The 115,343-nt window shown below is 62.1% G+C and carries 99 protein-coding genes, 4 tRNA genes and 2 rRNA genes (1 of these 105 running past the window's edge); 66 read left to right on the top strand and 39 right to left on the bottom strand.

Translation table 11 applies throughout. From position 1 onward, the window contains the following. The 4 genes in view from nuoF to BN3266_RS00925 are tightly spaced (at most 17 nt apart) and all read right to left on the bottom strand, a layout consistent with a single transcriptional unit that may run on beyond the window. On the bottom strand, positions 1-1,482 hold the 5' portion of the coding sequence (nuoF, locus tag BN3266_RS00940) for an NADH-quinone oxidoreductase subunit NuoF (protein ID WP_059003068.1). 306 nt of this gene lie to the left of the window's left edge; only the first 1,482 of its 1,788 coding nucleotides appear in the window; it begins with the start codon at positions 1,480-1,482; the stop codon falls past the left edge of the window. Between the two features lie 17 nt (positions 1,483-1,499). After that, positions 1,500-1,874 carry a (2Fe-2S) ferredoxin domain-containing protein gene (locus BN3266_RS00935; protein ID WP_021659022.1) on the bottom strand — a complete coding sequence of 125 codons (375 nt, stop codon included), beginning with the start codon at positions 1,872-1,874 and terminating at the stop codon, positions 1,500-1,502. Next, positions 1,871-2,425 carry an ATP-binding protein gene (locus BN3266_RS00930; protein WP_059003066.1) on the bottom strand — a complete coding sequence of 185 codons (555 nt, stop codon included), beginning with the start codon at positions 2,423-2,425 and terminating at the stop codon, positions 1,871-1,873. The genes BN3266_RS00935 and BN3266_RS00930 overlap by 4 nt, the downstream gene beginning before the upstream one ends. A 1-nt stretch (position 2,426) precedes the next feature. Then, positions 2,427-2,927, bottom strand: a complete 501-nt coding sequence (locus tag BN3266_RS00925; RefSeq protein WP_021659024.1) for an NADH-quinone oxidoreductase subunit NuoE family protein — start codon at positions 2,925-2,927, stop codon at positions 2,427-2,429. Positions 2,928-3,235: 308 nt separating this feature from the next. Here BN3266_RS00925 and BN3266_RS00920 point away from each other — a divergent pair, with 308 nt between their 5' ends. The 5 genes from BN3266_RS00920 (at position 3,236) to BN3266_RS00900 (ending at position 6,848) form a co-directional block, all read left to right on the top strand. After that, positions 3,236-3,586 carry a DRTGG domain-containing protein gene (locus BN3266_RS00920; protein WP_044992276.1) on the top strand — a complete coding sequence of 117 codons (351 nt, stop codon included), beginning with the start codon at positions 3,236-3,238 and terminating at the stop codon, positions 3,584-3,586. A gap of 413 nt (positions 3,587-3,999) precedes the next feature. After that, positions 4,000-4,422 carry an ATP-binding protein gene (locus BN3266_RS00915; RefSeq protein ID WP_021659027.1) on the top strand — a complete coding sequence of 141 codons (423 nt, stop codon included), beginning with the start codon at positions 4,000-4,002 and terminating at the stop codon, positions 4,420-4,422. A gap of 55 nt (positions 4,423-4,477) precedes the next feature. Then, positions 4,478-5,788 (top strand): [Fe-Fe] hydrogenase large subunit C-terminal domain-containing protein, encoded by a 1,311-nt coding sequence (locus BN3266_RS00910; protein WP_075109633.1) that lies wholly within the window; start codon positions 4,478-4,480, stop codon positions 5,786-5,788. Beyond that, positions 5,785-6,123 carry a DRTGG domain-containing protein gene (locus tag BN3266_RS00905; RefSeq protein ID WP_242861694.1) on the top strand — a complete coding sequence of 113 codons (339 nt, stop codon included), beginning with the start codon at positions 5,785-5,787 and terminating at the stop codon, positions 6,121-6,123. The genes BN3266_RS00910 and BN3266_RS00905 overlap by 4 nt, the downstream gene beginning before the upstream one ends. Next, the gene (locus tag BN3266_RS00900) at positions 6,123-6,848 is read left to right on the top strand and encodes a PHP domain-containing protein (RefSeq protein WP_059003065.1); all 726 of its coding nucleotides are present in this window, start codon (positions 6,123-6,125) and stop codon (positions 6,846-6,848) included. The genes BN3266_RS00905 and BN3266_RS00900 overlap by 1 nt, the downstream gene beginning before the upstream one ends. 166 nt (positions 6,849-7,014) lie before the next feature. Here BN3266_RS00900 and BN3266_RS14015 read toward each other — a convergent pair whose 3' ends face one another. Then, complete coding sequence (locus BN3266_RS14015; protein ID WP_195891584.1) at positions 7,015-7,416, bottom strand: hypothetical protein; 402 nt, start codon at positions 7,414-7,416, stop codon at positions 7,015-7,017. Here BN3266_RS14015 and BN3266_RS00895 point away from each other — a divergent pair. The 11 genes from BN3266_RS00895 (at position 7,403) to BN3266_RS00845 (ending at position 17,445) form a co-directional block, all read left to right on the top strand. Beyond that, positions 7,403-8,617, top strand: a complete 1,215-nt coding sequence (locus tag BN3266_RS00895) for an AfsR/SARP family transcriptional regulator (protein ID WP_193568900.1) — start codon at positions 7,403-7,405, stop codon at positions 8,615-8,617. The genes BN3266_RS14015 and BN3266_RS00895 overlap by 14 nt on opposite strands. Positions 8,618-8,797: 180 nt before the next feature. Beyond that, the gene (locus BN3266_RS14180) at positions 8,798-9,265 is read left to right on the top strand and encodes a hypothetical protein (protein ID WP_242861693.1); all 468 of its coding nucleotides are present in this window, start codon (positions 8,798-8,800) and stop codon (positions 9,263-9,265) included. 52 nt (positions 9,266-9,317) lie between these two features. Further along, on the top strand, positions 9,318-11,999 hold the full coding sequence (locus BN3266_RS00885; RefSeq protein WP_059003063.1) for a DUF7601 domain-containing protein: 2,682 nt from the start codon (positions 9,318-9,320) through the stop codon (positions 11,997-11,999). A gap of 18 nt (positions 12,000-12,017) precedes the next feature. Further along, positions 12,018-12,605: a hypothetical protein gene (locus BN3266_RS00880; protein ID WP_059003060.1), complete on the top strand. Its 588-nt coding sequence runs from the start codon at positions 12,018-12,020 to the stop codon at positions 12,603-12,605. A gap of 19 nt (positions 12,606-12,624) precedes the next feature. Further along, positions 12,625-13,143 carry a signal peptidase I gene (locus tag BN3266_RS00875; protein WP_059003058.1) on the top strand — a complete coding sequence of 173 codons (519 nt, stop codon included), beginning with the start codon at positions 12,625-12,627 and terminating at the stop codon, positions 13,141-13,143. A gap of 76 nt (positions 13,144-13,219) precedes the next feature. Then, positions 13,220-13,831, top strand: a complete 612-nt coding sequence (locus BN3266_RS00870; RefSeq protein ID WP_059003055.1) for a hypothetical protein — start codon at positions 13,220-13,222, stop codon at positions 13,829-13,831. A 41-nt stretch (positions 13,832-13,872) separates the two neighbouring features. Next, the gene (locus BN3266_RS00865; protein ID WP_059003053.1) at positions 13,873-14,574 is read left to right on the top strand and encodes a SipW-dependent-type signal peptide-containing protein; all 702 of its coding nucleotides are present in this window, start codon (positions 13,873-13,875) and stop codon (positions 14,572-14,574) included. 56 nt (positions 14,575-14,630) lie between these two features. Beyond that, positions 14,631-15,128: a signal peptidase I gene (locus BN3266_RS00860; RefSeq protein WP_207644001.1), complete on the top strand. Its 498-nt coding sequence runs from the start codon at positions 14,631-14,633 to the stop codon at positions 15,126-15,128. Further along, positions 15,125-15,802 (top strand): hypothetical protein, encoded by a 678-nt coding sequence (locus BN3266_RS00855; RefSeq protein ID WP_059003049.1) that lies wholly within the window; start codon positions 15,125-15,127, stop codon positions 15,800-15,802. The genes BN3266_RS00860 and BN3266_RS00855 overlap by 4 nt, the downstream gene beginning before the upstream one ends. 24 nt (positions 15,803-15,826) lie before the next feature. Next, entirely contained in the window at positions 15,827-16,534 is a 708-nt protein-coding gene (locus BN3266_RS00850; protein ID WP_154668915.1) for a hypothetical protein, read from the top strand. A 5-nt stretch (positions 16,535-16,539) separates the two neighbouring features. Next, entirely contained in the window at positions 16,540-17,445 is a 906-nt protein-coding gene (locus tag BN3266_RS00845) for a hypothetical protein (protein ID WP_154668914.1), read from the top strand. An 84-nt stretch (positions 17,446-17,529) separates the two neighbouring features. Here the strand turns inward: BN3266_RS00845 and BN3266_RS00840 are convergent, their stop codons facing one another. After that, positions 17,530-18,639, bottom strand: coding sequence for a M42 family metallopeptidase (locus BN3266_RS00840; RefSeq protein WP_059003043.1), 1,110 nt, complete (start codon positions 18,637-18,639; stop codon positions 17,530-17,532). 245 nt (positions 18,640-18,884) lie between these two features. Here BN3266_RS00840 and BN3266_RS00835 point away from each other — a divergent pair, with 245 nt between their 5' ends. Together BN3266_RS00835 and BN3266_RS00830 are read left to right on the top strand one after the other, a co-directional pair. Further along, positions 18,885-19,745 (top strand): BtpA/SgcQ family protein, encoded by an 861-nt coding sequence (locus BN3266_RS00835; RefSeq protein ID WP_353590291.1) that lies wholly within the window; start codon positions 18,885-18,887, stop codon positions 19,743-19,745. A gap of 106 nt (positions 19,746-19,851) precedes the next feature. Further along, positions 19,852-21,378 (top strand): FGGY-family carbohydrate kinase, encoded by a 1,527-nt coding sequence (locus BN3266_RS00830; protein WP_059003041.1) that lies wholly within the window; start codon positions 19,852-19,854, stop codon positions 21,376-21,378. 50 nt (positions 21,379-21,428) lie between these two features. Here the strand turns inward: BN3266_RS00830 and BN3266_RS00825 are convergent, their stop codons facing one another. The 3 genes from BN3266_RS00825 to BN3266_RS00815 form a co-directional block, all read right to left on the bottom strand. Beyond that, positions 21,429-22,202, bottom strand: coding sequence for a GNAT family N-acetyltransferase (locus BN3266_RS00825; protein WP_059003807.1), 774 nt, complete (start codon positions 22,200-22,202; stop codon positions 21,429-21,431). Between the two features lie 13 nt (positions 22,203-22,215). Continuing rightward, entirely contained in the window at positions 22,216-22,743 is a 528-nt protein-coding gene (locus BN3266_RS00820; protein ID WP_059003039.1) for a GNAT family N-acetyltransferase, read from the bottom strand. A gap of 142 nt (positions 22,744-22,885) precedes the next feature. After that, on the bottom strand, positions 22,886-24,409 hold the full coding sequence (locus BN3266_RS00815; RefSeq protein ID WP_059003037.1) for a hypothetical protein: 1,524 nt from the start codon (positions 24,407-24,409) through the stop codon (positions 22,886-22,888). A gap of 350 nt (positions 24,410-24,759) precedes the next feature. On the opposite strand from BN3266_RS00815, the gene BN3266_RS00810 reads away from it, so the two are divergent. Further along, positions 24,760-25,293 (top strand): methylated-DNA--[protein]-cysteine S-methyltransferase, encoded by a 534-nt coding sequence (locus BN3266_RS00810; protein ID WP_059003035.1) that lies wholly within the window; start codon positions 24,760-24,762, stop codon positions 25,291-25,293. Positions 25,294-25,381: 88 nt separating this feature from the next. Here BN3266_RS00810 and BN3266_RS00805 read toward each other — a convergent pair whose 3' ends face one another. After that, positions 25,382-25,807 carry an acyl-CoA thioesterase gene (locus tag BN3266_RS00805; RefSeq protein ID WP_075109632.1) on the bottom strand — a complete coding sequence of 142 codons (426 nt, stop codon included), beginning with the start codon at positions 25,805-25,807 and terminating at the stop codon, positions 25,382-25,384. A gap of 14 nt (positions 25,808-25,821) precedes the next feature. Further along, positions 25,822-26,901 (bottom strand): hemolysin family protein, encoded by a 1,080-nt coding sequence (locus BN3266_RS00800; protein WP_195891583.1) that lies wholly within the window; start codon positions 26,899-26,901, stop codon positions 25,822-25,824. A gap of 902 nt (positions 26,902-27,803) precedes the next feature. Between BN3266_RS00800 and nifJ (BN3266_RS00795) the strand changes: the two genes are divergently transcribed. Next, positions 27,804-31,349: a pyruvate:ferredoxin (flavodoxin) oxidoreductase gene (nifJ, locus tag BN3266_RS00795; protein WP_044991972.1), complete on the top strand. Its 3,546-nt coding sequence runs from the start codon at positions 27,804-27,806 to the stop codon at positions 31,347-31,349. A gap of 88 nt (positions 31,350-31,437) precedes the next feature. On the opposite strand, the gene BN3266_RS00790 is transcribed toward nifJ (BN3266_RS00795), so the two are convergent. Next, entirely contained in the window at positions 31,438-31,959 is a 522-nt protein-coding gene (locus BN3266_RS00790; RefSeq protein WP_059003031.1) for a YcxB family protein, read from the bottom strand. A gap of 671 nt (positions 31,960-32,630) precedes the next feature. On the opposite strand from BN3266_RS00790, the gene nifJ (BN3266_RS00785) reads away from it, so the two are divergent. The 12 genes from nifJ (BN3266_RS00785) to BN3266_RS00735 all read left to right on the top strand — a co-directional run bounded on the left by nifJ (BN3266_RS00785) (position 32,631) and on the right by BN3266_RS00735 (position 48,489). Continuing rightward, complete coding sequence (nifJ, locus tag BN3266_RS00785; RefSeq protein WP_059003029.1) at positions 32,631-36,176, top strand: pyruvate:ferredoxin (flavodoxin) oxidoreductase; 3,546 nt, start codon at positions 32,631-32,633, stop codon at positions 36,174-36,176. A 401-nt stretch (positions 36,177-36,577) separates the two neighbouring features. Continuing rightward, positions 36,578-36,835: a helix-turn-helix domain-containing protein gene (locus tag BN3266_RS14485; RefSeq protein WP_021660113.1), complete on the top strand. Its 258-nt coding sequence runs from the start codon at positions 36,578-36,580 to the stop codon at positions 36,833-36,835. Beyond that, complete coding sequence (locus BN3266_RS00780) at positions 36,792-37,022, top strand: DUF6514 family protein (RefSeq protein WP_044992923.1); 231 nt, start codon at positions 36,792-36,794, stop codon at positions 37,020-37,022. The genes BN3266_RS14485 and BN3266_RS00780 overlap by 44 nt, the downstream gene beginning before the upstream one ends. A 162-nt stretch (positions 37,023-37,184) precedes the next feature. Beyond that, positions 37,185-38,117: a LysR family transcriptional regulator gene (locus BN3266_RS00775; protein WP_075109631.1), complete on the top strand. Its 933-nt coding sequence runs from the start codon at positions 37,185-37,187 to the stop codon at positions 38,115-38,117. Positions 38,118-38,349: 232 nt separating this feature from the next. Next, positions 38,350-39,540 carry an iron-containing alcohol dehydrogenase gene (locus BN3266_RS00770; RefSeq protein ID WP_021660109.1) on the top strand — a complete coding sequence of 397 codons (1,191 nt, stop codon included), beginning with the start codon at positions 38,350-38,352 and terminating at the stop codon, positions 39,538-39,540. Between the two features lie 212 nt (positions 39,541-39,752). Then, positions 39,753-40,595: a sulfide/dihydroorotate dehydrogenase-like FAD/NAD-binding protein gene (locus BN3266_RS00765; protein ID WP_021660107.1), complete on the top strand. Its 843-nt coding sequence runs from the start codon at positions 39,753-39,755 to the stop codon at positions 40,593-40,595. Between the two features lie 2 nt (positions 40,596-40,597). Continuing rightward, the gene (gltA, locus tag BN3266_RS00760; RefSeq protein WP_044992921.1) at positions 40,598-41,992 is read left to right on the top strand and encodes an NADPH-dependent glutamate synthase; all 1,395 of its coding nucleotides are present in this window, start codon (positions 40,598-40,600) and stop codon (positions 41,990-41,992) included. A 579-nt stretch (positions 41,993-42,571) separates the two neighbouring features. Further along, on the top strand, positions 42,572-44,875 hold the full coding sequence (locus BN3266_RS00755; RefSeq protein ID WP_059003024.1) for a vitamin B12-dependent ribonucleotide reductase: 2,304 nt from the start codon (positions 42,572-42,574) through the stop codon (positions 44,873-44,875). Positions 44,876-45,023: 148 nt separating this feature from the next. Beyond that, complete coding sequence (locus BN3266_RS00750) at positions 45,024-45,656, top strand: TetR/AcrR family transcriptional regulator (protein ID WP_059003021.1); 633 nt, start codon at positions 45,024-45,026, stop codon at positions 45,654-45,656. After that, entirely contained in the window at positions 45,649-47,052 is a 1,404-nt protein-coding gene (locus BN3266_RS00745; RefSeq protein WP_059003019.1) for an MATE family efflux transporter, read from the top strand. Before BN3266_RS00750 ends, BN3266_RS00745 begins: the two co-directional genes overlap by 8 nt. Next, the gene (locus tag BN3266_RS00740) at positions 47,042-47,479 is read left to right on the top strand and encodes a MarR family winged helix-turn-helix transcriptional regulator (protein WP_059003017.1); all 438 of its coding nucleotides are present in this window, start codon (positions 47,042-47,044) and stop codon (positions 47,477-47,479) included. Before BN3266_RS00745 ends, BN3266_RS00740 begins: the two co-directional genes overlap by 11 nt. Before the next feature lie 659 nt (positions 47,480-48,138). After that, positions 48,139-48,489 carry a DsrE family protein gene (locus tag BN3266_RS00735; protein WP_021660098.1) on the top strand — a complete coding sequence of 117 codons (351 nt, stop codon included), beginning with the start codon at positions 48,139-48,141 and terminating at the stop codon, positions 48,487-48,489. An 81-nt stretch (positions 48,490-48,570) separates the two neighbouring features. On the opposite strand, the gene BN3266_RS00730 is transcribed toward BN3266_RS00735, so the two are convergent. The 3 genes from BN3266_RS00730 to BN3266_RS00720 all read right to left on the bottom strand — a co-directional run bounded on the left by BN3266_RS00730 (position 48,571) and on the right by BN3266_RS00720 (position 51,678). Beyond that, entirely contained in the window at positions 48,571-49,515 is a 945-nt protein-coding gene (locus tag BN3266_RS00730) for a nucleoside hydrolase (protein WP_059003013.1), read from the bottom strand. A gap of 18 nt (positions 49,516-49,533) precedes the next feature. Then, positions 49,534-50,484, bottom strand: a complete 951-nt coding sequence (locus tag BN3266_RS00725) for a nucleoside hydrolase (RefSeq protein ID WP_059003011.1) — start codon at positions 50,482-50,484, stop codon at positions 49,534-49,536. 264 nt (positions 50,485-50,748) lie between these two features. After that, on the bottom strand, positions 50,749-51,678 hold the full coding sequence (locus BN3266_RS00720; RefSeq protein ID WP_059003009.1) for a DUF1848 domain-containing protein: 930 nt from the start codon (positions 51,676-51,678) through the stop codon (positions 50,749-50,751). A 491-nt stretch (positions 51,679-52,169) separates the two neighbouring features. Here BN3266_RS00720 and BN3266_RS00715 point away from each other — a divergent pair, with 491 nt between their 5' ends. From BN3266_RS00715 to BN3266_RS00695, 5 genes are all read left to right on the top strand, one after another. Next, positions 52,170-53,090: a carbohydrate kinase family protein gene (locus BN3266_RS00715; protein ID WP_059003006.1), complete on the top strand. Its 921-nt coding sequence runs from the start codon at positions 52,170-52,172 to the stop codon at positions 53,088-53,090. 311 nt (positions 53,091-53,401) lie between these two features. Continuing rightward, a complete protein-coding gene (locus tag BN3266_RS00710; protein ID WP_059003004.1) occupies positions 53,402-53,956 on the top strand; it encodes a hypothetical protein in 555 nt (184 codons plus the stop codon). Between the two features lie 260 nt (positions 53,957-54,216). Continuing rightward, positions 54,217-55,617, top strand: coding sequence for an MATE family efflux transporter (locus tag BN3266_RS00705; RefSeq protein WP_059003002.1), 1,401 nt, complete (start codon positions 54,217-54,219; stop codon positions 55,615-55,617). 81 nt (positions 55,618-55,698) lie between these two features. Beyond that, entirely contained in the window at positions 55,699-56,571 is an 873-nt protein-coding gene (locus tag BN3266_RS00700; RefSeq protein ID WP_075109630.1) for a patatin-like phospholipase family protein, read from the top strand. Then, complete coding sequence (locus tag BN3266_RS00695; RefSeq protein ID WP_059002999.1) at positions 56,568-57,533, top strand: D-2-hydroxyacid dehydrogenase; 966 nt, start codon at positions 56,568-56,570, stop codon at positions 57,531-57,533. Before BN3266_RS00700 ends, BN3266_RS00695 begins: the two co-directional genes overlap by 4 nt. A gap of 77 nt (positions 57,534-57,610) precedes the next feature. On the opposite strand, the gene BN3266_RS00690 is transcribed toward BN3266_RS00695, so the two are convergent. The 3 genes from BN3266_RS00690 to BN3266_RS00680 form a co-directional block, all read right to left on the bottom strand. Next, on the bottom strand, positions 57,611-58,048 hold the full coding sequence (locus BN3266_RS00690) for a Fur family transcriptional regulator (RefSeq protein ID WP_059002996.1): 438 nt from the start codon (positions 58,046-58,048) through the stop codon (positions 57,611-57,613). 42 nt (positions 58,049-58,090) lie between these two features. Next, positions 58,091-58,981, bottom strand: coding sequence for a putative manganese transporter (locus tag BN3266_RS00685; protein WP_242861692.1), 891 nt, complete (start codon positions 58,979-58,981; stop codon positions 58,091-58,093). A 143-nt stretch (positions 58,982-59,124) separates the two neighbouring features. Further along, positions 59,125-59,871 carry an aspartate/glutamate racemase family protein gene (locus tag BN3266_RS00680; protein WP_059002992.1) on the bottom strand — a complete coding sequence of 249 codons (747 nt, stop codon included), beginning with the start codon at positions 59,869-59,871 and terminating at the stop codon, positions 59,125-59,127. A 235-nt stretch (positions 59,872-60,106) separates the two neighbouring features. Between BN3266_RS00680 and BN3266_RS00675 the strand changes: the two genes are divergently transcribed. Then, positions 60,107-61,099, top strand: coding sequence for a D-alanine--D-alanine ligase family protein (locus BN3266_RS00675; protein WP_195891582.1), 993 nt, complete (start codon positions 60,107-60,109; stop codon positions 61,097-61,099). Between the two features lie 87 nt (positions 61,100-61,186). Here BN3266_RS00675 and gyrA read toward each other — a convergent pair whose 3' ends face one another. The 10 genes from gyrA to dnaA all read right to left on the bottom strand — a co-directional run bounded on the left by gyrA (position 61,187) and on the right by dnaA (position 72,214). Further along, on the bottom strand, positions 61,187-63,724 hold the full coding sequence (gyrA, locus tag BN3266_RS00670; RefSeq protein WP_075109629.1) for a DNA gyrase subunit A: 2,538 nt from the start codon (positions 63,722-63,724) through the stop codon (positions 61,187-61,189). 60 nt (positions 63,725-63,784) lie between these two features. Next, positions 63,785-64,465: a YcxB family protein gene (locus tag BN3266_RS00665; RefSeq protein ID WP_059002987.1), complete on the bottom strand. Its 681-nt coding sequence runs from the start codon at positions 64,463-64,465 to the stop codon at positions 63,785-63,787. Next, entirely contained in the window at positions 64,462-65,118 is a 657-nt protein-coding gene (locus BN3266_RS00660) for a YcxB family protein (protein WP_059002984.1), read from the bottom strand. The genes BN3266_RS00665 and BN3266_RS00660 overlap by 4 nt, the downstream gene beginning before the upstream one ends. Positions 65,119-65,134: 16 nt before the next feature. After that, positions 65,135-65,788 carry a hypothetical protein gene (locus BN3266_RS00655; RefSeq protein ID WP_021660077.1) on the bottom strand — a complete coding sequence of 218 codons (654 nt, stop codon included), beginning with the start codon at positions 65,786-65,788 and terminating at the stop codon, positions 65,135-65,137. A gap of 28 nt (positions 65,789-65,816) precedes the next feature. Then, complete coding sequence (gene gyrB, locus BN3266_RS00650) at positions 65,817-67,745, bottom strand: DNA topoisomerase (ATP-hydrolyzing) subunit B (RefSeq protein WP_059002982.1); 1,929 nt, start codon at positions 67,743-67,745, stop codon at positions 65,817-65,819. A 35-nt stretch (positions 67,746-67,780) separates the two neighbouring features. Next, a complete protein-coding gene (remB, locus tag BN3266_RS00645; protein ID WP_059002981.1) occupies positions 67,781-68,080 on the bottom strand; it encodes an extracellular matrix regulator RemB in 300 nt (99 codons plus the stop codon). Between the two features lie 27 nt (positions 68,081-68,107). Continuing rightward, a complete protein-coding gene (recF, locus tag BN3266_RS00640; RefSeq protein ID WP_059002979.1) occupies positions 68,108-69,208 on the bottom strand; it encodes a DNA replication/repair protein RecF in 1,101 nt (366 codons plus the stop codon). Next, positions 69,205-69,420, bottom strand: coding sequence for an RNA-binding S4 domain-containing protein (locus BN3266_RS00635; protein WP_021660073.1), 216 nt, complete (start codon positions 69,418-69,420; stop codon positions 69,205-69,207). The genes recF and BN3266_RS00635 overlap by 4 nt, the downstream gene beginning before the upstream one ends. After that, on the bottom strand, positions 69,410-70,516 hold the full coding sequence (gene dnaN / locus BN3266_RS00630; RefSeq protein ID WP_059002978.1) for a DNA polymerase III subunit beta: 1,107 nt from the start codon (positions 70,514-70,516) through the stop codon (positions 69,410-69,412). Before dnaN ends, BN3266_RS00635 begins: the two co-directional genes overlap by 11 nt. A gap of 360 nt (positions 70,517-70,876) precedes the next feature. Continuing rightward, complete coding sequence (dnaA, locus tag BN3266_RS00625) at positions 70,877-72,214, bottom strand: chromosomal replication initiator protein DnaA (protein WP_021660071.1); 1,338 nt, start codon at positions 72,212-72,214, stop codon at positions 70,877-70,879. 404 nt (positions 72,215-72,618) lie between these two features. Here dnaA and rpmH point away from each other — a divergent pair, with 404 nt between their 5' ends. The 16 genes from rpmH to BN3266_RS00545 all read left to right on the top strand — a co-directional run bounded on the left by rpmH (position 72,619) and on the right by BN3266_RS00545 (position 86,823). Further along, positions 72,619-72,753: a 50S ribosomal protein L34 gene (gene rpmH, locus BN3266_RS00620; RefSeq protein ID WP_021660069.1), complete on the top strand. Its 135-nt coding sequence runs from the start codon at positions 72,619-72,621 to the stop codon at positions 72,751-72,753. Positions 72,754-72,812: 59 nt separating this feature from the next. After that, on the top strand, positions 72,813-73,184 hold the full coding sequence (gene rnpA / locus BN3266_RS00615) for a ribonuclease P protein component (protein WP_044992928.1): 372 nt from the start codon (positions 72,813-72,815) through the stop codon (positions 73,182-73,184). Beyond that, positions 73,181-73,408, top strand: a complete 228-nt coding sequence (yidD, locus tag BN3266_RS00610) for a membrane protein insertion efficiency factor YidD (protein ID WP_021660067.1) — start codon at positions 73,181-73,183, stop codon at positions 73,406-73,408. Before rnpA ends, yidD begins: the two co-directional genes overlap by 4 nt. Positions 73,409-73,442: 34 nt before the next feature. Continuing rightward, positions 73,443-74,504, top strand: a complete 1,062-nt coding sequence (locus BN3266_RS00605; RefSeq protein ID WP_059002976.1) for a YidC/Oxa1 family membrane protein insertase — start codon at positions 73,443-73,445, stop codon at positions 74,502-74,504. 30 nt (positions 74,505-74,534) lie between these two features. Next, complete coding sequence (gene jag, locus BN3266_RS00600; protein WP_059002974.1) at positions 74,535-75,509, top strand: RNA-binding cell elongation regulator Jag/EloR; 975 nt, start codon at positions 74,535-74,537, stop codon at positions 75,507-75,509. Positions 75,510-75,906: 397 nt separating this feature from the next. Continuing rightward, positions 75,907-76,290: a VOC family protein gene (locus BN3266_RS00595; protein ID WP_059002972.1), complete on the top strand. Its 384-nt coding sequence runs from the start codon at positions 75,907-75,909 to the stop codon at positions 76,288-76,290. Positions 76,291-76,469: 179 nt separating this feature from the next. Beyond that, on the top strand, positions 76,470-77,849 hold the full coding sequence (gene mnmE / locus BN3266_RS00590; RefSeq protein WP_059002971.1) for a tRNA uridine-5-carboxymethylaminomethyl(34) synthesis GTPase MnmE: 1,380 nt from the start codon (positions 76,470-76,472) through the stop codon (positions 77,847-77,849). Between the two features lie 75 nt (positions 77,850-77,924). Next, positions 77,925-79,835, top strand: coding sequence for a tRNA uridine-5-carboxymethylaminomethyl(34) synthesis enzyme MnmG (gene mnmG, locus BN3266_RS00585; protein WP_059002969.1), 1,911 nt, complete (start codon positions 77,925-77,927; stop codon positions 79,833-79,835). After that, a complete protein-coding gene (rsmG, locus tag BN3266_RS00580) occupies positions 79,832-80,542 on the top strand; it encodes a 16S rRNA (guanine(527)-N(7))-methyltransferase RsmG (RefSeq protein WP_059002967.1) in 711 nt (236 codons plus the stop codon). Before mnmG ends, rsmG begins: the two co-directional genes overlap by 4 nt. A gap of 167 nt (positions 80,543-80,709) precedes the next feature. Beyond that, positions 80,710-81,534, top strand: a complete 825-nt coding sequence (locus tag BN3266_RS00575; RefSeq protein ID WP_059002965.1) for a ParB/RepB/Spo0J family partition protein — start codon at positions 80,710-80,712, stop codon at positions 81,532-81,534. Between the two features lie 301 nt (positions 81,535-81,835). Then, a complete protein-coding gene (locus BN3266_RS00570; protein WP_044992911.1) occupies positions 81,836-82,615 on the top strand; it encodes a ParA family protein in 780 nt (259 codons plus the stop codon). A 3-nt stretch (positions 82,616-82,618) separates the two neighbouring features. Further along, the gene (locus BN3266_RS00565) at positions 82,619-83,470 is read left to right on the top strand and encodes a ParB/RepB/Spo0J family partition protein (RefSeq protein ID WP_059002963.1); all 852 of its coding nucleotides are present in this window, start codon (positions 82,619-82,621) and stop codon (positions 83,468-83,470) included. A 36-nt stretch (positions 83,471-83,506) separates the two neighbouring features. Beyond that, complete coding sequence (locus BN3266_RS00560) at positions 83,507-84,244, top strand: acyl-[acyl-carrier-protein] thioesterase (protein ID WP_075109628.1); 738 nt, start codon at positions 83,507-83,509, stop codon at positions 84,242-84,244. A 305-nt stretch (positions 84,245-84,549) separates the two neighbouring features. Further along, positions 84,550-86,037, top strand: a complete 1,488-nt coding sequence (gene guaB, locus BN3266_RS00555) for an IMP dehydrogenase (RefSeq protein ID WP_059002960.1) — start codon at positions 84,550-84,552, stop codon at positions 86,035-86,037. Between the two features lie 630 nt (positions 86,038-86,667). Further along, positions 86,668-86,744, top strand: a tRNA-Met gene (locus tag BN3266_RS00550). Between the two features lie 4 nt (positions 86,745-86,748). After that, positions 86,749-86,823: transfer RNA gene (locus BN3266_RS00545), tRNA-Glu, on the top strand. Positions 86,824-87,020: 197 nt separating this feature from the next. On the opposite strand, the gene BN3266_RS00540 is transcribed toward BN3266_RS00545, so the two are convergent. The 4 genes from BN3266_RS00540 to BN3266_RS00525 all read right to left on the bottom strand — a co-directional run bounded on the left by BN3266_RS00540 (position 87,021) and on the right by BN3266_RS00525 (position 90,489). Further along, the gene (locus tag BN3266_RS00540) at positions 87,021-87,935 is read right to left on the bottom strand and encodes a hypothetical protein (protein ID WP_154668909.1); all 915 of its coding nucleotides are present in this window, start codon (positions 87,933-87,935) and stop codon (positions 87,021-87,023) included. Positions 87,936-88,060: 125 nt separating this feature from the next. Then, positions 88,061-88,363: a DUF6506 family protein gene (locus BN3266_RS00535; RefSeq protein ID WP_075109627.1), complete on the bottom strand. Its 303-nt coding sequence runs from the start codon at positions 88,361-88,363 to the stop codon at positions 88,061-88,063. 141 nt (positions 88,364-88,504) lie between these two features. Continuing rightward, the gene (locus BN3266_RS00530) at positions 88,505-89,983 is read right to left on the bottom strand and encodes a PH domain-containing protein (protein ID WP_059002958.1); all 1,479 of its coding nucleotides are present in this window, start codon (positions 89,981-89,983) and stop codon (positions 88,505-88,507) included. Next, a complete protein-coding gene (locus tag BN3266_RS00525; RefSeq protein WP_059002957.1) occupies positions 89,980-90,489 on the bottom strand; it encodes a PH domain-containing protein in 510 nt (169 codons plus the stop codon). The genes BN3266_RS00530 and BN3266_RS00525 overlap by 4 nt, the downstream gene beginning before the upstream one ends. Positions 90,490-90,814: 325 nt before the next feature. Here BN3266_RS00525 and BN3266_RS00520 point away from each other — a divergent pair, with 325 nt between their 5' ends. The 7 genes from BN3266_RS00520 (at position 90,815) to BN3266_RS00490 (ending at position 97,754) form a co-directional block, all read left to right on the top strand. Continuing rightward, complete coding sequence (locus BN3266_RS00520) at positions 90,815-91,645, top strand: phosphate ABC transporter substrate-binding protein (protein WP_059002956.1); 831 nt, start codon at positions 90,815-90,817, stop codon at positions 91,643-91,645. Positions 91,646-91,807: 162 nt separating this feature from the next. Further along, positions 91,808-92,749: a phosphate ABC transporter permease subunit PstC gene (pstC, locus tag BN3266_RS00515; RefSeq protein WP_195891581.1), complete on the top strand. Its 942-nt coding sequence runs from the start codon at positions 91,808-91,810 to the stop codon at positions 92,747-92,749. Beyond that, positions 92,746-93,612: a phosphate ABC transporter permease PstA gene (gene pstA / locus BN3266_RS00510; protein ID WP_021660041.1), complete on the top strand. Its 867-nt coding sequence runs from the start codon at positions 92,746-92,748 to the stop codon at positions 93,610-93,612. Before pstC ends, pstA begins: the two co-directional genes overlap by 4 nt. A 78-nt stretch (positions 93,613-93,690) precedes the next feature. Next, a complete protein-coding gene (gene pstB / locus BN3266_RS00505) occupies positions 93,691-94,473 on the top strand; it encodes a phosphate ABC transporter ATP-binding protein PstB (protein ID WP_059002954.1) in 783 nt (260 codons plus the stop codon). Positions 94,474-94,552: 79 nt separating this feature from the next. Beyond that, complete coding sequence (gene phoU, locus BN3266_RS00500; RefSeq protein WP_021660039.1) at positions 94,553-95,230, top strand: phosphate signaling complex protein PhoU; 678 nt, start codon at positions 94,553-94,555, stop codon at positions 95,228-95,230. 40 nt (positions 95,231-95,270) lie between these two features. Next, complete coding sequence (locus tag BN3266_RS00495; protein ID WP_438819059.1) at positions 95,271-95,972, top strand: response regulator transcription factor; 702 nt, start codon at positions 95,271-95,273, stop codon at positions 95,970-95,972. Positions 95,973-96,014: 42 nt separating this feature from the next. Next, positions 96,015-97,754 carry a HAMP domain-containing sensor histidine kinase gene (locus BN3266_RS00490; protein ID WP_059002950.1) on the top strand — a complete coding sequence of 580 codons (1,740 nt, stop codon included), beginning with the start codon at positions 96,015-96,017 and terminating at the stop codon, positions 97,752-97,754. Positions 97,755-98,099: 345 nt separating this feature from the next. On the opposite strand, the gene BN3266_RS00485 is transcribed toward BN3266_RS00490, so the two are convergent. Next, positions 98,100-99,578: a cation:proton antiporter domain-containing protein gene (locus BN3266_RS00485; RefSeq protein ID WP_075109626.1), complete on the bottom strand. Its 1,479-nt coding sequence runs from the start codon at positions 99,576-99,578 to the stop codon at positions 98,100-98,102. Positions 99,579-99,857: 279 nt separating this feature from the next. On the opposite strand from BN3266_RS00485, the gene BN3266_RS00480 reads away from it, so the two are divergent. Next, a complete protein-coding gene (locus BN3266_RS00480; RefSeq protein WP_044992904.1) occupies positions 99,858-100,802 on the top strand; it encodes a LysR family transcriptional regulator in 945 nt (314 codons plus the stop codon). Between the two features lie 60 nt (positions 100,803-100,862). On the opposite strand, the gene BN3266_RS00475 is transcribed toward BN3266_RS00480, so the two are convergent. The 6 genes from BN3266_RS00475 to BN3266_RS00450 form a co-directional block, all read right to left on the bottom strand. After that, on the bottom strand, positions 100,863-102,563 hold the full coding sequence (locus BN3266_RS00475; RefSeq protein WP_075109625.1) for a glycoside hydrolase family 13 protein: 1,701 nt from the start codon (positions 102,561-102,563) through the stop codon (positions 100,863-100,865). A 141-nt stretch (positions 102,564-102,704) separates the two neighbouring features. Further along, positions 102,705-104,867, bottom strand: coding sequence for a Tex family protein (locus BN3266_RS00470; protein ID WP_059002949.1), 2,163 nt, complete (start codon positions 104,865-104,867; stop codon positions 102,705-102,707). Positions 104,868-105,012: 145 nt separating this feature from the next. Further along, positions 105,013-106,407: a DUF4340 domain-containing protein gene (locus BN3266_RS00465; RefSeq protein ID WP_059002947.1), complete on the bottom strand. Its 1,395-nt coding sequence runs from the start codon at positions 106,405-106,407 to the stop codon at positions 105,013-105,015. Further along, a complete protein-coding gene (locus BN3266_RS00460) occupies positions 106,408-107,874 on the bottom strand; it encodes a GldG family protein (protein ID WP_059002946.1) in 1,467 nt (488 codons plus the stop codon). 15 nt (positions 107,875-107,889) lie between these two features. Next, positions 107,890-108,597 (bottom strand): ABC transporter permease, encoded by a 708-nt coding sequence (locus tag BN3266_RS00455; protein WP_021660029.1) that lies wholly within the window; start codon positions 108,595-108,597, stop codon positions 107,890-107,892. Continuing rightward, entirely contained in the window at positions 108,597-109,622 is a 1,026-nt protein-coding gene (locus tag BN3266_RS00450; RefSeq protein WP_073261035.1) for an ABC transporter ATP-binding protein, read from the bottom strand. Before BN3266_RS00450 ends, BN3266_RS00455 begins: the two co-directional genes overlap by 1 nt. Positions 109,623-110,461: 839 nt before the next feature. On the opposite strand from BN3266_RS00450, the gene BN3266_RS00445 reads away from it, so the two are divergent. The 4 genes from BN3266_RS00445 to BN3266_RS00430 all read left to right on the top strand — a co-directional run bounded on the left by BN3266_RS00445 (position 110,462) and on the right by BN3266_RS00430 (position 115,316). Then, a 16S ribosomal RNA gene (locus BN3266_RS00445) occupies positions 110,462-111,990 on the top strand. Between the two features lie 94 nt (positions 111,991-112,084). Further along, positions 112,085-112,160, top strand: a tRNA-Ala gene (locus BN3266_RS00440). Positions 112,161-112,242: 82 nt separating this feature from the next. Beyond that, a tRNA-Ile gene (locus tag BN3266_RS00435) sits at positions 112,243-112,319 on the top strand. Between the two features lie 159 nt (positions 112,320-112,478). After that, positions 112,479-115,316 (top strand): 23S ribosomal RNA (locus BN3266_RS00430). The 16S and 23S rRNA genes sit together here with 2 tRNA genes alongside, the layout of an rRNA operon. The last annotated feature ends 27 nt before the right edge of the window (positions 115,317-115,343 follow it).

Raw genomic sequence — 115,343 nt, 5'->3', positions numbered from 1 at the left:
CTTTATGTAGTAGCAGAGCTCCTCGATCTTGTCCAGGTCCTCCATGGTGGCCTGGCCCTTGGTGATCTTGGTCAGCATTTCCAGCAGCCGCTTGGTGCCCACCCGGCAGGGGGTGCACTTGCCGCAGGACTCGTCCACCGTAAACTCCAGGAAGAACTTGGCGATGTCCACCATACAGGTGTCCTCGTCCATGACGATCAACCCGCCGGAGCCCATCATCGAGCCGATCTCGATCAGGTTGTCGTAGTCGATGGCCACGTCGAAGTGCTGGGCGGGGATGCAGCCGCCGGAGGGGCCGCCGGTCTGGGCGGCCTTGAACTTCTTGCCGCCGGGGATGCCGCCGCCGATCTCCTCGACGATGGTGCGCAGGGTGGTGCCCATGGGGACTTCCACCAGGCCGGTGTTGTTGATCTTGCCGCCCAGGGCGAAGACCTTGGTGCCCTTGGAGCGCTCGGTCCCCATGGAGGCGAACCAGTCGGCCCCGTTGAGGATGATCTGGGCCACGTTGGCGTAGGTCTCAACGTTGTTGAGGAGGGTGGGCTTGTCGAAGATGCCCTTTTGCGCCGGGAAGGGGGGACGGGGGCGGGGCTCGCCGCGCTTGCCCTCGACCGAGCGCATCAGCGCGGTCTCCTCGCCGCAGACAAAGGCGCCGGCGCCCAGGCGGATCTCCAGGTCAAAGCAGAAGTCGGTGCCGAAGATGTTCTCGCCCAGCAGGCCGTACTCGCGGGCCTGGTCGATGGCGATCTGTAGCCGCTTGACGGCGATGGGGTACTCGGCCCGCACATAGATGAAGCCGTGGTCGGCCCCGGTGGCGTAGGCGGCGATGGCCATGGCCTCCAGCAGGGCATGGGGGTCGCCCTCCAGCACCGAGCGGTCCATGAACGCGCCCGGGTCGCCCTCGTCGGCGTTGCAGGCCACGTATTTCTGGTCGGCGTGGTACATGGCGGCCAGCTCCCACTTTCTGCCGGTGGGGAAGCCGGCGCCGCCGCGGCCCCGCAGGCCGGAGCGCTTGATCTCCTCGATGACCTGCTCGGGGGTCATCTCGGTGAGGGCCTTGCCCAGCGCCTGGTAGCCGTCCATGGCGATGTACTCTTCGATGTTCTCGGGGTTGATGACGCCGCAGTTGCGCAGGGCCACCCGCTTTTGCTGTTTGTAGAAGTTGGTGTCGTTGAGGGAGATGACCCCGGTGTCGGTCACGGTCTCGTCGTAGAGCAGCCGCTGGACCGGGCGGCCCTTGAGCAGGTGCTCCTCCACGATCTCGGCCACGTCGGAGACCTGGACCCGGCTGTAAAAGGAGCCCTCGGGGTAGATGATGACGATGGGGCCCAGGGCGCACAGGCCGAAACAGCCGGTGCGGACGATCTTCACCTCGTCTTGCAAGTCGGCCTTGGCGACCTCCTGCTCAAATACTTTGCTGATCTCATCGCTGCCGGAGGAGGTGCACCCAGTACCCCCGCAGATTAGAACTTGGGAACGAAACATCCTTCTTTCCTCCTCACTTATTTCGCGTTGGCGCCGATGGTGTATTCCTTGACCACGTTGCCGCCCACGATGTGCTCTTCCACCACGCGGGCCGCCTTCTCAGCCGTCATCTTCACATAGGTGACCTTCTGCTCGCCGGGGACAAAGACCTCCACCACCGGCTCGTACTGGCAGATGCCGATGCAGCCGGTCTGGGAGACCATCACGTCCTGGGTGAGGCCGCGCTTGGCCACCTCGTCGGCAAAGGCGGTGAGCACCGGGCGGGCGCCCGCGGCAATGCCGCAGGTGGCCATCCCGACCACGATCCGCTTGCAGTTTTTATCCTCTTCGCGCAGACCGATGCTGCCCTTCATCTTCTCTTTGATGGCCTGCAGTTCCGCTAAACTTTTCATTCGTAAGCACCTCCGCTTATCTCTTCCGTATTCTCACGGATATAGTCCCGTATAAACGCCTGTACGTCCGGTGTCGAGAGGGGGACCCCCTCCAACACGGCCCGAAACTCCCGGCTGTCGGCCGTAAAGGAGCGGCCGTCCACCGTGTGGGTGTAGACAAAGTCGGTCCCCTCGGACACCATCACCAAGCTGCAGTAGGTGGCGGCCATGTCGCCCAGGGGCATGCGGTCCACATTGTCCCACTGAAAGGTGGCCTCCACCGCCGTCCCCTCGCCGGGGGCGGAACGGATGGAGAACTGTCCCCCCGCCATCTCGCTGGCCATCTTGAAAAAGGGGACGCCCAGCCCCACCTTGCGAGTGGTGCGGGTGGTGTAAAAGGGGTCGACGACCCGCGCAAGCGTCGCCTCGTCCATTCCGCAGCCGTTGTCGATGACGGCAATGCGCATCCCGTTTTTCGCCCGGTCGATCTCGATTTCAATGCGCACCAGGGTTGCCCCGGCCTTGATGGAGTTCTGGGCGATGTCGAGGATGTTGAGGGAGAGCTCCTGCACCTTACCGGTTCTGGTAGTCGGCGAGGATGCCGTCGATGTCGTCGGGCACCAGGCGGCCGTACACCTCGTCGTTGACGGTCATGACCGGGGCCAGACCGCAGGCGCCCACGCAGCGGCAGGCCTCCAGCGAGAAGCGGCCGTCGGGGGTGCACTCGCCAGAGGAGATGCCCAGGGTGCGGCTGAGTCTGTCGAACACATCGCCCGAGCCCTTGACGTAGCAAGCGGTGCCCAGGCAGACAGAGATCTTGTATTTGCCTTTGGGGTTGAGCGAGAACTGTGCGTAAAAGGAGACAACGCCGTAGACTTCTTCCAGCGGCACACCCATCTTCTCGGCGATGATCTTCTGCACTTCAATGGGCAGGTATCCGTAGATATCCTGTGCCTGCTGGAGAACCGAGATCAGCGCGCCCTGGGTGTCCTTGTGGGCGGCGATGACTTCCAGCAGCTTTTGCTCCTGTTCTTTGGTGCCGTTAAACGGCACCGGCGAAATTTTGTTGGCCATCAATCGTACCTCCTATGAATGATCCCCAAAAGAATTGGTAAATGCGCCGTCTGGCGCAGACCATTAGCTCTAAAAATTATAGCAAACTCCCGGTTTCAAATCCACCAAAACCGGCAAATCCTGGCAATTTTCTGAATTTTTGACGGAACCATCAATTTTTAAAATGGAATTTGGTTGTTTTGCTGATAAGAATCCGTTTCCAAATTGGCGCGCAATGGCTTATCATAGAAGGTACCAAGCGGGCGGTGCGCCCCCTCCTCCGCGGGAGGGGGATCGGGCCTCCGCCCTTTTACAGGGAGGGAACAGCCTTGACCATTGCCGAGATTCAAACCATATTGAACGCCGATTTTATCTGCGGGGAGGAGTGGCGCGACCACGAGGTGCAGACCGCCTGCGGCAGCGACATGATGAGCGATGTGCTGGCCTTTGTCAAAAACCAGTCGGTCCTCCTCACCGGGCTCGTCAACCCCCAGGTGATCCGCACCGCCGAGATGATGGACATGGTCTGCGTCGTCTTTGTGCGGGGGAAGGTGCCCGACAGCGCCATGATCGCCCTGGCCCAGCAGCGGGAGATCGCCCTGCTCTCCACCCCGGAGCGGATGTTCACCGCCTGCGGCAAACTGTACGCTGCGGGACTGGGAGGCGGTGTGAAAGCCTGATCGGCTTTCCCCCCGGCTCCTTGAAACCGAGTCCTGGCGGGGCAGTCGCCCCACCTGCCGCTCCCGCGGCACCGGCCCCGATTTCCGGCTGGGAGGGAACGGCTGGAACTGGGAGGCGGTATGAAAGCCTGATCGGCTTTCCCCCCGGCTCCTGGCGGGGCAGCCGCCCCACCTGCCGCTACCGCGGCACCGGCCCCGATTTCCGGCTGGAAATATCACTCCAGCTCCGGGGGTGGCGGGAGGGCCTATCTGCCCTTCCATCGGCCCCCACACAGCCTTCTCCCCCCAGTGAGGAGAGGCGGCCCTTCTTTCACAGTTTTTATCCAGCCGGCAGGTCCTCCTGCCGGCCAGCGGCGCATCTGCCGCACGCCCGCCAGCGGCGGCTATTATGACGACAAGAGAGGTACACGGACATGGCAGCACTGCTGACCCTTCACTACGACGTGCCAGGGGACGACTTCACCCGGGCGGGAGAGGCCTCTTCCGACGTGAAGAAAAAACTCAAGGCCCTGGGGGTGGACCCCGAGGCCATTCGCAAGGTGGCCATCGCCATGTACGAGGGCGAGATCAATATGGTCATCCACGCCCACGGGGGGACGGTCACCGTCACGGTGGAGCCCGACCACATCCAGATGATCCTGGCCGACACCGGCCCCGGCATCCCCAACGTGGAGCTGGCCATGACCGAGGGGTACTCCACCGCCCCGGACGAGGTGCGCAACCTGGGTTTCGGCGCCGGCATGGGGCTGCCCAACATGAAAAAGTACACCGACGATATCCACATCGACACCGAGTTGGGGGTGGGCACCACCGTCTACATGACGGTGCGGATCTGACCTCTGCCCGCGACCCTGTTTGCCGATTCAGCACATCAGGAGAGGAGGCGCCTTCATGGCCGAAGCATTTTACCATTCGGTCTCCCTGGACCCGGAGAAGTGTCGCGGGTGCATCAACTGCATCAAGCGCTGTCCCACCGAGGCCATCCGGGTGCACAAGGGAAAGGCCCACATCATCAAGGAGCAGTGTATCGACTGCGGCGAGTGCATCCGCATCTGCCCGCACCACGCCAAACAGGCCACCTATGACTCGCTCTCCGCGCTGCAAAGCGCCCCTTACAAGTACAAGATCGCCCTGCCGCCCCCGGCCCTCTTCGCCCAGTTCAACAACTTGAGCGACATGGACATTGTGGCCGGCGCCCTGCTACGCCTGGGCTTTGACGGGGTGTTCGAGGTCTCCCGCGCCGCCGAGCTCGTCAGCGACGCCACCCGGCGGATCATGAAATACGGCGACATCAAAAAGCCGGTCATCTCCTCGGCCTGCCCGGCGGTGACGCGGCTCATCCGGGTGCGCTTTCCCCAGCTCGTCAGCCACGTGCTCCCCCTCAACGCCCCGGTGGAGGTGGCCGCGCGGATGGCCAAGCGGGAGGCGTCGGAAAAGACCGGCATCCCCGAGGAGGAGATCTGCACCGCCTTTATCTCCCCCTGCCCGGCCAAGGTCACCGCCTCCAAGTCCCCCATCGGGGTGGAGCGCAGCGCGGTGGACTACGTGCTGGCCGTCAAGGACCTCTATCCGGCCCTGCTGGAGCAGATGACCGAGGAGGGCAATCCCCCCGTCATCTCCACCGGCCGCATCGGGGTGGGCTGGGGCAGCAGCGGGGGGGAGGCCTCGGCCCTCCTCTCGGACAGCTACCTGGCCGCTGACGGCATCGAAAACGTCATCCGGGTGCTGGAGGACATGGAGGACGAAAAATTCGACCGCCTGGACTTTGTCGAGCTCAACGCCTGTTCCGGCGGCTGCGTGGGCGGGGTCCTCACGGTGGAAAACCCCTATGTGGCCAAGACCAAGCTGGCCCGGCTGCGCAAATACCTGCCGGTGGCCTGCAACCGGCTCACCACCCCCATCCCCGACAGCTTCCGCTGGGAGAAGGAGCTCACCTACGAGCCGGTGATGCGGCTGGACCCCGACTTTTCGGTGGCCCTGGAGAAGATGGAGAAGATCGAGGCCTTTGCCGCCTCCCTCCCGGGGCTTGACTGCGGCTCCTGCGGGGCCCCCTCCTGCCGGGCCTTTGCCGAGGACGTGGTACGGGGCTTCGCCCAGGAGGGCGACTGCATCTTCCGGATGCGGGAGGAACTGGAGGAGTTCGAGAGCGGCGAGATGAAGAGCTTCGTCCCCCTCCCCTTTAGAAAGGAGGACCACTCGTGAAACTGACCACCCAAGAACTGCTGTCCTGCCCCTCTTTCTCCCCGGTTTGCGGGGGGGAGGAGCGGTCGGTGGAGGGCATTTACTGCTGCGACCTGTTGAGTTTGGTGATGGGGCGGGCCAAGGCCGGCGACTGCTGGGTCACCGTTATGGGCAACGTCAACGCGGTGGCGGTGGCCACCCTGGCCGACGCCGCCTGCATCCTCCTGGCCGAGGGGATGGCCTTCGACCCCGCCGCGGTGGAGCGGGCCCGCCAACAGGGGATCACCCTGTTGCGGACCGAACTGCCCGTCTACGAGGCGGCCCGGCTGGTGGAGCAGCTGGGCGGCGGTCTCTGATGGGCCGCTTCTCCGCCCCCGCCTACAAGTACGACCTGCACCTGCACAGCTGTCTCTCCCCCTGCGGGGACAACGAGATGACCCCCGCCACCCTGGTGGGGATGGCCAAGGCCCTGGGGCTCGACTTCATCGCCCTCACCGACCACAACAGTTCCCTCAACTGCCCGGCCGCCCTGGAGGCCGGGCGGTTTTACCAGATACCGGTGCTGCCGGGGATGGAGCTCTGCACCGCGGAAGAGGTGCACGTGGTCTGTCTCTTTCCCACCCTCGAGGCCGCCCTCGCCTTTGGGGAGGAGGTCTATGCCGCCCTGCCCCCCATCCAAAACGACCCCGCCATCTTCGGCGACCAGCTGGTGATGGACACCGAGGACCAGATCGTCGGCCGGGTGGACAAACTGCTCATCAACGCCTGTTCCATCCCCCTCTCCCAGGTGCCCCAGCGGGTGGCGGCAGGGGGCGGGGTCTGTTGGCCCGCCCACCTGGACAAGGGCGCCAACAGCCTGGTGAGCAATCTGGGGATCATGAGCGGGGAGATGGGCTTTTCCATCGGCGAGTTCGCCCGCATCGAGCGGGCGGGGCAGATGATCGCCGACGGGCTGGTGCCCGCCGACATCAAGGCCATCACCAATTCCGACGCCCACTACCTCAAGGACATCAAGGATCCCTCGCAGGGGGAATACCTGCCCGGCGAGATCCGCGCCCTGCTGGAAACCGCCGTCGGCTAATCGGTCACAAACAGATGTTTATAGCCCGCCTTTTGTGACGTTTGGCGGGATAAGAGGCGAGAAGAAACCGCATGGCAAAGCCGTTTTTCTGCGCTCATAAAAAAAGAGGTCGAATTTTCCCCGAAAGAAATTGCCCCGCTGGGTCTTTTCTTTCGGGATTTTTTCTCTATAATGAAGATAGAGTGTACGTTTTCTTTCCGGCCTGCTTTTTGTGCCCGTACAACAAAAAAAGCCAGCTTGCGCACAGCAAGTTGGCCAGTATTTTACAGCAAAACAGCACCTTATCAGCGAACGAAAATGTACACATTGTCGGCACATCCAGGTGCTTTTGAACGGGCATCGGCCCGCATTGAACGACATTTTTCACTCTCATTTTATATCGGTTTAAAGATTGCTGGTCAGTCGTCGCGCCCAGCAGCGGGGTGATGTTGCCCCGCCGGTTGCCGCCGCGATCTGCTGACGGCCGTTCCCGCCGGGCGGGGACACAGACTGCGGCAAGGAGGGCAATGGAATTGGAAATGGCAAAGACCAGACGGAGGGAACCGGCGGCGCGCTTGATCGTCACCATGCTGGGGCAGTTCTCCATCCGCTATGGGGAAACCGTTCTCAAGCTGGAGCGAAACAACAGCACCCGCGCCATGCAGGCGCTGCAGATGCTTCTGTACAGCGGGGGGCAGGGGCTCTCCCGCGCCGTGCTGATGGACCGGCTCTACGGCCGGGACGAACGGGTGACCGACCCGGCCAACAACCTCAAAGTCACCATCAGCAACCTGCGCAAACGGCTCGTCCAGGCAGGACTGCCGGGGACCACCATCCAATTTTCCGGCGGCAACTACCGCTGGCAGAGCGCCCTGCCCACCGAGGTGGACGTGGACTGTTTCTACCGGCAGGCCGACGCGGCCCTGGCCGAGACCGGCCCGGGGCGGGAGGAGGCGCTGCAGCGCGCCTGCGCCCTTTACACCGGCGACTTTCTGCCCCACCTGCAGGGGGAAGAGTGGGCCGTGGCGGTGGCGGTCCACTGCCGGGAGCTCTACGGCCGCTGCGTGCGCGCCCTCACCGACCTGCTGCGCGCCCGCGGGGCGGACACCGAGGTGCTGACGGTGGCCACCCGCGCCTCTGCCCTCTGCCCACAGGAGGAGTGGGACGCCCTGCGCATCGAGAGCCTGCTGGCGCTGGAGCGCTACCAGGAGGCCAAGGCCGTCTACGAGGAGACCACCACCCGGCTGGAGGAGACCTTCGGCGTCAAGCCGTCGGGACAGCTCATCGACGCGCTGCGCAAGTTGGAGCAGGTGGCCCCCGAGCGGGCGGTCTCGATGGAGCAGTTGCAGACGGTCCTCGCCGAGGACACCGTCTTACACGGGGCCTACTACTGCCCCTTCCCCAGTTTTATCGACACCTACCGGGCCGTCGGGCGGATGCTCGAGCGCAGCGGCCAGTCGGCCTATCTGATGCTCTGCTGGCTCACCGACCGGCAGGGCCAGCCCCTGGGAGACAGGGAGCGCCTTGTCAAGGCCACCCCCCAGGTGAGCGCCGCCATCCAGACCGCCCTGCGCCGGGGCGACGCCTACACCCAGCCCTGTGCCGGCCGCTTTCTCATCCTGCTGATGGGGCTCACCCGCGAAAACTGCACCCTGGTCAGCGATCGCATCGACGCCCGCTTTCGCGCCACCCCCGACCGGGCCAGAGGGGTGGTCCTCCACTACAAGTCCACCCCGGTGGGCAGCCCCGGCTGCACCCAGATGATGGGCGCCGACCCCGGCTGGAAATAGCGCCCCCTCTTTACCTGTTCTCCCTCGCGCCCCCGCGCCCTGTGCGCGGGGGCGCTTTCTGTCGTTTTGACACCCGGTGAAACAATTGGAAAAGTTTCCCCTTTTCCGCTCCCCGTTTTAACCGTTTTTTTACCCGCTGCTGATATGGTAAAGCCATACAGAGAGAAAGGGGGGAGGGGTATGCCCGCACCAGATGTCAGCCACGCCAGGAACGCCATTTGCATCTGCGTGGACGCCGTGAGCACCGGCTCTTTTCGCGGCCGGCTCTATCACCGGTACGCGCCCGCCCCCGTCTTATTTGACGGCGCGGAGCACCTGCTCCTCGCCGCCGAAACACTTTTTGACAACTGGAACTACCCGCAGCCGGGGCTGCTCGCCCGCAGCTTCTCCCCCCGGCCGGCACAAAGGGGGAACACATGTATGGACAGACAGCCGATCGAGGACTTGTCCGGTCACACCGGTGGCTGCGCCACCTTCACCGTCCAGGTCGCCTACCGGCAAAACGCCACCTGGCAGGGCACCGTCACCTGGCTGGAAGAGGGAAAACTGAGCCACTTCCGCAGCGCGCTGGAACTGATCAAGCTGATGGACAGCGCCCTGGAAGAGACCTCTCCCCCCGGCGACAAGCCCTCCGCCGCCTTCTCGTGAAGCCGGCGCCCCAAAAGCCCCATCTACACCATCCCTTTAGGAGGCAGCAATGATGAAACGAAAACTGTTCGGCCGTTTACTCAGCGCGGCGCTCGCCACCGCCATGCTGGCGAACCTGGCGCCCACCGCCGCCCTGGCCGCCCCCGGCGACGGCCCTTCCCTGGGCACCATCCAAACTGTGGACAGCGCCTCGCGGGGGATCCACCTCAACTTGTTCGACTACAACGGCTCCAAGGCCAACGAATACGACAACTACATCTCCTTTGTCGGCTCCGGCGCCGAGCACAGGGACAGTAGCCGCACCTGGAACGGCTGGAAGAGCGGCCGCGGGGTGGTGCAGGGAGCGGTGCAGTCCACCATGCAGACCCAGAGCAACGCCTACCCCCGCCTGAGCAACGGCACCAGCTTGAGCTACCTGTTTAACCCCAAAGCCGTCGGTGACGGCAACGGGATGGTCTCGGCCCGCACCGGGCTCAACCACCTGTTTTACCAGGACGGCGAGGGCTATTACATCTACGATGCGGCCAAAAACTTCGCCACCATCGTGGACAACAACGACAAGAACTTCAAAGTCTACAGCACCCCCTACAAGCCGGGAGACACCTCCCCCTCCACCCCCAAGTTCCTGCCCCTCAACGACCTGAAAAACAGCCAGACGTTGAACGGCGGCGCCAACTACCACTTCGGCCTCTCCATGGACTTCAACTTCATGCAGCCGAAAAACGGCAAGATCGGCAACCGGGACATGGTCTTCGAGTTCACCGGCGATGACGACGTCTGGATCTACATCGACGGGGTTTTGGTGCTGGACATGGGCGGCATCCACGACGCCATGAGCGGCTCCATCAACTTCGCCACCGGGCAGGTCACCATCGACCACGTCTACACCCAAAAGGGCGGAAATCAGGTGGTCACCAAGAGCCTCTACGAAATCATGAGAGCGGCCAAGGGCCAAGACTACGTAAACAAGAACTTCGTCAAGAAAAACGGCAACTGGATCTTTCAGAACTACAGCTCCCACTCCTTCCGCTACTACTACATGGAGCGGGGTGCCGGCGGTTCCAACTGTCGCATCAAGTTCAACCTCCAGTCCATCCCCGACGAGACCATCCTGGTGCGCAAACAGATCACCGAGACCAACATGGCCGACTTTGCCGACGCCGACTTCCAGTTTAAAGTCGAGCTGAAAGACGGCGGCCGCTACACCCCCTACACCGGCCGCTACACCGTCTACACCGATGTGAACGGCAGCGCCCAGAAGGTGCGGGAGGGGACCACCAGCGACGGCACCTTCACCCTCAAACACGGACAGTATGCCGCCCTGGCCGACAACATCAAGGCAAATACCGTCTACCGCGCCAGCGAGATCGGCGCCTATTCCGACAAGTACGAGGTCATCGTCAACAGCACCACCGCCAAGGCGGAGGGGCCCGACGGCTCCACCCAGGTCTACCAGTCGGAGGACCTGGTGGTGGAGGAACGGCCCGCCGTCACCTTTGAAAACCGCTGCCTGGTGCAAAACCTCTACAACCTCTCGGTGGAAAAGGTGATGCAGGGCGCGTCCTCCGACGAGAGCTTTGACATGCAGGTGCAGATCGGCGGCAAGGCCTACGCGGGCGAGTACTACCTGATGAGCCGCGAGGACAGCAGTCTCGACCTAGACAGCGGGGTGAAAAAGAGCACGTCCAACGGCGTCATCCCCCTGAAGGCCGATGAGAAAGCGGTCATCCCCGGGGTCATCTGGGGCAGCAGCTTCCAGGTGGTGGAGGTCTCCCCCGGAGACAACTACCTGGCCCCCCAGTACCAGGTCAAAAACGCCACCTCCATCGACACCGACGGCAAGGGCGCCGGCAAGATCCCCGAAGGGGTGGTGCAGGCCGAGCGGATCAGCGCCGTCACCGTCACCAACCAGTTGAAAAAGGCCGACCTCACCATCCGCAAGGTGATCGAAGGGCCCTTGAGCGACCAGGAGCTGGCCGCCCTCAAAAAGTCCCTCACCTTTACCGTCACCGACGGCGACGGCGAGACCGCCTTCACCGTCAAGGGCGACAACCCCAGCGGCCACTGGGACGGCAACACCTTCACCTATACCCAGCAGTTGCTGCCCGGACAGTACACCCTCTCCGAGACGGGGGAGGAGGTGGAGGGATACGACGTGAGCGTCGACTCCTCGAAGGCCACCGTCACCCTGCGCCCCGGCAGACCCGCCACCCTCACCCTGGTCAACAGCTACCGCCAAAATCACGGCACCCTGCGCATCTACAAGCAGCTCGACCAGGTAAATCTGGAAAAGGGCGACCCCGTCTTTAGCTTCAAACTCACCGGCGAGGACGGCGTGACCCACTACTACCACATCGACATGAGAAACGCCGCCGGGAATGGCCGCCAGCTGGTGGCCGAGATCGCGGTCCCCATCGGCAGCTACCGGGTGGAGGAGCTGGAAAACCTCAACTACACCCTGGCCGGCATCACCGCCGACCGCCCCGGCCACTTTGCCCAAAACGGCGCCGCCGCCACCCTCTGCGTCGGCTTTGACGACGGCGACTGCCGGCAGTACAACGCCTCTGCCCTCGACCGAGAGGTGACCTTCCAAAACCGGTACAGCGGCGGAGACATCCCCACCGACAGCAGCGCCACCCGCAACGTCTTCAAGGTGGAGGACGGGAAGCTGGTCTTTATCGTCCCCAAGCAGGACGACCTGATCCCCTCCCCCGACGACCGAGACGAGAACTAGTGCAGAAAGGAGAAACCCATGAAGGCGTTTTGGAAAAACCGCAAAAAATTGCTGCTCTCCCTTCTGACGGCGGCGCTGGTCTTTGGCATCGGCTCGACCCTGGCCTATGAGGTGTCGGGCACCGGCGCGGTCACCAACCGCTTCTCTCCCGCCGACATGAGCACCGACATCGAGGAGGACGACTCCCTGGGCAACAAGACGGTGTCCATTGTCAACACCGGCAAGTCCCCTGCCTATGTGCGGGCCCGGATCATGGTCTCCGGCGTGGCCGAGAGCGATCTTCTGTTTGTCCCCAAGGGCAGTTCGATGAAAGACGAGAGCAAGGTCTACATTGAAGTCAACCGCACCGACTGGAGCAGGGCGAGCGGCGACACCTCGAAATCGGGCTTTTTCTACTACTGCGCCCCCCTCCCTGCCGGAAGCGCCACCCCGCCGCTGATGTACAGCGTAAAGATCGGCAAAGACCTCTACGGGGGCGAGGGACAGCCCAAGACTTTAAGCGATTTTCTGGAGCAGACCGGCTTTTCGGTCACCATCTACCAGGAGAGCGTCCTCGCAGAGCCCGGCGGCCTGACCTCTCTCCCCGCCATCGCAGCCCTGTTCTAGGGCGCGGGGGAGAAGACCGATGGCAAAAAAAATCTGCAACACCCTCTCCGCCCTGCTGCTGGCCGCCCTGACGGCGGTGGCCCTGGCCATCCTGATCCCCATGCTGCTTGGCTACCGGGAGATGGCCGTCCTCAGCGGCAGCATGGAGCCGGCCATTCCGGTGGGCAGCATCGTCTGCGTCAAGCCCACCGAGGCGTCCCAACTGCAAGTCGGCGACGTCTGCACCTATCTGCTGCCCGACGGCAGCACCTATGTCACCCACCGGGTCCTCAGCGTGGACGGCGAGGCCCGCACCCTGGTGACCCAGGGGGACGCCAACGACGCCCCTGACGGGGAGATCGCCTTTTCCCAGGTGTTCGGCCGGGTCGCCTTCCACCTCCCCCTGCTGGGCTACATCACCACCGGCATTCGGACCCCCACCGGCATCTTTGCCGCCTGCGGTCTGGCCATCCTCATCATCCTTCTCAACTTCATCCCCGCCATCGTCGCCGCGGGGGAGAAGGAGAAGGCCGGCGGCTCCCAATCGGGCGACGCCTGACACCCTTCGGTTTTTGGGGCCTGCAGAGCCCCTTACATAAACACATTTGACCGCCAACTTGAAAAGGAGCATTGAAATGAAAAAGAAAAACATCCTCGTCATGGCCCTCTCTCTGGCCCTGGTCGCCGTGGTCGCCATCGGCGCCACCCTGGCCTACTTCGTCAGCACCACCGAAAAGGTGGAAAACGCCTTCTCCGCCAGCGACGGACTCGCCATCGACCTCAACGAGCACAACTACATTCAAAACACCAACCAGCTGGGCACCGACGAGGTCAAGGCCAACACCTACAAGGACATCTACCCCAACAAGGCCGTCCCCAAAGACCCGTTTGTCTCGGTCGACGCTGTCCCCACCACCGGCGCTGACATCTTTGTGATCATCAGCGGGGTGGACGACAACCTGATGAGCCTGAACATCGACACCGCCAACTGGACCAAGATCACCGCTGAAGAGGGCACCAACGGCGTCTACAAGTACAACGCGTCCGTCAAAGCCACCGGCGATCTGACCCCTGTCTTCAGCAAGGTCACCTTTGCCAACTACAGCGAAAAGCCCGCCAGCATCCCCTCCATCTCCCTCTACGCCTACGGCATCCAGTCCGAGGGGATGAGCGGCAGCGACACCACCGCCGCCCTGGCCCTGACCGCCCTCAACGCCAAGGCCGGCACCAACTTCACCCTGGCCTAACGCCAGGCCAACCACACCAAAACAGCAAAGGGGTTTGAATGATGAAACGGAAAAACGCACTGATCGCCGCCGCCAGCCTGCTGCTAGTCGCCGTTATCGCCGTGGGGGGGACCCTGGCTTACTTCACCGACACCACCGCCCAGCGCGACAACGTCTTCACCACCGGCAAGGTGGACATCGACATCGTCGACGTCTCCCCGACCGGCACGGTGGACGGCAAAGAGATGGTCACCGCGGTGAACGACAACGAGGGCAAGGGCCTGGGCTATGTCGACATCATGCCCGGCGACCTGATCAGCAAGACGGTGGGCGCCACCGTGGAAGAGGGCTCGCAGCCCTGCTACCTGGCCATTCGGGTGACCGCCCAGGCCGAGGTCCCCAACAGCCAAGACGCCAACATCAACAGCGCGTCGGTGAGCAGCCAGCTGCTGGACCTGGTCGCCGCTGAAATCGACACCGACAAGTGGATCGTCAGCCGGGACGGCGACGCCCTCCTCTGCTACTACAAAGAGGCCGTCAGCTACACCGCCCCCGCCGCCGGTGAGACCGTCAATCCCGCCAACCAGGTGACCCTGTTCGAGCACTTCGCCATCCCCGGTGAGGAGTGGGACAACAACTACGCCCAGGCCGGCTTCTCCCTGAGCGTCTCGGCCGCCGCCGTGCAGCAAAAGAACCTGGAGGCCCCCAGCCTCGACCCCGCTGCCAACACCACGGCGACCCAGCTCCAGGCTCTGTTTAACTAGTTTCACCCTTTGCCCCAGACGGGCAGGGCAAGTCGATCGGGAAAGGAGGGGGCGCCGTGAAGGCAAAACTTCTCAGCGCTGCAGCAGCGGCGCTGATGATCGGCCTCTCCCTCCTCACCCTTCCCCTGGTCCTGCCCCGGCTGCTGGGCTTTCAGGTCTACTCGGTCCTCACCCCCAGCATGGTGCCGGCCCTTCCGGTGGGCAGCGCCATCTACGCCAAGTCCTGTAACCCAGAGGAGCTGGCGGAGGGGGCGATCATCACCTTTTCCCTGGGCAGCGCCACCGAGTTGGTGGAGGTGCACCGGGTGGTGCAAAACGACACCCAGAAAAGGGAGATCATCACCAAGGGCGACGCCAACGCACAGCCCGATGTGACCCCGGTCTCCTACGGCCGGGTGACCGGTGAAGTCCTGTTTTCCATTCCGCTTTTAGGCGCCGTCTCCACGGCTTTACACTCCGTCGGCGGCATCGCGGTCTGCATCGCGATCTTTGCCCTGGCATGTTTGCTGTGGGCGTTTGCAGACAAGATCAAGAAGAGGGAGCGTTTCAAGTGAAAAAGAGATTTTTGCTGATGGGTGCGGCGCTGGTCCTGGTTGCGGCAACCGCCGTCGGCGGCTCTCTGGCCGCCGGCCAGATCGAAGGCGACCGGGCTGTGGGCGCCCCCTTGGCCGCCACTACCCTGCAGATCGGCTGGGCCGACGGCCAGACCCGATCACCGGCCGCCGAATACCGGCTGACCCAGCCGGTGATGCCCGGCGACACCGTCGCCCTGGCGGACGCCACCGGCAAAGCCGGGGTGTACAGCGTACAAAACACCGGCTCCGTGGCCGCCTACGTGCGGGTCACGGTGACCAAGTACTGGGCAGATGAAGAGAACAACGGCAAGCGCACCGACTTGGACGGCTCGGCCATCCAGGTGAGCGCACCGGCCGGCAGCGGCTGGCTGGAGTCGGATCCTCCCTTCTCCAGCGGGGAGACCCAGACCTTCTACTTCTGCCGCCCCATCTCCCCCCAGGAGGCGAGCGAGGCCCTTCTCCAGTCCCTCGCGGTGGACGCCGCACTGGGCAATGAGTACACCGACAAGACCATCCGCTTAGAGGCGGTGGCCGAGGGCGTTCAGTTCGCCGGCGCCGCACACGGCGATGTCAACCAGAAGGGCATCCTCACCAGTTGGGGCGTTCTGGCCCAGCTGGACGAGGACGGCAACATCACAGCCATTGAGCAGTAACGGCAGAAAGACAGGTGACAAGAGATGAAAAAACGAATGGGCGCAGTGAGCCTTATCCTCTCCCTGCTTCTGGCCGCGGCTGCGCCGGCGACCGGCTTTGCCGCCGAGAGCGGCGAAGTCGCCTACACCGGTGACGCACTGGTCTGCACCGGTCAGATGAGCGGTTTCTCCTCCATCCTTCCGGGGGTGGAGGCGAGCGACACCCTTCTGCTCGAAAACAAGAGCGGGACCACCGCCAACTTCTACATGAAGACCGACGTTCTCAACACCCTTGAAAAGGCCGGCGCCGCCGGGGCGGGGTACACCGTCCGCCTCACCTGCAAGAGCGGCGAGACCACCAGCGTCCTCTACGGTTACGACCCCGCCACCGGCGAGACCACCGGCGCGCTGGTGGGCGGCCGCGACAGCCAGGAGTTAAAAGAGCTCAACAGCCAGCTGGAGGGCTACCGCCTGGTGGCCACCCTGGAGGCGGGGGAACAGGCCGAAGTGACCCTCTCCCTCCTCCCCGACGCGGCTTCTCTGGGCAACCCCTACCAGGCCAGTGAAGGGCTGATCCAGTTCACCTTCCAGGCCGCCGAGGTGACCCCCCAGACCGAGACGGTGGTCAACCGGGTGCCGGGCGAAACCATCTTCACCGGCGACTACGCCCCCATCTTCCTGCTGGCGGCGGCCGCCTTCATCGCCTTGCCGCTGCTGATCATCCTGAAAAAGAAACACAGAGAAGAGGAGTGAACGAGATGCGCAACCTGACCAAGCGGCTCTGCACCCTGGCGCTGGCCTTTCTGCTGTCGCTGATGGCGCTGCCCGTTCACGCCGCCGGCAACAAGGGCTATGTGGTGACCTTCCGCCCCGGCGAGTACGGGCGGTTCTCCCAGAGCTACCTGCAAAAAATCGAGGACACCGGCTATTCCTACCAGCTCAGCAAGGCCACCGGCAGCCTCTCCATCCTGGTGCCGGTCGGGGCCGCCCTGCCCGACGCCCCCAACCCCGGCGAGATCCAGCTGACCGAGCCCCGCTACGAGGTGCTCGACGCCGCCCCCGGCTACCAGAACGGGCAGCCGGCCACCGGCGACATCACCACCGTGGCCAGCTATGGGCTGACCAAACAGGGCGACACCTACGGCTACACCGTCCGCTTTGTCGACCGGGAGACCGGCGCCGAGGTGGCCCCCGCCCTGCAGGGGGTGGCCAGCAACGCGGCCACCGTCACCTTCAGCGCCCCCACCGTGGCCGAGTTCACCGCCCTGGCGGCCAGCCAGACCCTGACCATTGGCGCCGACAGCAGTGCCAACGTCCTCACCTTCTACTACGACCCGGTGGTGCACACCAACACCGTCACCGAAGAGGTGCCCCAGTACCAGCAGGTGCCGGGCACCACCCCGGGGACAACGCCGGGCACCACCCCCGCCGCCCCCGAAGGGGAGGAGATCCCCGACGAGGAGACCCCCCTGGCCCCCGGACCCGGCGATGAGACCCAGGAGGAAACCATCCTCGACCCCGAGGTCCCCGAGGCCCAGAGCCCCGGCGGCAGCCAGCTCTCCCCCGTGGCGATCGCGGGGATCGGCGTGGGCGCCGTCGCCCTGACCACCCTGGCCGTCGTCTTGGTGCTCAAGCGCCGCGGGCGCAAAGACACCGCACAGTAACAGGCCCCCTTTGCAAAAAAGAGAGCGCCCGAACACCGGCAATGCCGTGTTCGGGCGCTCTTTTCGTCTGTCTCTGCCCGGCTTTTAGGCGGGGTATCTGCCCAGGTCGAAATCCCTGTCCAGCCGGTAGAGGGCGGCGCTCACCAGGCGACCCACCTGCTCCAGATCGCCCAGGTCAACCGTCTCCATGGGAGAGTGGCTGTAGCGGTCGGGCGCCCCTAGGTCGATGCAGGGGATGCCCTCACCCTCCAACTGCAGGTAGGCGGTGTCCGAGAGGGCGCCCCGGGCCGCGTGCCGCTGCAGGGGGATGCCGGTCTCCTCGCCCGCCTCCCGCAGCAGTTTCAGCAGGCCGCGGTGGGCGATGTTCCCGTTGAGGGTCCCCTTGCCGTGGAAGTTGAAGAGGGTGACCCCCGGGCCGCCGCCCATGACCACGTTGCTCACCGCCCCGCGCTGGTCGGGGGTATCGGCCGCCCCTGGCCCCAGCAGGGAAAAGGCCAGGTCGGTCTTGACGGTGCGGGCCGCCATCATCGCCCCCCGGGCCGAAAACTCCTCCCAGACGGTGCCCACCAGGTGGACGGTGGCGCGGGCCGGGCGCTCGGCCAGGGCCGAGGCGATCTGCACCAGGTTGGTCAGTCCGGCCGCCGCGTCGATGTAGGAGCCGGCGATCCGGTCGCCCACCAGCTCGATGTAGCGGGGGGCGTAGATGGCGGGGCAACCCACCTGAATGCCCATCGCCAGCACCTCCTGCCGGCTCTTGGCGCCGATGTCGATGAAGAGGTTGCCGATGGGATCGACCTTGCTCTTTTGCTCGGGGCTCTGGATGTGGTAGGCCCGGCAGCCGATGATGCCGTGGTGAAAGCCCCCGTCCTCGTCCCCCACCTCGACGGCGATGCCGGGGAGCACCTTTTCCGGCACCCCGCCCATCCGGTCGAAGAAGAGAAAGCCCCCCTCGTCGATGCGGGTGAGGATAAAGCCGATGGTGTCCAGGTGGGAGAGGACCATGGCGCTGGGCGCTTGGGGATCGGTGCCGGGGAAGGTGGCGATGGCGTTGCCCAGCCGGTCGATCTGCACCGAGTCGGTGTATTTTTTCATCTCCTCGCAGAAGCGGCGGGCCATCGGCCCCTCGAAGCCGGAGAGGCGGGGGGTCTCCATAAACTCCCGCAGGATCGGTCTCATCTCTTGTTTGTCAAGCATGTGCGCACCCCTTTCAAGTCTCACGTGGCCGGTTCTGCTCCCATTATACTAAACTGACGCCAGTTTGCAATTGCCCTGTTTCCTTTTTTCAACATTCACAATTTCAGGGCCAAAATCTCGACAGATCGGCCGCTTGCTCTCTTTTTCCCCGAGACTGTGAAAGTTGCTGTCTTTTGTTCTTGCAATTTCGTCGATTTGATAGGCGGCAAAAGGGTTTCGCCCGCTTTTTTACAGGAGTATAATAAATGACAAATCAACCAAACGCCCTGCGGGGCCTGTCTGTGAGGAGGAGTTTCATGTCCTGGGTCAAAGAGCTGTTTTCCACCGAAAAGCCGATCATCGCCATGTGCCATGTCCGCGCCCTGCCGGGCGACCCCTATTTCGACGAGGAAAAGGGGATGGACTGGGTCGTCGAGCGCGCCCGGGAGGATTTCCTGGCCCTGCAGGAGGGCGGCGTTGACGCGGTCATGTTCTCCAACGAGTTCTCTCTGCCCTATCTGACCACCGTCAAGCCCGCCACCACCGCCGCCATGGCCCGGGTCATCGGCGAGCTGAAAAAGGACATCCACATCCCCTTTGGGGTCAACATGCTGTGGGACCCCTTCGCCTCCCTCGACCTGGCCGCCGCCACCGGTGCCTGCTTTGTGCGGGAGGTCATGTCCGGCGTCTACGCCGGCGACCTGGGGCTGTGGAACACCAACACCGGCGAAATCGTCCGCCACCACCGCAACCTGGGATTGAAGGGGAAGGTCAAACTCCTCTTCAACATCTTCCCCGAGGCCGCTGCCTACCTGGGGGACCGGGACATCGTCGACATCGCCCGCTCCACCAACTTCAACGACAAGCCCGACGCCATATTGGTCTCCGGTCTCACCGCGGGCGAGTCCACCGACACCCAAGTGCTCAAAAAGGTGAAGGACGCCCTGCCCGACACCCCGGTCTTCTGCAACACCGGCTGCAAAAAAGAGACCATCGAGACCCAGCTCTCCATCGCCGACGGCGCGGTGGTGGGGACCACCTTCAAAAAGGACGGGAAGTTTGACAACTTCACCGACTACGACCGGGTGGTCGACTTTATGAATACAGTCAAGGCATTCCGGAAATAGAGCTCGCTTCCTGCGCGCAAGTGGCCGGCGGCGAACTTGCAGTTCGCCGCCGGCCCTTTTGGTCTCTGCCCGCACATCGCTGCGGGCTTGCGAAAGGGGGACTTTGATGAAACAGTACGTCATGGGTATCGACGGGGGCACCGGGGGGATGCGGGTGGGCATCTACGACCTGCAGGGAAACCCCGCCTGCTTTGCCAGTACGCCCTATCCCACCGCCCACCTCCACCCCGGCTGGGCCGACCAGGCCCCCGCCGACTGGTGGCGGGCGCTGGTGCAGTCGGTGGGGGAGGCGCTGCAGAAAAGCGGCATCTCCCCCCGGCAGATCGCCGCGCTGGGGGTGGACACCACCAACTGCAGCGTCCTCCTCTGCCAGCGCGACGGCACCCCGGTGCGCGACTGCCTGATCTGGATGGATGTGCGCAGCGCCCCCCAGGCCGAGCGCATCCGCGCGCTGACGGGGGAGAACCTCTCCCCCGAGTGGATGCCCTCCAAGCTGCTCTGGCTCAAGGAGAACGAGCCCGAACACTACGAGGGGGCTCAGGTCTTCTGCGAGTACCAGGACTGGATGACCTACCGCCTCACCGGCCTGTGGAGCATCAATGTCAACTGCAGCTGCAACTGGGGGTACGACGCTCGGCTGGGGGACTTTCACCGGGATTTCTACCGGGCCATCGGCCTGGCCGACGCCCTGGACAAATTCCCCGACGAACGCGTCTTTCGGGTGGGGCAGCCCATCGGCGGGCTCACCGAGGGGGCGGCGGCCCAGTTGGGTCTCTGCCCCGGCACCCTGGTCTGCCAGGGGGGGATCGACGCCTCCATCGGCATTCTGGGGATGGGCGCCTGCCGCCCCGGCCAGGTGGCGCTGATCACCGGCTCCTCCAACCTGGCCATGGTCCTCACCCCCGACCCGCCCCCCTTCGGCGAGGCCACCGTCAACGCCGGGCCGGACAACCTCATCGAGGGCTACTACACCGCCTACCGGGGCCAGGTCAGCTCCGGCTCCATCCTCAAGTGGTTCATCGGCGAGTTCTGCAAGGACTTGAGCGCCCGCTGCGAGGAGAGCGGCGAGTCGGTCTACGCCCTGCTGGACCGGGAGGCAGAGGGCCTGCCCATCGGCAGCGGCGGCCTCATCGCCCTGGATTACTGGCAGGGCAACCAGCACCCCTACCTGGATGGGAACGTGCGGGGGATGGTCTACGGCTTCTCCCTCCACCACACCCGGGTCCACCTCTACCGCGCCCTGCTAGAGGGGATTGCCTACGGCACCGAAAACCTCCTCTGCCAGCTGCGGGAAAACGGCTTTGCGATAGAGCGGCTGCACATCAGCGGCGGCACCGCCCAGAGCGACCTCTTCTTGCAGATCCACGCCGACATCAGCAACGTGGAGATCCTCGTCCCCCGGGACAAACAGGCCTCCTGCCTGGGTTCGGCCATCTGCGCGGCAGTGGGGCTGGGGGCATATCCCGACCTGCCCACCGCCTCGGAGGCCATGGTGGCAATGGAGAAGCGGATCCTCCCCGACCCCGCGCGCCACGCCCGCTACCAGGCGTTTTTCGAGCAGTACCGCAAGCTCTACCCCCAGTTAAAGGACTGGATGCACGACACCACCGCCCTGGCGGCAGATGGCCAGTAAACCCCACAGAAAGAGCGAGAGCGCCGGCTAAAAAGCCGGCGCTCTTTTGGTCACGGGTTGCCGTTGCACGCCTCCACAAAGGCGCGCTCCCGGGCGGTCATCTCCACCCAGGCAGGGCGAAACCCGCTCTTGATGGCATTTCGCACCGAGCGGATGTTGGACCACGCCGCGCAGTAAAAGGGCACCTTGCCCCGCCGCAGGGTTTCCGCCGCCAGCCGGCTGGTGAGGGCGGCGGCGATCCCCCGGCGGCGGTAGCCGGGCAGTACGTCGATGCCGATCTGCCACATCTCCTCGCAGTCGGCCGAGCAGCCGGCCAGCCCCACCAGTTCCGCCCCGTCGTAGGCCCCCACCGCCAACACATCCAGTTCCCGCCGCTTTTCACAGAGGGCGTTGCTCCACTGGGGCAGGTAGAGGGGGGCCAACTCCTCCGGCCCCAACAGCCGGGTGGGCAGGGGGGAGGGGAGGGGCCGCAGCGCCCGCAGATCGGGGAGAAAGTACTCGGCCATAAAGCAGATTTGCTGCCCGTGGGGCGCCAGAGCGTCGTTTAAGACGTGCAGGTTGGGGGTCTCAAAGCAGTGGACGGGGTCAAACCGGTTCAGGTAGTCGGCCACCACCCCCTCCAACCCGCCGCTGACCGAGGCCACCACCCCGCCCCCGTAGGAGACCAGGTTGCAGGAGAAGGGGAGGGTGAGGTACCGCCGCGCCCTCTCGTGGGGGCGGGAGGGGACGATCCGGTTCTCCCCCGCCAAAAAGTCCTCCGGCCGGCAGCCGCAGTCGATGGCCGACTGGCGCAGGGCCGTCTGGTAAATCTGTTCGTTGGTCACCCTGCTCACCCCCTCAAAGCAGCTTCTCACAGAGGTAAAACCACTTGAGCCCCGGGATGCCCAGCCCCAGGTCCACCCGGGTGCGGCGCTCAAACCCCTTCTTTTCGTAGAGGGCGATGGCCGGCGCATTTTCCTCAAAGACGTCCAGCCGCAGCGCCCGCATCCCCGCCCGGCGGCCCTCCGCGGCGGCGAAGTCCAGCAGGGCAGAGGCGATCCCCTGCCCCCGGCAGGCCGGGTCCACCACCAGGGTGTGGACACAGAAAACCTCGCTGTAAGGGCAGTCGACGGCCCATTCGCCCTTTTCGTAGGCCCCCTCGTAGAGGTGGTTGAGAATGATGGTCCCCCCGATCGCCCCCTCTTTTTGGGCGACGTAGAGGGTCCCGGCGGCGACCCCCTCGCGGGCGGTCTCCTCGCCGGGGTACCCGCCCCGCTGCCAGCCGGTGTAGTTGACCCCCTCCACCAGCGCGTCGATGGTCCTGGCGTAGAGGGCGGCGATCTCCTCCACCTGTTCTTCCCGCCCCTTGACGATCTTCCAATCCATCCCTCGCTCCTCCTCTCTTCTCTGTTTTCCACTATACCACAGCCGGGCGGGGGGAGAAACCCCCTTTCCCTGCGGCGCAAAGAGGGGGGCGGCCGGTTGGTTGGCACCGGCCGCCCCCCTCTGGGAATGTCCTCTTTTTTGTCTACTGGACTGGCAGGGCCTCTACCTTGTCGTGGCCGCTGAAGTTGCTCTTGACATAGGCGGCGACTTCCTGGTCGCTCTCCACCCGGTAGGAGATGTTGGTCGCGCTCACACTGGCGTCGGTGGCCGAGAACTGGTCGTTGATGGGGCCGACCTTCACCATGTAGTAGTAGACCTTCTCGACGTCCTCAAACTCCTCCTCGGGGTAGTAGGAGGTCTGCTGCTGACCCTTGACGGTGACGGCGTAAACCAGCACGATCTCGTCGTCGGAGTAGCTGCCCGGCTCGTCGTGGATGAAGTAGGAGCCCACCAACTTCTGCCCGGCGATGGTTTTGTCCTTTTTGTAGGAGAAGCCGTAGGCGCTGCTGAGGATCGAGCTCTTCTTGGAGGAGAGGAGCGCCTCCGCCTGGGTCTTGGCGGCGCTCACCGTCTCGGCGGGGATGCTGGCGGCGCTGTCGTACCGCTCGGTCAGGCCGGTGATCTCGATTTCGCGCACGTCTTCCTTGATCTTGATGTGCATCCGCTTGGCGGTCTCCTTGGAGTAGACCGCCCGCACGACCACCTTGTCGCCGTTTTTCAGGCCGTCGCTGGGCTCAAACTGGTAGCTGACGGAGGAGACGAAGTTGGCCACGTCGCTGTCGTTGTAGTCGTAGTCCACATTGGCGCGGTCGAGCAGGATATAGGCGTCTCCCGACTCGCCCTCCAGGGTGTACTCCACATTGGAGACCAGGTCCAGCCGGGTCTGGGTGAGGATCGAAATGGCGATGCCCCCGCCGATGAGGAGGACCAGCGCCGCCGCGACCCCGATAAAGGTGAGCTTGCCGGCCTTGCTCTTGGCAAATTCTTTGAATTTCTTCAGTCCCTCGCCCTTGGGCGCCTGGGGAGCCGGGGCATACCCGCCCTGGGGAACGGTGTACCCGCCCTGCGGGGGGGCAGGCGCGCCCGCCACGGCACCGGCAGCGGCGGTAGCCGGCACCTCGCCGACGGCGCTGGAGACCTGGGCGGCAGCCGGGTGCTTCTTCGCCCAGACCATCAAAAACACCTGGTAACCGGCAAGGGCGATCTGCAGGAACATGCCGAACTGCAGCAGCCCCAGTCGCAGCGAAAGGGTGGTGATCAGGCTGGCGCCGCTGCCCAAAGCCCCGTAGACATTGCCGGAGAAGAGGCTGAAGCAGAACCCGATGACCCGGAAGTTGAGGCAGAGAAAGAGCAGGTTCAGGCAGGCCACGGCAAAGGCGGCAATGGTGAAGGGACGGCGGTCCTTCCAGGCAAACAGGCGGATGCAGTTGCCCGCGCCGGACACGAGGGTGGCCAGCAGGGAGATAAAGAAGGCCACCATCAGCACCATCAGCAGGATCACCATGAGGCCCAAGCCCTTTTCATTTGCGCCAAAGCTGGTGAAGTAGCTCTTGATGCTGCCGTAGACGATGCCCAGGGCGATCCAGCAGAGCAGTGCTCCGCCGCCCATGCCGATGGCCAGCCAACCGGTGGCCTTCGGCGTCAGATACTTTTTCAATTTTTCCATCTGCAAAATGTCCTCCTTGCATGGGAGCGGCCGTCGGGGCGGGCCCGTCGGCCGAACAAATTGATTTTCTCGCCGCTCCCCGCCCTGCAAAAGGGAAATTTTGCTGCACGGGCAGGGGGGCTAGTTGTCCCCATTTTAACATATATTCACGATTTGTGCACAATTTGTTCTTATTTTTTTCGTTTTTTGCCCTCTGATAGGACAGAAAATTGCAAAAACCGGCAGATTTTTCAGCCGTGTGGGGTCCCTTTGGCGGGGGAAGGGAGGACAGAAAAAAGGGAGACCCCCCCAAAGAAATGTGGTAAAATGAGGGCATCATGCCGCCGCATTCGATTTTAGGAGGGCCTTTTATGCAGTACACCGCCACCTATCACTCCCCCCTCGGGGGGATCACCTTGTCAAGCGACGGGGAGCACCTCTGCGGCCTCTGGTTCGACGGGGGAAAATACTTCGCCGCGACCCTGGATGCCGAGCACCATCAGCGGGATCTGCCGGTCTTTGAGGAGACCCGGCGGTGGCTCGACCGGTACTTTCAGGGGGCTGTTCCGGACTTCACCCCGCCGCTGGCCCCCAGCGGCTCCCCCTTCCGCCTGGCGGTGTGGGACGTGCTGCTGCAGATCCCCCGCGGCCAGACCGTCACCTATGGGGAGATTGCCGCCGCCCTCACTCGCGCCCAGGGGCGGGAACGGATGTCCGCCCAGGCGGTGGGGGGCGCGGTGGGGCACAACCCCATCTCCCTCATCATCCCCTGTCACCGGGTGGTGGGCCGGGACGGCAGCCTGACGGGGTACGCCGGCGGCATCGCCAAAAAGGCGGCCCTGCTGGCCCTGGAGGGGGTGGAGATGGGCGGACTCTTCCTCCCCCAAAGGGGGACGGCGCTGTGACGGCATCCCCCTTTGGAGGGGCACAGCAAAAGGGCGGGGCATATCTTCTGATATGCCCCGCCCTTTTGCGCGCTGGCCTGCCTGCCGGTCAGCCCTCCTCCCCCTCCATGGCGGAGAGGACGAGCTGGTAGATGTCCGGCCGGCGCTTTTTCAAATTGAGGGGGCGCAGGTCGGGCCCGGTCCAGCCGTGGGTGGTGCTGCCGGTGTTGATGGGCCGCTCCTCCCCCTCCTTAAAAATCTGGTAGGCAAAGACCACCCGGGCCGGGGTCAGGCGGTCGACCCACACTTCGACACAGAGGCGGTCTTCGTAGGTGCAACTGCCCTTGAAGTGGCACTCCAGGGCGCTCAAGGGGGTGAGGACCCCCTCCTCCTCCATCTGGGAGTAGGGGAGACCCAGGGCGGCCACAAACTCACTGCGGGCCTGCTCATACCAGATGGGGTAGACCGAGTGGTGGGCGATGCCCATCCGGTCGGTCTCGGCGTAGCGAACGGCGATTCGGGTGCGGTAGCGCACGGCTGGTCCCTCCTCTACTGTTGGCCGGCAGGGTCGCCGGCCAGTTTTCCGCCCGTCTCCCCCTCGGGGGGAAGGCGGGTGATGCGCACCAGGGCGATGCGCCGCTCCTCGACCCGGGCCACCTGGAAGTGGTAGCCTCCGCAGTCGACAAAGGGGGTCTCCCCATCGTCGGGGATGAAGCCCAGCCGGTCGGTGAGAAAGCCCGCCACCGTGTCGTAGAGCGAGTCGTCGTAGTCGATTTCGATGCCCAGTTCCTCACAGAGGTCGTCGAGGTCGGTGGAGCCGTCCACCAGGTAGGCGTCCTCCCCCTCCCGGCGGATCTCCTCCTCCTCGCGGTCGTACTCGTCCTGAATGTTGCCGACGATCGACTCCAGGATGTCCTCCATCGAGACCAGTCCGGCGGTGCCGCCGTACTCGTCCACCACAATGGCCAGCTGGGCGTGTTTTTGGGTGAGGGACTGAAAGAGGTCGCGGCACTTGACCGAGCCGGGCACATAGGGCACCGGACGGACGTAGTCGGCGGCCCGCTGCCCGGCGGCGTCGTTCTTCTCGACGAGGGGGAGCAGGTCCTTGACCATCACCACCCCGACGATGTTGTCCAGGTCGCCGTCGTAGACGGGGATGCGGGAAAAGCCGGAGCGGATGGCCGCCTCCACCAGGTCGTGAACGGTGGCCGCCCGCTCCACCGCCTCGATTTCGGTGCGGTGGGTCATGATGTCCTCGGCGGTGGTGTCGTCAAACTCGAAGATATTGGCGATCATGTCCTTCTGACTCTGCTCGATGACCCCGGTCTCGCCCCCCTCGTCCACCATCATCAAGATCTCCTCTTCGGTGACCGTCTCGACCCCTTTTGGGGCCCGGGCGCCAAAGAGGGCGGCCAGGGCCCGGCCCAGACCGGCGGCCAGCAGCCCCAGGGGGAGGGCCAGCAGGGAGAGCAGCCGGTAGACCGGCAGCAGCCCCCTGGCGCAGGCGCGGCTGTACCGCTGCCCCAGGGCGGCGGGGAAGAAGCGGCAGAGGGCGGCGAAGAGGATGCTCCAGACAAGGGCGAAGCCCAGCAGCCAGACCGGGGCAAACCAGGCCCCGCCGCCGGCCAACTCCCCCAGCGCCCAGGGCGCCCAGCAGCCCCCCAAAGCCCAGGGCCAGGGTGCCGGTGAGCACTGCCGCCTCCACCCGGCGGGGGGCGCACATCAGCCGGGCCAGGGCAGCGTCGGCGCCGGCGAGGTCGGTCTGTTTGCGCAGCCGGTCGTCCCAGTCGGCGAGGGCGCCGTGGTAAAAGGCGGTGAGCAGGGCCGCCCCCAGCGCGCAGCCGAGGGCGAGGATCAGCCAACAAGTCCCGTCAGGGTCCATTCTGTTTTTTCCTCCTCTATGAGCGCCCTCGGCGGCAGCCCGCCGGGGCGGTGATCGTCTTCCCCTCGCCCCTGTGCAGAGAGGCGCTGTCCTCCCGCCCTTTTGCCGGGCGGGGGAGGGGCCCTTTTCCCAGGGAAAGGGGGGTGCGGCGCGCTCGGCGCCGCTTCGCCCGCCCCCGTTTGCGCGGCGGGAGGGGCCCCCTTTCAATTTGTGTGGATTTTTCGCCACGGCAAAAAACGGGAGCGCGCGGGGGCGTTTTTGGCAAGATATATATCTTTTATCATACCGGCATCGGCCGCCCTTGTCAAACGGGGGCGAACGCCGAGAAAAAAGCCTGTCCCACCGCCCCACAGGTGGAATTTTCTTTTTCCGCCGGGGGGAAGATTTGTCCCGCTTTTCCTTTACAATAGGGGATAAACGTGTTAGAATTTTGAAGTAAAGAGGGGAGAAAATTCCCCTTCTTTTGCCCGCCAAAACCATAGCTTCCGCAGAAGAAGGCCTTCTCCGGCCTTTTCGTCGCGCTCTTTTGCGCCTTTGCGAGGGGCCAGGGCCGGGCGCAGCGCACCTGCGCACTTGTCCGGGCCGGGCGGCCCAGCGGGCGTGCCCCAGCAAGCAAAGAGGTTCTCTTTAATCAAAAGGAGGAAACACAATGGCAAGAAAAATGAAGACCATGGACGGCAACAATGCCGCCGCGTATGTGTCCTATGCGTTCACAGAAGTGGCTGGCATTTACCCCATCACCCCGTCCAGCCCCATGGCCGACTACGTTGACCAGTGGTCTGCCCAGGGCCAGAAGAACATCTTCGGCGACACCGTCAAGGTCGTCGAGATGCAGTCGGAGGCCGGCGCTTCCGGCACCGTGCACGGCTCGCTGAACGCGGGTGCGCTGACCACCACCTACACCGCCTCGCAGGGCCTGCTGCTGATGATCCCCAACATGTACAAGATCGCCGGCGAGCTGCTGCCCGCCGTCTTCCACGTGTCTGCCCGCACCGTGGCGTCCCACGCGCTGAACATCTTCGGCGACCACTCTGACGTCTACGCCTGCCGCCAGACCGGTTTTGCCATGCTGGCTGAGACCAACCCCCAGGAAGTCATGGATCTGGGCGCCGTCGCCCATCTGGCCGCCATCAAGGGCCGGGTCCCCTTCATCAACTTCTTTGACGGGTTCCGCACCTCCCACGAGATCCAGAAGATCGCCATCTGGGACTACGAGGACCTGAAGGACATGGTGGACATGGACGCCGTGGCCGCCTTCCGCCAGCGGGCGCTCAACCCCGAGCACCCCACCATGCGCGGTTCCCACGAGAACGGCGACATCTTCTTCCAGCACCGTGAGGCCTGCAACAGCTACTACGACGCCATCCCCGAGGTGGTCGAGGAGTACATGGGCAAGGTCAACGAGAAGCTGGGCACCAACTACCACCTGTTCGACTACTACGGCGACCCCGCTGCCGAGCGCGTCATCATCGCCATGGGCTCCATCTGCGACGTGGCGGAAGAGGTCATCGACTACCTCTGCGCCAAGGGCGAGAAGGTCGGCCTGGTGAAGGTCCGCCTCTACCGGCCCTTCTCCGCCAAGCACCTGTTGGCCGCCATCCCCGAGACCGCGACCAAGATCGCCGTTCTCGACCGCACCAAAGAGCCCGGCGCCTACGCCGAGCCCCTGCACCTGGACGTCATGAGCGCCATGGCCGAGGCCGGCCGCAAGGCCACCATCGTCGGCGGCCGCTACGGTCTGGGCTCCAAGGACACCACCCCGGCCAGCGTCTTCGCCGTCTATGAGGAGCTGTCCAAAGACGCCCCCAAGGCCCGCTTCACCATCGGCATCAACGACGACGTGACCCACCTGTCCCTGCCCGAGCACGAGGCCCCCAACACCGCGGCCGAGGGCACCATCGAGTGCAAGTTCTGGGGTCTGGGCGGCGACGGCACCGTCGGCGCCAACAAGAACTCCATCAAAATCATCGGCGACCACACCGACAAATACGTGCAGGCGTACTTCCAGTACGACTCCAAGAAGACCGGCGGTGTGACCATCTCCCACCTTCGCTTCGGCGACAAGCCCATCAAGAGCCCCTATTACATCAACAAGGCCGACTTTGTGGCCTGCCACAACCCCTCCTACGTCATCAAGGGCTACAAGATGGTGCGGGACGTGAAGCCCGGCGGCGTCTTCCTGATCAACTGCCAGTGGGACTTCGACGAGCTCAACCAGCACATGCCCGCCGAGGCCAAGCGCTACATCGCCAAGAACAACATCCAGCTCTACACCATCAACGCCATCGACAAGGCCATTGAGATCGGGCTGGGCAAGCGCACCAACACCATCCTGCAGTCGGCCTTCTTCGCCCTGGCCGGCGTTCTGCCCAAAGAGGACGCCATCACCTACATGAAGGACGCCGCCACCCGCAGCTTCTCCAAGAAGGGCGAGGCCATCGTCAAGATGAACCACGACGCCATCGACGCCGGGTTTGACTACTACGTGAAGATCGACGTTCCCGCCGACTGGGCCGACGCCGCCGACGCGGTGGACGAGACCGTTCTCGCCGGCACCAACGGCAAGCTGGTCAACATGGTGAAAAACATCCTCCAGCCGGTCGGCAAGATGGACGGCGACAGCCTGCCGGTCTCCGCCTTTGTGGAGCACGCCGACGGCACCTTCGAGCAGGGCGCTTCCGCCTACGAGAAACGCGGCGTGGCCGTGACCGTTCCCCAGTGGGATGCCGACAAGTGCATTCAGTGCAACCGCTGCGCCTATGTCTGCCCCCACGCCACCATCCGCCCCTTCGCCCTGAACGAGGATGAGGTGAAAGCCGCTCCCGCCGGGCTCAAGAGCGCCAAGATGGTCGGCAAGGGAATGGAGAACTACCAGTTCACCATGTCCGTCTCCCCCATGGACTGCATGGGCTGTGGCGTCTGTGTCGGCGTCTGCCCGGCCAAGGAGAAGGCCCTGACCATGGTCGCTCAGGAGAGCCAGATCGACCAGCAGCCGGTGTTTGACTACCTGGTGGAGAAAGTCGGCAAGAAAGAGGGCATGCCCGCTGCCGAGACCGTCAAGGGCAGCCAGTTCGAGAAACCGCTGCTGGAGTTCTCCGGCTCCTGCGCCGGCTGTGCCGAGACCTCTTACGCCCGCCTGATCACCCAGCTGTTTGGCGACCGGATGTACATCTCCAACGCCACCGGCTGTTCCTCCATCTGGGGCGGCCCCGCTGCCACCTCCCCCTACACCGTGAACAAAGAGGGGCACGGTCCCGCCTGGGCCAACTCCCTGTTTGAGGACAACGCCGAGCACGGCTTTGGCCTCTACCTGGGCCAGAAGGCCATCCGCGAGAGCCTGATCGCCAAGGTCGCCGAGATGGCTGCCAACAGCGAGGACGAGGGCTTCAAGGCTGCTGCCAAGGCTTACCTGGACAGCAAGGACAACGGCAAGGCCAACAAGGCCGCCACCGCCGCCCTGATCGCCGAGCTGGAGAAACACCCCACCTGCCCCGACTGCCAGGACATCCTGAAGAAGAAAGAGTACCTGGCCAAGAAGTCGGTTTGGGCCTTTGGCGGCGACGGCTGGGCCTACGACATCGGCTTCGGCGGCGTTGACCACGTGCTGGCTTCCGGCGAGGACATCAACATCATGGTGTTCGACACCGAGGTCTACTCCAACACCGGCGGCCAGGCCTCCAAGGCCTCTCAGATCGGCCAGGTGGCCCAGTTTGCCGCTGCCGGCAAGGCCATCGCCAAGAAGAGCCTGGCGGAGATCGCCATGTCCTACGGCTACATCTACGTGGCGCAGATCGCCATGGGCGCCGACATGAACCAGACCATCAAAGCCCTGGCCGAGGCCGAGGCTTACCCCGGCCCCTCGCTGGTCATCGGCTACGCCCCCTGCGAGATGCACTCCATCAAGGGCGGCATGGTCAACTGCCAGGCCGAGATGAAGAAGGCCGTGGACTGCGGCTACTGGAACATGTTCCGCTTCAACCCCGCTCTCAAAGAGCAGGGCAAGAACCCCTTCATCCTGGACAGCAAGGCCCCGACCACCGATTACAAGGAGTTCATCATGAACGAGGCCCGTTACTCCTCCCTGACCCGCTCCTTCCCCGAGCGCGCCGAGAAGCTGTTTGACGAGGCCGCGGAGAACGCCATCAAGCGGTACAACCACCTGCTGAACCTGCAGAAGATGTACGAGGCCGAGTAGGCTTACCAAGGCTACATAGACTGCTCAAAAAGAGAGCTGCCGAGAGGCAGCTCTCTTTTTTTGTGCCTGCGGGCGGGGCCGAGGGGAGTCACTGCTCCCGGGCGACAGCGGCGAGAAGGGCCCCCAGCTCCCGGCGCTCCTCTGCCGACAGCTTTTCCCGATCCACCAACACCACCTGGTTGTCCAGCCGCTTGAGATAGAGATAGTGTTCGATTTCCCCCCAACATTGGAATGCTTTCCAATTGTTTTTTCCCATACCCAGTTCAGATATGATTTGGACGCCGTCGCCGTCGAAGAAATACTCCCGCACACCCGAATACAGAGATTTGTCCATCCCCTTCATCGCCCTTTGGAGAACCGCCTTTTGAAACCACTTCGCACCGCCAAGGAGTACAGCAAAAAAGAAGGCAGCAAACAGCGACATTGAGATCCCCCCCGGATAGAAGCCCCTCCTAAAAAAGCAAATGGCGGCGGCAAGACAGAAAAGTGCCATCCCCGCGCTGACGATAGAGGCAGCCCTCCGCCTTTTCACATTGGCGCGGCTCGACAGCACGATTTTCTGTAAAATCTCCTTTTCCTCTTCGCCAAAATAGAACTTATAATGCACCATTCTCCATCGCCCTCTCTGTTCTGTATTTTTAGAGACAGGATACCACATCTATATTAACATCCACCAATGCCCTGGTGACGAACCTGTGATTTTTTGCGGGGGATGCCCTTCTCTTTTGCCCTCCTCTTTCTCAGATGGCACAGTGTCAGGGGAGGCGATGTGCTCCTTTCGAGGCATCGGCACCAGCTCTCTTTCCCTGTGGACATTCGTCTCCTTTGGGCGGGGGCCCGCCGTTTGCGAGGTGGGTATCCAAAGAAAGAGCGCGCAGAAGGGGCGTCGGCAGGCCGGCGAAGAGGGCGGCGGGCCGGGGAAGAGGACAGCGGGCCGGGGAAGAAGACAGCAGGCCGGGGAAGAAGACAGCGAGCCGGGGAAGAAGACAGCGGGTCGGAGAAAAGGACAGCGGGCCAGGGAAGAGGACAGCAGGCCGGGGAAGAAGACAGCAGGCCGGGAAAGAAGATAGCGGGCCGGAAGGGAAAGGATGGACCGGGGATAGGGGGAAAGCGAGACTCAAAAGAAAAGGGCTGGCCCAGGAAGTGAGGAGAGGACCTGGGAAGGCGAGGCGTATCAGTTTTTTCCTTCCCGCCGGTCTGAACGAGTGGCAAAGCGGCCATCCTCCCTATTAGAAGAGAGCCGCACCCCAAAGGGGGCGGCCCGCAAAAGGAGGAACCAATATGGCGAGAAAAACCATGACCATGGACGGGAACACCGCCGCGGCCTATGCGGCCTACCCCTTTACCGAGGTGGCGGCCATCTACCCCATCACCCCCTCGTCACCCATGGCGGAGGTGACCGACCGCTGGGCCGCCGAGGGGCGGGAAAACTTTTTTGACCAGCCGGTGCGGGTGGTGGAAATGCAGGCAGAGGGGGGCGCCGCCGGGGCGGTGCACGGCTCCCTGGCGGCGGGGGCGCTGACGGCCACCTACACCGCCTCCCAGGGGCTGCTGCTGATGCTGCCCAACCTCTACAAGATGGCGGGGGAACTGCTGCCGGGGGTGATCCACGTGTCTGCTCGGGCGGTGGCCAGCCATGCCCTCTCCATCTTCGGCGACCACTCGGACATCTACGCCTGCCGCCAGACCGGGGCGGCTATGCTCTGCGCCCAGAACCCCCAGGAGGTGATGGACCTGGCGGCGGTGGCCCACCTCTCGGCCATTGCCGGGCGGGTGCCGGTGATCCACTTCTTTGACGGGTTTCGCACCTCTCACGAAATCCAAAAGGTGGCCGTCTGGGAGCGGGAGACCCTGCGGGAGATGGTGGACTGGGAGGCGGTGGACGCCTTTCGCCGCCGGGCCCTCAACCCCGAGCGGCCGGTGCTGCGGGGGAGCGCCCAGAACCCCGACGTCTTCTTCCAAAACAGGGAGGCGTCCAACCCCTTTTACGACGCCTTCCCCCAGGTGGTGGAGGCGCAGATGGAAAAGGTCAACCGAGCCGCGGGCACCGATTACCACCTCTTTGACTACTACGGCGCCCCCGACGCCGAGCAGGTCATTGTTGCCATGGGGTCGGTCTGCGACACCGCCGAGGAGACGGTGGACTATCTGAACGCCCAGGGGGAAAAGACCGGGGTGGTGAAGGTGCGGCTCTACCGCCCCTTCTGCCCCGACCGGCTGGTGGCGGCCATCCCGGAGACGGTGAAGGCCATTTCGGTGCTGGACCGCACCAAGGAGCCCGGCTCGGTGGGAGAGCCCCTCTGGCTGGACGTGGCCGCCGCCCTACGGGAAAGCCCCTTTGCCCACATCCCCCTTTACTCCGGGCGCTACGGCCTGGGCTCCAAGGACACCACCCCCGGGCAGATCGCCGCCGTGTTCGCCAACGGCAAGCGGGGGGAAAAGCCCCGCTTCACCATCGGCATTGAGGACGACGTGACCCACCTCTCCCTCCGGGAGATCGAACTGCCCGACACCACCCCCCAGGGAACAGTCAACTGCAAGTTCTGGGGGCTGGGCTCCGACGGGACGGTGGGGGCCAACAAAAACGCCATCAAAATCATCGGTGACCACACCGACCTGCGGGTACAGGCCTATTTCAGCTACGACTCCAAGAAGTCGGGCGGGCTGACCATCTCCAACCTGCGCTTCGGCAAGGCGCCCATCAAGTCCACCTATCTGGTGCGCAAGGCGGATTTTGTGGCCTGCCACAACCCCGCCTACCTGGGCCGCTACCCCATGGTGGAGGACCTGGCCGACGGGGGGACCTTCCTCCTCAACTGCAGCTGGGGCCCCGAGGAGTTGGAGCGCCACCTGCCCGCCGCCGACCGGCGGTATATGGCCGCGCACAACATCGCCCTCTACACCATCGACGGGGTGAAGATTGCCCGGGAAATCGGCCTGGGGGGGCGGATCAACACCATCCTGCAGGCGGCCTTTTTCAAGCTGACCGAAATCATCCCTGCCGAGGAGGCCATCGGCTACATGAAGGCCGCCGCCGAGGCCTCTTACGGCCGCAAGGGGGAACAGGTGGTGGCCATGAACCAGGCGGCCATCGACCAGGGCTTTGCTGCGGTGCGCCGCGTCGAGGTGCCCGCCCACTGGGCCCAGGCCACAGGGGAGGAGCGGGACCAAAACAGCCACCACGCCGGGCCAGAGATGGAGCGCTATCTGCGCCACATCCAAGACCCCATTGCCGCCCAGCGGGGGGATTCCCTGCCGGTGTCGACCTTTCTCGGGCGGGAGGACGGCACCCTGCCCCAGGGGTCGGCCGCCTTTGAAAAGCGGGGGATCGCAGTGGACGTCTCCACCTGGGTGCCGGAAAACTGCATCCAGTGCAACTTCTGCTCCTACGTCTGTCCCCACGCCGTCATCCGCCCGGCGGTGATGAGCGCCCAGGAGCTGGAAGCGGCCCCCGAGGGGATGGAGGCGGTGCCCATGACGGGGATGCCGGGCCTCTCCTTTGCGGTGACCATCTCCCAGCTGGACTGCACCGGCTGCGGCTCCTGCGCCAACGTCTGCCCCGGCAAAAAGGGGGAGAAGGCGCTGGTGATGCGCCCCCTGGACAGCCAGCGGGAAAAGCAGCCCCATTTTGACTACGGGCAGGAGCTGTCCCCCAAGCCGGAGGTGCTGGAAAAGTTTAAGCCCACCACCGTCAAGGGCAGCCAGTTCCGGCGCCCCCTGCTGGAGTTTTCGGGGGCCTGCGGCGGCTGCGGGGAGACCCCCTATGCCAAGTTGGTGACCCAGCTCTTCGGGGAGCGGATGGTGATCGCCAACGCCACCGGCTGCTCCTCCATCTGGGGCGGCAGCTATCCCGCCACCCCCTACACCGTGACCGAGGAGGGGCGGGGCCCGGCCTGGGCCAACTCCCTCTTTGAGGACAATGCCGAGTTCGGTTACGGCATCTACCTGGCCCTGGACACGGTGCGCCGCCGCCAGATCGGCCGGGTCGCGCAGTTGCGGCAGCAGGCCGTCGGACCGCTGGCAGAGGCCTGCGAGCACTACCTGTCCACCCTGGAACAGGGGGCGGAAAACGCGGCCGCCGCCCACGCCCTGCAAAAGGCCCTGCTGGGGGAGGAGGGCGAACTGGCCAAGACCATTTTGGCCGAGGGGGATTTTCTGGGCAAAAAGTCCTGCTGGGCCTTTGGCGGCGACGGCTGGGCCTATGACATCGGCTTCGGGGGACTGGACCACCTGCTGGCCTCCGGCGCGGATGTAAACGTGCTGGTCTTTGACACCGAGGTCTATTCCAACACCGGCGGCCAGGCCTCCAAGGCGACCCCCACCGGGGCGGTGGCCCAGTTTGCCGCCGCCGGGAAAGAGGCCCAGAAGAAGGATCTGGCGGCCATGGCCATGAGCTACGGCAGCGTCTATGTGGCCCAGGTGGGGATGGGGGCCGACTACAACCAGTGCGTCAAGGCCCTGGTGGAGGCGGAGAGCTACCCCGGCCCCTCGCTGGTCATCTGCTACGCCCCCTGTATCAGCCACGGCATCAGGGGCGGGCTGGTGAACGCCCAAAGCGAAATCAAGCGGGCGGTGGAGACCGGGTACTGGCAGCTGTTTCGCTTTGACCCCCGCCGACGGGCGGCAGGGGAAAACCCCTTCGTGCTCGACAGCAAGGAGCCGACCCTCACCTACCGCGACTTTTTGGAGGGGGAGATCCGCTACACCGCCCTGCAAAAAGCCTTTCCCGAGCGGGCAGAGGCCCTGTTTGAGCGGGCCGGGGCGACGGCCGGGGAAAAATACCGGCGCCTGCTGGGGCTGCGAGAGCTCTATGCGCCCAAAAACTAAACCACTTTCCGACAAAGGGGGCTGCGCCGACCGGTGCGGCCCCCTTTTCTTTTGAGGGAGAAAAGGGGGCTAAATAGCAATAAAAAAAATTTATTGTTCCCATTTCTTTCTTGATAATATCTCGACATTTTTTGTTCTGTATGTTGAGAATGCGTCTCTTTTTTCCCCCTTATCAAGTACAATAAAAGGGGAGTCTTTGAGTTTTTCAGCCGGGTGTTCTTTTCCATCAAAAGCGCGGCAGAGCTCATTTTGATAGTATTCGACAAAACTTGCTAGACAGATTACACCATTTCTTAAAACGGTCGAAAGGGGAAAAGTGCACTTCCTACAAGGTGAACGCATAGTTCGTGGTAAAGGCGGAAAAACAAATATAAACTTCCTTTATAGGGGAGGTCGTCGTTTTGTCTTTGAAATCTGCCTTTTCGACCCAAATCCTGCACGCCCGCAGCGAGCGACGCCTCACCCAGGCGCAGGTCGCAGAGGCCGTTTGCATCTCTGTGCGGTGGTACCAAAAAATTGAAAAGGGGATCGCCCTTCCCAGCTCCGAAATCCTGCTTCGACTGATCCTGTTCTTACAGCTTGATGTCGAGGTGTTCCGGGAGGAGGTGGGTTTGCGTGTTCCAGTACACGGTGGTCAAAGAGACCCTAGAACACTGTGAAATCGGTCCCTACACCGGCTACGGCATCCGGGCGCTAGAGGTCTCTTCCGGCGGGAGTGAGGAGGTGGCCTTTGTCTCGGACGTCTCCTGTGAGCAGGCGTTTGTCGAGCAGTTGGCCGCGCTCTGCACCCGGTTGCAGCTGTATCCCTGTCATCTGTATGACGTCGTACTCGACGCCATCTCCTGACCGGCCGGTCTCTCCCCTTTCCCTGGCAGGTTCTGCCGGGGGCTTTTTATTTCCCCCCGCGGGGAAAAAACGGGGGAAAATATCGGCCTGGGGCGGGCGAAAATCGGGGCGGCTGTGGTATACTGGTAGGGTAAGACGATCTGCCGGAAGGGGGCGATTTGACTGAACCTGCTGCATCTTCGGTACGCGCTCGAGGTGGAGAAGACCGGCTCCATGACCCAGGCGGCCGACAACCTCTACACCACCCAACCCAACCTGAGCAAGGCCGTGAAAAAGTTGGAGGCCGACCTGGGGATGGTCATCTTCAAGCGGACCCCCAAAGGCCTGCTCCCCACCAAGCAGGGGGCCGATTTTTTGGAGCGGGCCCGCTCGATCTTGGAACAGGTGGACCAGTTGGAGGCCCGCTACCGCCCGGGGGAGACCGAGCGCATCTCCTTCAGCGTGGCGGTGCCCCGGGCCAGCTATGTCACCCACGCCTTCACCAAGTTCGTCCACTCCCTGGGGAGCACCGGGGAGATGGAGATCGACTTTAAAGAGACCGGGTCCCTGGACGCGGTCGGCTGTGTGGCGGGGCGGGACTACCGGCTGGGCATCCTGCGCACCTCGCCGCAGCAGGAGCAGTACTTTCTCCGCCTGCTCTACGAGCGGGAATTGCAGCACCACCTCCTCTGGGAGTTTGAACCCCTGCTCCTCCTCTCCCAGGACCACCCGCTGGCCCGGCAGGAGACCATCTACGAGCGGGATCTGGCCTCCTCCATCCTGCTGGAACACGGGGACTTGAGCCACCCCACCACCGCTCGGTCGGCGGGAAGGGAGGGCGACCCCCTCCCCGCGCGGCGGATCGCCCTCTACGAGCGGGGGAGCCAGTTTGACCTGTTGCAGGCCGTCCCCTCCTCCTATATCTGGGCCTCCCCCGTCCCCCAGGAGGTGCTGACCCGCTGCCGCCTGGTACAGCGGCGCTGCCACCGCAAGAGCGAGCGCTATAAGGACCTGATCATCTACGCCAAGGGCTACCGCTTCAGCGAACTGGACCGGGCCTTTATCGCCAAACTCACCGCCACCATCCGGGAGTTGGGGGAGACCGAATACCACTGAAAAAGAGGGACAGACCCCGTCGCTGTGCGACGGGGTCTTCTCTGCGCTACGGGCCTATGCACCGGAAGGCATACCGCCATGCCACGAATTCATTTCCCATTTGAGAGGTGGAGTGTTAAACTATTAACGAAGCGAGAAAGGGGCGGCCGGGAGCGGGCCATCACCCCTGACCGCCCCGCTTTCTTGCTTTTAACCAACCAATTTTATCACCTATTTCAAGGAGGTATTTTTTATGGCACGGTTTACACTGCCCCGGGACCTGTATCACGGAAAGGGCGCTCTGGAAGAGCTGAAAAACCTGAAGGGAAACAAGGCCATCGTCGTGGTCGGCGGCGGCTCCATGAAGCGCTTCGGTTTTCTGGACAGGGTGGTCTCCTACCTGAACGAGGCCGGGATGGAGGTCAAGCTCTTTGAGGGCGTTGAGCCCGACCCCTCGGTGGAGACGGTGATGAAGGGCGCCGCCATGATGCAGGAGTTCGAGCCCGACTGGATCGTCGCCATGGGCGGCGGTTCCCCCATCGACGCCGCCAAGGCCATGTGGGCCTTTTACGAGTACCCCGAGACCACCTTTGAGGACTTGATCACCCCCTTCTCCTTCCCCACCCTGCGGCAGAAAGCGCATTTCTGTGCCATCCCCTCCACCTCTGGCACCGCCACCGAGGTGACCGCCTTCGCCGTCATCACCGACTACCAGAAGGGGATCAAATACCCCCTGGCCGACTTCAACATCACCCCCGACGTGGCCATCGTCGACCCGGATCTGGCCGAGACCATGCCCCAGAAGCTGACCGCCCACACCGGGATGGACGCCATGACCCACGCCATTGAGGCCTACGTCTCCACCCTGCACTGCAACTACACCGATCCCCTGGCCCTGCACGCCATCAAGATGATCCACGAGGATCTGAAAAAGTCCTATGACGGCGACATGGAAGCCCGCGACCGGATGCACGACGCCCAGTGCCTGGCCGGGATGGCCTTCTCCAACGCCCTGCTGGGGATCGTCCACTCCATGGCCCACAAGACCGGCGCAGCGTACAGCGGCGGCCACATCGTCCACGGCTGCGCCAACGCCATGTACCTGCCCAAGGTCATCAAGTACAACGCCAAAAACCCCGAGGCCTGCGCCCGCTACGCCGAGATCGCCCGCTTCATCGGCCTGCAGGGGGAGAGCGACTGCGCCCTGACCGACGCCCTGATCGCCGAGCTGAAGGCCATGAACGCCTCTCTGAACATCCCCACCTGCATCAAGGACTACGAGGGTGGCATCATCGACGAGAAGGAGTTTGGCGACAAGCTGGCCGACGTGGCGGCCCTGGCCATCAGCGACGCCTGCACCGGGTCCAACCCCCGCATCCCCACCCAGGAGGAGATGGAGAAGCTGCTGAAGGCCTGCTACTACGACCTGGAGATCGACTTCTAACAAACTGCACACAGAAGAAGGGCGGCCCCCCGGCGGGGCGCGCGCTGGCGCGAGGGGGACTTGGCAAAAGTCCCCCTCGCCTGCTGCTGCCCCAGAGGGCCGCACCTTGTTTTTTCGCCGATATCGTGTATAGTATTAGAAGTGAGAAGAGCCAACGAATCTGCCGCGCCCGGACAACTGCCGGGGCCTGCGAAAGGAGCAGCGACACACCTATGTACAAAATTGTCAAAAAAGAGGTGCTCAACCCCACCGTCACCCGGATGGAGATCGACGCGCCGCTGGTGGCGAAAAAGGCCCAGCCGGGCCAGTTCATCATCCTGCGGGTGGACGCCGAAGGGGAGCGCATCCCCCTGACGGTCGCCGACTACGACCGCGAAAAGGGGACGGTCACCATCATCTTTCAGATCGTGGGGGCCACCACCGAAAAGCTGAACCACCTGGAAGAGGGCGAATGCCTGCAGGACTTTGTAGGCCCCCTGGGCACCCCCTCCCACACCGACGGGCTGCACAAGGTCGCCGTCATCGGCGGCGGGGTGGGCTGTGCCATCGCCTACCCGATCGCCAAGAAACTGCACCAGCAGGGGGCAGAAGTCCACTCGGTGGTGGGCTTTCGCAACACCGACCTGGTGATTTTGCAGGAGGAGTTCGAGGCGGTCAGCGACAAGCTGGTCATCATGACCGACGACGGCTCCAGCGGCCGCAAGGGGCTGGTGACCGACGCCCTGAAAGAGCTCATCGAGAGCGGGGAGCAGTATGACGAGGTCATCGCCATCGGCCCCCTGGTGATGATGAAGTTCGTCGCCGCCCTCACCAAGGGCTACGGCATCAAGACGGTGGTGAGCATGAACCCCATCATGATCGACGGCACCGGGATGTGCGGCGGCTGCCGGCTGACGGTGGGCGGCGAGACCAAGTTCGCCTGCGTGGACGGCCCCGACTTTGACGGCCACCTGGTGGACTTTGACGAGGCCATCGAGCGCTCGAGCATGTACCGGGATTTTGAGAAGCAGGCCCGGGAAGAGACCTGCAACCTGTTTGCCAAGGAGGTGCAGTAACCGTGCCCAATATGTCTTTAAAGAAAAATGAAATGCCCTCCCAGGCGCCCGATGTGCGCAACAAAAACTTTTTAGAGGTGGCCCTGGGCTACACCGAGGAGCAGGCCGTGGACGAGGCAAACCGCTGCCTGCACTGCAAAAACGCCCCCTGCGTGGGCGGCTGCCCGGTGGCCATCGACATCCCCGCCTTCATCGACAAGGTGAAGGAGCGGGATTTTGAGGGGGCCTATCAGGTGATTGCCCGGCAGAGCTCCCTCCCCGCCGTCTGCGGCCGGGTCTGCCCCCAGGAGACCCAGTGCGAGGGGAAATGCGTGCGGGGCATCAAGGGGGAGCCGGTGGCCATCGGCCGGTTGGAGCGGTTTGTGGCCGACTGGCACAACAGCCACAGCACCGAGGCGCCCCAGCGCCCCGCCCCCAACGGGCACAAGGTGGCCGTCATCGGCTCGGGCCCCTCGGGCCTGACCTGCGCCGGCGACCTGGTGAAAAAGGGCTATGACGTGACCGTGTTTGAGGCCCTCCACCTGGCCGGCGGGGTGTTGGTCTACGGCATCCCCGAGTTCCGGCTGCCCAAGGCCATCGTGCAAAAGGAGATCGACGGCCTGAAGGCCCTGGGCTGCAAGGTGGAGACCAACATGGTCATCGGCAAGGTGCTCTCCATCGACGAGCTGTTCGAGCAGGGCTTCGAGTCGGTCTTTATCGGCTCGGGCGCGGGGCTGCCCCGGTTCATGCGCATCCCCGGGGAAAACCTCAAGGGGGTCTACTCGGCCAACGAGTTCTTGACCCGGGTCAACCTGATGAAGGCCTACAAAGAGGGGGCCGACACCCCCATCGAGCACGCCAAAAAGGTGGCCGTGGTGGGCGGCGGCAACGTGGCCATGGACGCGGCCCGCTGCGCCAAGCGGCTGGGCGCCGAAGAGGTCTACATCGTCTACCGCCGCTCGGAGGTGGAGCTGCCCGCCCGCCGCGAAGAGGTGGAGCACGCCAAGGAAGAGGGCATTATCTTCAAGCTGCTGTGCAACCCGGTACAGATCCTGCCCGACGAGAACAAGATGGTGGGCGGCATCGAGTGCGTGGAGATGGAGCTGGGCGAGCCCGACGAGTCGGGCCGCCGCCGCCCGGTGGTAAAAGAGGGCTCGGAGTTCGTGCTGGACGTGGACTGCGTGATCATGGCCATCGGCACCTCCCCCAACCCGCTGATCAAATCCACCACCGCGGGGCTGGAGACCCAGAGGTGGGGCGGCATCATCGCCGACGAGGAGACCGGCCTCACCTCCCGCGAGGGGGTCTACGCCGGGGGCGACGCCGTGACCGGCGCAGCCACCGTCATCCTGGCCATGGGGGCGGGCAAAAAGGCCGCCACCGCCATTGACGAGTACATACAGGGGAAAAACAGCTGAGTTTTTCCCGCGAGAAATAGAAGAGGGCGCGCCTTCCCGGGAGAGGGGAGGGGGCGCCCTTTTCTTTTGCCGCAAAGGGGGGCAGAGAGGAGGAGAAGGACGCTTTTTGCGGAAAGAGGCTGGAGGGGAGCTGCCGGAAGATTGCCCCTTTTCCCCCAGCGACCTCCCCCCTCCGAGCCATTTACAGGAGAAGTTGGGAGGGCAGTTCAGGGGACCCCCACGCCGCGCGGGACCGGGTTTGCCGGAACGCCTCCTCGCCACCCCCTTCCATCGCTTCTCTCCGCCCCTTCTGCCCTCCCTTGCGCCCTCCTCGCCGCCGGCCCACCCAAACCAGCGTGGCCCTGTCTCTCTTTCCCTTCCTCGTCTGCCCGCAAAACCGGCCAAGAAAATATTGGAAACTCGATATTTTCCCTTCTGCACAAAAGGGGGGAAGAATCTTCTCTATTTTTCGGGCCGCTGGATCGATAACAGATATTGCCCCTATACCCCAGCAGTGATACAATATATGGTGTTATGGCCGGCCAGCGGTTTTCTGCGGGGCGGCAAAGCCCCGGATCGAAGAAAGAGGAGAGAAGCGAAATGCCAGTTTCAAAGAATGCAGAGACCGTCCTGGAGCGGCGGTATTTGATACGCGACGAGAGCGGGAAGGTGACCGAGACGGTGGAGGGATTGTTCCACCGGGTGGCCGGTTCCATCGCCGGGGCGGACAAGCCCTATACCGGCGGCGCCTCCACCGAGGCGCTGGAAAAAGAATTCTACGAGGCGATGACCAACCTGGAGTTCCTCCCCAACTCCCCCACCCTGATGAATGCCGGGCGCCCTCTGGGCCAGCTGTCGGCCTGCTTTGTGCTGCCGGTGGCCGACTCGATGGAGGACATCTTTGAGGCGGTGAAGCAGGCGGCCCTGATCCACAAATCGGGCGGCGGCACCGGCTTCTCCTTCTCCCGGCTGCGCCCCTGCGGCAGCGCCGTCAAGTCCACCGGCGGGGTGGCCAGCGGCCCCATCAGCTTTATGCGGGTGTTCAACATGGCCACCGAGGCGGTGAAGCAGGGCGGCACCCGGCGGGGGGCCAACATGGGGATCTTGCGGGTGGACCACCCGGACATCCTGGAGTTCATCGACTGCAAGAAAAACAACGCCGACATCACCAACTTCAACATCAGCGTGGGCATCACCGAGGAGTTCATGGCCGCGGTGATCGCCGACGGCGAGTACGACCTGGTCGATCCCTCCACCAAAAAGGTGGTGGGTTCCCTGGGGGCGAAGATGGTCTACGACAAGATCGTGGAGGGCGCCTGGAGAAACGGCGAGCCCGGCATCATCTTCCTGGACCGGCTCAACCGGGACAACGTGGTCCCCGGCCAGGGGCCGATCGAGAGCACCAACCCCTGCGGCGAACAGCCCCTGCTGCCCTACGAGAGCTGCAACCTGGGGTCCATCAACCTGGTGAAGATGCTCAAACAGAGCAAAAACGGCTGCGAGGTGGACTGGGAGAAGCTGGAGAAGACGGTACGCACCGCCGTCCACTTTTTGGACAATGTCATCGACGTGAACAAGTACCCCCTGGACAAAATCGACGAGACCACCAAGGCCACCCGCAAAATCGGCCTGGGGGTGATGGGATTTGCCGACATGCTGCTGCTGCGGGGCATCTCCTACAACTCGGACGAGGGGGTGGCGGCCGCCCGGGAGATCATGTCCTTCATCAACCGGGTGGGACACGAGGCCAGCGAGGAACTGGCCCAGCAGCGGGGCGCTTTCCCCCTGTTTGAGGAGAGCATCCTCAAAGACGGGGCGGCCCGCCGCAACGGCACCGTCACCACCATCGCCCCCACCGGCACCCTCTCCATCATCGCCGGGTGCTCTTCGGGGGTGGAGCCGGTCTTCGCCTACGTCTTTATCCGCAACGTGATGGACGGGACCGAGCTCATCGAGGTCAACCCGGTGCTCAAGCAGCTGCTGGAGGAGCGGGGCCTCTACTCCGACGAGCTGATGCGGCGCATCTCCAAAGAGGGGACCATCGCCCACATCGAGGAGATCCCCGAGGACATCCGCCGGGTGTTTGTCTGCGCCCACGACGTGACCCCTGAGTACCACGTAAAGATGCAGGCCGCCTTCCAGGAGTACACCGACAACGCCGTCTCCAAGACGGTCAACTTCGGCCACACCGCCACTTTGGAGGACGTCTCCCAGGTGTACATGCTGGCCTACCGCCTGGGCTGCAAGGGCGTGACCATCTACCGCGACGGCAGCCGGGACAGCCAGGTGCTCAACATCGGCAAGGTCAACGACGGCTCCAAAGAGGAGGAGGCCCCCGCCCTGCCCACCCGCCAAATCGGGCCCCGGCCCCGGCCGGAGGTGGTCAACGGCTTCACCGAGCGGATGAAGATCGGCTGCGGCAACCTCTATATCACCGTCAACTACGACAAAGAGGGGATCGTGGAGGTCTTTACCAACACCGGCAAGGCGGGGGGCTGCCCCAGCCAGTCGGAGGCCACCGCACGCCTCACCTCCATCGCCCTGCGCTCCGGCATCTCGGCGGACGAGATCATCGACCAGCTCAAGGGGATCCGCTGCCCCTCCACCATCCGCCAGCAGGGGATGAGCTGCACCTCCTGCCCGGACGCCATCGCCAAGATCGTCAAGAAGGTGGACGACTTCTTGAAGAGCGGCGGCGCGGAGCAGGGGGCCACCATCCCCAGCTCCACCCGGCACCCGGAGGCCCCCGCCAAGCGCACCGAGACCCCCCACGCCGAAAAGGCCTGGATCGGCTACCACCTGCCCACCCACGCCCTGCGCACCTGCCCCGAGTGCGGCAGTGCCCTGGAGCACGAGGGCGGCTGCGTGACCTGCCGCAACTGCGGTTTCTCCAAATGCGGTTGATCGGCAAAAAATAAAATTTGTCCCCAAGGGACGGCGGCTGCAACTTCTCCAGCCGCCGTCCCTTTTTTGCAAAACAAAATATTGACCAGTTGGTCTGTTTGTGTTAAGATAAAAACAAACCAACTGGTCTATTTTTTTGGAGGTGCCTATGAAACGGGAAGAGAAGAACCTCATCAGCCGGCAAAAAATCATGGACAGCGCCCGGCGGGAGTTCGCGGAGAAGGGGTACGGGCTCAGTTCCACCAACGCCATCTGTGCGGCGGGGGAGATTTCCAAGGGCATTTTATACCACTATTTTCAGGACAAAGACGCCCTTTACCTGGCCTGCATACAGGCGTGTTTCGACGGGCTGACCGCCTTTTTGCAGGGCCGCTACCAGCCCTCGACGGGGGACATCCCCCAGCAGCTCAACCGGTATTTTTCCGCCCGGCTGGCCTATTTTGAAGAACATCCAGAACAGCAAAGGATCTTTTGCGAGGCGGTGATCGCCCCGCCGGAGCACCTGCGTCCAGCCATCGAGGAGGCCCGGTCGGATTTTGACCGCTTCAACATCGAAGTTTTGGACGCCCTCCTCTCCCAGGTCACCCTGCGGGGAGAGGTGAGCCGGTCCGAGGTGATCGAGACGTTCCGCCTCTACCAGGACTTCATCAATGCCCGCTTTCAGATGTCCGGGGGGCCGGACTTTGACCTGCAGGCCAGGGAGCAGTTCTGCCAGAGGGCCGTCTTGACCCTTTTGTACGGCGTAATCGAGCCAGGTGAGGAGGGGCATACCCATGCGTGAGACAAATCCATCCGTTCTGGGGGAGATGGCCCCCTCAAAGGCCATTGTCAAATTGGCCGTCCCCGCCACCCTGGCCCTGTTGGCCAAGGCCGTCTACAACATTGTGGACACCGCCTACATCGGCATGCTCCACTCCGACCTCGCCCTGGCGGCGGTGGGGGTCACCCTGCCCCTGCTGCTGATCATGGTGTCGGTGGAAAATATCTTTGCCGCCGGCGCCGCGGTCTTGGTCGGCCGGCAACTGGGGGCCAAAGACAGCCGGGGGGCCAACGTCACCGCGACCACGGTGGTGGGGCTGTCCCTGGGGATCGGCGCCCTTCTCTGTCTCGGCGGCCTCCTCTTTATGGAGCCGCTGCTGCGCTCCTTCGGCGCCTCCGCCGCAGTGATGCCGCAGGCCAAAGAGTACGCCTTTTGGATGTTTATCGCCGCCCTCTTCAACCTTCCCGCCCAGAGCATGAACTGTGTGGCGCGGGCGGAGTCATCGGTCAAGATCTCCTCCATCGCCGTCATCGTCGGTGCGGCCCTCAACGTCGTTCTCGACCCCATCTTTATGTTTGATTGGGGGCTGGGGCTGGGGGTCGGCGGGGCCTCCCTGGCCACCACCGTCTCGCAGTTCGTCACCTTTGCCATTCTGGGCTGGTTCTTTGCCAGCGGTCGCTCTGCCGTCAAAATCAAGCCCGCGTTTTTCCATCCCTCTTGGAACCTCCTCAGGACGGTGACTCTCATCGGGGTGCCCTCGGCGGTCATTCAACTCTGTCTGGCCCTGGCCACCTCCCTCACCAACATCGCCGCCAAGTCGCTGCCCGACGCAGACCTGATCATCGCCGCCTACGGGGTGGTGCAGCGGCTGGTGCTGATCGGCTGCTATGTGATCATGGGCTTTATGCAGGGGTATCAACCGGTGGCCTCCTACGCCTTTGGCGCCAGGGACGAGGACCGGTTTCACACCTCGGTGCGCTTTGCCCTGCGCTCCTCGCTCCTGCTGACCCTGCTCGTCGAAGTGGTCTTCATCCTTCTGGCGCGGCCGCTGATCTCCCTCTTCAACGGCAACGCCGCCGTCATCCACTACGGGGCCAACCTGCTGATTTCACAGGTGGCGCTCTACCCCGCTTTCGGCCTGTGCTACATGATGACGATCACCTACCAGACCATCGGCGCCGCCCGGTACGGCCTCTTTCTCTCCCTCATCCGCCAGGGGCTGTTCTACCTGCCCTTTATCCTGCTGTTGCCCCAGGTCCTGGGGGTGGTGGGCATCTACCTGTCCCAGCCCGCGGCCGACCTGCTGACCATCGCCGTCTGCCTGTTTTCCATCCGCCCCCTGCGAAAAACCGCCAGCCGCCGGATGGCCGCCGCCCAGACCGCCGTGCAGGGGGAGGGGGAGCGCCGTGGCGTTTGATTACCTCTCCTTTCGGCAGACCCTCTGCCGCCACTACCGGCAGCACTTTGCCGCCCTGCGGGAAGAGACAGGGCTCTCGCAGTCGGAAATCGAACTGCTCCTCTTCCTCGCCGCGGAGCCGGTGGCGGACACCGCGTCGGCCTTTTCCGGCGCCCGGCAGATGGCAAAGTCCCGCGTCTCCGCCGTGGTGGACTCTCTGGAGGGGCGCGGCTACCTGCAGCGGGTGCGGGACCCGCAGAACCGCCGCCTCGTCCACCTCTGCCTCACCCCGCAGGGCAGGGCGCTGGCCTCCCCCCTGGGCGACTGCAAGACCGCTTTTTGGCGCTCTGCGCTGACGGGCATCCCTGCAGAAGAGCGGCGGGAACTGTACGCCATCCTGCAAAAAATTCAGAAAAATGCGGAGAGGGATCCTTTGCCACCGCAATGAGGGGCCCGCCCCGCAAAATCAAGCCACCAGAAAACGGACCGTATCCACCGGCCTGAAAAGAGCGTCATACAGACTTCCCCCTCAAAGGGCATCGACGGTTTGCGGCCGCACCACACGCACTGCCACCGGTAGATCGGCGATTTGAGAGGCCATTTCGCATCCCCTATACCCAAAAACCGCCTTTCTTTTGCGCCCTCAAGCCATCCCTTTTAGGGGGACCATGCCAAGGCGATTTGCCCCCTTCTGACAAAACGGAGGATTTTGGGTATCAAATCTATCAAAAAAAGCCGCCTTCCAACCGGAAGACGGCTTTTTTGGCGGAGGCCGGGCGATTTTTTCAGATAATTGGACAAAGAATGCCAAGTTTTCAACCTTTTCCACATAGCTGCTGTGGATTTCTTTTTTGTCTCCCCCATCTCGGCCTCTCTTTTTTCGACTCACTGCGCTGTCAAAACGCTTTTTTATGGGCTTTTTCGCCTTTTTTCCTCTTTCCCCAAATACCCAACAGGGCAGTTTTCAACATCTGTGGAAAACCCTGTTGAAAAGCAAGACAACAAAAATAGTGTTTGTATATTGTTCACTATTAAAATTAAATATAGACATATTGTTCATATATCTTAAAGATAGAAGCCATCCACCGATTGGGTCAGGAGGAAAGTATGCGCACGATTTTTCATGTGAGCGACTCGTCCAAGTGGGAACTGGCGATCAAAAACGCCATTCACATGCTCAACTACGGGAGGGACACCAAGACCGACATCGTCATTGAATTCATGGTCAACGGGCCGGCGGTCAACCCGCTGAACCTGCACGACGAGACAGGGGAACCGGTGCGGGCCGCCCTGCAGGACCTGGTGAAGCGAGGGGTCAATGTGGCGGTCAGCCAAAACACCCTCAATCATCTGGGGCTGGGGGTCAAGGACATCCCCTCCTATGCGGTGGTGGTGCTGGCGACCGCTCTGGAGCTGACCCGCAGACAGGGCGAGGGGTACGCCTACATTCGCCCCTAGTGTATAAAAAGCAGCAGAGAGCCGCCGGGCTTCCGTCCGGCGGCTCTCTTTTTTCTTTTTAGAGGCAGCGGATCGCCCCGCCTAGTCGTAGGACTTGCAGGCCTTGATGAGCATCTCGACAAAGGCGTCGCGGTCGGTGGAGACACACCAGTAGTTTTTCTTGCTGGGCTCCTTGTAGATCCGCATGTCCACATAGGTAAAGCCGTAGGTGTGTTCGCCCTCGTACTCGACGGTGATGTCGCGGTGCTCCACCTGGAACATCTTGGGGGCGATGGTGTAGGCCACCGGGCAGGCGTCGTGGATGGGGCAGGCCTTCATGCCGTTTTTCTCCTGGCAGCGGTAGAAGAAGGTCAACAGCTCGGAGACCACCTTCCCCACCTTGCCGCCCTCGGCGGCAAAGCGCTCAAACTCGGCCGGGGTGACACAGGTCTGGTAGGTCATGTCCAGGCCAAACATGGTCACCGGCACGTCTAAATCAAAGACATAGTGGGCGCTCTCAGCGTCCTGCCAGATGTTGAACTCGGCCCCCTTGCAGGGGTAGTCCTTAAAGTCGACGGCGCGGTTGGCCCCGCCCATGACGTTGATGGCGGCCACCTTTTCCACCAGTTCGGGATGGCAGTAGAAGAGGGTGGCGATGTTGGTCAGGGGGCCGACGGCGAGGATGGTGACCTTCTCGCTGCTCTCGCGCAGGATGTCGGCGTAGAAATCGACGAAGTTTTTGTCCAGCACCTGGGTGGTGGGGGCGGGGAGAGAGGGGCCGTCGAGCCCCGACTCGCCGTGCACCTGGGGCACCGGTACATGGGCCTTGCGCATGGGTTTGGCGCTGCCGGCGACCACCGGCACGTCGGTGCGGCCCATCAGCTCAACGGCCTTGAGGGCGTTGACGGTGACCTTCTCCAGCGTCTGGTTGCCGGCGACGGTGACAATGCCCTTGACGTCCAGCTTGTCGCTGGCCAGGGCCAGGGCCAGGGCGATAAAGTCGTCGTGGCCCGGATCGCAATCAATGATGACAGGAATCTTGCTCATGTTCGTTTTCCCTCCCGTTTATTTGTAGAATTTGACCATGTCCACGCACAGCTGCATGTACTTCTCCATATCCACGTCCTGGATGTCGTTGCAGTTGTGGGGGGCCTCTTCGCTGATGACGTAGTTGGGCAGGGTGGCGCCGTAGCCGCCCATCTTGCTCTGGCACTCCATGTCGATGTGGCAGGGCTTGTAGGTGACCATGTCGAGGTCGATGAGCATCAGGAAGGGGATGGCGTCGTGGATGATACTGGAGAGTTTGCCGTTGCGGTCGGGCTTGACGTCCTTATAGCCCTCCACCAGCCCGGCGAGCACGTCACTGACCCGGCTCTCCATCTGGGAGAGCTCGGCCAGAAAGTCCAGGGGCAGGCCGGTTTTGAGGGTGACGTTGAGGCCGGCCATGTTCACCAGCAGGCCGGATTTAAAGACGATGTCGGCGGCGTGCACATCCACCAGGATGTTGAACTCGGCGGTGGGGTTGGCGTTGCCGGTGGTGGTGGACCCACCCATGATGTAAAAGCCTTTGATCATCTTGGGCAGCTCGGGGTATTTGAGAAGGGCGATGGCGATGTTGGTCAGGGGGCCGGTGGCGACAATGACCAGTTCGCCCTCGCACTCGACTGCCTTTTCATAGATAAAGTCCCAGGCGGGCTTGGGGTAGACGGGGTTTTTGGCCGGGGGCAGGGTGACCGGGCCCAGGCCGTTGACGCCGTGAGTGCCGGAGGCGGGGCGGTAGATGTCGTAGGAGAGGAGGGGCTTCTCGGCCCCGTAGGCCACCGGGCAGTTGATGCCCAGATACTCGGACAAATCGCGGGCGTTGCGCCGGGTGTGTTTGGCCTCAACGTTGCCGGCCACCGGGGTGATGCCCAGGATGTCGAATTTCTGGGTGGAGTGGGCCAGCATGATGGCAATGGCGTCGTCAATGCCGGGGTCACAGTCGATGATAATGGGGATTTTCTTGGTGTTTTCCATGACTTCGGATACCTCCATCTTCTATTTTGATACGGCGTTTTGCACATAAATCCGCATATTACAAAATCATTGTACCCTACCCCAGAGGGGTTGGCAAATAGAAGTTTTCCCCCTTTTTCTGTGAGATGTGAACAATTTCCAGGGGCGAAATTTTATCCTATTACTGTGAAAAAGCGAACGAAATACAGAGAAGGCCGGCCCGATGGGCCGGCCTGGTTTGTTTGAAGAAAGAAAAAGGGCGCGCCAAATGCCCGGGCACAGGTATCAGAAAAACCGCAGCTGGTCGTCCACCAGCGAAACCGCCTCCCGCTTGGCGACCTGGTCGCCCGGGGAGAGGGAGGAGCAGAGCAGGGGGCTGTACTCGTCGTAGCGCTCATGCCGGCGCAGGGCCGACTGCCCGCCACCGCCGGCGTAACAGTAGCGGCAACCGTTCAGGCAGCTGTCGTAGACGCCCACATCCACGCTCTCACAGCAACCGCAGCCGGGGCGCTGCCCCCGGTCGGGCAGGTGGCGCAGGGGGATGCCGGAGATGGCGGCCAGCCGTCCCGCGTCTACACAGCGGCCGTGGGAGATGCCCCAGGAAGAGAGGTCGACACTCTCGCAGCAGGTGGCGAGGCCAAAGCCGCAGGCCGCGGCCGTCTCCGAAAAGGCGGGGGCCAGCCGCTCGATCTCGGCCCGGTTGGGGGCCCGCAGTCCCAGGTCGCGGCCGGTGCGGCCGGTCTTTTGATAGGAATCGAGAAAGCTGATGACGCAGCTGTCGGCAGCCCCGGCCAGCCGGTGGGCCATGGCGTCAAAGGAGCGCAGGTGGTACTCCACCGTGTAGGTGGGGCTGATGAGGATGGGGTCGTAGCGCCAGACTACCTGTTTGGGGGAGGTGGCCCGGGAGAGCTGCCAAAACAGGTCGATGAGCTGCCGCTTTTCGGGGAGGCCGGGTTCCAGATCCCTGCCGTAGGGGGTGAGGGTGAACTGAAAATAGAATGGATAGGGGACCTGCCCCAGCAGGGGGAGAAGGGGAGCGGGATTTTTGCTCCAAAACACCACCCCGTCCACCACCTGGGGGGAGAGGGAGATCTCGCTGATCTGGCGGGGGTGAAAGGGGTTTCTCACCCAGACCGAACCGGCCTTGATGCGGTTGATGAACCAGCGGCTGTAATAGCAGGGGATATCGGTGCGGCGGCTGGCGCTGACGATCACGGCTCTGCACCTCCTGACGGCTGTCCGAAAGGGAGCAACTCCCCCTCAGCGGCGGCAAAATTTCTGTTTTTTCTTGCTTTTATTGTACCGCAAAAGAGGGGGCTTGCGCCAGCGATTTTGCCAGAAAAGAGGGGGAATAGAGAGATTTTTTAGAAAAAGAGAGGGGTACCTTTTTTAGACAGATAACGGATCGATCCGTATGCCGCCAAAAAGCGGCGGCCTTTGTCAAAGGGGAGACTGGCCCCCTCACCCAGCGACTTATCTTCAGGGCCAACCGCACAAACTGCGCTCCGTGCACCCGCCATCTTCGGGCATGAGCCCCCTTTTTTCATCTCCTTCCCCTTTGAAATCCCCCCCTCTTTGTGCAAAACACCCAGAGATAGGGGTTCATTTCCGGCAACCCTACAATGTGGGCCGCGGCTCTTGAAAAGGCCGCGGCCCTGCTGGTATAGTGGGGGTGTACGAAAACCTGTTGCAAAGGAGGAGCGGCTGTGAAATACATTGTGGCGGGAATGACCATTACCAACGACGTGGTCTTTGCCGACGGCACCAAGAGCGATTGCCACCTGGGAGGCGCCATCTTCTCGCTGGAGGGGGTGCGCACCTACACCGACGACGTGCTCTACGTCTCCAACGTGGGGGACGATTTTGAGGAGTACTACGGCGAGTGGATGGCCCGCAACAACATGAAGCTGGACGGGATGAGCAAGGTGCTCGAACACACCCACTACAACATTGTCAAGTACCACCCGGACGGCACCTATTACGAGTACTCCATCTACGGGCCGGAGTTTGAGGCCCGCAACCGCGAGGCCACCTGGATCAATGCCGACCAGGTGCTGGCCGTCTGCCAAGGGGCCAAGGCCATGTACATCGACAGCCACGAGAAGGAGCCCTTCTGGCGGCGGGTGGACGAGGTGCGGGCAACCGGTTGCCAGATCCTGTGGGAGCCCCCCACCAAATGCCTGGTGGACCCAGAGGTGCGGGAAAAGACCTGGAAAATCATTGACAAGGTGGATATGTACACCATGAACCGGCCCGAGTCCTTCGCCTTTTTCGGGGTGGACAGCGAAGAGGCGGTGCTCGAAAAGCTGTTGGAGTACGGCAAGCCCTGTTTCTACCGGGTGGGCTCCAAGGGCTCATACATGGTGTCGGGGGGAGAGTACGCCTTTGCCCCCAGCATCGACATCGGCGAATTCGTGGACCAGACCGGCTGCGGAAACTGCTCCACTGCGGCGGCCATGTACGCCTATTTTGAGGGGTATGACAACCTGATGGTGGCGGTGATGGCCAACATCGCCGCAGGGTACAACCTGCTGCAGTACGGCCCCTATCCCCACTTCACCCCCGAGGTGACCGCCGACGCCCTGGCCCTGGCGGAAAAGACCTGCGCCGAACTGCGGGCCAAATAGAACTTTTTTTGCACCCGAGAGAGGGCGGCGGCCTGTTTGGCCAGCCGCCCTTTTTGCGCCCGCAGACAGGGGGAGAGGCCTTTTTCTCGGCTGGAAACCATGGTATAATAGCCGCAATGCGGTCATTATACCGGGGGCGGCCAGGCAGATGTGAAAGTGCTGTCTGCCCCATGACCAAGTACCATGGCGCGCCCGGCGATCGCACCGGCGGGGCTTGGCGGGGCGGCAGGTGCGCGGGCCCATGTGCCCCCTGCGCCTGCGGGGGCCCGCCGCGTCCAGCCGGCGGCCGGCTGAAGAAGGAGAGGGAAAAGATGAGCGAACAAAGTCCCAAGCGCAAGCTGTTTAATATTGTGCTGCTCTGCTGCGCGGCGGTGCTGCTGGTGGGGGTGGTCAACTACTTTCTCAACGGCCGGGGCCACAGCAAAAAAATTGGCGCCGCCGAGCTGATGGAGCGCTACCAGAGCGCCTGCCAAGAGGCGGGGCTGGAAGCTGACTGGGAGGCCATGACCTTTTCTGAAAACACCTGGAACGCCAAGTTTGCCGCCGGCGAGGGGCAGTTGATGATGCGGGTGGAGCAAAACGACAAGGGCTACCTGAAGGCCGCCCAGTTTCAGTGGGACACCGGCTCTGTGCGCGATGAGGAGATGCGCCCCTGGGTGGACGCCATGTTCCTCTGCGCCGATGTGGAGCTGTCCGCCGGCGACCTGGATTCGGTCTGGTACAACCTGACCGACGAGTCCTCCATCAAGAAAAACGACCAGGGGGCCGACACCTCCTCCTACTCGCTGCACAAGATGTCCTACTCCTGGTACCGGGACGAACACTTTACCGCCGTGTTGGTGGGGGATCCGGGGGCCTACCGGTAGGCCTTTGTTCTCAATATTAGTATAAATCAAGTGTAATATTACTATTTGTATTGAAAAGAGGGTCGGTTTTTGCCGTTTGCCCTCTTTTTTTGTGTCTATCCTTCGGTTTCGCCCGCAAGGGAAGGGCTGCGCCAAACCGCCGCCCTCTGCCCGCGACCCGACAAAAGAGGGGCGTTTTGGATGGCGAAAACCGTTCAGTTGTGATACTATATTCATTGGTAGAAAATGACCGGGGGAGACCCCCGAAAGGAGAGACCAATTTGGAAGCAAGCGCAGAAAAACAGAGTCAATTTGCCAACGGAAACATCTTTAAACTGGTGCTAAAGCTGTCCATTCCCGCCATCACGGCCCAGCTCATCAACGCCCTGTACAACATCGTCGACCGGATGTACATCGGCCGGATGGAGGGGGTGGGGGCCGCCGCCCTCACCGGGGTCGGGGTGTCGATGCCCATCATCATGATCATCTCGGCCTTTGCCGCCCTCATCGGGATGGGGGGCGCTCCCCTCACCAGCATCCGCCTGGGGGCGGAGAAAAAGGAGGAGGCCGAGTCCATCCTCGGCAACTGCATGGCCCTGCTGGTGGCGGTGGGGCTGGTGCTGACGGCGGTCTTCCTTCTCTTCAAGCGGCCGATGCTGCTGGCCTTTGGCGCCAGTGAGAACACCCTGCCCTACGCCGACAGCTACCTGACCATCTACCTGCTGGGCACCCTCTTTGTACAGACCAGTCTGGGGATGAACGCCTTCATCAACTCCCAGGGGTTTGCCGGCACCGGGATGGTGACCGTCCTCATCGGCGCGGTGCTCAACATCATCCTCGACCCCATCTTCATCTTTGGGCTGGGGATGGGGGTGCAGGGGGCGGCCCTGGCCACCATCCTCTCCCAGGCGGTGTCGGCGGTCTGGGTCGTCGCCTTCCTCTGCTCGAAAAAGACCATCCTCAAAATCAAGCGGCCCAACTTGAAGCTGTGGACCCCCCATTCAGGGCAGGTGCTGGCCCTGGGGATGGCCCCCTTTATCATGCAGTCCACCGAGAGTTTGGTGCAGATTGCCTTCAACTCCAACTTACAGCTCTACGGCAACGACCTCTACGTGGGGGCCATGACCATCCTCTCCTCGGTGATGCAGGTGCTGCTGATGCCCCTGATGGGCTTTACCCAGGGGGCCCAGCCCATCATCGGCTACAACTACGGGGCGGGCAATGCCGACCGGGTCAAAAAGGCGGTGAGCTATTCCGTCGGCCTGTGCATGGTCTACGCCGTCGCCATGTGGCTGGCCATCCGCCTGGCGCCCACCGCCTTTACCGCTATCTTCACCAGCGACCCGGCCCTGACCGAGACAGCGGTGGGGGCGATGGACATCTTCTTCTTTGCAATGTTCATCATGGGCGCTCAGTGCGCCTTTCAAAACGCCTTTATCGCCCTGGGGAAGGCAAAGATCTCCGTTTTTTTGGCCCTTCTCCGCAAAATCATCCTCCTCATCCCCCTCATCTACATCCTGCCCCACTTCTTCGGCACCGACGGCATCTTCACCGCCGAGCCGGTGGCCGACTTTTTGGCGGCCGTGACCACCATTACCGTCTTTTTGACCCAGTTTGGAAAGATCCGGCAGGAGATGGAGCAGACCCGCCTACAGTTGACACAGGAGAAAACGACCGACTGACCACAGCCAAAACAACCGAGCAAGATAAACCGGCCCCCTTGCAGAGGGCGCCGGCAAAACCAGAACAGGGAGGGAAAACCATTGAAAACAGCGCTTGTATTGGAGGGCGGCGGCATCCGCGGGACCTACACCGCGGGGGTGCTGGACGTCTTTTTGGAGGAGGGGATCGCCTTCCCCTACGTCATCGGCTCCTCGGCGGGGGCCTGCAACGCCTGCTCCTACCTCTCGGGGCAGAAGGGGCGGCAGTACACCATCAACACCAAGTACCTGGACAAGCGGTATGCCGGCTTCTGGCAGCTGATGAAAAACGGCAGTTTCATGAACATGGACTACCTCTTTCACACCCTGCCCACCGAGCTGGTGCCCTTTGATTTTGACGCCTTTGACCAAAACCACACCACCTTTTACGCCACCGCCACCAACTGCTACACCGGCATGACCGAGTACTTTGAGAAGGAGGGGATGGACCGCTTCCTCACCCCGGTGCGGGCCTCCTCCTCCCTGCCGCTGATGACGCCGATGGTGGTCTGGAAAAAGGCCGCCTACCTGGACGGCGGGCTCACCGACCCCATCCCCTTTCAGCGGGCGCTGGAGGACGGGAACGACCGGGTGGTGGCGGTGCTGACCCGCCCCCAGGGCTATGTAAAGAAAAAGCCGGACAGCTTTCACGCCATCAAGAGCGTGTACAAGGAGTTTCCCCAGTTTGTCGCCGCGGTGAAGGAGCGCCCCCAGGTCTATAACGGCCAGACGGCGGCTCTGGCCCAGTTGGAGGGACAGGGGAAGGCCTTTGTGCTCCGCCCCAGCGAGAGCATCCAGATGGGACGGGTGCGGGCCAAACCCGAGCAGGTGGAGGCCCTCTACCAGCTGGGGCAGAAGGACGCCCGGGACAACCTGCCGGCCCTCAAACAGTTTTTGCTGCGGGGGGACGAGGAGAGCGAGGAGGTGACCCGGTGAAGGCGGTGGTTTTGGACGGATATACCCTCAACCCGGGGGACTTGAGCTGGGAGGGGGTCTCCTCCCAGGTGGAGGAGTTCACCCTTTACGACGGCACCCCCCAGGAACTGGCCGCCCAGCGGATCGGGGATTGCGAAATCGTCTTTACCAACAAGGTGGAGATCACCCGCGAGGTGATGGAGGCCTGCCCCTCTATGAAGATGGTGGGCCTGCTGGCCACCGGCTACAACATTGTGGACATTGCGGAGGCGGCGCGGCGGGGCATCTTTGTCTGCAACGTGCCCAGCTACTCCACCCCCTCGGTGGCGCAGATGACCTTTGCCCTGCTGCTGGAAATCGCCAACGGGGTGGGGCTGCACGACGAGTCGGTCAAGGCGGGGGAGTGGACCGGCTGCAAGACCTTCTCCTACTGGAAAAAACCCCAGGTCGAGCTCTGCGGCAAGACCTTCGGGGTGGTGGGCTTTGGCAGCACCGGCCGGGCGGCGGCCGCCATCGCCCGCGCCTTTGGGATGGAGGTGCGCATCTACACCCGCACCCGGCGGCCCGAACTGCTGGGGGAGGGGATGGCCTTTTGCACCCTGGACGAACTGCTGCAGACAAGCGATGTGCTCAGCCTCCACTGCCCGCTGACGGACGAGACGCAGGGTCTGATCGATGCCGACGCCCTGCGCCGGATGAAGGAGGGGGCCATCCTCCTCAACACCGCCCGGGGCGCCCTCTGCGACGAGGGGGCGGTGGCCGACGCCCTGCGGGCTGGCCGGCTGGCCGGAGCGGGCTTTGACGTGGCCTCGGTGGAGCCGATCGCCGCCGACAACCCCCTGCTGACTGCGCCCAACTGCTTTATCACCCCCCACATCGCCTGGGCGACCAAGGCCGCCCGCAGCCGACTGATGGAGGTGTTGGGACAAAACCTGCGCGCCTTTTTGGCCGGAAAGCCACAGAATGTAGTCAACGGGCTGTAAAACCTGATGATCCTATAAGATGATTTTTTAAATCCAAAAGGCCCCTGCCGAAAACTGGTTCCGGCAGGGGCCTTTTTTTATTTTTTTGTCTTTTCCCGGCACCCGGCGCAGACGCCGGTAAACTCCAAACTGTGGCCCTGCACCAAAAATCCGGTGGTCTCGTAGATCTCCCGCTCCAACCCCTCCAGCGGGCACTGGCCGAGGGAGAGCGTCTGCCCGCAGACAAGGCAGCGCAGGGTATGGCCGTGGTGTTCCCGCCGCAGGGCGTAGAGGGCGCTGCCGTCGGCGCCCAGGCGGCGGTAGACCAGCCCCCGCTCCTCCAGGGCGGCCAGGGTGCGGTAGACGGTGGAGCGGTTGCAGCCGGCCGGGTCGCCGATGCACTCGGCCACCGCCTCGGCCGTCAGGGGTCCGCCTGCCTGCAGGAGGGCGGCCAGCACCAGCTGGCGCTGGCGGGTGATCCGCATCCCGCCCTGCCGCAGAAGGGCGGCGGCCTCTTCTCTCATCTGGTTTTCCACAATTCCACACCCCTTTGGTTGAAAACGGCCAGTCTGACTCCGTTAGTATCCCAACAGTTGCAGGGCAATTCCCGCGCCGATGCCGATGGCCAGCAGGGCCGCAAGGATGAGGGCGTTTTGCCGCTTGTTGTGATTTTGTTTAAAGAGGACCACCAGTCCCAGCCCTGCGCCGGTGGTCAGTCCCGCCACCACCGAGCCGAAGGTAAGGCTGCCGGAGAGGTAGAGTTCGGTCAGCAAGACCGAGGAGGCGCAGTTGGGGATGGCGCCGATGAAAGCCGCCAGCACCGGCTGCCAAAGGCTGTTTTGCAGCAGCAGCCGGGAGAGGTTCTCGGTGCCGATGAGGGCGATGGCCAGGTTGAGGGCCAGCATGATGCCCACGACAAAGGCAAAAATCTGCAGGGTGTGCACCGCTGCGGCCCGCAGCAGGGGATGGCGGCCCCGATAGGCGTCACAGCTGCCGCAGCCGTGGTGATGGTGGTGGTGCTCCTCCTCGTGGGCAGCCGGCGCGGCCGGCTTTTCCCCCCGTCGCCCACGGCGGAGGAACAGGTCGGCAATCAGCCCCACCGCCACTGCCAGCAGCGCCTTGGCGAGGAGCAACTGCCCCATCAGCCCCAAGCTGCCGGGGTTTGCCAGCAGTACGGGGATGGCCTCGTCAGAGGTGGAGATAAAGACCGCCAACAGGGTGCCGGTGGTGATGAGCCCCCGGGCGTAGAGGTTGGCGGCAGCGGCCGAAAAACCGCACTGGGGCACCAGCCCCAGCAGGGCGCCCCCCACCGCGCCAAAGGGCCCCCCCAGGGCCCGGTGCAGGTTTTTGGCCCGGTGCTCCATGTACTCGATGAGCAGATAGGCCCCAAAGAGAAAGGGCAGCATCTTGACGCCGTCGATAGCGGTGTCGAGGAGTATATCGAAAAGGGTTTCCAGCAATGCAGACAAAAGAGGACCTCCCGGCCGACCGGCAATCCCTGCCGCGGCCTACTTCAAAAGAATAGTAGTTGCAACACAGTCGCAACTACTTTATGAGTATACCTCTTTTTCCGCAAAAAATCCAGAGAAAAATGACTTTTGACAAATATTTCTCAGATCGCGGGCAATGTCTCTTCTCTTTGAACACTGATGAGCGTTTTATAGGCGGGTTTGAGGCGGGCGCCGCAGGACAAAACAGAGGCGCGGGCCAACACATCCAGGATATCCAGATACCCTCCGCCCAGGCGGAGTCCTTCCCGGGCCACAGAGAGTTCGGTGCAGCCCAAAAGAATACACTGGCACCCCTTTTTCAATAGGCTGTCGCTGACCCGGGCAAAGGCGGCGGCATCGGCCGGGCGGCCCGCTTTGATGTCGCGGTAGATGATGTCCGTCACCCTGCGCTGGTTGACCCGATCGGGCGTCACCGCCGCGATCCCCCGGCGGGCGAGGGCGTTTTGCAGGAGGCCGGTGCGAACGGTCCCCTCGGTGGCGAGGATGCCCACCCTGCTCACCCCCTCCCTCTGCAAACAGAGGGCCGCTTCCTCTAGGGCATTGAGGATGGGCACCCCCACCACCTGTTGGAGGGGGGCCAAAAAGTAGTGGGCGGTGACACAGGGGATGGCGATCTGCCCCGCCCCCAGCCCTTCCAGGGCCTTGACTGCGGCGGTGAGGGCGGGCAGGGGGTCGGGCTGGCTGCGGTCGAGGATATAGGCGGTGCGGTCGGGGGTGGACGGGCGGTTGAGAAGGGCGATTTCCAGGTGCTCCTGGTCGCTCCCGGCGTCGGTCATCTCCACACAGCGGCGCAGAAAACAGGCGGTGGCCAGGGGGCCAAGGCCGCCTGCAACTCCCAAAATCATCATCTCTTTGCTTCCTTTCTCGGCTTTCGTTCGGGTTTCTTGGCTCTGCTCAAAAAGCAAAAACACCCTGAACCAGGGTGTTTTTGGGCCCCTCGGGAGGGGAGAGGCAGCCCGGATTCATCAGCTATTCACGTTTTATTATTAGTTTACCAGATAAATTGATTTACAATATATATAAATTGTAAATGCAAAGCGAAATCATCGGTCACAGAAGTGGCTGGGAGGAGGAGACATGCCATTGGACAGAAGAGTGGTGTTGCTGGCGGATCGGGTGCAGTCCTACGGGGAGGTGACCCAGTTCAGCGACAATTTGGAGTGTGTGAGCGAGGGGTATTTTGAATCCCTCTACGGCGGGCTGCGGGAGGTGGCGCCCGCGGTGGTCCACTACAGCCATCCGGCCCAGTTGATGGAGCACATCCGCGAACACCAGGACGACATCGTCTTTACGGTCTGGTCGGGGCGGCGCTCCCGCAATCGGCGGGGATATGTGGGCTCCATCTGCGAGGCCTACGGCATCCCCTATGTGGGGGCCGACCCCTATGTGCAGCTGCTGACCGAGGACAAGAGCCTGACCAAACAGCTCTGCCGGAAGTACGGCATCGACAGCGCCCGCGAGGTGTTGGTGGAGGGGCCCGACCAACTGCCCCAAATCGACGACCTGCGCTGCCCGCTGGTGGTCAAACCCAACGCCGAAGGGGGGTCCAACGGCATCACCCGGCGGAGTTTGACGGACAGCCACGAGGGGGCCAAACGGCTGGCCAGAGAGCTGCTCGCCCACTTTCAGCAGCCCATTTTGGTGGAGGAGTACATCGAGGGGCGGGAGATCTGCGCCAGCATCGCCGGCACCCCGGAGCGCATCGACGTGTTGGAGGCCGACCTGTTGATTTTAAACGGAAAGGACTACCAAGCCCACGAGATCTACAGCTGTGAGCCCAAGAAGGGGGAGCAGGGGAAGGTGGAGATGGTGCGGGGGACCCATCTGCTCACCGAGCAGATGAGGGAACGGTTCGCCCGCCTTTTTAAGGCCCTGGGCAAGGTGGATGTGATGCGGGTGGACGGCCGCATCGGCCCCGACGGGTTCAAGCTCATCGAGCTCTCTCCCGACTGCTACATGGGAGCCGACGGCAGCACCGCCCTCTGCTTTGAGTGGGCGGGGTACAGCTATCCACAGATGCTGGAGCTGCTGCTGCAAAACGCCCTGGCGGAGTTTGCAAAGAGGCGATCCCTCTAGCCCCGCAGGGTCGGTCGCCTTTTGATCGAATGAACAAAAAAAGAGGGAACAGCTTGCGGGCTGCTCCCTCTTTCTCTTTCACAACTGCTATTCCGCCGGCTCCTCGGCTGGGGTCTCAGGGGCAGGGGTGTCGGCGGACGGCTCTTCCTGGTCGCCCTCCCACTCGCCGTTCTCTTCCTCTTCTCTGGCGGTGCGGGCCATGGTGACCACCCGTTCCCCTTCGGGGACCCGCATCACCCGCACGCCCTGGGCGTAGCGGGACTGGACGCTGATGTCCGCCACCGAGATGCGGATGATGACCCCGTTGGAGGCGATGAGGATCAGGTCGTCCTCCTCGTCCACCACCTTGATGTTGCAGACCTGGCCGTTTTGCTCGACCTGCTTGTAGTTGGTGATCCCCTTGCCGCCGCGGGCCTGCAGCCGGTATTCCGACAGGTCGGTGCGGCGACCCAACCCCTTCTCGGTGACGGTGACCAGGGTGGCCCCCTCGCGGACACGGGCCATGCCGATGACCTGATCCCCCTCTTCCAGGGCGATGGCCTTCACGCCCCGGGCGCTGCGGCCCAGGGGGCGGACGTCGTTCTCGTCAAAGCGGATGGCCTTGCCCATCTGGGTGGCGACGATCAGCTGGTTCTGGCCGCCGGTGAGGCGGCACCAGGCCAGTTCGTCCCCCTCGTCGAGGGTGATGCAGATGAGCCCGCCCTTGCGGTTGGTGTAGAAGGCCGAGAGGGCGGTGCGCTTGATGACCCCCTGGCGGGTGACCATGATCAGGTACTGGTCGTCGGTGAACTCGGTGACCTTGATCATCGAGGTGACCTTCTCGTTCTCCTCCAGCGGCAGCAGGTTGACGATGTTGATGCCGCGGGAACCGCGGGACCCCTCGGGAACCTGGTAGCACTTCTGCCGGTAGAGGCGGCCCCGGTTGGTCATAAAGAGGACGTAGTCGTGGCTGGAGCAGACAAACAGCTCCTCGGCAAAGTCCTCCTCCCGCCGGGTCATCCCCGACAGGCCGCGGCCACCACGGCGCTGGGTCTTGTAGGTGGAGACCGGCTGGCGCTTGATGTAGCCGTAGTGGGTGAGGGTGAGGACGCACTCCTCCTGGGGGATGAGGTCCTCGATGTCCACCTCGCCGCTGACGGCGGCGATCTCGGTGCGGCGGTCATCGCCGTACTTCTCTTTGATTTCGTTTGCCTCGTCCTTGATGATGGAGAGGAGTTTGTCCTCGTCGGCGAGGATGGCCTCCAATTCGCCGATCTGTACCATCAGGGCAGCCAATTCCTCCTCGATCTTGCTGCGCTCCAGACCGGTGAGCTGGCCCAGACGCATGGCGACGATGGCCGAGGCCTGCACGTCGTCAAAGCCAAAGCGCTCCATCAGCCGCTCTTTGCCCTCGGGGATGCTCTTGCTCTCCCGCAATATGGCAATGACCTCGTCGATGAAGTCCAGGGCGATTTTGAGACCTTCCAAGATGTGGGCCCGCTCCCTGGCCTTTTTCAGGTCAAACTGGGTGCGGCGGGTGATGACCGACTTCTGGAAGTCGATGTACTGCTGGAGCATCTCCTTGAGGCTCAAGACCTTGGGCTCGCCGCCGGACATGGCCAGCATGATGACCCCCACCGTCTCCTGCAGTTGGGTGTAGGAGTAGAGCTGGTTGAGGATGACCTGGGGGATGGCGTCCTTTTTCAGCTCCACCACGATGTGGATGCCCTGCATGTTGGACTGGTCTTTGAGGGAGGAGATGCCGTCCACCCGTTTTTCCTTGACCAAATCGGCAATGCTGGAGACCAGGCGCGACTTGTTGACCATGTAGGGGATCTCGGTGATGATGATCTGGTTGCGGCCGTTTTTCCCCTCGACGATCTCCGCCCGGCCCCGCAGGGTGATCTTGCCGCGGCCGGTGGCGTAGGCGGCGCGGATGCCCGAATAGCCCATGATGATCCCCCCGGTGGGGAAGTCAGGGCCCTTGATGTGGTCCATCAGCTCGGCGACAGAGGCGTCGGGGTTGTCGATGAGGAAATTCATCCCCTCGATGACCTCTCTCATGTTGTGGGGGGGAATGTTGGTGGCCATCCCCACGGCGATGCCGGTGGAGCCGTTGACCAGCAGGTTGGGGAAGCGGGAGGGCAGGACCGACGGCTCCTGCAGCCGGTCGTCGTAGTTGGGGACAAAGTCCACCGTCTCCTTCTCGATGTCCTGCAACATGTACTCGGAGATCCGGCTCATCTTCGACTCGGTGTACCGGTAGGCGGCCGGGGGGTCGCCGTCGATGGAGCCGAAGTTGCCCTGTCCCTGTACCAGGGGGTAGCGCAGGGAGAAGTCCTGCGCCAGGCGGACCATGGCGTCGTAGACCGCCGCGTCGCCGTGGGGGTGGTAGCTGCCCAGCACCGAACCGACGGTGTCGGCGCACTTGCGAAATGCCTTGGACGCGGTGAGACCGCGCTCGAACATGGTGTACAAAATGCGGCGGTGCACCGGCTTGAGGCCGTCCCGCACGTCCGGCAGGGCGCGGCCGACAATGACCGCCATCGAATAGTCCAGATAGGACTTCTTCATCTCTTTTTCCAGGTCGACGACGATGACTTTGGTGTTGTCAGCCGCTGGCGTCACGGATTCTCCTGTACTCATAATGGTTTCTTGCCTCCTCATTGGGGTTTTCGGGTGTGGGCGGGGGAACTTGAGGGCCTGTTACTTGAGTTTCCGCCTCGTAAAGTCGCCGAAGATGGTCTTCATCTCCACCTCGGTGTTCATGTATCCGTTTTTGAAGAAGTACTCCTTCAGGTCGATGGAGAGGATCTTCGAGAGCTCGGCAAACTGTTCGGTCTCCATCTTGGATTTGGGGATGGGGACACAGGTCTGGTCGCCGGTGATGAGGGCGAAAAAGTCGGCGTCCTCATAGGCCTCGTAGAGGTTTTTGTACTCCTTGTTGACCTCGATCCTGCCGTCGTCGCTGCGAAAGAGAAAGCTCTCCCGCCCCAGGACGACGATCCCCCCGTGCATGGCCTCGTGCCGGTCCCTGACAATGCTCTCCAGCCGGCGGCGGGTGTAGATGTTGTAGAAGACCGCCATCAGGATACAGATGACCATCAACAGGGCGGACATCCCCACCATCTGCCAGTTGACCTTGGAGAAGTCCAGGTGGGAGTAGTCGATATAGGGGGAGACGGTGCCGTTTTCCAGGGTGTGCACCGCCACCGCCGACTGGCCCAGGGCGTAGATCATGCTGCAAAAAAAGATGAGGGCCATCACCGAAAAGAAGACGGTGCGGATGATGTTTCCCCGCTTCTCCTTCTTGCCGTAGACCAGGTCGAACACCTTGCGGGTGTCGTCCAGGGTGAGTTCGTACTGCAGTTGCAGGGGAAATTTCATTGCTCGCCGTTCCTTTCAGAAAGGGGGTCACCGGATCCCTCGGCCCCCTCTTCTTCCTGGGCGGCCAGCTCGTCGGCCTCGCGGTCCAGCTCCTCCGCCTCTTCCAGCTCGGCCTCGTCCATCTTCCGGCGCACCAGCTCTTCGATCTGCTCGATCTTCTCCTCGCCGATGGCCTTTAGGGGCAGCACATAGCCGCCCTCTTTGCTCATCCGCAAAATCAGGCAGTCCCCCAGGCGGTAGACCTTTTGCAGGTCCTTGTAGGCAACGCTGCCGGTGCCCACACAGGAGGTCTCGAAAATCTTGTCCTCCAAAAACTCCAGGGTGACGTCGTTGTGAAAGTACTCGTTTTGATCAAAGGTCTTTTTCACCGCCTTGGAGAGCTGCCGCTCAAAGAAGGCGGGGTAAAAGAGGACCGAGAACAGCCCCATGCACAGCAGGGCCACCGCCAGCACCAGGTTGAGGGAGGAGTTGGACTGGCTGGTGAAGTTGAGCACCAAAAAGACCACGGCCATCACGATTTCCACCGCGCCGAAGATGGTGACCTTCTTCTTGCTCTTGTCGATCATCTCTTTGGAGACGTGCATGTTGAAGTTGTAAAAGTCATTAAAATCCATCTGAAAGGTGACTTTGAGAATAGGGGATCCCTTGCTCATGGAAAACACTCCTTTTTTAGCGGGCCGAACGGTCCTCGGTGGCCAGATGAAGGCCTTCCAGCTCCTCCTCTGTGAGGAGTTTGGGGATGTGGTACTCCTCGATCTTTTCGCCTAAAAAAGCGCGCAGCTTTTCGACCTTGTCGGGGAAGATGTAGCGCTTGGAGATGATGACGCGCTGAAACTGCCGCAGGTTGGGCTTGTTGGTGTTCTCCTTGATGCGGATGATGATCAGGTTCGACGTCTCCTGGATGTAGGCGATGTCCTCGTACTCGAAGAAGCGCCGGTAGTTGTCTGCGGCGAGGTTGACCTCGCTCTCCCCAAAGGAGAGGGAGATCTTGTCGTCGTAGATGTTGACGATGTTGCTCTTTTTCAAGTTGAGGTAGAGGTTTGTCATGTTGCGGTAGTCGGCGATGTAGCCGCTGTGATACTCGTAGAAAAAGCGCAGCACAAAGACCGCCGCAAAGGCTAGGGTCAACCAGATGTAGGCCTTGTCGATGAAGGGGGCAAAGACGAAGAAGAGGGTGAACAGCAAATCGGCGATCAGGCACTTCATCAGCACGTTGGCGGCATTCTTGCGGTCATCCAGACAGGACCAGTACTGTTCAAAGAGGAGAAATTCATACCAGTCGTCCTGGTTGTTGATATAGGTGACTTGGGGGTATTCGTTCATAGGTGCTCTCCTGTTGCCATGCGGCCGGTCAGATGTCCAGATTCTTGACGTACCGGGCGTTTTTCTCGATGAACTCGCGGCGGGGGGCCACCTTGTCGCCCATGAGGATGGTGAAGATCTCGTCGGCGCGGGCGGCGTCGTCCATCTCCACCTTGAGCACGGTGCGGTTCTCTGGGTTCATGGTGGTCTCCCACAGCTGTTTGGGGTTCATCTCGCCAAGGCCTTTGTAGCGGGAGATCTCCCACTTGCCCTCCAGGGTGGCCATGTACTGGTCGCGCTCTTTGTCGGTATATGCGTAGTAGACCTTTTTGCCCTTGAAAATCTTGTAGAGGGGGGGCTGGGCCAGGTAGACCCGGCCGTCCTCGATGAGGGGGCGCATGTAGCGGAAGAAGAAGGTCAGCAGCAGGGTGCGGATGTGGGAACCGTCCACATCGGCATCGGCCATGATGATGATCTTGCCGTAGCGGACCTTCGAGATGTCAAAGTCCTCGCCGATGCCACAGCCCAGGGCCAGGACGATGGGCATCAGTTTGTCGTTGCCGTAAACCCGGTCCACCCGGGCCTTCTCCACGTTGAGCATCTTGCCCCAGAGGGGGAGGATGGCCTGGAAGCTGGAATCCCGCCCCATTTTGGCGGAGCCGCCGGCGGAATCGCCCTCCACGATGTAGAGTTCGGTGTGGACGTTGTCGGTGTCGGCGCAGTCGGCCAACTTGCCGGGGAGGGAGGCCGATTCCAGCGCGGTCTTGCGCCGGGTCAGCTCCCTGGCCTTGCGGGCGGCCTCCCTGGCGCGGGAGGCGGTGAGGGCCTTGTCAAAGACCGCTTTGACCACGGCGGGATTCTCTTCAAAGTAGACCATCAGCTTGTCGTAGACCATCGACTCCACCAGGGAGCGCACCTCGGTGTTGCCCAGGCGGGCCTTGGTCTGGCCCTCAAACTGGGCCTCGGTCAGCTTGACGCTGATGACCACCGTCAGCCCCTCCCGCACGTCCTCGCCGGAGAGGTTTTTGTCCCCGTCTTTGAGGATGCCGGCCTTCTTGCCGTACTCGTTGAACACCCGGGTGAGGGCCGACTTGAAGCCCATTTCGTGGGTGCCGCCGTCGGTGGTGTGGATGTCGTTGGCAAAGGAGAGGATGACCTCGTTGTAGCTGTCATTGTACTGCATGGCGATCTCGGCGGTGGTGTCGCCCTTCTGCCCCGACAGGTAGATGATGTCGGGGTGGATGCAGTCGAGCCCCTTTTTCTTGTGCAGGTACTCCACAAAGCTGCGGATGCCGCCCTCGTAATGGAGGGTCTCGGAGAGGGGGTTCTCCCCGTCGCGCTGGTCGGACACCCGCACCCGCACCCCGGCGTTGAGGAAGGCCTGCTCCCGCAGCCGGGAGAGGAGTGTGTCGTAGTCGTACTCGACCTCCTCAAAAATCTCCTCGTCAGCCTTGAACTGGACGATGGTCCCGGTCCCCTCGCAGGGGCCCACCACCTTCAGGTCCTCTTCGGGCACGCCGCGGTGAAATTTCTGGTAGTGCAGCTTTCCGTCGTGTTTGACCCAGACCTCCAACTCGGTGGAGAGGGCGTTGACCACCGAGGCACCCACGCCGTGGAGACCGCCGGAGACCTTGTACCCGCCGCCGCCGAACTTGCCGCCGGCGTGGAGGATGGTAAAGACCACCGTCACCGCCGGCAGGCCGGTCTTGTGCTGGATCCCCACCGGGATGCCGCGGCCGTTGTCCTCCACCCGGATGACGTTGCCGGGGAGGATGTCCACCGAGATGTCGGTGCAAAAGCCCGCCATGGTCTCGTCGATGGCGTTGTCCACGATCTCGTAGACCAGGTGGTGGAGCCCCCGGGGCCCGGTGGAGCCGATGTACATGCCCGGGCGCTTGCGCACCGCTTCCAGCCCCTCCAGGACCTGGATCTGGTCTCCGCCGTACTCTTGTTCGCTCAAGGGTTTATTTTCTTCCACAGATGATTCCTCCCATTGGATGGCGCTGCAGTGCTCTATTGGCCCTGCGGCTGGGTTTTGCGGTTGTAGCGGCCGGCCCGCTTGCGCAGGGTGGCCGACGAGATCTGCGAGATGTAGATGCGGGTCTTCCCCCGCTCGCCGCAGATGATAAAGGACTTGGGCAATTCCACTTGCAGGGGGTCCTGCTGGGAACAGACGTTGATGACCCCGCCCGCCGCCTCACAGCCCCTGAAAAAGGCCTTGGTGTCCCGGGACACCGAGGTGTTTTCGATGTCGAAGATGCCGATGATCGAGTCGGTGGAGACCACCGTGTCCTGACCGAGGTGGATGTACATAGATCGCTCTCTCTTTCCTAGTGGCGTTTAGGCGGGGGACAGGGCGCCCCGCTCCATCCGAAAGACCCTGCCGGACAGAAGGCCCTCAAAGTGGCCGGCGTCGCAGCAGGTGATGAAGACCTGCGCCCCCTCCAGATGGTTGAGGACATAGCTCTGCCGGCCCTGGTCCAGTTCGCTCATCACGTCGTCCAAAAGCATCACCGGCGTCTCCCCCGAGACCTCTTTGAGCAGGTACCCTTCGGCCAGCTTGAGGGCCAGGGCCGCGCTCCTCTGCTGTCCCTGGGAGCCGTAGACCTTGGCGTCGAGGCCGTCGATCTGCAAAGAGAAGTCGTCCCGGTGGACCCCCAGAGTCGAAAACCCGGCGCCGGTGTCGTCGGTGCGGGCGGCGCGCAGCGCCTCCCGGTAGGCGGCCTGTACCTGGGGGAGGGGGGTGTCGGGGGAGAGGGAGAGAAAGCTCTTGTAGCCGACTGTCAACTCCTCCCGCCGAGAGGAGAGGCCCCCGTAGATGGAGCAGGCGTTCTGCCCCAACTTGTTGAGATAGCGCACCCTGGTGCGCCATACCTGCGCACCCCAGACGGCGATGGAGTCGTCAAAGACGTCCAGCAGGTCGTAGGCGGCCCCGTTTTTGTAGAGTTCTTTGAGGACGGCGTTTTTCTGCGAGAGGGCCTTTTTGTACTGGTAGAGCACATGGATGTAGCGGGGCCGCACCTGGCAGATGGCCCCGTCCAAAAAGCGGCGGCGGACCGACGGGCCCTCTTTGACGATGGAGAGGTGGGCGGGGGAGAAGACCACGCAGCAAAAGCTGCCGGCCAGTTCGGCCGGGGAGGCCTTGCTCACCCCGTTGAGAAGGATCTCCCGCCGCTCGCCGTAGCGGAGCTTGGCGCTCTGCTCCCGCCCCTGCGCCGAGAAGGACAGGGAGAGGGTGGCGACCCGTTCCCCCTTTTTGACATAGTCCCGCTCTTTAGAGGGGCGAAAGCTCTTGGCGCCGGTGAAGTTCCAAATCGCTTCGACCAGGTTGGTCTTGCCCTGGGCGTTGTCGCCGCAGATGACGTTGACCCCCTCGTCGGGACAGAGGGAGACGGAGGCGAGGTTGCGGTACCCCTCGGCCGAGAGAGAGAGGACTTTCACAGGGTGACCTCGTACTCCCGCCCGCCAAAGGAGAGGATGTCGCCGGGGTAGACCTTTTTGCCCCGCTGGGTGACGACCTCCCCGTTGACTTTGACCAGGCCTTCGGCCACCACCTCTTTCGCCTCTCCCCCGGTGCCGATGAGCCCGGCGAATTTCAGCAGTTGGTCGAGTTTGATGAAGGGGGGGCGGATGGAAATGGGCTCAGCCTTCATTTTTCAACCTCACGGGCAGCACCAGGAAGAGGAAGGAATCCCCCTCCGGCGGGGTGACGGTCATGGGGGTGAGGGAACTGGTAAAGGAGAGCTTCACCTCGTCGCAGTGGGCGTATTTGAGGGCGTCGAGGAGGTATTTGTTGTTGAAGCCGATCTCGATGTCGTCCCCCTGCTTGTTGGCGACGAATTCGTCCTGCACCTTGCCCAGGGGGGTCTTGCAGAGGACGCTGACCGTTGCGTCTTCAAAGGAGATCTTGAGGGGGTTTTTGAAGCGGTCGTTGATGATGATGGACGCCCTCTCCACACTGTCGATGAAGGTGCGGGTGGCGACGGTGACCACCGTGTTGGAGGATTTGGGAATGGAGTTTTTGTAGTCCAGGAAGTTGCCCTCCAGCAGTCGGGAGAAGACCGAGTACCCCGAGACCTGAAAGAGGATGTGTTTGGGGGAGAGGTAGACGTCGGCCTGGTTTTCCTCCTCCTTGATCAGTTTGGCGATTTCGCTGGCGGTGCGGCCGGGGACAATGAAGTCGCAGGGGGTGAGGATCTGGGCGGGTTCCCGCCGCAGGGCCAGTCGGTAGCCGTCGACAGCCACCAGGGTCAAAATGCCCTCCTCCGCCTCGAACTTGATGCCGGTGTGGACCGGTTTCTGGTCGTTTTGGGCCACGGCATAGAGGGTCTGTTCGATCATGCTTTTGAGGGAGGCCTGGTCGATGGAGAGGGTCTTTTCCCCGTCGATTTGAGGGATGGCGGGAAATTCGGCCGCGTCGATGCCGATGATGGTGAACTCGGTCTGTTTGGTGGTGACGGTGGTGAGGAGGTTAGCGTCCACCGTCACGCTGACCGAATCGTCGGAGAGTTTGCGGATGATGTCGGAAAAGAGGCGGGCGGGTAAGACGATGGTGCCGGTCTCCTCGATTTGAGCGGGGATCTGGGTGGTGATGCCAAATTCCAGGTCGTAGCCCGAGAGGGTGATGCCGTCCTCCCCGGTTTGGATGAGGACCCCTTCCAGGGCGGGGATGTTGGACTTGCCGGGCACTGCCTTTTGGATATTCAACATTGCCTCGCTGAGGGATTGGCGGTCGCAGATGAATTTCATGGCAATTTCCTTTCTGTTTGGAAGATAGAAAAGATAAAGATAGTCGTAGTAGTAGGGGGTGTGAAAACGGTGGAAAAAGGGAACGGAGCCTGTCTGTGCGCGGCTTGAAGGTCTTTTTTGGGCGGTGGGGAGCGGTGTGAAAAAGTTGTGGAGTTTGTGGGGGAGGACGGATTTCTCCACATTGCTGTGAAAAGGCGGGGCTTTTATGTGGGGAAAATGTGGGGTGTTTCGGGGAATTTGTTCCGCGCGCCCCTCTTTTTTTCGCCTATAATTATATAGGAAGGAAAAAGGGAGGGGATTTTCCCGCCCAGGGGGTTTTTCCACGGCTGGGGGAGAGGGTGTGGAATTTCGGGGGCCGCTCTATTTCTTGATGTTTTTGATGATGTCGTTGATGGTCTCCTGCAGGCGCTGGTTTTTCTTGAGCTTGCTCTTCATCTCGTTGAGGCTGTAAACGATGGTGGAGTGATCCCGCCCGCCCAGCTCTTCGCCAATGTTTTTCATGGGCATCTGGGTCACCTCGCGGATGACGTAGATGGCCACCTGGCGGGCCTGGGAGACGTCGGCCGATTTCTTTTTGCTCTTGATGTCCTGGGGGGAGACGTTGAAGGTGCGGGACACCTCGCTGATGATCCGTTCCACCGTCACTGGGATGGGCTGGTTGTCGTTGAGGATGTCCTTGATGGCCGCGTGGGCCACCGCCACCGTGGGGGAGATGCCTTCGAGCATCTTGTAGGCGTTGATCTTCTTCACCGCCCCCTCCAGCTGACGGATGTTGTTTTTGATCCGGTTGGCGATGAACTCGGTCACATCGGAGGGGAGGTCGAGGCCCAAAAGCTCCGCCTTGCGGCGGATGATGGCGATCCGGGTCTCAAAGTCGGGGGGCTGGATGTCCGCCAGCAGCCCCGATTCAAAGCGGGAGCGAAGCCTGTCCTCCAGGGTCTTGATCTCTTTGGGCGGCCGGTCGGAGGAGAGGACGATCTGCTTGTGGGACTGAAAGAGGGTCTCGAAGGTGTGGAAGAACTCCTCCTGGGTGGAGATCTTGCCGCCGATGAACTGGATGTCGTCGATGAGGAGGACGTCGGCCACCCGGTACTTGTTGCGAAACTCCATGGTGGTGCCCGAGCCGATGGCCGAAATCATCTCGTTTGTGAACTCCTCGCCCTTGACGTAGACAATGTTGGCCTGGGGGTTGTTTTTCTTGACCTCGTTGCAGATGGCGAAGAGGAGGTGGGTCTTGCCCAGCCCCGAGTCGCCGTAGATGAAGAGGGGGTTGTATACGTTGGAGGGGTTGGCCGCCACGGCCATGGCCGCCGCGTGGGCGAAGTTGTTGGAGGAGCCGACGATGAAGGAGGCGAAGGTGTAGTCGTAGTCCCCGCCGATGCCCACCTGGTTGAGGGCCTCTTCCGGCTGCTTGTTCTCCTCTTTGGCGGCGGCGCCATCGCCCTTGACCATGGCGTCGCAGGTGATCTGCACGGCGACGGGGAAGCCCAACACGCTCTCAAAGCCCTGTTTGATGATCTCCAGGTACTTCTCGTTGATCAGATCCTGCTGAAACTTGCTGCGGACATAGAGCAGGGCGGTGTCGTTTTCCAGTTTGACGGGTTCGATGCATTTGATCCACAGGTCGTACACCATGTCGGACAGTTGGGTTTTGCAGTGGTGGGCGACCAGTTCCCACACATCGCTGAAGGAATCCATAACGGCGAGTACCTCCCCTATCGAAAATAAAAATATTTTTGGATGCTATTTCATCACACCATTTTAGCACAAAATAGACCTGGTTTTCAACCGAAAAACACCCATCTGGAAGCATTTATAAAAGGAAATGGCGCAAATTTTCGTTTTGCGGGGAAGTAGGGGTATTTTGCAGGGGGAATGGGCGGGCCAAAAAAGAGCGATTGCAGGGCAAATTTACGGGAGAAGAAAAAACAGGCGGCGCCAGAGGGGGAGGAGCAGGGGAAAAAGCAAACGGGGGAGAGCGGGGGAAAAGGGCCGAAAAAGGGCGTAGCCGTCCCCTTTTTTAAAAAAACCAGTTGACAGTTCGGGGAGAAATCCGTATACTAATTAAATGCAAGGTTTTGCCTCGAAAGGAGGGGTTTAGAGTGAAGAGAACCTACCAGCCCAAGAAGATCCACCGGAAAAAGGAGCACGGTTTCCGCAAGCGGATGAGCACCAGAAATGGCCGCCGTGTCTTGTCCCGCAGAAGAGCCAAGGGCAGAAAACATCTGAGCTACTAATGTGAAGGCCACAATCCGCATTGTGGCTTTTCTTTTTCTGCACGGAAAAAAGGGACGAAATGAAGCGACATCCGCACCGGCCGCCAGCTCCCCCCCCGGGGAAGGTGGCGCCAATCAAAGAAAATCGCGAATATCTCAGGGTCTACAAAAGGGGGCGCTCTCAGGTGCATCCCCTTATTGTGACATACGCGCTTAAAAACCGGCTGGGCTACACCCGGCTGGGGATCACCACCAGCAAAAAAATCGGCAAGGCCGTCCAGCGAAACCGGGCCCGCCGGCTGATCAAAACAGCCTACCGCAACCTCCTCCCGGAGATCGCGCCGGGCTATGACATTGTGGTGGTGGCGCGGACCAAGGCCACCTTCTCAAAGGAACAGATGGTGGAGCGCGCCCTTCGCAGCCAGCTGAAAAAGGCGGGCGTGCTGCCATGATACGGCGGTTTCTCATCGGCTGTATCCACTTCTATCAGCGCCATTTTCACCACCCCCCCACCTGCCGGTTTTACCCCACCTGCTCGCAGTATGCGGAGGAGGCGTTGGCGGTACACGGCGCCCTCTGGGGGAGTGTGCTGAGCATTTGGCGGGTGCTGCGCTGCAACCCGTTTGGCAAGGGCGGATTTGACCCCGTCCCGCCCAAGCGCCAAAAATCGAGGTAGATATTCTCGCACAGTACGGAGGAAAAAGACAACTATGAATTTCATCAGCGAAATTTTCGGGTACCCCTTGGGGTTCTTGATGCAGGGGTGCTACTTCCTGGTTCAAAACTACGCCGTGGCGCTGTTCCTGTTTACTCTGGTCACCAAGATCCTGCTGTTCCCGCTGGCTGTCAAGCAGCAGAAATCCACCGCCCAGATGGCGGTGTTCCAGCCCAAGATCACCGAGATCAACAAGAAGTTCGCCACCGACAAGCGGCGCCAGCAAGAAGAGATGATGAAGCTGTACGAGGAGTACGGCTACAATCCCACCGGCGGCTGTCTGCCGATGCTCATTCAGTTTCCCATCCTCTTCGGCCTCATCGACGTGGTGTACAAGCCCCTGACCCACATCGTCCGCATCCCCAGCGACGTCATTCAAAAGGCCCTCACCTTTGCCGGTGAGACGCTGAATCTGGAGTTGAGCAAGGTCAACCCCCAGGTCTCCCTCATCAATGCGGTGAAGGCCGACCCGGGCAGCTTTGAGATGTTCAACGCCGAGCAGATCCACAAGATCACCAACATCAATTTCAACTTCTTCGGCATCGACATGTCCGCCACCCCCCACTTTGCGCTGGAGCCCCTGGTGGTGGTCCCCATCCTGGCCGGGCTGACCATGATCCTCTCCTCCTGGGCCTCCATGAAGTTCTCTGGCTCGGGACAGGCCATGCAGGGGAACCCCGCCGGCGGGATGAGCAAGTTCATGCTCTACGGCATGTCCCTCTTCTCGGTGGTCTTTGCCTTCCAGGTGCCTGCCGGCGTCGGCCTCTACTGGATCTTCTCCAACGTGCTGCTGATCCTGCAGTCCTACCTCCTCAACAAGATCTACAACCCCAAAAAGTTGGCGGTCGAGTACGAGGCGAAGGTGGCAGCCATCAGAGAGGCCAAGAAGAAGAAGGTCAAGGTAGAGGTCAAGGATCAAGAGGGCCACAAGAAGACGGTGGAAAAGGTCCTCACCGAAAAGGAGCTCAACCGCCTGCGCCTGGCCAAGGCCCGCGAGTTGGACGAGGCCCGCTATGGCGGCGAGGGGTCCAAGCCGCAAGACAGCGAATCAAAATAGCCGCCGAAGGCAAGTAGGGGGTATATCGCTATGAGAGAGTGTATCAAAACCGCGCCCGATGTGGACCGCGCCATTGCGCTGGCCTGCGAGGAGTTGGGAGTGAGCCCGGAAGAAGCCAATGTGGAGGTGCTGGAACTGCCCTCCAAGCGGCTGTTCGGGCTGCTGGGCACCACCCCCGCCAAAGTGCGGGTACAGGTGGAGGAACCGGAGTGGGAGAAGAAACAGGCTGCTGAGGCCGCCAAACCCGCCCCCGTCGCCCCCCCTGTAAAACATGAGCCGCAGCCTGTCAAACAGGCGGACAAGCCCACCCCGGCCCCTGAGAAAAAGGCCGAGGAAGAGCCCGCCGCCCCCAAGGCGCGGGAGGTGAGTGAGGCGGAGGAGGCCAAGGCCGCCGTGGCCGAGAGCTACCTGCGCGACATCCTGCAGAAGATGGGGATGGAGGGGATCACCGTCGAGCACCGCTTTGGCAAAGACGGGGTGATCTTCAACCTCAGCGGCAGCAAGGTCGGCGGGCTGATCGGCCGCCGCGGCGAGACCCTGGACGCCATTCAGTACCTGACCAGCCTCTGTTGCAACCGGGGCGGCGGCGACTACCTGAAGGTGTCGATCGACAGCGGCGATTACCGGGAGAAGCGCAAGGAGACCCTGGAAGCCCTGGCCAAGAAGATCGCCGGGCAGGTGGTCAAGAGCGGCCGCTCCACCGCGCTGGAGCCCATGAACCCCTACGAGCGGCGGATCATCCACTCCGCTGTGCAGACGGTGGAGGGGGCCACCTCCAAATCGGTGGGGGAAGACCCCTACCGCAAGGTGGTCATCAGTTCAAAGAACCCGGTGAAGCGCAGTCGGCCTCCCTACGACCGCAGCCGCCGCAGCGGCGGGCGGAGAGACGGGGGAGAGAACCGCTCCAGAGAGCGGAGCCAGAGCCCTCGCCCCCCGCAGAAACCGGCGGAAAAGCCGAAGGACGAAGCGGCGGAGCTGCCCCTGTACGGGAAAATCGAGCTGTAAGAGTGAGCGGGAGAAGCATGGGCTTCTCCCGCTTTTTTGACAAGGGGAAGCGGCGAGGTTTTCCACATCCCTTTGCAAGATGTGGAAAACAGGGGCCTTTTTTGTGGGAGATAGGAAAACAAATCGAAGTATTTTTGTATAATAAAATTGATATAATACAAATAGTATATTTTATGAGCACTTTTTGGGTCGATTGACGGCATCCCTTTCCCGCCCTTTGAAAAAAAGAGAAAAGGGCGGGGGACGGCTCTTGTAATTTGCCGGCACAATCCGTACAATAAAAAATGGATTTCAAGAAACTTCTTGTGTGTCCCCCTCTGCGCGAAGCGGCGGGAAGACGACTTGAATACCCCGCGGCAGGGCGAACGGCCCGGCGACGGGAGGAGGGAAGACGAGGATGGAAACAAATATCTGTTCGGTGCTGGCCGTTTTCCCCGTCCCAGACATGGAGAGGACGGCGCGGTATTACTGTGATGTTTTGGGGTTTCGGGCAGTGCCCTATCTGACCGTGCAGGAGCCGCACATCTGCCTTTACCGGGACCAGGTGGAGATCGTGTTGACCGGGGCCAACCGGGGGCGGATCTTCCCTCACCGGGAGCTGTACGGGTATGGGGAAGACGCCTATCTGGTGGTCCGCGACCAGGAGGCCCTGGAAGCGGAGTTCCGGGAAAAGGGGGCGAAGATCGTCCGTCCCCTGCAGCTGACCGACTACAACAACCGGGAGTTTGTGCTGGAGGACATCGACGGCCGCTGGCTGGCCTTTGGGATGAAGCAGGGGTAAAACTGGCGCGGCAGAACGGCCGCTTTCGGGCGTCGGCGACATGCCGGAGATGCCGGGGCTGCGGGCAAAGATGCGCTTTTGCCGGCGGTCCCTGGGGGAGAGCCGTTGCAGGTTTGGTTTTCCACCACCGGTCGACTGTTGGTGGAAAATCCATTGTCCTTTAGGGAGGAGGAAGTTTTATGCAGACCACCATTGCCGCCATCGCCACCCCCTTGGGAACAGGGGGGCTGGGGGTGGTGCGCCTGTCGGGGCCCCGGGCCTATGAAATTGCGGCGCGGGTCTTTGTCCCCGTCAGCGGCAGGGACATCCGCTGTCAAAAGGGGTACACCGCCCTCTTGGGCCGGGTGGAGCGCACCCTGCCCGACGGCGGGCGGGAGATGCTCGACCAGGCGGTGGCCCTCTTCTTTCGGGCCCCCAAAAGCTACACCGGGGAGGACGCGGTGGAGCTCTCCTGCCACGGCGGGGTGGCGGTGCTGCAGGAGACCCTGCGGGCGCTGCTGGACGCCGGTGCGGAGTTGGCGGGACCGGGCGAGTTTTCCAAGCGGGCGGTCTTGGCGGGGAAGATGACCCTCACCCAGGCAGAGGGGGTCATGGACCTGATCAACGCCCAGACCAGGCAGGGCGCTGCCGCCGCCCTTTCGGCCATGGACGGCCGCCTCTACCGGCACGCCGCCGCCATCCGTGCCGATTTGGTGGATTTGGCGGCCCATCTGGCAGCCTATGTGGACTACCCCGACGAGGACATCCCCCAGTTGGAGGAGGGTGTTTTGAGCGACCGGTTGCAGCAGGCTGCCGACCAGCTATCCGCCCTCCTGCAGAGTTTTGACACCGGCTCGATGATACGCAACGGCATTGACACCGCCATTGTGGGCAAGCCCAATGTGGGTAAATCCACCCTGATGAACCTGTTGGCCGGGTACCAGCGCAGCATCGTCACCCAGGTGCCGGGCACCACCCGCGATGTGGTGGAGGACCGGGTACAGCTGGGAGAAGTGACCCTCAACCTGGCCGACACGGCCGGCATTCGGGAGACCGACGACCTGGTGGAGCAGTTGGGGGTGCAGCGCTCCCGGGAGAAGTTGGCGCGGGCCCAGCTGGTGCTCGCCCTCTTTGACGGCTCGGTCCCTCTGGACGAGGAGGACCGGCAGCTCCTCTCTCAGATAGGGGACAAGCCCTGCATCGCCGTCATCAACAAGCAGGACAAGGCCCAGCGGCTGGACGTCGAGGCGGTGCGGGCCCAGATCCCCGACCTGGTGACCATGAGCGCCCGCGAGGAGCGGGGGGTGGAGGAGCTGGAACAGGCCATTTTGCGGAAGCTGCGGCTGGAAAAAATTGACCTGCAAAACGGGCTGCTCATCAACGAGCGGCAGCGGCAGGCCACCGGCCGGGCGGCAGCCCGGGTCGTGGACGGGTTGGACGCCCTGCGGGCGGGGATGACCTACGACGCGGTGGCGGTGGAGATCGATGAGGCCATTGCCGCCCTGTCGGAACTGACCGGTGAGAGCGCCGGGGAACAGGTCATCGACGCGGTGTTTGCAAATTTTTGTGTGGGAAAGTAGAGCCGACCGGATTCCACCGCTTTTTAGAAGATGTGGAAAACAGGGGCCGCTGACGGAAGAGGGATGAGACGAGAGATGGAACGGCTTCGTTTGGGCGAGTACGACGTGGTGGTCATTGGCGCCGGCCACGCCGGGGTGGAGGCGGCGCTGGCTGCCGCCCGGCTGGGGTGCAGGACCGCCCTCTTCACCATCACCCTGGACTTTATCGCCAACATGCCCTGCAACCCCTCCATCGGGGGGACGGCCAAGGGTCACCTGGTGCGGGAGATTGACGCCCTGGGCGGGGAGATGGGCCGGGCTGCCGACGCCACCTTTTTGCAGAGCCGGATGCTCAACCGGGGGAAGGGGCCGGCGGTGCACAGCCTGCGGGTACAGTCGGACCGGGCCGCCTATCACGCCTACATGAAACAGGTGGTGGAGCGGCAGGAGGGCCTGGATGTCAAACAGGCCGAAATCGTGGAGATCCTCACCGACGGGGGGCGGGTCTCGGGGGTGGTGACCAAGTTGGGGGCCGAGTACGGCTGCCGGGCCGCCGTCATCGCCAGCGGCACCTTTTTGAACGCGGTGGTCTATGTGGGGGACGCCTCCTACCGCTCGGGCCCGGACGAGACGAGGGGGGCCGACCTCCTCTCCGACTCGCTGCGGCGGCTGGGCATCGGCCTGCGCCGGTTCAAAACCGGCACCCCGGCCCGGGTCAACCGGCGGAGCATCGACTTCTCCAAGCTGGAGCCCCAGGAGGGGGACGAGGAGATCGTCCCCTTCTCCTTCGAGACCCGGGGGGAGCTGCAAAACCGGGCGCTGTGCTACGTGGCCTACACCAACGAGAGGACCCACCAGGTCATACGGGACAACATCCACCGTTCCCCCCTTTACGGGGGAAAGATCGAGGGGATCGGCCCCCGCTACTGTCCCAGCATCGAGGACAAGGTGATGCGCTTCCCCGACAAGCCCCGCCACCAGATCTTTGTGGAGCCCTGTGGGGAGAACACCGAGGAGTACTACCTGCAGGGGATGAGTTCCTCCCTGCCGGTGGATGTGCAGTTGGCCCTCTACCACACCATCGAGGGGTTTGAAAAGCTGGAGATCATGCGCAACGCCTACGCCATCGAGTACGACTGCATCGATCCCACCCAGCTGGCCCCCACACTGGAGTTCAAGGGGGTCCCCGGCCTCTTTGGGGCGGGGCAGTTCAACGGCACTTCCGGCTATGAGGAGGCCGCTGCCCAGGGGCTGGTGGCCGGGATCAACGCCGCCCAGGAGGTACAGGGGAAAGAGCCGCTGGTGCTCGACCGCTCCACCTCCTACATCGGCACCCTCATTGACGACCTGGTCATCAAGGGGGTCACCGACCCCTACCGGATGATGACCTCCCGCAGCGAGTACCGGCTGATCCTGCGCCAGGACAACGCCGACCAGCGGCTGACCCCCATCGGCTACCGGCTGGGACTCTGTTCCCAGGCGCGCTATGACGCCCTGATGGAAAAGAAGCGGGCCATTGGCGCCGAGCTGGCCCGGCTGGAAGGGACAACCGTCTCCCCGACGGAGGAGCTCAATGCCCTGCTGCAGAAACTGGGCACCGCCCCGCTGCGCAGCGGGGCAAAGCTCGCCGACCTGTTGCGCCGCCCCCAGGTGGGGTATGACGCTTTGGCCGGGGTGGACAGCCGGCGGCCACCGCTGCCCCGCCCGGTGACCGAGCAGGTGGAGATCTCTCTAAAGTACGAGGGGTACATCCGCCGCCAGCTGGAGCAGGTGGAGCAGATGCAGAAGCTCGAGCGCAGGCGGCTGCCTGCGGAGATGGACTACGCCGCCATCGGCGGGCTGCGGTTGGAGGCAAGGGAGAAGTTGGCGGCAGTGCGCCCCCAAAATTTGGGACAGGCTTCCCGCATCTCGGGGGTCTCTCCGGCGGACATCTCGGTGCTGCTCATCTGGTTGAGCCAGCAGGGGGGCAAAGAGGAGAAGGACAGGGGAGAAAAGGGAGAACGATGATCGACAGAGAGAGAATGAGAGAGCTGGCGGCAGCCCAGGGAGTTGCCTTGAGCGACCTGCAGTTGGAACAGTTGGACCGGTATGCCGTCACGCTGGTGGAGGCCAACCAAAAGATGAACCTGACGGCCATTGTCGACCGGCAGGGGATCGAGGAGAAGCATTTTTTAGACAGCTTGCTGTTGGTGCCCCTGCTGCCGGCGGGCTGCAAGAGCCTGATCGACGTGGGGACCGGGGCGGGCTTTCCCGGGGTGGTGGCCAAGGTCGCCCTGCCCGGCCTTCGCCTTACCCTGCTGGACAGTCTGCAGAAACGGGTGACCTTTTTGGAGGAGCTCTCTGCCCACCTGGGCTTTGGCGGGGTGACCTGCCTGCACGGCCGGGCGGAGGAGGGGGGCCGCGACCCTGCACTGCGGGAGCAATTTGACGTGGCCACCGCCCGGGCGGTGGCCGACCTGGCGGTGCTGGCGGAATACTGCCTGCCCTTCGTGCGGCTGGGCGGCCGTTTCTTTGCCCTGAAGGGACCTGCCTGTGAGGAGGAGTTGGAACGGGCTACCTCGGCCATTGCCCTGCTGGGGGGAGAGGTGGTGGGCGTTCATCCCCAAACCCTGCCCGACGGCAGCAGCCGAAACATAGTAGAGGTCAAAAAAATATCGCAAACTCCGACAAAATATCCCCGGAACGCCGGGAAAATCAAAAAAAATCCGCTTTGAGGGCGGATTTTTTTGTTGCCCACAGGAGGGCTGTGTCGATTTTGGAAGATGGAAATGTCTGGAAAACTCATTTCCCGCGTGCTATACTGAAAAAGAAGCAGGACAAGCTGTATTTTTACAGGATACCGCCTTTTTTGGAAAAAGCGGTGAAATGGGAGGAGACAACAATGGCATCTCTTTTTTCAAAAAACAAAGTGGTGGGAAAGGTGGTGGATCTGCCCATTGAGGAGATCCAGGCCAATCCCGCCCAGCCCCGCATGGAGTTTGACGCCTATGAGCTCATCGGTCTTTCGGAGAGCATTCGCCAGAACGGGCTGTTGCAGCCTATTACGGTGCGCAAGCTGGAAGAGGGCGGGTATGAGCTCATCTCAGGGGAGAGACGGTTGCGCGCCTCCAAGCTGGCTCGGTTTTCCACCATTCACGCCATCGTTGTGGAATCCAGTGAGGAACAGTCGGCGGTATTTGCCCTGTTGGAAAATATTCAGCGGCAGGACCTGAACTGCTTTGAGCAGGCGCGGGGGATCAAAAAGCTGATGGAATGCTGGCATGTCACCCAGGAGGAGACGGCCCGCCGCCTGGGGATCGCCCAATCCACCCTGGCCAATAAACTGCGGCTGTTGGGGCTGGACAGGGAGGTGCAGGACTGCATCGTCTCCCAAAAGTTGAGTGAGCGCCATGCCCGCGCCCTGCTGCAGGTGGGGAAAGAGAAGCGCCTATCGGTGGCCCAGTTGGTGGCACAGCGCCATTACAGTGTGGTACAGACAGAGGACTACATCGCCCGGATGGCGGCGGAGGATGCTGCCACAGCAGCCAGGCAGAGAAACCGCTTTATTGTCAAGGATGTCCGCATCTTTCTCAACACTGTGGACAAGGCCATTGATTTGATGAAGCAGGCGGGAGTCGACGCCCAGGCGAGCACTGTGAAGGGGGAGGAGTATATCGAGTACAACATCCGCATCCCCCTCAAAAAAAGGGAAAAGGAGAGCGCCTAGGTCTTGCTAAAAGCGGACTGTTTTGGGAAGGACGGGCCGCCCGTGCAAACAATGAGATCGACGTGCTCCTTTTGATAGAGAGTGCCTACGGGCGCGAGAAGGAAAAAGAAAGGCCGAAAGGCCTTTCTTTTTTTGCCGTTTGAAAAGAGAGGATGTTTCACGTGGAACAGAAACGGGTTGTTTGTTCCACGTGAAACATCTCAAAATAAGGAAAAAGGGGAGGAGGGTTTTTTTGAAAGGGGAGCTGTGCTATAATGGTCACAGACTTTGTGAAATGAGAGCACGAGGAGGCGGAGTGTCCTTGGGAAAAACCATTGCCATTGCCAACCAAAAGGGCGGGGTGGGGAAGACCACCACCGCCGTCAATTTGGCGGCCAGCCTGGGCGAACTGGGGAAACGGGTGCTTCTGGTGGACATTGACCCCCAGGGGAACGCCACCAGCGGCCTGGGGGTCAACAAGCGCGCCAGCGAGCAGACCACCTATGAGCTGATGACCGGTGACGCCGCCTTTGACCAGGTCGTGGTGCACAGCGCCTTTAAAAATGTCGACCTGTTGCCCTCCAGCATCCAGCTGGCCGGGGCGGAAATCGAACTGGTGGAGATGGCGGACCGCCAGAACCGCCTCAAAAAGACCATTGCCGAGGGCAAGGAGCGATATGACTACCTGCTCATCGACAGTCCCCCCTCCCTGGGGCTCATCACCCTCAACGGGCTGGTGGCGGCCGATACCATCCTGATCCCCATTCAGTGCGAGTACTATGCGCTGGAAGGGCTCTCTCAGCTGATGAACACGGTGCGCCAGGTCAAGCGGCTCTACAACCCCCTCCTCGAGGTGGAAGGGGTGGTGCTGACCATGTACGACAGCCGTCTCAACCTGACGGTGCAGGTGGTGGAAGAGGTCAAGCGCTACTTTGGGGCCAAGGTGTATGCCACAGCGGTGCCCCGCAACGTGCGCCTCTCCGAAGCGCCAAGTTTTGGCCAGCCCGCCCTCTATTACGACAGGGGTTCCCGGGGGGCCAAGAGCTATCTGGAACTGGCGGAGGAACTTCTCCGCCGAAATGGCGACAAGGCGGTGATTTAGAAGATGGCAACCAAGAAGAGAGGGCTGGGCAAAGGCCTGGACGCCCTGTTTGTAGACAATGCGGTGGAGAGTGAGAGCCGGGTCAACGCATTGCCCATTGCCGAGGTGGAGCCCAACCGGGACCAGCCCCGCAAGGAGTTTGACCAGGAGGCCCTAGAGGAGTTGGCCGCCTCCATCGCCGAGCACGGGGTTCTGCAGCCCATTTTGGTGCGCCCGGTGTCCGGCGGATACCAGATTGTCGCCGGTGAGCGCCGCTGGCGGGCGGCGAGATTGGCGGGGTTGGTGGAGATCCCCGCCGTCATCAAGGAGATGACCGACCAGGAGGTGGGACAGGCCGCCCTAGTGGAAAACCTGCAGCGGGAAGACCTGAATCCCGTGGAAGAGGCGCTGGGCTACCACCAGTTGATGGAGCAGTTTGGTATGACCCAGGAACAGGTGGCCAAAAAGGTCTCCAAATCCCGGCCAGCGGTGGCCAACGCTGTGCGGCTGCTGGGCCTGCCGGAAGAGGTGCTGGCCTTTTTGCGGGCAGGCAGTCTCACGGCGGGGCATGCCAAGGCGCTGCTCTCCCTCAAGGAGGAAGAGCTGGTGCTTCCCACCGCCCAGTTGATGGTGGAAAAGCACCTTTCTGTGCGGGAGGCCGAGCGCTACTGCAAGCGCCTCAACGCCGCCCCCAAGGCAGAGAAGGCGGCCCTCCCCCCCGAGCCCATCTTCAAAGAGGTGGAGTTGAGCCTCACCGAGGTGTTGGGCCGCCGGGTCAAGGTGACCACCGACGGCACCAAGGGGAAGTTGGAGATCGAGTATTTTTCCAAAGACGATTTGGTGCGGCTGGCCAGCGTCTTCAACGAAAAAATTTAGGCTTTCATCTGCCGGAGAGAGAAGGGGCGAGGAGTTTTGTACACACAGCATCTTTTGGTACCCGAACACCAGGCGGGCGCGTCGGGGGAGATGAGTCTGGGCTATATGATGCGCAATGTACAGGAGGTGGCGACCAACCACTTCGCCAGCCAAAACGGCCTTCCCTGTGACGACAAGGGCAGCTGGAAGGTGGCCTTTTTCATTGCCAACTGCCATCTGCAGATCACCCGCCCCCCGCGGGTGGGGGAGGAAATCGCGGTCGGCACCTTCCTGCGCCGGGTGAGCGGCGCCTTCTTTGAGCGGGACACCGAGATCCGCTCTGCCCAGGGGGAGATTTTGGTGCGAAGCTGCAGCAACTGGTTTTTGCTCGACCGGCAGAGCATGTCGGTGCTCAAACCCAGCGAGTGCCCCTATCAAAACGAGATGGAGGGCCGGGACTTCCCCGTCACCTCCCAGCGGCGGCTCCGCTTTTCCCCCGATGCGCTGCGGTGGGTGGGGGAGCGGACGATCCGCTACACCATGATCGACGCCAACGGCCACACCAACAACGCCGTCTACGGCGACCTGGCCATGGATGCCTGTTGGCAGGTCTTCGGCGGCCGCCAGCCCAGCGGAGCGCAGTTTGTCTTTAACCACCAAGCCAAGTTGGGCGACCGGCTTCAGCTCTTTGCCGCAGAGGAAGAAAGCGGCGTGCTGTTGGTGGGAAAAATTGGGGATGGCCGGGAGGCGCCGGACAGCAAAGAAGCCTGTTTTGTCTGTGTCCTGGAAAAATAGAGAGGGGTGGAGAAAGGCGTTCTCCACCCCTTTTTGGCACCCCTGAACGGGAAGGATCGAACCATTTTGGAAAGCGGTTTCCAAGTGGTGGGGGATAGGGGGCAGGGGGATAGGGGAAAAGGGGGAGGAAATCGCTTTTTTCTATTCTGTTTGCCCAAAAAAACGGAAAAAGGAGGGGACAAAATGTCCGCCCGCCTTCATTGCATAAGGCTATGCAAAATGATACAATAGGTATCAAATCAGACGACGCCACCAGAGGGAGCCGGCGCGCCGGCTCCCAGGACAACAAGGGGAGAGGAGAAAATATGGGTATTTTTGACGAGTTGGATTATGGCTATAAGTTTGCGAGAGAGGGCCTGACCTTCGACGACGTGCTGCTGGTTCCCGCCAAGAGCGAGGTCCTGCCGGCCGATGTGAGCACCGCCACCGTTCTGGCGGGGGACATTCGGCTCAACACCCCCTTCCTTACCGCCGCCATGGACACCGTCACCGAGTCGGCCATGGCCATCGCCATTGCCAGAGAGGGCGGTATCGGCTTTATCCACAAGAATATGACCATTGAGCGCCAGGCCGAAGAGGTCGACAAGGTCAAGAGAAGTGAAAACGGCGTCATCGTCAACCCCTTCTATCTCTCCCCCGACAACCTGGTGGCCGAGGCGGACGCCCTCATGGGCAAGTACAAGATTTCCGGCGTGCCCATCTGTGAGGGGCAGAAGCTGGTGGGGATCATCACCAACCGCGACCTGAAGTTCCTCGACAACTTCAACATCCCCATCCGCAATGTGATGACCAAAGAGGGGCTGGTGGTGGCCCCGGTGGGGACCACCATCGACCAGGCCAAAGAGATCCTCTGGAAAAACAAGATCGAAAAACTCCCCATCGTCGACGAAAAGGGCAACCTGAAGGGCCTCATCACCATCAAAGACATTGAGAAGGCCGTTCAGTACCCCAACTCCGCCCGCGACAAGAAGAGCCGCCTCCTCTGCGGCGCAGCCATCGGCGTCACCCAGAACATCCTCGATCGGGCCCGCGCCCTGGTCGAGGCGGAGGTCGACGTGCTGGTGCTCGACTCGGCCCACGGCCACTCCCGCGGCATCATGAGCTGCATTGAAAAGGTGAAAAATGCCTTCCCCGATGTGCCGCTGATTGCCGGCAACATCGCCACCGCCGCGGCCGCCAAAGACCTGATCGAGGCGGGCGCCGACGCGCTGAAGGTGGGCATCGGCCCCGGCTCCATCTGCACCACCCGGGTGGTGGCAGGCATCGGCGTGCCCCAGCTCACCGCCATCTTCGACGTGGCCCAGGTGGCCGCCCGCAAGGGGATCCCGGTCATTGCCGACGGCGGCATCAAGTACTCGGGCGACATCGTCAAGGCCCTGGCCGCCGGCGCCAACACCGTGATGATGGGCTCGCTGCTGGCCGGGTGCGACGAGTCCCCCAGCGACAGCGAGATCTACCAGGGCAGAAAATTCAAGGTCTACCGCGGCATGGGCAGCGTGGGCGCCATGTCCGGCGCCCAGGGCAGCCGGGACCGCTACTTCCAGGAGAACAACAAAAAGTTGGTGCCCGAAGGGGTCGAGGGCCGGGTCCCCTACAAGGGCTCGGTGTCCGACACCATCTACCAGATGTTGGGCGGGCTGAAAGCCGGTATGGGCTACTGTGGGGCCGCCACCATTGATGACCTGCGCAAGTACGCCCAGTTCATCAAGATTTCTGGCGCCGGTCTGCGGGAGAGCCACCCCCACGACATCTACATCACCAAAGAGTCCCCCAACTACTCCACCAACGAGTAAAAAAAGAGACTGGCAGCGCCGCAGGATTTTCCTGCGGCGCTGCTTTTTTGTCGCTTTGGTGCCCAAAACTTTTGGCGCTGTCGGGGGAAACAAATTGGATCGACAGAGGATTTTCTGAAAGGAGGCTGCCGAGGATGTAAAAAAAGCAATCATTGGGACAGAGAGGACGCGAAAGGATGGCCTAGAATGGCCGACCGATTGATGAGTGGGTGGTCATGTACGCCTGGCGGTTCGATACTCCTTGAGGGGCCAAGGTTGGGCGGTACTCTTTTGGGGTCGGTGCAAACCACCTGTTTTGTCAGTGGTTTCGATTGCTCCCATCCCTGGTATCAGGAGCCGTGATGAGGAAGCTGGGGCGACACTGGGCGAATGGGTTTTGCCGGCTCATCCGTCGAGGAAAAGAGGAAAAAAGGGAAGAAATATTGTATATTATAAGTAAGATATTACAAAATGTATTAAACAATCAATAAGAATAAACAGTCTTTTGGGGGAAACAATAAGAGAGCCGCCATTGGAGGGGAAACAGGGGAAGAGTTTGGCAAAAGGTGTTGACAAACAGCCCTGTTTGACGTATAATTTATAACGTTCTCTTGTGGTACCGCTTTCAGCGGTTCTGACCAGATTACATGTGGCGGTATAGCTCAGTTGGCTAGAGCATGCGGTTCATACCCGCAGTGTCATTGGTTCGAATCCAATTACCGCTACCAATTTGGCCCGATGGTCAAGAGGTTAAGACACCGCCCTTTCACGGCGGTATCGGGGGTTCAATTCCCCCTCGGGTCACCATGCACCATTGGGGCAGCCGCTGCACAAATTTGTGCAGCGGTTTTTTCGTGTCTTGCAACAGGAATAGGGGCCGGGTTTTCCACACGCAGTTCTGTGACTGTGGAAAACCCGGCCCTTTTTTGCGGAGGATCCTAAAGGAGTGGAAGAGGGCAATGGCGGTAGCAGAAGACGGCGGCCTATTTTGCGGCCACAGGGATTTACAGGTAGCCGATTTGATGGAGGATTTGGCGGAGGTCCCCCTCCTCCGCGATGTCGCAGTGGGCGTACACCGCAGTGTTCCAACTGTAGAGGGCCACGGCGTATGTCCCGTTGGCGCGCACGGTGTAACGGGCAAAAGCGCCGCCCTCCGCGCGCTGCTCCTCGCGGGCGCTATCACTCTCCGCCGCGTCACTGAAGGCGGCGCGAGCGCGCTCAAAAAAGGTGACGGCGGTGGTCTTGCTGTCAAAGCGATAGAATTCAAAGCGCAACCCGTTGCCGGTCGAGAGGACCACGTCCTCGATCAATGGGCGCTCTGCCAGATAGTCGCTGTCCAGCGGTACAGGGGTGTAGCCCTGGGCGAGAAGGGCCTCCTGTACCTGGGCGCTGCTGGCGGGCCGGGTGGGCAGATTGGCCGCCTGCAGGGGGAGCCAGATCATCAGCCCCAGCAGGGAAAGCGTCAGGGCGAGTTTGCCCACCTCAGAGGCAATGGCCCTTCCTCGGTCCCCTTCCTCCCGGAGGGTTTTGCTGCGGACGGTGAAGGAGAGGTTGACGGCGGTGGTGACGGCGGTGACGGCGGCCACTGCAATACCGGCATAGCCCAAGAACCGATCGAGGACAAAGGTGAAGAAGCTGAAGAGCGAAAGGTTCAGGCAGAGAACGGGGGAGACGGTGCAGAGCTGGTAGAGAAAGAGCAGCCGTCTGGTTTTGCCGGGTTCCGGCGAATGGCCGATCAGCCACCCCAGCACCCAGCGGTGGGGATGCAGACGGCTGTGTACCGCCCTTCGCTCTGCCAGCACCCGGTCGGGGCTGGTGGCGGCCGAGCGGCAGACCCTCTCAAACAGCCACTGGCTGCCCCAGTTGCTCAGGGGGATGAGGAGGGCGAAGGCGAGCATCCTGATGAGCGGTTGATCCACGGCAAAGCTCCTCTCTGTAATCACCTCTTGCGGCGGGGGCCTGGAAAAAGGGGCTGCCACCGGCTTTGCAAAAGAGGGGCGTGGAAATCCTTCCGCGCCCCTCTTCTCGCTGCCCGGCCTTTCCTTTAGCCGAAGAGGGCGGCGAACTTCTCGTCCTGGCTGGGATCGTGCACCACATAGCCCACCGCCACCTTGTCGCCGGCGGCCTGGGCGACGGCTGCCGCCCCCTCGGCTCCGAAGGCGCCGCACACCTCGATCAGCTCGATCCCCTCGGCGGCCAGCTCTCTGGCCTCCTCACAGGCGGCCTCCAGGCTGGGCACCCCGATGGTGGTGACCAGGTTCCCGGTGCTCTCAAAATAGGAGCGGTGACGGGCGGACTCGAACTCAGAGCCCATGATGAGAAAGGCGAAATGCAGGGGGTGGTCCATTGTCATGTCCTCCTTTAAAAAGGGGTCGGGGAGGTCGCGCCACAGGGCGGGACACTCCTGGGTGAAGCTGCAAAGCAGTCCTATGGGTAATATAAAATTCAACAATTCCACAGAGTTATAAACATTGGGGAATACAGGAACTTAATTATACTTTGCGAAGTGGTGGGAGGGGTTGAAGGAGTGGCTCTTTTCGGGGTTTAGACCGAAGAGGTCGCAGACCTGGCGGCGGGGAAGGTTTTTCAGGTGGTGGCGGGTGACCCCCTCGCCATAGGTGTAGAGGAAGAGGTCGCAGGCGTCGTCCCCCATCTGCAGGATGCTCTGCCGGCAGCAGACATCGCAAATTTTGTCCCGGTGGACCACCACGGTGTGGAGGGTGAACCCCTGGGAGTAGCGCAGGGTGTAGTAGCCATTTTTTTCGGAGATGCCGGTGGTGCAGAAGTCGCAGATGCGCACCCCCAAAAACCAGAAGATGGGCACCAGGGACATGAGAGAGACAAAGGAAATCAGGTCGTGCCAACTGGGCAGCAGCCAGCCGGTCACAAAGTAAAAGACCGGCACCGCCACCAAAAAGCCCAGGGGGTCGATGATGAATTTGAAGATGGAGAGCAAGTTGGGCTTGATGGTGCGGGGGGTGACCACAAATTCGGGCACCAGCCGCTCCAGATAGCCGAAGAGGGTGCTCTTGCGCGCCGAGGGGATGAGTACCGGCAGCAGCCCGTCGCTCTTGCCGTAGCCCGCGCACTTGATGTAGACCGAATAGAATTGGGCAATGCGGGTGAAGAGGGTCTGGCGGATGTCGATGAAGTGGATCTTGTCAAAGGCGACCGTGTACTCTCTGCCCACCAGCACCCCGCCGGTGATGAAGAGCCGGTGCTGGGAGCGGGTGATGCAGAAGTTGTAGTAGCGGGTCAGATTTCGCAGAAAGCTGACCCCCCAGCCGATGGCCAGCAGGGTGGCGATGAAGAGGGCCACCGGGGGGATGCCCACCGCCACCAACTGGGCCACGTGGGCCAGGGTGCCGTAGAGCAGGTCGGCGATCTGCTGGCCGAGGATGTCGCCCAACTTGGAGATGAAGGTGGAGCAGAACAGCACCCCGGCGAAGTAGTTGGTGGTGATGAGGGAGAGGATGACCACATAGAAGTTGCGGCACATGAAAATCTGCCGGTGGCTCACATCCTCCAACCGCTGGCGGACGCCGGTCGCCCCCAACAGCTCCACAGCGGCCCGCTTTTTGAGGGTGAGGGTGGCGTCGTGGGAGCGGGCGGAACCGGCGTCGGTGTCCAGCCGCAGGGTGACCGCACCAAAGGGCTTATACCAAAAGGGCTCCTCCAGGTAGAGAGAGGTCAGCCGGGAAAAGGGGAGGGAGACGGTGTGTTTGGCGAAGATCCCCTCGCTGATGTGGACGGCCTCAGGGGTGAAGTAGTAGTAGATGCAGTACCAGCGCAGTACCGCCATCCCGATGATGGCGCAGAGGGCCAGGATGTCCACCCAGGCGCCCGACAGCCACTCGGAGAAGGAGGCGCCAAAGGAGAGGGCGCCGCGGGCCAGGGGGATGATGAGGAGGAAGAGGAAGCTGCCCATGTTTTGAAAGACGGTGATGGGATGGGTGTGGTGTTTCAAATCGCTCCCCCCTTGCCCCCGGCCAGGCCGCCGCTTCCCTCGCCAGGGGCGGGGGAGAGGAGGCTGGCCAGCATGGCCGCCTTGGCCGAGGGGATGTTGCAGACATAGGTGCGGGTGCCGGCGGTGCAGACGCAGAGGGTGGCCACCCCGAAGAGGTATTGCAGGGGGGAGCGGGTCACCGACACCAGCTGGATGAGGGGGAGGCGGATGTGGTGAAAGCGGGTGTAGATCACCCCGCTGGCCACATAGAGGGAGTCCCCCTCCAACTTGTAGCGGTGCTTCCAGTACTTGATGGGAAAATAAAGCAGCCACAGCAGGGCAAAGGAGACCGCCCAGACCCAGACGGCAATGCGGTAGAGCAGGCCGTCCGGGGAGAGGAAGAGGTGCACCAGCACCATATAGACAAAGCCCAGCAGCAGGATGCGGATGTAGTAGATGAGCAGGGAGGAGAGGGACGGGCGCTCGTAGCCCGAGGGGATCCTCTCTTTGGGGGGCGTTTTCTTCACGGGGCACCTCTTTTCCAGCGGCGGCGACGCCGTTTTATATTGTATTAGTTTACCACATTTTTTTCCCTTTATCAAAGCGAAGGGGGGCGAGACCCGCCGGAAAAGGGGGCCCTTTTTCCCCTGTTCGGCAGGGCTAGGCAGGGGGATGGGAATGGCGCCTGTCAAGGCGGGGTAAACTGGCGGTGACGGGGGGCGCGCAGGATAGCTGCTTTACCCGGCTTTTACAAACCCTTTACCCAAACGGGGTGTTGGCCGCCCCCGCGCCGCTCTACAATAGAGCCATGGAAAGAAACCAGATATGACGTGAGAAGTGAGGAGAGAGACCATGAAAAAAATCATTGCGCTGTTGGCGGTGGCCGCCATCGCCCTGACCGCTTTTGCCGGGTGCGGCAGCGACGCCGGAGACCAGGGCGGCAGCTCTGCGGACGGCACTCCCAAGACCATCAAGATGTCCGGCTCCACCTCGATGGAGGAATTGGCCAAGGGCTTTTCGGAGGCCTACGGCGAGAAGACCGGCGCCACCATCACCGTTGAGGTGGGCGGTTCCTCCGTCGGCTTTAAGAATGTGGCGGAGGGCGTTTCCGACATCGGCAACGTCTCCCGCGACCTCAAGGACGACGAGAAGGCCAAGGGCCTGACCGAGACGGTGGTGGCCATCGACGGCATCGCCGTCATCGCCAACGCCCAGAACAAGGTCGAGGACCTGAGCGCCGACCAACTGAAAAAAATCTTCACCGGCGAGATCACCAACTGGAAAGAGGTGGGCGGCGAGGACGCGGCCATCGTGGTGATGGGCCGTGAGGCCGGTTCCGGCACCCGGGGCGCCTTTGAAGAGCTGCTGGGCATTGAAGACGCCTGCAAGTACGCCGAGGAGCTCAACGAGACCGGCGCGGTCAAAACCAAGGTGTCCTCCACCGCCGGCGCTATCGGCTATGTGTCCATGTCCGCCCTGGACAGCACCGTCAAAGGGCTGAAAATCGACGGGGTCGAGCCCACCGAAGAAAATGCCAAGTCGGGCAGCTACTCCCTCAAGCGCCCCTTCGTGATGGTGTCCAGCCCCAACGCCTCGCAGGCCACCAAAGACTTTTTGGCCTGGGCCGTCAGCGATGAGGGCCAGGAGATCGTCACCCATCTGAAGCTGATCTCCATCAAGTAAGATCCCCCAAACCAGTTCAAAGGTTCAATAGCCACGACCCCATAGCCCCTCCAAATGCAGAATGCGGACTCGCCCGGCAACCGCCCGCGGCACAGAGGTCCGTATTTTGCGGTTGAAAGGGAAAGGGGCGGCGACACGTGAGACGGCAAAGGAGAACGAGCGATGGCGAGCGCAAAGACCAGTCGGCCGGAAGGGGCGTCGGCCCCCCTGACCGGACGCAGGGCAATCAGACAGCGGGCAACCGAGTCGCTGATGAGCGGCATCTTTAAAGTGTGCGGCTGCCTGTCGGTGGTGGCGGTGGTCCTGATCACCGTCTACATGGTGGCGCTGGGGGCCCCCGGCATCGGCAAGATCGGGGTAGGCGAGTTCCTCTTCGGCACCGAGTGGTTCCCCACCGCCACCACCAAGGACCCCTCTTTCGGCATCCTTCCCATGATCCTCTCCTCCATACTGGCGACCGGGGGGGCGGTGCTCATCGGGGTACCCATCGGGCTGTTCACCGCCATCTACCTGGCGGAATTCGCCCGGGGGAAAACAGCCTCGGTGCTGCGGGCCATGGTGAGTTTGCTGGCCGGCATCCCCTCGGTGGTCTACGGCCTGGTGGGGATGATCGTGGTGGTGCCGGCGGTGGCCAAGGTGTTCGGGCTGCCCTCCGGCTCCTCCCTCTTCTCGGCCATCCTGGTGCTGGCGGTCATGATCCTGCCCACCATCGTCTCCATCAGCGAAAACGCCCTGCGCGCCGTCCCCAAGGAGTACCGGGAGGCCTCCCTCGCCATGGGCACCACCCGGGTGCGCACCATCTTCAAGGTGGTGCTGCCGGCGGCCAAATCGGGGGTCGCGGCGGGGGTCGTCCTGGGCATCGGCCGGGCGGTGGGGGAGACCATGGCGGTGATCATGGTGGCGGGAAACGCCGTCAACATGCCCGCCCTCTTTCAGAGCGTGCGGCTGCTGACCACCGGCATCGCCATGGAGATGGGGTACGCCGGCGGCCTGCACCGGGAGGCGCTCTTCGGCATTGGGCTGGTGCTGTTTGTCTTTATTATGGCAATCAATATTGTCCTTAACCGCATCATCAAATCAGACAGCAAGGAGGAGCGGCGATGAGAGACCTGACCAGGCGCCGGCACCGCGTCGGCGAACACCTCCTCCAGGGGGTCATCTACCTTTGTGCCTTCTCCACCGTGGCCCTGGTGGTGGCAATGGTGGGCTACATCTTCGCGCGGGGGCTCCCCTCCATCAGCTGGGAATTTCTCACCTCCTCCCCCAGCGTCCTCAAGGGGACCATCGGCATCCTCCCCAACATCGTCAACACCCTGCTGATGATCGCTACCAGCCTGCTTTTCTCCGTTCCGGTGGGCATCGGCGCGGCCATCTACCTCAACGAGTACGCCCGGGGCGGCCGGGTGGTGCGCCTCATCGAGTTCACGGTGGAGACCCTGGCCGGCATCCCCTCTATCATCTACGGCCTCTTTGGCCTGATGTTCTTTGTCACGGTGCTCAAACTGCAGACCTCCATCATCGCCGGCTCCCTCACCCTGATGATCATGCTGCTGCCCACCGTCATCCGCACCACGCAGGAGGCGCTCAAGGCGGTGCCCGACAGCTTTCGCGAGGGGGCCATCGGTCTGGGGGCCACCAAGTGGCACACCATCAAAACGGTTTTGCTGCCCACGGCCAAGGCCGGCATCATCAGCTCCATCATCCTGAGTGTGGGGCGGATCGTGGGGGAGTCGGCGGCCCTGATCTTCACCGCCGGCATCGGCGACAAGCTCACCGGCGGACTCTTCAGCCAGTTGGCCTCCTCCGGCGGCACCCTCACCGTGGCCCTTTACACCTACGCCATGGGGCGGGGGGAGAGCGCCGACCTGGCCTTTGCCATCGCCTCCATCCTGGTTTTGCTGGTGCTTGCCATCAACGCCCTCACCATGGCTTTGGGCGGCGCGGGCAGGCGGGAGAAGAAGGGTTGACGGGAGCGGCCCCGCTGGGGGACAAAGCGAAGTTTGGCCAGCCGGGGTGTCCGGCAGACGAGAAAGGCGGGAAACAACATGAGCAATGAGGCAGCGCGCACCGGCGGGCTGGGCGGCATTTCGGTCAGGGACCTAAACCTCTACTACGGGGAGAGCCAGGCCCTGAAAAACGTGAATATGGACATCTACCCCAACGAGATCACCGCCTTTATCGGCCCCTCCGGCTGCGGCAAATCGACCTTTTTAAAGACCCTCAACCGGATGAACGACCTGGTGGACGGGGTGAAGATCACCGGCGAGGTGTGCATCGGCGGGCAGAACATCTACGACCCCCGGGTGGATGTGACCCTGCTGCGCAAGGCGGTGGGGATGGTCTTTCAAAAACCCAACCCCTTTCCCATGAGCATCTACGACAACATTGCCTACGGCCCCCGCTGTCACGGGATCAAGGGCCGCCGCCAGCTCGACGCCATTGTGGAGGAGAGCCTGCGGGGGGCGGCCCTCTGGGACGAGGTGAAGGACCGGGTCAAAAAGTCGGCCATGGGGCTCTCGGGCGGGCAGCAGCAGCGGCTGTGCATCGCCCGCGCCCTGGCGGTGCAGCCCGACATCCTGCTGATGGATGAGCCCACCTCGGCTCTCGACCCCATCTCCACCATGAAGATCGAGGAGCTGATGAGCAGCCTCAAAGAGCGGTATACGGTGGTGATCGTCACCCACAACATGCAGCAGGCCAGCCGCATCTCCGACCGCACCGCCTTCTTCCTGCTGGGGGAGATGGTGGAGTACGGCGAGACCGAGCAGATTTTTTCCATGCCGCGGGACAAAAAAACCGAGGAGTACATCACCGGCCGCTTTGGATGATGGCCGCGCCCCAAAATGTGGCCGCAGCGATTGCGGTGAAAGGCCCGTTTCGGTATACTGAGAAGGAGGAGAGCCCAGAGTGACGACGCGAAGCAATTTTGACAGACAGCTGGAAGCCCTGCACCTGGATCTGGTGCAGATGGGCGGGATGGTGCAGAAGGCCATCGAGGAGGGGATCCGCGCCCTCATGGAGCGAGACGGCGACCTGGCGGAGCGGGTGGTGGCCGGCGACAAGGCCATCGACGACATGGAACAGCAGATCGAGCGGACCTGTCTGCGGCTGCTGATGCGCCAGCAGCCGGTGGCGCGGGATTTTCGCAGCGTCTTTGCGGCCCTCAAGATGATCACCGACCTGGAGCGGATCGCCGACCAGGCGGCCGACATCGCCAACCTGAGCCACCGCTTTACCGGTCAGGAGCTGATTGGAATGGTGGGGCACATCCCCGCCATGGAGCGGGTGGCCCGGGAGATGGTGGAGAGCAGCATCTCCGCCTTTGTCCGCCAGGACCTGGCCGCCGCCCAGGCCACCATCCGGCGGGACGACGAGATGGACGCCCTCTTCGGCCGGGTGAAGGACGAGCTCATCGAGCTGTTGCGCAGCGGCGCCGCCGGCGAGGCGGCCGACCAGGCCATCGACGTGCTGATGGTGGCCAAATATATGGAGCGCATCGGCGACCACGCGGTCAACGTCTGCGAGTGGGTCGAGTACCTGGTCACCGGCGTTCACCAGTCCGAAGAGCTGAACGAAGAGAGGTAGCGCGCCCGGCCACGGGTGCGAAGGGGAAAGGAGAGGCCTGATTTTGAAACAGCGCATCTACATTGCGGAGGACGACGGCGGCATTCGCGAACTGATCCGGTGCACCCTGGAGAGCTTTGGCTTTGACGCCTTTGAATTTCCCGACGGCGAGGCCCTTTTAAACCAGATCCAGCGGGAGGGGACCGTCCCCGACCTGGTCATCCTCGACATCATGATGCCGGTCAAAGACGGGCTGGAGACCCTGAAGGAGTTGCGGGAGCACGGCCTCACCGCCCGGGTGCCGGTGATTTTGGTGACCGCCAAGGACGCCGAGATCGACAAGGTGCGGGGGCTGGATCTGGGGGCCGACGACTACATCACCAAGCCCTTTGGCATCCTTGAGCTCTCCTCCCGGGTAAAGGCCGTCCTCCGCCGCAGCGGCGGGCCCCAAGAGGGGCCGGAGGTGCTCTCTGCGGCGGATCTGCGGCTGGACACCGGCCGGGTGGAGGTCCGCCAGGGAGAGCGGGAGGTGGAACTCACCAACAAGGAGTTCAAGCTCCTGGCCCTGCTGATGAAAAACGCCGGTATCGCCCTTCCCCGGGAGGAGATCCTCAACCGGGTCTGGGGGTACGACTATATCGGCGAGACCCGCACCCTGGACATGCACATCCGCTCCCTGCGCCAAAAGCTGGGGGACACGGCGGAAAACCCCAAGTACATCAAGACGGTCCGCTCGGTGGGCTACAAGTTCATTGCCGAATAGGGCCTGCAATCGAGAGAGACGGCGAGAGGGAGAGGAAAGCCGATGAAAAAAGAAATCTTTCGCAAGACCCTCCTCCTCTGCACGGTGGCCATCCTCCTCTGCTCAGCGGTGTCGGTGGCGATTTTGCAGCGGGAGAGAAAGGACGAGCAGGTGGCCTCGGTGGTCAGCGGACTGCGGGCGCTCTCCGAAAACGCCCAGGGGCAGACCTCCACCGAGGACTTTAACCGGGCGGCGAGGACCTTTTCCAGCAACTACGACGGCGCCCGGCTGACCATTGTCGACCAGAGCGGCCGGGTGGTGGGGGACTCCCACGAGGACCCGGCCACCATGGAAAACCACGGTGACCGCGAGGAGATCGCCGAGGCAAAAGAGAGCGGCGTCGGCGTCTCCGAGCGCTGGTCGGACACCCTGAAGGGCCGTTTGCGCTATGTGGCGGTCCAGGCGGACAACGGCTATATCTACCGCGCCTCGGTGCGGGTGAGAAGTCTCAACCAGGCCTTTGTGAGCATCCTCCCGGCGGCGATCATCAGCATCCTCGCCGCCGTCCTCTTCTCCGCCCTGGGGGCCAAGTTGGTGGCCAAGAAGATCGCCCGCCCGGTGGAGGAGATCGTGGAGGGGCTGCAAAACATCGACAACGGCGATTACAGCCGTCTCCCCCTGCCCGACTGCGACGAGCTGGCCTCCCTGGTGGTCAGCATCAACACCCTTTCGGAAAACATCGACCACACCCTGAAAGACCTGCGGGGGGAGCGGCAGAAGACCCTCTTTTTGCTGGACAATGTGCAGGAGGGGCTGCTGGCCCTGGACAAAGACACCCGGGTCATCACCGTCAACCGGGCGGCAGCCGCCTTTTTACAGGTGCCGCCGGGCCGGGCGGCGGGGCAGACCATCTCCCACCTGACCACCAACAAGGCCCTCATCGACGCGGTGTTGGCAGCGGTGGAGGGACCCGAATCCCTCGGCTCTGCCTTTGACCTGGAGGACCGAGAGGGGGGAAAAGCCCTGCTTTGCAGCGTCCTCCCGGTGCAGGCGGATTGGATCGAGGGGGAACGGGGGGCCATTGTGGTGCTGCGGGACGTGACCGAGGAGCGCCGCCGCCAGCAGATGCGCAGCGAGTTCTTCCAAAACGCCTCCCACGAGCTCAAGACCCCCATCACCTCCATCGGCGGGTTCGCCCAGCTGCTGCAGAGCGGGATGGTCACCGAGGAGGAGACCCGGCAGCGCTATCTCCACAACATCGAAAAGGAGACCGGGCGGATGGCCGAACTCATCGGCGACATCCTCAAAATCTCCCGCTACGAGGAGGGAGAGGTGCCCCGCAACGAACAGGTGGACCTGGCGGCGGTGGCCGGCGAGGTGATGGAGCGGCTGCAGCCGGTGGCCGACCGGCAGGGCATTTCCCTGGAAATGGAGAGTCGAGGCGACGACCTGCGGCTCTGGGGCTCCAAAAAGGACATGGAGGACCTGATCGGCAACCTCTGCGACAATGCCGTCAAGTACAACCGCCCCGGCGGCTCGGTGCGGGTGCTGCTCACCGCCCTGCCCGAAGAGGTGCAGATCGCGGTGGAGGACACCGGTGTCGGCATCCCCGCCGCCCACCTGAGCCGGGTGTTCGAGCGGTTCTACCGGGTAGAGAAGGACCGGAACAAAAAGGTGGGGGGGACCGGTCTGGGGCTGGCCATCGTCAAGCACATCTGCGCCCTCTACGGCGGCCGGGTGGACATCCAGAGCGCCGAGGGCAAGGGGACAGCCGTCACCGCAGTCCTCCGGCGGGAGCGGTAAATAGAGACCGTTTCCTTGATGCCTTGTTTCAGGAAATTTGGCAGGAGCGGCAAAAGCTGCTTGCATGCCCAAATGGTGTGACCCGACACGGCACGTTCCCATCGCGGTGCTCTGCTGCGCGGAGGTCTTCCTGGGGCGGTTTCATTTTGACCGCCAGGGGGTATCAAGACGGGGCGTCGAAGGGGAGAACCCCTTTGCCGGCAATCGATAAAAAACAGGGGGCCAAAAGTCTCGCCGCAAGGCGGATTTTTGGCCCCCTGTCTTGGAGGAGGTCTGTTTTTTGCGGCGGGTGGCTGTGGCGCTGATTGCCGCAAAGCGCGGGCGTGTCGAGGGGCCCCTGCCCAATTAGGCGTGGGCGGGAGTTTTGCCCTTGGCCTTTTTCTTCTCCTTGCCGGCAGCCGGCTGAGAGTCGGTCGGGGATCCCACTCCGTCGGCCAAGGGCAGCGGCTCCTCTCCCAGATGGGCGGCCTCCCACTGGAGCTGGGCCTTCAGCCGCAGAGCGGCGGCCTTTTCCTCCGCCCGCAGCCGGGCGGCCTCTGCCCGCTGGGCCCGCTTTTGCAGCCGGGCGGCCCGGCGCTGGGCCCAGGGGCCGGCGGGCGCGGGTGCGCCCTCTTCCAGCGGGGTCTCCCCCTCGGGGATGGAGTGGCTCAGGTGCAGCGAGAGCTTGGCGCAGGCCGGGCCCACCATCTCGTACATCACCCCGGAGGAGAGGATGATGGTGGAGAGCATGGTGCCCATGTCGGGCGGCAGCATCCGCTGGCCGAGGACGGCCAGGCCGATGGAAACCCCCGCCTGGGGCACCAGGGCCAGCCCCAAGTATTTGCGGATGTCGTCGGAAGAGCGGCCGATCTTGGCGCCCAGCCAGGCGCCCAGGTACTTGCCGAAGATGCGGACAAAGAAGTAGACCACCCCAATCACCCCGGCGGTGGCCAGGGAGGGCACATCGAGCCGCAGCCCGGAGAGGACGAAGAACATCAGCAGGATGGGCGGGGTGAAGCCGCCGACCTGTTTAAAGAGCTTTTTGCTGTGGCTGACGTTGACGTAGACCATCCCCATGGCCATGCAGGTCAGCAGGGGAGAGACCCCCAGCAGCATGCAGAGGCCGGAGAGCCCCAGGATAAACCCGGTCACCAGCACCAGCCGATGGTAGTTGGAGCGCCGGTCGCTGATGAAGATGTTGAGGATGAAGCCGCTGAGAGAGCCCATGGCGATGGCCACCAGGTTGAAGATGACCGGCAGGATCAGCACCGACCAGTCCAGGCTGCCCCCCTCCATGTTCTGGGCCAGGGCCGCGCAGATGCTGAAGGCAATGAGGGCCACCGCGTCGTCCAGGGCCACCACCTGCAAGATCATGTTGACAAACTCGCCCTTGGCCTTGTACTGCTTGATGGTCATGATGGTGGAGGCCGGCGCCGTGGCACAGCCGATGGCCCCCAGCAGCAGGGAGAAGGGGATGGACAGGTGAAAGAGGAAGATCATGGTCAGGGTGATGACCACCCCGGCAGTCAGGGATTCAAAGACGGTGACGATCAGCACCTGGGCGCCGCTCTTTTTCAGGGCGGCGAGCTTGAAGTAGCGGCCCACGTCAAAGGCGATGAAGGACAGGGCCACGTCGGTGACAAAGTCCATCCGGGTGACCATCTCGGCGGGCACCACCCCCAACACGTAGGGGCCCAACAGCACGCCGGCCAGGATGTAGCCGGTGACGTTGGGCAGGTGCAGCCGCTTGGTGAGCCGGGTAAAGGCAAAGCCGGCGAAGAGGATGACCGCCAAGGTCAGCACGATGGCGGCGGCGGGATTGGTTTGCAGCAGGTTTTCCAGCATGGGACACATCTCCTTTTATAAGAGGGTTGAGGGGTTTGTATAAAAGGCGCCAGAGAGGCGACGATTAAAGCAGGGCAGACCGGGCACAGCGGCCCGGTCTGTTCATCGGCCCCAGCACAGGGCCCCAGAAGACAAAAACTTTACATGAATTTTACAATTCATCTCTGTACGTTGATTATATGTCAGAAGTGTGATAATATCAAATTATATTTTATACAGGTTATATAAATTCAATTGATAATAGATTGCTCAATTGTCAAAGAGAGGGGGACAACCGCCGTGCTCGACACCAAAATCATCACCCTGCTGCGGGTCATCGACGAGGGCAGCTACACCGCCGCCGCCAAAAAGCTGGCCCTGACCCAGCCGGCCGTCAGCCACCACATTCAGATGTTGGAACAGAAATACGGCATTCAAATCTTCTACAAAAACAAAAAAAAGCTGGTTTTGACGCCGGAAGGGCTGATTTTGGAGAAATACGCCCGCCGCGCCTGGGCTGTCTCCGCCGCAGCCGACCAGGCGCTCAAAGACAGCCGCAAAAACATCAAGCACCTGACCATCGCCATCACCCCCACCGTGGGGGAGAACCTGCTGCCCCAGGTCATCGCCACCTACTGCAACCGCCACCCCAACATGCACATTAATATCATTACCGACACCATAAATACAATTGATAATATGCTGCACACCTTTGCCGCCGACATCGCCATCATCGAGGGGGATATCTACGGCCCCTCCTTTGTGTCGGTGCTGCTGGACACCGACTACCTCTGCCTGGTGGTCTCCCCCCAGCACCGGTTTGCCCAGCGCAGCAGCGTCGGCCTGGAAGAGCTCAAGAGCGAGAAGTTCATCCTCCGCTCCCAGAGCGCCGGCACCCGCCGCCTCTTCGAGAGCTATCTCCAGGGCCACTTCGAGAGCATCCAAAACTTCAACGTCATCATCCAAATCGACAACGTCGCCACCATCAAAGAGCTGGTGGCCCTCAACCTGGGGGTCTCGGTCATCGGCCACAGCGCCTGTGTCGAGGAGGAGCGCACCGGACGGCTGGCGGTGGTCCCCATCGAGAACGCCAGCATGGCCCGCAAGATCAACATGGTGCACCGCAAGGAGTTCTCCCACACCGAGATACTGGAGGAGCTGCGCAGCATCTACAACGCCATCCAGGCCGGGCAGTCCGACCTGGCGGTGGGGCTGGAAGGCCTTCCCCCCGCACCGCCGATGTAAAAAGAAAAAGCCCCCCTCCCGCCGCGGCGGGAGGGGGGCTTTTGTGTGCGGAAAAGGGGCTTAGTCCTCTTTTACCAGGGTAAAGGACTCGTAGGGGCGCAGGGTGATGACCGGGGCGATCACCAGCCCGGGGTAGTTTTGCAGCAGCACAGAGGTGCGATCGCTCAAGAACTCCTCCGGCAGGTGAAACTCGAGCTCTTCCCCGGTGAAGTTGGAGAGGCAGAAGAGGGCCTGGTTTTCAAACCGGCGGATGTAGCCGAAGGTCTTGTCGCAGTCGGGGTGGTAGAGCTCCATGTCCCCGTAGGCGATCACGTCCCACTGTTTGCGCTTGGCGATCAGCTCCCGGTAGAAGTTGAGGATCGAGTCCGGGTCCCCCTCCTGGCTGGCCACGTTGATCTGCCGGTAGTTGTCGTTGACCTCGATCCAGGGGGTGCCGGCGGTGAAGCCGGCGTTCTCGCTGTCGTCCCACTGCATGGGGGTGCGGCCGTTGTCCCGCGCCCGGTCGCAGAAGACCTTCAGCAGGGCCTCGTCGCTCTCGCCGGTGGCCTTGCGCTCCTCGTAGGTGTTGAAGACCTCCACGTCCCGGAACTTCTCCACGCTGTCGTAGTGGACGTTGGTCATTCCGATCTCGTCGCCCTGGAAGATGTAGGGGGTGCCCTGCATCATGTAGAAGCAGTTGGCCAGCATCTTGGCCGATTCCTTCCAGTAGACCCCGTCGTCCCCAAAGCGGGAGACGGCCCGGGGCTGGTCGTGGTTGTCCATAAAGAGGGCCTGCCAGCCCTGGCCGTGCAGCCCCTGCTGCCACTCCAGCGCCGTCTTTTTAAAGAGGGGCAGGTCCAGCGGCTTGGGGGAGAACTTGTCAAAACCCTCCTGGTCGATGTTGAGCAGGTCGAAGAGGTAGAGCATGTTCAGCTCCCGCCGGTCGGGTCCGCAGTACTGGCGGGCGGTCTCCATGTCCACGTAGGCCACCTCGGCCACCGTCATCATCCCGTACTTGCCGAACACCCGCTCGTTCAGGTCGCGGAAGTGCTCGTTGACCCGGGGCTTGTTGGCGTAGTGCTGGTTGGCAAAACCGTACTTGCTGCCGGGCATCGGCTCCACGTCGGGGAAGTCCGGCTCCTTGTAGAGGTAGTTGATGGCGTCCAGCCGAAAGCCGTCCACCCCTCTGTCCACCCAGAACTTGAGGATGTCTACCACCTCGTCCACCACCTTGGGGTTCTCCCAGTTGAGGTCGGGCTGTTTGACGGCAAAGGTGTGCAGGTAGTACTCGCCGGTGGGCTGGTTGTACTCCCAGATGCTGCCGCCGAAGACCGAGGCCCAGTTGGAGGGCTCGGCCCCGTTTTTCCCCTCCCGGAAGATGTAGTAGTCGTGGTAGGGGCTGTCCTTGGACTGGCGGGCCGCCTCGAACCAGGGGTGCTCGTCGCTGGTGTGGTTGCCCACAAAGTCCATCACAAAGCGCATCCCCCGGGCGTGGATGCCGTCCACCATCTCCTGCCACTGCTCCATGGTGCCAAAGGCCGGGTCGATGGCCCGGTAGTCGGCCACGTCGTAGCCGTTGTCCGCCTTGGGGCTCACAAAGTAGGGGCAGGACCAGACCACGTCCACCCCCAGGCTTTTGATGTAATCGAGTTTTTGGGAGATGCCCGCCAGATCGCCCTCGCCGTCTCCGTCCGAGTCGAAGAAGCTGCGGGGATAGATCTGGTAGACGGTGGCGCTGCGCCACCAGTCGGGGTCCTGCATCAGTCTCTTGTTGGTTTCCATTGGCTGTTCCTCCTAAAAAGAATAGACTCTCTTCAGGTGATGACAGAGGGGGCCTCTGCCTGCCCTAAATCTCTCTACCCCCATTAAACGGGAGTTTGCGCCGCCTGTCAAGCGCTTTGGGTGAATTTTCGACCCCTGCCGTCAGGGTTCCAGCATGGTCAGGGAGATCCGCCCCCGGCCGGTGTCCACCTCCAGCACCCAAACGGTGACCACGTCCCCCACCTTCACCACGTCCAGCGGGTGTTTGACAAACCGCTTGGAGAGGCGGGAGATGTGCACCAGCCCATCCTGGTGGACCCCAATGTCCACAAAGGCGCCGAAATCGACGATGTTGCGCACCGTTCCGGTGAGTTTCATCCCCGGCTTCAAGTCTTTGATGTCCATCAGATCCTGGCGCAAGACCGGCTGGGGCAGCTCGTCCCGGGGGTCCCGCCCCGGCTTTTGCAGCTCCTGGGCAATGTCTTTCAAGGTGTAGGACCCGGCGCCGGTGGCCGCTTCCAGCGCCTCCTCCGAAAAGGCGGCCAGCTTTTCCCCCAGCCCATCCAGACCGCCCCCTGCCAGGTCGGCCGGCTTGCAGCCGCAGAGGGCCAGCAGCTTCTTGGCGGCGGGGTAGCTCTCTGGGTGGACGGCGGTCTGGTCCAGCGGGTTTTTCCCGCCGGGGATGCGCAGAAATCCCGCCGCCTGCTTGTAGGCCTTGGGCCCCAGTTTGGGCACCGCCAGCAGGTCCCGCCGCTCGGCAAAGGGGCCCAGCTCCTCCCGCCGGGCGACGATGTTCTGGGCCACGGCGGCCGAAATGCCCGACACCTGTGCCAGCAGGGAGGGGGAGGCGGTGTTCAGGTCCACCCCCACGGTGTTGACACAGTCCTCCACCACCCCTTCCAGGGCCTGGCGCAGTTCCTTTTTGGGCATGTCGTGCTGGTACTGCCCCACGCCGATGGCCTCGGGGTCGATCTTCACCAGCTCGGCCAGCGGGTCCTGCAGCCGCCGGGCGATGGAGACGGCGCTGCGCAGGGAGACGTCGAACTGGGGGAACTCCTTTGCCGCCAGGGGGGAAGCCGAGTAGACCGAGGCCCCCGCCTCGCTCACCACCGCGTAGGAGACGTCCAGCCCGTTCTCCCGGATCAGGTCGGCCACAAAGACTTCCGACTCCTTGGAGGCGGTGCCGTTGCCGATGGAGATGACCTCCACCCCGTAGCGGCGGATGAGGCCCAGCAGGGTGCGGGCCGCCTCGGCCACCTTCTTCTGGGGCGGGGTGGGGTAGACCACCGCCGTCTCCAACACCTTGCCGGTGGCGTCCACCACCGCGATCTTGCAGCCGGTGCGGTAGGCCGGGTCCAACCCCAGCACCACTTTGCCCCGCACCGGGGGCTGCATCAGCAGTTGTTTTAAGTTGGCCCCAAAGACCCGGATGGCCCCCTGGCAGGCCGTCTCGGTGAGGGCAGCCCGCAGCTCCCTGAAGGCGGAGGGCAGGATCAGCCGGTCAAAGGCGTCCTCCCCGGCCCGGCGGAGAAGCTCGCCGTAGGGGTGGCGCTCCCCGGGGTATTTGCTCTGGGCGATGGCCAGGGCCCGGTCCCTGTCGAAGTCCAGCGAGACCTTTAAAAACCCCTCCTTCTCGCCCCGGTCGATGGCCAGCACCCGGTGCCCCGCCACCGCGCGCACCGGCTCCCGGTAGGACAGGTAGTTTTTGTAGACGCTCTCGGCGCAGCCCTCCTTCCCCTCGCAGCAGAGGGAGGCCGCCGCGGTGAAAAACTGCCGCAGCCGACGGCGGATGGTCGGGTCGTCGGAAATCTCCTCCGCCAGGATGTCCATGGCCCCCTGCAGGGCCTCTTCGGGGGTGGTGAGCCCTTCCTCCCCGGTGCAGTAGACCCGCGCCTCTTCCAGGGCAGGGCCGCCGGGTCGGCCGTCTGGCCGCTTCCCGCTGCGCAGGGTGTCCGCCAGGGGGGCGAGCCCCCGCTCCTTGGCCATCGACGCGCGGGTCCTCCGCTTGGGCCGGTAGGGGAGGTAGAGGTCTTCCAACTCGGTGAGGGTGTTGGCACTCTCCACCGCCCGGCGCAGTTCCCCGGTGAGGGCCCCCGCCTTTTCAATGGAGGCCAGCACCTCCCCTTTGCGCTCCTCCAGCCCCCGCAGGTAGTGCAGCCGCTCGGCCAACTGGCGCAGCAGTTGGTCGTCCAGGTTCCCGGTCTGCTCCTTGCGGTAGCGGGCGATAAAGGGGATGGTGTTGCCGTCGTCGATGAGTTTGACGGCCGCCTCCACCTGTTTGGGGGCCACCGACAGCTCGGCGCCCAATCTCTGGTTGATGTCCATCTTCTCCCGTCCCTTCTCTCAGGCTCTCTGTCCCGCGGCCCGCAAAAAAGGGGCGGCCGGCGGCAGGAATGCCGAACAGCGGCCGCCCCTTTGTCAGGGCTTGTGGGGAATGTGCTCCGGCAGGGTCGCCGCCGGAAGGGGGTCTCTAGTAAGCGGCGGTGACCGCCTCGCCGGCGATCAGGGCCTTGACCCCGTTTTTCATGGCGTCGCCGGCGGCCTTGCGGACCGCGTACTGGGCGCTGCCGTCCACCCGCACCGCCAGCCGCCGGTTTTCGTAGCTGCACAGCTCCACCCGGCGGGTGCTGCCGTCTTTCAGGTGGAAGGTGATCTGCACCTCTGTCTCGCCGATGCGGTCGGGCGCGTCGGCGGTGTACTCGCTGCGCAGGCTGCAAAAGAGCTTGTAGGCGTCTTTAAAGGAGGCGGCGTCCAGCTCCGTCCCTCCGTAGGTGGCCTTGCTTTGGGCCGCGTCGGCAATGTCAAAGCGGTAGCTCTCCCCGTCAAAGGCGACCTCCACCGCCGACACCTGGCTCATGGCCGGGGCGCAGAGGGCCTTGGTGGCCATCTGATAGGGGGTGCAGTCCAGCCAGGTGACCACGTAGTCGGCCATCCGGTAGATCACCGGGATGCCCTCCTTCATGGCGTAGTAGCCGTCGCCGTCCTTCTTGCCGATGAGGATGCGGGTGAAGTCCTCGCCCTCCCCCAGCTCGATGGTGGAGAGGGGCTCGTCCAGCCCGGCGTCGGCCAGCTGCCCTTCGGTGGGGTTCAGGATTTTGGCCGAAGAGGCCTGGATCCGCATCAAGTCGGCAAAGGTCTCGTGAAAGTACTCGGGGTCCACGTAGGCGGTGACCGGCGAGGTCATCTGGTACTTGTAGTAGGTGCCGTAGCCGTCGATGACGTTCTGGTCGCCGATGTTGTCCACCGCAAAGGCGCCGTTTTTGTTGGTGAAGCGGAAGCTGGTGACGTTGTCGCTGGAGGTGTCGTCAAAGGGGGAGAGGTAGAGGTCGGCAAAGTCCAGGACCGACCCGGTCAAAAAGGAGACCGGCGCCAGGCTGATGCCGTAAATGGTGTTTTCCCCTTTGAGTTTGAAGTAGTAGCCGTTGTTCCCGGTGTAGGGATCGCCGAACTCCAACTCCAGCTTGCCGCCGTCGGTGTATTCAATGGTGGCAAAGGCGGTGGGCTCGTCCAGCCCGAACTCGGCGGCCTTCTCCAGGTCTTCGGCCACCAGGGTCTCGGCCGAGAGCTCGGCCGCATAGCGGGCGCAGTTGGTCAGGTCGGTCCGGTCGATGGGCACCCCGCTGTCCCGCAGCAGGGGAACGGTCCACTCCTCGGTGCCGGTGCGTTCAAAGGTGTAGCTGCCCTGCTCGTTTTCCACCGTGATCTTCTGCACCTGGTCGGAGGTGCGCTGGCTCAGGGGGATGGTGACCTTGCCCTCCTTCTCGTCGCCCTCTTTGGGCCAGAGGAGCAGGGCGCCCACCAGCACTGCCGCCAGCAGCACCACCCCGCCCAGGATCAGCAGGGTTTTCTTTTGGCGTTTGTTCATTTACAGGTGCCTCCTGCGAAGGAAGACAAAGGCGCCCACCGCCAGGCAGCCCACCGGCAGCACCCCGATGAAGAGGATGCGCATGAAGCTGGCCCCGTCCGAGGCGATGTCCAGGTATTTGGCCGCCATGTCCTTGGGGGCGATGATGACCTGGCTGTCCCGCCCGGTGAGGGTGCCGGTCAGCTCCACCAGGAAGTCGGCGTTGGCAAAGGCCGAGTTCTGGATGATTTCGCTGGCGCCGTAGTAGACGCTGCCGCAGGCCACCACGTTGGAGGTCTTCTGCTCACCGCCCACCTCGACTTTGTTCTGGCCCAGCAGCATGATGGGCACGTAGCCGGTGACAAAGTCGGTGATCGAGGCGTTCTTGTCCGCGTCCGGCGGGATGATCCCCGAGTCGGCGGACATCCGGATCAGCATGGTGGTGGAGCGGCTGCCGCTGTTTTTGAAGGCGGCGGTCAGGGGCCGGCAGTAGGGGATATAAGGCACCTTGCCCTTGTTGAGGCAGTTCTCGGTGTAGACCGAGTCGCTGTTGAGGACGTTGACGGCGTTGAACTGGTCCTGAATGATGAAGTTACTGCCGTTTTCAAAGGCTACGCCCGGCTCGACGATGATGCCCCACTCCTCCAAAAATGCCTCCAGGTTGGGCAGTTCGGGCTGGTCGTTGGCGGCAAAGTAGAAGACGGTCTTGCCGTACTGCCCGCCGTTTTGCAAAAAGGCGTCCAGCTTTTCGATCTCCTCCGGCGAGTAGTCGGTGGAGGGGCCGTAGATGATGACCGCGTCGGCCTCGGGGTCGATGGCTTCGGTGCCGATGTTCTGGCTCTTCACCGTGTAGTTGTTCTGCCCCAGCAGTTCGGTGACGCTGGTGGCGTCGTACTCGTTGTGCCCGGTGAGCAGCGAGACCTTGGTGGTGTTTTCGGAGGTGACCACCAGGATGGCCGAGGCCAGGGCGTTCTCCGCCTTGGAGGAGAGGATCCGCAGGTAGCTGTTGGCCACCACCTGGGTGTTGAACAGGTCCACCGAGCTGATCTGCATCTTCCGGTCGCCGCTGACCACCAGCACGTCGTTTTGCTGCAAAGTCAGGTCGCTGAACTGCGACTGGAAGTTGGGGTCGCGCACCATGTTGACGTACTGCAGGGTGATTTGGTCGTTGGCGTTGGCAAAGTACTTAAAGACCTCGTTGGCCTGGGTGAAGCTGGGGTCTTTGGCGGCCGAGTTGCCGGTGCCGCCGGCCACAAAGTTGGCCTCGTCGTTGAGCACGTAGATGGTCACCGGCTGGTCGAGGTTCGCCAGCAGCTCGTCCACCTCTTCGCTGATGTTGAAGGCGGAGGAGGCGGTGGTGTCCAGCCGCAGGGTGACGCGCTGGCTCAACAGGTTCACCGCCACGTTCACCGCAATGGCGATCACCAGTACGCCCAGGGTGAGCAGGGTGGCAAAGCTGCCGTATCGAAATTTCTTGCTTTTCTTCATTGGTTGCATCTCCTATCAGCTCCAGCGGCGCTTGTCGATAATCCGAATGGTGAAGAATATGAACAGGCCGGTCAGGGTCAGCATAAACAGCACCGACGGCAGGTCGATGAGGCCGATGGTGAAGTTGGCGTAGTACTGGGTGATGGAAAGGCCCAGCATGGCCTTGCTGATGGGGGTCACGGTGATCGCCTTGGCCAGGGTGTCGAAGTAGAGGATGTAGAAGAAGTTGAAAATAAAGCTGATGATGACCGCCACGATCTGGTTTTCCGTCAGGGCCGAGATGAAGCCGCCGATGGCGATCAGCGCCGCCCCCGCCAGGGCAAAGCCCAGGAAGGAGGTGAGGATGGTCCCCCACGGCACGGCCGAGTAGCCCGACATCACCAGGGCGTAGAGCAGGGTCACCACTCCGCCGCACATGTACATGCTGAAGGCCGAGAGGAACTTGCCCCCCACCAGTCCCCCCAGGGTCACGGGGGAGGTCAGCAGCAGCTGGTCGGTCTTCTGCTTTTTGTCCTCGCTGTACATCCGCATGGTGAGGATGGGCACCAGGACAAAGTTTGCGTTGAAGAGGTAGGTGAACAGCGAGTACATGCTGGTGGTCTTTTCGGCGATGTTGTTGCTGTAAAAGAGGAAGCCGGAAAAGGCGAAGAAGGCCGCCAGGTAGATGTAGCCGATGGTCGAGGTGAAATAGGCGCGGAACTCCCGCTTGAAAATCGCTTTCATTACTCCTCATCCCCTCCGTCTGTCTCTTTTTTCTTCCGGCCGAAGGAGAAGCGCCGCTTCTTGCCCTCGCTCTTCTCCTCTTTCGAGGTCTGGGCATCGTCCTGGATCAGGTGCAGGAAGATGTCCTCCAGGGACATCTCGCTCCCCTTCAGGCCCAGCATCTGCCAGCCCTGTTTGCTCAGCAGGTCGAAGAGGCCGGCGCGCACGTCCTTGCCCTCCTCGGGCTCAATGGTGTACTCCACCGAGCCATCGGTCTTTTCGCCCAGCGGCAGGACCCGGGCCACCCCGTCCATGGCGCTGACGGCGGCCACCACCTCGCTCTGGGGGCCGACGATCCGCGCCTGCAGCTTGGTGTTGCCCGCCAGGCTGCGGGAGAGGTTGTCCGGCGTGTCGTCGGCAACCAACTTGCCCTTGTTGATGACGATCACCCGTTCGCAGATGGCCTGCACCTCTGGCAGGATGTGGGAGGAGAGGATGACGGTGTGCTTTTTCCCCAGGTCTTTGATCAGGTTGCGAATGTCGATGATCTGCTGGGGGTCAAGGCCCACGGTGGGCTCGTCGAGAATCAGCACGTCGGGGGCCCCTACCAGGGCGCCGGCCACCCCCACGCGCTGCTTGTAGCCCTTGGAGAGGTTTTTGATCAGCCGCCCATAGACGTGCTCGATCTTCACCGTGCGGCAGATCTCCGCCAGGTGCTGTTCCCGGGGCAGGGTGCACTTTTTCAGCTCGTAGACAAAGCCCAGGTACTCCTTCACCGTCATGTCCAGGTAGAGCGGCGGCAGCTCGGGCAGATAGCCGATGTGCTTCTTCGCCTCCAGCGGCTCCTCCAGGATGTCGTGGCCGTCGATGAGGACGGTCCCCGAGGTGGAGGAGAGGTAGCCGGTGATCATGTTCATGGTGGTGGATTTGCCGGCACCGTTGGGCCCCAAAAAGCCCAGGATCTCCCCCTTGTTGATGGTGAAGCTGATGTCGTCCACAGCGCGCTTGCTGCCGTACTGCTTCACGAGGTTTTTGACTTCTATCATCTTGATAACCGCGCCTTTCCTGGCCGGGCGGTCGCCCATCCGGCCGTATTGATAGAGTGGTTTGCGGCCCTGCCGCCGCCGGGGCGCCTTGTCTCTGCCCGGCTGTGCCAGCGGACCGGCCGGCGGGAAATGGCTCCCCGCCGCACCGAATACACTTTCCCATTATATACGAATTGCCCCCATTCGGCAATGAATTTGCCCCCATTCCTTTGTGAAAAGTGGGTGAAGCCCGCCGCCCTTTGTCCCAACATTTTTTGCAAAAAGGGAAAAGAGGGTGTATATTTCTGACTGCTCAGGGGCAGACTTTCCCCGTGTCACAGCGATCCACGCCGCCCATTTGCATTTGTCTTCCTATTAAATGGGCCAAATGGGGTCGGGGCGACGCCCTTCGACCGGACTCTACATCCGGTATAAATTGAAGGGGGAGACCGGGCTACAACCTGTCAAAAAATACTCTAGGGACAAGCTGGAAAGTTTTTTTGAAAACTCTCGGAAAAGCGGTTGACAGGCGGTTGCATGCTGTGGTATTATACAAAAGCTGTCCGCGAGGGAAGCGCACGGGAGTGCGGTTTCCGAGGAGTGGGCCCTGGGATTTGAGCTGAGAGGCGAGAAAAAAGGGGTTGACAAAAAGAAGGCAGCGAGATATAATAAAAGGCACGGCGAGATGCCGAACGGACCTTGAAAATTGAACAATACTGAAGCTTGAACGGACCTAAAAATCCGGTCTATCACGGACTGGATGCGTCTCTTTGAGAGACAACACCAAGCGAAGTAATTTTAAACGTCAAGTTTGAAATGAGCTTAGGTTTGAACGGTGGGAACACTGTTTAGATACAACTTTGATAAAGAGTTTGATCCTGGCTCAGGACGAACGCTGGCGGCGCGCCTAACACATGCAAGTCGAACGGACACATCCGACGGAATAGCTTGCTAGGAAGATGGATGTTGTTAGTGGCGGACGGGTGAGTAACACGTGAGCAACCTGCCTCGGAGTGGGGGACAACAGTTGGAAACGACTGCTAATACCGCATACGGTGGTCGGGGGACATCCCCTGGCTAAGAAAGGATCTATGATCCGCTCTGAGATGGGCTCGCGTCTGATTAGCTAGTTGGCGGGGTAACGGCCCACCAAGGCAACGATCAGTAGCCGGACTGAGAGGTTGAACGGCCACATTGGGACTGAGACACGGCCCAGACTCCTACGGGAGGCAGCAGTGGGGAATATTGCACAATGGGGGGAACCCTGATGCAGCGACGCCGCGTGAGGGAAGAAGGTTTTCGGATTGTAAACCTCTGTCTTGTGGGACGATAATGACGGTACCACAGGAGGAAGCCATGGCTAACTACGTGCCAGCAGCCGCGGTAATACGTAGATGGCGAGCGTTGTCCGGAATTACTGGGTGTAAAGGGAGTGTAGGCGGGATCATAAGTTGCGTGTGAAATGCAGGGGCTCAACCCCTGAACTGCGCGCAAAACTGTGGTTCTTGAGTGAAGTAGAGGCAGGCGGAATTCCCGGTGTAGCGGTGGAATGCGTAGATATCGGGAGGAACACCAGTGGCGAAGGCGGCCTGCTGGGCTTTTACTGACGCTGAGGCTCGAAAGCATGGGGAGCAAACAGGATTAGATACCCTGGTAGTCCATGCCGTAAACGATGATTACTAGGTGTGGGGGGATAACCCCCTCCGTGCCGGAGTTAACACAATAAGTAATCCACCTGGGGAGTACGACCGCAAGGTTGAAACTCAAAGGAATTGACGGGGGCCCGCACAAGCAGTGGAGTATGTGGTTTAATTCGAAGCAACGCGAAAAACCTTACCAGGTCTTGACATCTATCGCTATCCCAAGAGATTGGGAGTTCCCTTCGGGGACGGTAAGACAGGTGGTGCATGGTTGTCGTCAGCTCGTGTCGTGAGATGTTGGGTTAAGTCCCGCAACGAGCGCAACCCTTACTGTTAGTTGCTACGCAAGAGCACTCTAACGGGACTGCCGTTGACAAAACGGAGGAAGGTGGGGATGACGTCAAATCATCATGCCCTTTATGACCTGGGCTACACACGTACTACAATGGCCGCAAACAACGAGCAGCGAAACCGCGAGGTGGAGCGAATCTATAAAAGCGGTCTCAGTTCGGATTGCAGGCTGCAACTCGCCTGCATGAAGTCGGAATTGCTAGTAATCGCGGATCAGCATGCCGCGGTGAATACGTTCCCGGGCCTTGTACACACCGCCCGTCACACCATGAGAGCCGGTAACACCCGAAGTCAGTAGTCTAACCGCAAGGGGGACGCTGCCGAAGGTGGGGCTGGTGATTGGGGTGAAGTCGTAACAAGGTAGCCGTATCGGAAGGTGCGGCTGGATCACCTCCTTTCTAAGGAAGAGAGGGACGTTCGAGCTTCAAGTATTGTTCAATTTTGAAGGTCTGTGAAGACAGACTTTCAGGCAAGAGGAACCTTGTTGAAGACGGGGGTGTAGCTCAGCTGGGAGAGCACCTGCCTTGCACGCAGGGGGTCAGGAGTTCGAGCCTCCTCATCTCCACCATTGGTGGACGCGAGAGCCGAGAGGTGATCGTGGGAGGGACAAGGAGTACTGACTTCTAGGAAAGCGGAGCGCCCTTGAGTATGGGCTCATAGCTCAGGTGGTTAGAGCGCACGCCTGATAAGCGTGAGGTCGGTGGTTCGAGTCCACTTGAGCCCACCACGGCCTGGGAAACCGGGCAAAGACAAGGAAGACTCAAGCAAAAATGCACCTTGAAAACTGAATAAAGCAATAGACTGCGATAGAAATCTAAAGGGTAACTAAAGGCGAAAGTTTTTAGGTACACTACAATTTATGTCGAGAGAACAGCCGAAGAAAAAAGGTCAAGCTAAGAAGGGCGCAGGGCGAATGCCTTGGCACCAGGAGACGATGAAGGACGCGATAAGCTGCGAAAAGCCGCGGGGAGCTGCAAATAAGTATTGATCCGCGGATGTCCGAATGGGGCAACCCACCTAGAGTCATGTCTAGGTATCCTGTACTGAATACATAGGTGCAGGAGGTGAACCGCCTGAACTGAAACATCTAAGTAGGGCGAGGAAGAGAAATCAAACGAGATTCCGAAAGTAGTGGCGAGCGAAATCGGAAGAGGCCAAACCAGGGGTAGAAATACCCTTGGGGTTGTGGACTGCATTTAGGATTGTGTGAGTTTAAGAGAACGGCATGGGAAGGCCGGCCAGAGAGGGTGAGAGCCCCGTATCTGAAAAGCGAGCACACCGAGCAGGATCCAGAGTACCGCGGGACACGAGGAATCCCGTGGGAAGCCGGGGGGACCACCCTCCAAGCCTAAATACTACCTGGTGACCGATAGCGTATAGTACTGTGAAGGAAAGGTGAAAAGAACCCCGGGAGGGGAGTGAAATAGAACCTGAAACCCTGTGCCTACAAGCACATAGAGCACGTCAAAGTGTGATATGGTACTTTTTGTAGAACGGTCCGGCGAGTGTATGTATGCAGCGAGGTTAAGGGCTTAAGGCCTGAAGCCGCAGGGAAACCGAGTCTGAATAGGGCGAATTAGTTGCATGTATATGACCCGAAACCGGGTGACCTATCCATGTCCAGGTTGAAGTTGGGGTAAGACCCAATGGAGGACCGAACCGACCCCTGTTGAAAAAGTGGCGGATGAGGTGTGGATAGCGGAGAAATTCTAATCGAACCCGGATATAGCTGGTTCTCCCCGAAATAGCTTTAGGGCTAGCCTTGCGTTAGATTTCCGGAGGTAAAGCACTGAATGGGCTAGGGGCCGAGAGGTTACTGAACCCTATCAAACTAAGAATGCCGGAAAATCGATGCGCAGGAGTCAGACTATGGGAGATAAGTTTCATAGTCAAGAGGGAAACAGCCCAGACCCACAGCTAAGGTCCCCAAACAGGTTTAAGTGGAAAAGGATGTGGGGGTGCACAGACAACTAGGATGTTGGCTTAGAAGCAGCCATACATTAAAAGAGTGCGTAATAGCTCACTAGTCGAGTGCCCCTGCGCCGAAAATGTAACGGGGCTAAAACCTGTACCGAAGCTTGGGCATCGTCTTAGACGATGGGTAGGGGAGCGTCGCATGCGGGGTGAAGCCATAGCGGAAGCGGTGGTGGACTGCATGGGAGTGAGAATGCCGGAATGAGTAGCGCGAATCATGTGAGAATCATGATGGCCGAAAGCCTAAGGTTTTTGGAGGAAGGTTCGTCCGCTCCAAGTTAGTCGGGAGCTAAGGTGAGGCCGAAAGGCGTAGCCGATGCACATACGGTAGAGATTCCGTAACCACCGAAAGTTTTAAGCAGAGGGACACTCTGAAAGGGCATGACCCGGGCGATGGTAGACCCGGGCGTAAGGGACTGAAATTTAGTAGGGAAGCATGCTTGGACGGAGGCGAGAAAAGCTCTGGGAACAACTGAGGTGCCCGTACCGCAAACCGACACAGGTAGGTAGGAAGAAGATTCTAAGGCCAACGGGAGAAGGGTTGTTAAGGAACTCGGCAAATTGACCCCGTAACTTAGGGATAAGGGGTGCTCATGGAAACATGAGCCGCAGAGAATAGAGCCAGGCGACTGTTTAGCAAAAACACAGGTCTCTGCTAAATCGAAAGATGAAGTATAGGGGCTGACACCTGCCCGGTGCTGGAAGGTTAAGGAGATGAGTGCAAGCTTTGACCCGAAGCCCCAGTGAACGGCGGCCGTAACTATAACGGTCCTAAGGTAGCGAAATTCCTTGTCGGGTAAGTTCCGACCCGCACGAATGGTGTAACGATCTGGTTACTGTCTCAACAACCCGCCCGGCGAAATTGTAGTACCGGTGAAGATGCCGGTTACCCGCGACAAGACGGAAAGACCCCATGGAGCTTTACTGCAGCCTGATATTGGATTTCGGTATTACATGTACAGGATAGGTGGGAGACTGGGAAGCCAAGGCGTCAGCTTTGGTGGAGTCGACCTTGGGATACCACTCTTGTAGTGCTGGAATTCTAACTTGCGGCCGTGAAACCGGCCGGAGGACATTGTCAGGTGGGCAGTTTGACTGGGGCGGTCGCCTCCTAAAAGGTATCGGAGGCGCTCAAAGGTTGGCTCAGCATGGACGGAAACCATGCCAGAGAGTGTAAACGCACAAGCCAGCCTGACTGCGAGACTGACAAGTCGAGCAGGAACGAAAGTTGGAGTTAGTGATCCGGCGGTATGTGAGTGGAAATGCCGTCGCTCAACGGATAAAAGCTACCCTGGGGATAACAGGCTGATCTCCCCCAAGAGTCCACATCGACGGGGAGGTTTGGCACCTCGATGTCGGCTCATCGCATCCTGGGGCTGAATTCGGTCCCAAGGGTTTGGCTGTTCGCCAATTAAAGCGGTACGCGAGCTGGGTTCAGAACGTCGTGAGACAGTTCGGTCCCTATCTGTCGTGGGCGCAGGATATTTGAGAGGAGCTGTCCCTAGTACGAGAGGACCGGGATGGACGCACCTCTGGTGCACCAGTTGTCACGCCAGTGGCACAGCTGGGCAGCTAAGTGCGGAACGGATAAACGCTGAAAGCATCTAAGCGTGAAGCCGACCTCAAGATAAGATATCCCACTGAGTCAATCAGGTAAGACCCCTTGAAGACTACGAGGTAGATAGGCTGCAGGTGTACGCACGGTGACGTGTTGAGCTGGGCAGTACTAATCGGTCGAGGGCTTGAACTTGTGATGAGGTTCTCATTCAGTCTATTC

It is taken from the genome of Bittarella massiliensis (ex Durand et al. 2017) (genome assembly GCF_001486165.1).
Classification (GTDB): Bacteria; Bacillota; Clostridia; order Oscillospirales; family Ruminococcaceae; genus Bittarella; species Bittarella massiliensis.
Note: the sequence above shows the minus strand (reverse complement) of the source record. Positions and strands in the feature narration are given on the sequence as shown.

What these genes read in the sequence shown, in the direction of transcription:
- dnaN (WP_059002978.1), bottom strand. Translation starts at nt 70,516, where the DNA reads ATGAAATTCATCTGCGACCGCCAATCCCTCAGCGAGGCAATGTTGAAT.
- BN3266_RS00490 (WP_059002950.1), top strand. Translation starts at nt 96,015, where the DNA reads ATGAAAAAAGAAATCTTTCGCAAGACCCTCCTCCTCTGCACGGTGGCC.
- BN3266_RS00845 (WP_154668914.1), top strand. Translation starts at nt 16,540, where the DNA reads ATGCGCAACCTGACCAAGCGGCTCTGCACCCTGGCGCTGGCCTTTCTG.
- BN3266_RS00815 (WP_059003037.1), bottom strand. Translation starts at nt 24,409, where the DNA reads ATGGAAAAATTGAAAAAGTATCTGACGCCGAAGGCCACCGGTTGGCTG.
- BN3266_RS00520 (WP_059002956.1), top strand. Translation starts at nt 90,815, where the DNA reads ATGAAAAAAATCATTGCGCTGTTGGCGGTGGCCGCCATCGCCCTGACC.
- remB (WP_059002981.1), bottom strand. Translation starts at nt 68,080, where the DNA reads ATGTACATCCACCTCGGTCAGGACACGGTGGTCTCCACCGACTCGATC.
- BN3266_RS00835 (WP_353590291.1), top strand. Translation starts at nt 18,885, where the DNA reads ATGACAAATCAACCAAACGCCCTGCGGGGCCTGTCTGTGAGGAGGAGT.
- BN3266_RS00885 (WP_059003063.1), top strand. Translation starts at nt 9,318, where the DNA reads ATGAAACGAAAACTGTTCGGCCGTTTACTCAGCGCGGCGCTCGCCACC.
- BN3266_RS00900 (WP_059003065.1), top strand. Translation starts at nt 6,123, where the DNA reads ATGGGCCGCTTCTCCGCCCCCGCCTACAAGTACGACCTGCACCTGCAC.
- gyrA (WP_075109629.1), bottom strand. Translation starts at nt 63,724, where the DNA reads ATGAGTACAGGAGAATCCGTGACGCCAGCGGCTGACAACACCAAAGTC.
- BN3266_RS00810 (WP_059003035.1), top strand. Translation starts at nt 24,760, where the DNA reads ATGCAGTACACCGCCACCTATCACTCCCCCCTCGGGGGGATCACCTTG.
- BN3266_RS00850 (WP_154668915.1), top strand. Translation starts at nt 15,827, where the DNA reads ATGAAAAAACGAATGGGCGCAGTGAGCCTTATCCTCTCCCTGCTTCTG.
- BN3266_RS00535 (WP_075109627.1), bottom strand. Translation starts at nt 88,363, where the DNA reads ATGGACCACCCCCTGCATTTCGCCTTTCTCATCATGGGCTCTGAGTTC.
- dnaA (WP_021660071.1), bottom strand. Translation starts at nt 72,214, where the DNA reads ATGGATTCCTTCAGCGATGTGTGGGAACTGGTCGCCCACCACTGCAAA.
- BN3266_RS00595 (WP_059002972.1), top strand. Translation starts at nt 75,907, where the DNA reads ATGGAAACAAATATCTGTTCGGTGCTGGCCGTTTTCCCCGTCCCAGAC.
- nifJ (WP_059003029.1), top strand. Translation starts at nt 32,631, where the DNA reads ATGGCGAGAAAAACCATGACCATGGACGGGAACACCGCCGCGGCCTAT.
- yidD (WP_021660067.1), top strand. Translation starts at nt 73,181, where the DNA reads ATGATACGGCGGTTTCTCATCGGCTGTATCCACTTCTATCAGCGCCAT.
- BN3266_RS00575 (WP_059002965.1), top strand. Translation starts at nt 80,710, where the DNA reads ATGGCATCTCTTTTTTCAAAAAACAAAGTGGTGGGAAAGGTGGTGGAT.
- BN3266_RS00745 (WP_059003019.1), top strand. Translation starts at nt 45,649, where the DNA reads ATGCGTGAGACAAATCCATCCGTTCTGGGGGAGATGGCCCCCTCAAAG.
- BN3266_RS00605 (WP_059002976.1), top strand. Translation starts at nt 73,443, where the DNA reads ATGAATTTCATCAGCGAAATTTTCGGGTACCCCTTGGGGTTCTTGATG.
- BN3266_RS00915 (WP_021659027.1), top strand. Translation starts at nt 4,000, where the DNA reads ATGGCAGCACTGCTGACCCTTCACTACGACGTGCCAGGGGACGACTTC.
- BN3266_RS00870 (WP_059003055.1), top strand. Translation starts at nt 13,220, where the DNA reads ATGAAAAAGAAAAACATCCTCGTCATGGCCCTCTCTCTGGCCCTGGTC.
- BN3266_RS00665 (WP_059002987.1), bottom strand. Translation starts at nt 64,465, where the DNA reads ATGAAATTTCCCCTGCAACTGCAGTACGAACTCACCCTGGACGACACC.
- jag (WP_059002974.1), top strand. Translation starts at nt 74,535, where the DNA reads ATGAGAGAGTGTATCAAAACCGCGCCCGATGTGGACCGCGCCATTGCG.
- rnpA (WP_044992928.1), top strand. Translation starts at nt 72,813, where the DNA reads ATGAAGCGACATCCGCACCGGCCGCCAGCTCCCCCCCCGGGGAAGGTG.
- BN3266_RS00865 (WP_059003053.1), top strand. Translation starts at nt 13,873, where the DNA reads ATGAAACGGAAAAACGCACTGATCGCCGCCGCCAGCCTGCTGCTAGTC.
- BN3266_RS00770 (WP_021660109.1), top strand. Translation starts at nt 38,350, where the DNA reads ATGGCACGGTTTACACTGCCCCGGGACCTGTATCACGGAAAGGGCGCT.
- BN3266_RS00820 (WP_059003039.1), bottom strand. Translation starts at nt 22,743, where the DNA reads ATGGATTGGAAGATCGTCAAGGGGCGGGAAGAACAGGTGGAGGAGATC.
- BN3266_RS00565 (WP_059002963.1), top strand. Translation starts at nt 82,619, where the DNA reads ATGGCAACCAAGAAGAGAGGGCTGGGCAAAGGCCTGGACGCCCTGTTT.
- BN3266_RS14015 (WP_195891584.1), bottom strand. Translation starts at nt 7,416, where the DNA reads ATGGTGACGATCAAGCGCGCCGCCGGTTCCCTCCGTCTGGTCTTTGCC.
- BN3266_RS00935 (WP_021659022.1), bottom strand. Translation starts at nt 1,874, where the DNA reads ATGAAAAGTTTAGCGGAACTGCAGGCCATCAAAGAGAAGATGAAGGGC.
- pstC (WP_195891581.1), top strand. Translation starts at nt 91,808, where the DNA reads ATGGCGAGCGCAAAGACCAGTCGGCCGGAAGGGGCGTCGGCCCCCCTG.
- BN3266_RS00735 (WP_021660098.1), top strand. Translation starts at nt 48,139, where the DNA reads ATGCGCACGATTTTTCATGTGAGCGACTCGTCCAAGTGGGAACTGGCG.
- BN3266_RS00725 (WP_059003011.1), bottom strand. Translation starts at nt 50,484, where the DNA reads ATGGAAAACACCAAGAAAATCCCCATTATCATCGACTGTGACCCCGGC.
- nifJ (WP_044991972.1), top strand. Translation starts at nt 27,804, where the DNA reads ATGGCAAGAAAAATGAAGACCATGGACGGCAACAATGCCGCCGCGTAT.
- guaB (WP_059002960.1), top strand. Translation starts at nt 84,550, where the DNA reads ATGGGTATTTTTGACGAGTTGGATTATGGCTATAAGTTTGCGAGAGAG.
- BN3266_RS00840 (WP_059003043.1), bottom strand. Translation starts at nt 18,639, where the DNA reads ATGCTTGACAAACAAGAGATGAGACCGATCCTGCGGGAGTTTATGGAG.
- BN3266_RS00880 (WP_059003060.1), top strand. Translation starts at nt 12,018, where the DNA reads ATGAAGGCGTTTTGGAAAAACCGCAAAAAATTGCTGCTCTCCCTTCTG.
- BN3266_RS00830 (WP_059003041.1), top strand. Translation starts at nt 19,852, where the DNA reads ATGAAACAGTACGTCATGGGTATCGACGGGGGCACCGGGGGGATGCGG.
- BN3266_RS00460 (WP_059002946.1), bottom strand. Translation starts at nt 107,874, where the DNA reads ATGAAGAAAAGCAAGAAATTTCGATACGGCAGCTTTGCCACCCTGCTC.
- BN3266_RS00660 (WP_059002984.1), bottom strand. Translation starts at nt 65,118, where the DNA reads ATGAGCAAGGGATCCCCTATTCTCAAAGTCACCTTTCAGATGGATTTT.
- BN3266_RS00450 (WP_073261035.1), bottom strand. Translation starts at nt 109,622, where the DNA reads ATGATAGAAGTCAAAAACCTCGTGAAGCAGTACGGCAGCAAGCGCGCT.
- BN3266_RS14180 (WP_242861693.1), top strand. Translation starts at nt 8,798, where the DNA reads ATGCCCGCACCAGATGTCAGCCACGCCAGGAACGCCATTTGCATCTGC.
- BN3266_RS00465 (WP_059002947.1), bottom strand. Translation starts at nt 106,407, where the DNA reads ATGAACAAACGCCAAAAGAAAACCCTGCTGATCCTGGGCGGGGTGGTG.
- BN3266_RS00755 (WP_059003024.1), top strand. Translation starts at nt 42,572, where the DNA reads ATGCCAGTTTCAAAGAATGCAGAGACCGTCCTGGAGCGGCGGTATTTG.
- BN3266_RS00765 (WP_021660107.1), top strand. Translation starts at nt 39,753, where the DNA reads ATGTACAAAATTGTCAAAAAAGAGGTGCTCAACCCCACCGTCACCCGG.
- BN3266_RS00730 (WP_059003013.1), bottom strand. Translation starts at nt 49,515, where the DNA reads ATGAGCAAGATTCCTGTCATCATTGATTGCGATCCGGGCCACGACGAC.
- BN3266_RS00475 (WP_075109625.1), bottom strand. Translation starts at nt 102,563, where the DNA reads ATGGAAACCAACAAGAGACTGATGCAGGACCCCGACTGGTGGCGCAGC.
- BN3266_RS00750 (WP_059003021.1), top strand. Translation starts at nt 45,024, where the DNA reads ATGAAACGGGAAGAGAAGAACCTCATCAGCCGGCAAAAAATCATGGAC.
- rsmG (WP_059002967.1), top strand. Translation starts at nt 79,832, where the DNA reads ATGATCGACAGAGAGAGAATGAGAGAGCTGGCGGCAGCCCAGGGAGTT.
- pstA (WP_021660041.1), top strand. Translation starts at nt 92,746, where the DNA reads ATGAGAGACCTGACCAGGCGCCGGCACCGCGTCGGCGAACACCTCCTC.
- pstB (WP_059002954.1), top strand. Translation starts at nt 93,691, where the DNA reads ATGAGCAATGAGGCAGCGCGCACCGGCGGGCTGGGCGGCATTTCGGTC.
- BN3266_RS00485 (WP_075109626.1), bottom strand. Translation starts at nt 99,578, where the DNA reads ATGCTGGAAAACCTGCTGCAAACCAATCCCGCCGCCGCCATCGTGCTG.
- BN3266_RS00875 (WP_059003058.1), top strand. Translation starts at nt 12,625, where the DNA reads ATGGCAAAAAAAATCTGCAACACCCTCTCCGCCCTGCTGCTGGCCGCC.
- BN3266_RS00455 (WP_021660029.1), bottom strand. Translation starts at nt 108,597, where the DNA reads ATGAAAGCGATTTTCAAGCGGGAGTTCCGCGCCTATTTCACCTCGACC.
- BN3266_RS00635 (WP_021660073.1), bottom strand. Translation starts at nt 69,420, where the DNA reads ATGAAGGCTGAGCCCATTTCCATCCGCCCCCCCTTCATCAAACTCGAC.
- BN3266_RS00925 (WP_021659024.1), bottom strand. Translation starts at nt 2,927, where the DNA reads ATGGCCAACAAAATTTCGCCGGTGCCGTTTAACGGCACCAAAGAACAG.
- mnmE (WP_059002971.1), top strand. Translation starts at nt 76,470, where the DNA reads ATGCAGACCACCATTGCCGCCATCGCCACCCCCTTGGGAACAGGGGGG.
- BN3266_RS00470 (WP_059002949.1), bottom strand. Translation starts at nt 104,867, where the DNA reads ATGGACATCAACCAGAGATTGGGCGCCGAGCTGTCGGTGGCCCCCAAA.
- BN3266_RS00910 (WP_075109633.1), top strand. Translation starts at nt 4,478, where the DNA reads ATGGCCGAAGCATTTTACCATTCGGTCTCCCTGGACCCGGAGAAGTGT.
- BN3266_RS00680 (WP_059002992.1), bottom strand. Translation starts at nt 59,871, where the DNA reads ATGATGATTTTGGGAGTTGCAGGCGGCCTTGGCCCCCTGGCCACCGCC.
- BN3266_RS00710 (WP_059003004.1), top strand. Translation starts at nt 53,402, where the DNA reads ATGAGCGAACAAAGTCCCAAGCGCAAGCTGTTTAATATTGTGCTGCTC.
- BN3266_RS00790 (WP_059003031.1), bottom strand. Translation starts at nt 31,959, where the DNA reads ATGGTGCATTATAAGTTCTATTTTGGCGAAGAGGAAAAGGAGATTTTA.
- BN3266_RS00655 (WP_021660077.1), bottom strand. Translation starts at nt 65,788, where the DNA reads ATGAACGAATACCCCCAAGTCACCTATATCAACAACCAGGACGACTGG.
- mnmG (WP_059002969.1), top strand. Translation starts at nt 77,925, where the DNA reads ATGGAACGGCTTCGTTTGGGCGAGTACGACGTGGTGGTCATTGGCGCC.